The 92,669-nt window shown below is 72.1% G+C and carries 89 protein-coding genes and 1 tRNA gene; 43 read left to right on the top strand and 47 right to left on the bottom strand.

All coding sequences use genetic code 11. The features are described 5' to 3' along the window. Positions 1-569: 569 nt before the first annotated feature. Complete coding sequence (dtd, locus tag OO63_RS22975) at positions 570-995, bottom strand: D-aminoacyl-tRNA deacylase (RefSeq protein WP_030362222.1); 426 nt, start codon at positions 993-995, stop codon at positions 570-572. 362 nt (positions 996-1,357) lie between these two features. Between dtd and OO63_RS22970 the strand changes: the two genes are divergently transcribed. Both OO63_RS22970 and OO63_RS22965 read left to right on the top strand, forming a co-directional pair. Then, positions 1,358-1,990: an RsiG family protein gene (locus OO63_RS22970; protein ID WP_051811101.1), complete on the top strand. Its 633-nt coding sequence runs from the start codon at positions 1,358-1,360 to the stop codon at positions 1,988-1,990. Positions 1,991-2,190: 200 nt separating this feature from the next. Continuing rightward, positions 2,191-3,174: an asparaginase gene (locus OO63_RS22965; RefSeq protein ID WP_030362220.1), complete on the top strand. Its 984-nt coding sequence runs from the start codon at positions 2,191-2,193 to the stop codon at positions 3,172-3,174. 183 nt (positions 3,175-3,357) lie between these two features. Here the strand turns inward: OO63_RS22965 and OO63_RS22960 are convergent, their stop codons facing one another. Next, a complete protein-coding gene (locus tag OO63_RS22960) occupies positions 3,358-3,543 on the bottom strand; it encodes a hypothetical protein (RefSeq protein WP_030362219.1) in 186 nt (61 codons plus the stop codon). A gap of 274 nt (positions 3,544-3,817) precedes the next feature. Between OO63_RS22960 and OO63_RS22955 the strand changes: the two genes are divergently transcribed. After that, positions 3,818-4,681 (top strand): winged helix-turn-helix domain-containing protein, encoded by an 864-nt coding sequence (locus OO63_RS22955; protein WP_380890463.1) that lies wholly within the window; start codon positions 3,818-3,820, stop codon positions 4,679-4,681. Positions 4,682-4,765: 84 nt separating this feature from the next. Here OO63_RS22955 and OO63_RS22950 read toward each other — a convergent pair whose 3' ends face one another. After that, the gene (locus tag OO63_RS22950) at positions 4,766-4,954 is read right to left on the bottom strand and encodes a hypothetical protein (protein ID WP_030362217.1); all 189 of its coding nucleotides are present in this window, start codon (positions 4,952-4,954) and stop codon (positions 4,766-4,768) included. 124 nt (positions 4,955-5,078) lie between these two features. Here OO63_RS22950 and OO63_RS22945 point away from each other — a divergent pair, with 124 nt between their 5' ends. The 4 genes from OO63_RS22945 to OO63_RS22930 all read left to right on the top strand — a co-directional run bounded on the left by OO63_RS22945 (position 5,079) and on the right by OO63_RS22930 (position 9,005). Continuing rightward, positions 5,079-5,990 (top strand): winged helix-turn-helix domain-containing protein, encoded by a 912-nt coding sequence (locus tag OO63_RS22945; protein ID WP_030362216.1) that lies wholly within the window; start codon positions 5,079-5,081, stop codon positions 5,988-5,990. Positions 5,991-6,035: 45 nt separating this feature from the next. Next, positions 6,036-6,743, top strand: coding sequence for an HAD family hydrolase (locus OO63_RS22940; RefSeq protein ID WP_234311380.1), 708 nt, complete (start codon positions 6,036-6,038; stop codon positions 6,741-6,743). Positions 6,744-7,026: 283 nt separating this feature from the next. Further along, positions 7,027-8,058, top strand: coding sequence for an aminoglycoside phosphotransferase family protein (locus OO63_RS22935; protein ID WP_030362214.1), 1,032 nt, complete (start codon positions 7,027-7,029; stop codon positions 8,056-8,058). 89 nt (positions 8,059-8,147) lie between these two features. Continuing rightward, on the top strand, positions 8,148-9,005 hold the full coding sequence (locus tag OO63_RS22930; protein ID WP_063750443.1) for a hypothetical protein: 858 nt from the start codon (positions 8,148-8,150) through the stop codon (positions 9,003-9,005). On the opposite strand, the gene OO63_RS22925 is transcribed toward OO63_RS22930, so the two are convergent. Both OO63_RS22925 and OO63_RS22920 read right to left on the bottom strand, forming a co-directional pair. Further along, the gene (locus tag OO63_RS22925; RefSeq protein ID WP_051811103.1) at positions 8,986-9,717 is read right to left on the bottom strand and encodes an ABC transporter permease; all 732 of its coding nucleotides are present in this window, start codon (positions 9,715-9,717) and stop codon (positions 8,986-8,988) included. The genes OO63_RS22930 and OO63_RS22925 overlap by 20 nt on opposite strands. A 76-nt stretch (positions 9,718-9,793) precedes the next feature. Beyond that, positions 9,794-10,837 carry an ATP-binding cassette domain-containing protein gene (locus tag OO63_RS22920; RefSeq protein WP_078619302.1) on the bottom strand — a complete coding sequence of 348 codons (1,044 nt, stop codon included), beginning with the start codon at positions 10,835-10,837 and terminating at the stop codon, positions 9,794-9,796. Positions 10,838-10,968: 131 nt separating this feature from the next. On the opposite strand from OO63_RS22920, the gene OO63_RS22915 reads away from it, so the two are divergent. Beyond that, complete coding sequence (locus OO63_RS22915) at positions 10,969-11,784, top strand: TetR/AcrR family transcriptional regulator (RefSeq protein WP_078619301.1); 816 nt, start codon at positions 10,969-10,971, stop codon at positions 11,782-11,784. Here OO63_RS22915 and OO63_RS22910 read toward each other — a convergent pair. Beyond that, positions 11,768-12,418, bottom strand: coding sequence for a TetR/AcrR family transcriptional regulator (locus tag OO63_RS22910; RefSeq protein ID WP_030362209.1), 651 nt, complete (start codon positions 12,416-12,418; stop codon positions 11,768-11,770). The genes OO63_RS22915 and OO63_RS22910 overlap by 17 nt on opposite strands. A 74-nt stretch (positions 12,419-12,492) precedes the next feature. Between OO63_RS22910 and OO63_RS22905 the strand changes: the two genes are divergently transcribed. After that, the gene (locus OO63_RS22905) at positions 12,493-14,595 is read left to right on the top strand and encodes a HelD family protein (RefSeq protein ID WP_030362208.1); all 2,103 of its coding nucleotides are present in this window, start codon (positions 12,493-12,495) and stop codon (positions 14,593-14,595) included. 128 nt (positions 14,596-14,723) lie between these two features. Beyond that, positions 14,724-15,587 carry an SRPBCC family protein gene (locus tag OO63_RS22900; RefSeq protein ID WP_030362207.1) on the top strand — a complete coding sequence of 288 codons (864 nt, stop codon included), beginning with the start codon at positions 14,724-14,726 and terminating at the stop codon, positions 15,585-15,587. Between the two features lie 19 nt (positions 15,588-15,606). On the opposite strand, the gene OO63_RS22895 is transcribed toward OO63_RS22900, so the two are convergent. Further along, entirely contained in the window at positions 15,607-16,743 is a 1,137-nt protein-coding gene (locus OO63_RS22895; RefSeq protein WP_051811098.1) for a pyridoxal-phosphate dependent enzyme, read from the bottom strand. Positions 16,744-16,874: 131 nt separating this feature from the next. On the opposite strand from OO63_RS22895, the gene OO63_RS22890 reads away from it, so the two are divergent. The 4 genes from OO63_RS22890 to OO63_RS22875 all read left to right on the top strand — a co-directional run bounded on the left by OO63_RS22890 (position 16,875) and on the right by OO63_RS22875 (position 20,892). Continuing rightward, positions 16,875-17,786 (top strand): LysR substrate-binding domain-containing protein, encoded by a 912-nt coding sequence (locus OO63_RS22890; RefSeq protein ID WP_030362205.1) that lies wholly within the window; start codon positions 16,875-16,877, stop codon positions 17,784-17,786. 513 nt (positions 17,787-18,299) lie between these two features. Then, entirely contained in the window at positions 18,300-19,136 is an 837-nt protein-coding gene (locus tag OO63_RS22885) for a DUF4097 family beta strand repeat-containing protein (protein ID WP_030362204.1), read from the top strand. Between the two features lie 80 nt (positions 19,137-19,216). Further along, positions 19,217-20,164, top strand: a complete 948-nt coding sequence (locus tag OO63_RS22880; RefSeq protein WP_033264359.1) for a daunorubicin resistance protein DrrA family ABC transporter ATP-binding protein — start codon at positions 19,217-19,219, stop codon at positions 20,162-20,164. Between the two features lie 131 nt (positions 20,165-20,295). Next, positions 20,296-20,892 carry a hypothetical protein gene (locus tag OO63_RS22875; protein ID WP_030362202.1) on the top strand — a complete coding sequence of 199 codons (597 nt, stop codon included), beginning with the start codon at positions 20,296-20,298 and terminating at the stop codon, positions 20,890-20,892. A 45-nt stretch (positions 20,893-20,937) separates the two neighbouring features. Here the strand turns inward: OO63_RS22875 and OO63_RS22870 are convergent, their stop codons facing one another. Continuing rightward, the gene (locus OO63_RS22870) at positions 20,938-21,417 is read right to left on the bottom strand and encodes a nuclear transport factor 2 family protein (protein ID WP_051811097.1); all 480 of its coding nucleotides are present in this window, start codon (positions 21,415-21,417) and stop codon (positions 20,938-20,940) included. 72 nt (positions 21,418-21,489) lie between these two features. Next, positions 21,490-22,158 carry a haloacid dehalogenase type II gene (locus OO63_RS22865; protein ID WP_030362200.1) on the bottom strand — a complete coding sequence of 223 codons (669 nt, stop codon included), beginning with the start codon at positions 22,156-22,158 and terminating at the stop codon, positions 21,490-21,492. Between the two features lie 205 nt (positions 22,159-22,363). On the opposite strand from OO63_RS22865, the gene OO63_RS22860 reads away from it, so the two are divergent. After that, on the top strand, positions 22,364-22,825 hold the full coding sequence (locus OO63_RS22860) for a pyridoxamine 5'-phosphate oxidase family protein (protein ID WP_030362199.1): 462 nt from the start codon (positions 22,364-22,366) through the stop codon (positions 22,823-22,825). A 108-nt stretch (positions 22,826-22,933) separates the two neighbouring features. Here the strand turns inward: OO63_RS22860 and OO63_RS22855 are convergent, their stop codons facing one another. The 3 genes from OO63_RS22855 to OO63_RS22845 all read right to left on the bottom strand — a co-directional run bounded on the left by OO63_RS22855 (position 22,934) and on the right by OO63_RS22845 (position 25,512). Beyond that, on the bottom strand, positions 22,934-23,482 hold the full coding sequence (locus OO63_RS22855; protein WP_030362198.1) for a DUF1062 domain-containing protein: 549 nt from the start codon (positions 23,480-23,482) through the stop codon (positions 22,934-22,936). A 341-nt stretch (positions 23,483-23,823) separates the two neighbouring features. Then, positions 23,824-24,831 carry a hypothetical protein gene (locus OO63_RS22850; RefSeq protein ID WP_248782214.1) on the bottom strand — a complete coding sequence of 336 codons (1,008 nt, stop codon included), beginning with the start codon at positions 24,829-24,831 and terminating at the stop codon, positions 23,824-23,826. Positions 24,832-25,002: 171 nt separating this feature from the next. Next, entirely contained in the window at positions 25,003-25,512 is a 510-nt protein-coding gene (locus tag OO63_RS22845; protein ID WP_030362196.1) for an NUDIX hydrolase, read from the bottom strand. A 220-nt stretch (positions 25,513-25,732) separates the two neighbouring features. Here OO63_RS22845 and OO63_RS22840 point away from each other — a divergent pair, with 220 nt between their 5' ends. The 3 genes from OO63_RS22840 (at position 25,733) to OO63_RS22830 (ending at position 27,376) form a co-directional block, all read left to right on the top strand. Next, positions 25,733-26,215 carry a helix-turn-helix domain-containing protein gene (locus OO63_RS22840; RefSeq protein ID WP_030362195.1) on the top strand — a complete coding sequence of 161 codons (483 nt, stop codon included), beginning with the start codon at positions 25,733-25,735 and terminating at the stop codon, positions 26,213-26,215. Between the two features lie 46 nt (positions 26,216-26,261). Further along, a complete protein-coding gene (locus OO63_RS22835; RefSeq protein WP_030362194.1) occupies positions 26,262-26,894 on the top strand; it encodes a hypothetical protein in 633 nt (210 codons plus the stop codon). Positions 26,895-27,043: 149 nt separating this feature from the next. Continuing rightward, positions 27,044-27,376 (top strand): DUF2516 family protein, encoded by a 333-nt coding sequence (locus OO63_RS22830; protein ID WP_030362193.1) that lies wholly within the window; start codon positions 27,044-27,046, stop codon positions 27,374-27,376. 148 nt (positions 27,377-27,524) lie between these two features. Here the strand turns inward: OO63_RS22830 and OO63_RS22825 are convergent, their stop codons facing one another. The 3 genes from OO63_RS22825 to OO63_RS22815 form a co-directional block, all read right to left on the bottom strand. Continuing rightward, entirely contained in the window at positions 27,525-28,886 is a 1,362-nt protein-coding gene (locus tag OO63_RS22825; protein WP_397622165.1) for a PP2C family protein-serine/threonine phosphatase, read from the bottom strand. Between the two features lie 516 nt (positions 28,887-29,402). Beyond that, on the bottom strand, positions 29,403-30,467 hold the full coding sequence (locus OO63_RS22820; protein WP_030362191.1) for a C40 family peptidase: 1,065 nt from the start codon (positions 30,465-30,467) through the stop codon (positions 29,403-29,405). Positions 30,468-30,739: 272 nt separating this feature from the next. Beyond that, positions 30,740-31,546 (bottom strand): class I SAM-dependent methyltransferase, encoded by an 807-nt coding sequence (locus tag OO63_RS22815; protein ID WP_078619299.1) that lies wholly within the window; start codon positions 31,544-31,546, stop codon positions 30,740-30,742. 175 nt (positions 31,547-31,721) lie between these two features. Between OO63_RS22815 and mshA the strand changes: the two genes are divergently transcribed. The 3 genes from mshA (at position 31,722) to OO63_RS22800 (ending at position 35,424) form a co-directional block, all read left to right on the top strand. Next, a complete protein-coding gene (mshA, locus tag OO63_RS22810; protein ID WP_030362189.1) occupies positions 31,722-33,068 on the top strand; it encodes a D-inositol-3-phosphate glycosyltransferase in 1,347 nt (448 codons plus the stop codon). Continuing rightward, positions 33,061-33,561 carry a type III secretion system chaperone family protein gene (locus OO63_RS22805; protein WP_030362188.1) on the top strand — a complete coding sequence of 167 codons (501 nt, stop codon included), beginning with the start codon at positions 33,061-33,063 and terminating at the stop codon, positions 33,559-33,561. The genes mshA and OO63_RS22805 overlap by 8 nt, the downstream gene beginning before the upstream one ends. Positions 33,562-33,690: 129 nt before the next feature. Further along, complete coding sequence (locus OO63_RS22800) at positions 33,691-35,424, top strand: glycosyl hydrolase family 28-related protein (RefSeq protein ID WP_051811095.1); 1,734 nt, start codon at positions 33,691-33,693, stop codon at positions 35,422-35,424. Here the strand turns inward: OO63_RS22800 and OO63_RS22795 are convergent. The 3 genes from OO63_RS22795 to OO63_RS22785 form a co-directional block, all read right to left on the bottom strand. Further along, positions 35,367-35,567: a hypothetical protein gene (locus tag OO63_RS22795; RefSeq protein WP_051811102.1), complete on the bottom strand. Its 201-nt coding sequence runs from the start codon at positions 35,565-35,567 to the stop codon at positions 35,367-35,369. The two genes, OO63_RS22800 and OO63_RS22795, sit on opposite strands and share 58 nt — an antisense overlap. A gap of 65 nt (positions 35,568-35,632) precedes the next feature. Beyond that, on the bottom strand, positions 35,633-35,881 hold the full coding sequence (locus OO63_RS22790; RefSeq protein ID WP_030362185.1) for a hypothetical protein: 249 nt from the start codon (positions 35,879-35,881) through the stop codon (positions 35,633-35,635). A gap of 87 nt (positions 35,882-35,968) precedes the next feature. Beyond that, entirely contained in the window at positions 35,969-37,267 is a 1,299-nt protein-coding gene (locus tag OO63_RS22785; RefSeq protein WP_030362184.1) for an MDR family MFS transporter, read from the bottom strand. Positions 37,268-37,420: 153 nt separating this feature from the next. On the opposite strand from OO63_RS22785, the gene OO63_RS22780 reads away from it, so the two are divergent. Further along, positions 37,421-38,182 (top strand): phosphoglyceromutase, encoded by a 762-nt coding sequence (locus tag OO63_RS22780; protein WP_030362183.1) that lies wholly within the window; start codon positions 37,421-37,423, stop codon positions 38,180-38,182. Between the two features lie 84 nt (positions 38,183-38,266). Here the strand turns inward: OO63_RS22780 and OO63_RS22775 are convergent, their stop codons facing one another. From OO63_RS22775 to OO63_RS22750, 7 genes are all read right to left on the bottom strand, one after another. Further along, positions 38,267-39,496 carry a tyrosine-type recombinase/integrase gene (locus OO63_RS22775; RefSeq protein ID WP_030362182.1) on the bottom strand — a complete coding sequence of 410 codons (1,230 nt, stop codon included), beginning with the start codon at positions 39,494-39,496 and terminating at the stop codon, positions 38,267-38,269. A 507-nt stretch (positions 39,497-40,003) separates the two neighbouring features. Beyond that, on the bottom strand, positions 40,004-40,258 hold the full coding sequence (locus OO63_RS22770) for a helix-turn-helix domain-containing protein (protein WP_030362181.1): 255 nt from the start codon (positions 40,256-40,258) through the stop codon (positions 40,004-40,006). Further along, entirely contained in the window at positions 40,255-40,425 is a 171-nt protein-coding gene (locus tag OO63_RS45520) for a hypothetical protein (protein WP_157854034.1), read from the bottom strand. The genes OO63_RS22770 and OO63_RS45520 overlap by 4 nt, the downstream gene beginning before the upstream one ends. Next, positions 40,422-41,042 carry an HNH endonuclease gene (locus OO63_RS42930; protein WP_030362180.1) on the bottom strand — a complete coding sequence of 207 codons (621 nt, stop codon included), beginning with the start codon at positions 41,040-41,042 and terminating at the stop codon, positions 40,422-40,424. The genes OO63_RS45520 and OO63_RS42930 overlap by 4 nt, the downstream gene beginning before the upstream one ends. Next, positions 41,039-41,455: a helix-turn-helix domain-containing protein gene (locus tag OO63_RS22760; RefSeq protein ID WP_030362179.1), complete on the bottom strand. Its 417-nt coding sequence runs from the start codon at positions 41,453-41,455 to the stop codon at positions 41,039-41,041. The genes OO63_RS42930 and OO63_RS22760 overlap by 4 nt, the downstream gene beginning before the upstream one ends. Positions 41,456-41,457: 2 nt before the next feature. After that, positions 41,458-42,243, bottom strand: a complete 786-nt coding sequence (locus tag OO63_RS22755; protein ID WP_234311379.1) for a hypothetical protein — start codon at positions 42,241-42,243, stop codon at positions 41,458-41,460. Further along, positions 42,240-42,644: a hypothetical protein gene (locus OO63_RS22750; RefSeq protein WP_030362177.1), complete on the bottom strand. Its 405-nt coding sequence runs from the start codon at positions 42,642-42,644 to the stop codon at positions 42,240-42,242. Before OO63_RS22750 ends, OO63_RS22755 begins: the two co-directional genes overlap by 4 nt. A gap of 221 nt (positions 42,645-42,865) precedes the next feature. On the opposite strand from OO63_RS22750, the gene OO63_RS22745 reads away from it, so the two are divergent. From OO63_RS22745 to OO63_RS22735, 3 genes are all read left to right on the top strand, one after another. Next, the gene (locus OO63_RS22745) at positions 42,866-43,201 is read left to right on the top strand and encodes a winged helix-turn-helix domain-containing protein (RefSeq protein WP_234311378.1); all 336 of its coding nucleotides are present in this window, start codon (positions 42,866-42,868) and stop codon (positions 43,199-43,201) included. A 160-nt stretch (positions 43,202-43,361) separates the two neighbouring features. After that, positions 43,362-44,609 carry an NsdA family TPR-like regulatory protein gene (locus tag OO63_RS22740; RefSeq protein WP_030362175.1) on the top strand — a complete coding sequence of 416 codons (1,248 nt, stop codon included), beginning with the start codon at positions 43,362-43,364 and terminating at the stop codon, positions 44,607-44,609. Positions 44,610-45,826: 1,217 nt separating this feature from the next. Continuing rightward, positions 45,827-46,951 (top strand): PLL family lectin, encoded by a 1,125-nt coding sequence (locus tag OO63_RS22735; protein WP_030362174.1) that lies wholly within the window; start codon positions 45,827-45,829, stop codon positions 46,949-46,951. A 398-nt stretch (positions 46,952-47,349) separates the two neighbouring features. On the opposite strand, the gene phoU is transcribed toward OO63_RS22735, so the two are convergent. After that, positions 47,350-48,030, bottom strand: a complete 681-nt coding sequence (gene phoU, locus OO63_RS22730; protein WP_030362173.1) for a phosphate signaling complex protein PhoU — start codon at positions 48,028-48,030, stop codon at positions 47,350-47,352. A gap of 349 nt (positions 48,031-48,379) precedes the next feature. On the opposite strand from phoU, the gene phoR reads away from it, so the two are divergent. Both phoR and phoP read left to right on the top strand, forming a co-directional pair. Continuing rightward, positions 48,380-49,690: a two-component system sensor histidine kinase PhoR gene (phoR, locus tag OO63_RS22725; RefSeq protein WP_030362172.1), complete on the top strand. Its 1,311-nt coding sequence runs from the start codon at positions 48,380-48,382 to the stop codon at positions 49,688-49,690. Then, positions 49,687-50,367 (top strand): two-component system response regulator PhoP, encoded by a 681-nt coding sequence (gene phoP / locus OO63_RS22720; protein WP_030362171.1) that lies wholly within the window; start codon positions 49,687-49,689, stop codon positions 50,365-50,367. Before phoR ends, phoP begins: the two co-directional genes overlap by 4 nt. Positions 50,368-50,453: 86 nt before the next feature. Here phoP and OO63_RS22715 read toward each other — a convergent pair whose 3' ends face one another. Continuing rightward, on the bottom strand, positions 50,454-51,191 hold the full coding sequence (locus OO63_RS22715) for a copper chaperone PCu(A)C domain-containing protein (RefSeq protein ID WP_030362170.1): 738 nt from the start codon (positions 51,189-51,191) through the stop codon (positions 50,454-50,456). A gap of 776 nt (positions 51,192-51,967) precedes the next feature. Between OO63_RS22715 and OO63_RS22710 the strand changes: the two genes are divergently transcribed. The 7 genes from OO63_RS22710 (at position 51,968) to OO63_RS22680 (ending at position 59,169) form a co-directional block, all read left to right on the top strand. Then, a complete protein-coding gene (locus OO63_RS22710; protein WP_003953493.1) occupies positions 51,968-52,450 on the top strand; it encodes a CarD family transcriptional regulator in 483 nt (160 codons plus the stop codon). A gap of 408 nt (positions 52,451-52,858) precedes the next feature. Further along, the gene (gene ispD, locus OO63_RS22705) at positions 52,859-53,659 is read left to right on the top strand and encodes a 2-C-methyl-D-erythritol 4-phosphate cytidylyltransferase (RefSeq protein WP_030362169.1); all 801 of its coding nucleotides are present in this window, start codon (positions 52,859-52,861) and stop codon (positions 53,657-53,659) included. Continuing rightward, the gene (ispF, locus tag OO63_RS22700; protein ID WP_234311377.1) at positions 53,649-54,242 is read left to right on the top strand and encodes a 2-C-methyl-D-erythritol 2,4-cyclodiphosphate synthase; all 594 of its coding nucleotides are present in this window, start codon (positions 53,649-53,651) and stop codon (positions 54,240-54,242) included. Before ispD ends, ispF begins: the two co-directional genes overlap by 11 nt. A 94-nt stretch (positions 54,243-54,336) precedes the next feature. Then, positions 54,337-54,741 carry a PPOX class F420-dependent oxidoreductase gene (locus OO63_RS22695; RefSeq protein ID WP_030362167.1) on the top strand — a complete coding sequence of 135 codons (405 nt, stop codon included), beginning with the start codon at positions 54,337-54,339 and terminating at the stop codon, positions 54,739-54,741. 89 nt (positions 54,742-54,830) lie between these two features. Continuing rightward, positions 54,831-56,234: a cysteine--tRNA ligase gene (cysS, locus tag OO63_RS22690; RefSeq protein WP_030362166.1), complete on the top strand. Its 1,404-nt coding sequence runs from the start codon at positions 54,831-54,833 to the stop codon at positions 56,232-56,234. Between the two features lie 125 nt (positions 56,235-56,359). Next, on the top strand, positions 56,360-57,301 hold the full coding sequence (gene rlmB / locus OO63_RS22685; RefSeq protein WP_030362165.1) for a 23S rRNA (guanosine(2251)-2'-O)-methyltransferase RlmB: 942 nt from the start codon (positions 56,360-56,362) through the stop codon (positions 57,299-57,301). Between the two features lie 128 nt (positions 57,302-57,429). Beyond that, complete coding sequence (locus tag OO63_RS22680) at positions 57,430-59,169, top strand: DoxX family protein (RefSeq protein ID WP_234311376.1); 1,740 nt, start codon at positions 57,430-57,432, stop codon at positions 59,167-59,169. 125 nt (positions 59,170-59,294) lie between these two features. On the opposite strand, the gene OO63_RS22675 is transcribed toward OO63_RS22680, so the two are convergent. The 3 genes from OO63_RS22675 to OO63_RS22665 form a co-directional block, all read right to left on the bottom strand. Further along, the gene (locus tag OO63_RS22675; RefSeq protein ID WP_030362163.1) at positions 59,295-60,029 is read right to left on the bottom strand and encodes a nucleotidyltransferase family protein; all 735 of its coding nucleotides are present in this window, start codon (positions 60,027-60,029) and stop codon (positions 59,295-59,297) included. Between the two features lie 125 nt (positions 60,030-60,154). Then, a complete protein-coding gene (locus OO63_RS22670; RefSeq protein WP_030362162.1) occupies positions 60,155-60,613 on the bottom strand; it encodes a hypothetical protein in 459 nt (152 codons plus the stop codon). 267 nt (positions 60,614-60,880) lie between these two features. Beyond that, positions 60,881-62,017, bottom strand: coding sequence for an ABC transporter ATP-binding protein (locus OO63_RS22665; protein ID WP_030362161.1), 1,137 nt, complete (start codon positions 62,015-62,017; stop codon positions 60,881-60,883). Positions 62,018-62,225: 208 nt separating this feature from the next. Here OO63_RS22665 and OO63_RS22660 point away from each other — a divergent pair. Then, positions 62,226-62,299, top strand: a tRNA-Thr gene (locus OO63_RS22660). A 63-nt stretch (positions 62,300-62,362) separates the two neighbouring features. On the opposite strand, the gene OO63_RS22655 is transcribed toward OO63_RS22660, so the two are convergent. Together OO63_RS22655 and OO63_RS22650 are read right to left on the bottom strand one after the other, a co-directional pair. Next, a complete protein-coding gene (locus OO63_RS22655) occupies positions 62,363-65,617 on the bottom strand; it encodes a hypothetical protein (RefSeq protein ID WP_030362160.1) in 3,255 nt (1,084 codons plus the stop codon). 116 nt (positions 65,618-65,733) lie between these two features. Then, the gene (locus OO63_RS22650) at positions 65,734-67,134 is read right to left on the bottom strand and encodes an NAD(P)/FAD-dependent oxidoreductase (RefSeq protein WP_030362159.1); all 1,401 of its coding nucleotides are present in this window, start codon (positions 67,132-67,134) and stop codon (positions 65,734-65,736) included. Positions 67,135-67,225: 91 nt separating this feature from the next. Here OO63_RS22650 and OO63_RS22645 point away from each other — a divergent pair, with 91 nt between their 5' ends. After that, complete coding sequence (locus tag OO63_RS22645; protein WP_030362158.1) at positions 67,226-68,104, top strand: DsbA family protein; 879 nt, start codon at positions 67,226-67,228, stop codon at positions 68,102-68,104. A 124-nt stretch (positions 68,105-68,228) separates the two neighbouring features. After that, complete coding sequence (locus tag OO63_RS22640) at positions 68,229-69,131, top strand: aminoglycoside phosphotransferase family protein (RefSeq protein ID WP_030362157.1); 903 nt, start codon at positions 68,229-68,231, stop codon at positions 69,129-69,131. 74 nt (positions 69,132-69,205) lie between these two features. Here the strand turns inward: OO63_RS22640 and OO63_RS22635 are convergent, their stop codons facing one another. Continuing rightward, on the bottom strand, positions 69,206-70,186 hold the full coding sequence (locus OO63_RS22635; RefSeq protein ID WP_030362156.1) for an endo alpha-1,4 polygalactosaminidase: 981 nt from the start codon (positions 70,184-70,186) through the stop codon (positions 69,206-69,208). On the opposite strand from OO63_RS22635, the gene OO63_RS22630 reads away from it, so the two are divergent. Further along, positions 70,185-70,661 carry a GNAT family N-acetyltransferase gene (locus OO63_RS22630; RefSeq protein ID WP_030362155.1) on the top strand — a complete coding sequence of 159 codons (477 nt, stop codon included), beginning with the start codon at positions 70,185-70,187 and terminating at the stop codon, positions 70,659-70,661. The two genes, OO63_RS22635 and OO63_RS22630, sit on opposite strands and share 2 nt — an antisense overlap. Here OO63_RS22630 and OO63_RS41525 read toward each other — a convergent pair. The 6 genes from OO63_RS41525 to OO63_RS22595 all read right to left on the bottom strand — a co-directional run bounded on the left by OO63_RS41525 (position 70,658) and on the right by OO63_RS22595 (position 78,080). Continuing rightward, complete coding sequence (locus OO63_RS41525; RefSeq protein ID WP_078619297.1) at positions 70,658-72,151, bottom strand: GNAT family N-acetyltransferase; 1,494 nt, start codon at positions 72,149-72,151, stop codon at positions 70,658-70,660. The genes OO63_RS22630 and OO63_RS41525 overlap by 4 nt on opposite strands. Before the next feature lie 231 nt (positions 72,152-72,382). Next, complete coding sequence (locus OO63_RS22615) at positions 72,383-73,384, bottom strand: zinc-binding dehydrogenase (RefSeq protein WP_030363510.1); 1,002 nt, start codon at positions 73,382-73,384, stop codon at positions 72,383-72,385. 259 nt (positions 73,385-73,643) lie between these two features. Further along, a complete protein-coding gene (locus tag OO63_RS22610) occupies positions 73,644-74,897 on the bottom strand; it encodes an NAD(P)-binding protein (RefSeq protein WP_051811094.1) in 1,254 nt (417 codons plus the stop codon). A 145-nt stretch (positions 74,898-75,042) separates the two neighbouring features. Next, positions 75,043-75,543, bottom strand: coding sequence for a hypothetical protein (locus OO63_RS22605; protein WP_030363508.1), 501 nt, complete (start codon positions 75,541-75,543; stop codon positions 75,043-75,045). A gap of 214 nt (positions 75,544-75,757) precedes the next feature. After that, entirely contained in the window at positions 75,758-76,510 is a 753-nt protein-coding gene (locus tag OO63_RS22600; RefSeq protein WP_030363507.1) for a response regulator, read from the bottom strand. Further along, positions 76,500-78,080, bottom strand: a complete 1,581-nt coding sequence (locus tag OO63_RS22595) for a sensor histidine kinase (RefSeq protein ID WP_106983549.1) — start codon at positions 78,078-78,080, stop codon at positions 76,500-76,502. The genes OO63_RS22600 and OO63_RS22595 overlap by 11 nt, the downstream gene beginning before the upstream one ends. A gap of 577 nt (positions 78,081-78,657) precedes the next feature. Between OO63_RS22595 and OO63_RS22590 the strand changes: the two genes are divergently transcribed. Together OO63_RS22590 and OO63_RS22585 are read left to right on the top strand one after the other, a co-directional pair. After that, positions 78,658-79,215, top strand: coding sequence for a GlcG/HbpS family heme-binding protein (locus OO63_RS22590; RefSeq protein WP_030363505.1), 558 nt, complete (start codon positions 78,658-78,660; stop codon positions 79,213-79,215). 78 nt (positions 79,216-79,293) lie between these two features. Next, entirely contained in the window at positions 79,294-80,757 is a 1,464-nt protein-coding gene (locus OO63_RS22585) for a M1 family metallopeptidase (RefSeq protein WP_078619296.1), read from the top strand. Positions 80,758-80,889: 132 nt separating this feature from the next. Here the strand turns inward: OO63_RS22585 and OO63_RS22580 are convergent, their stop codons facing one another. The 4 genes from OO63_RS22580 to OO63_RS22565 form a co-directional block, all read right to left on the bottom strand. After that, a complete protein-coding gene (locus OO63_RS22580) occupies positions 80,890-81,414 on the bottom strand; it encodes a GNAT family N-acetyltransferase (protein WP_030363503.1) in 525 nt (174 codons plus the stop codon). A gap of 143 nt (positions 81,415-81,557) precedes the next feature. After that, entirely contained in the window at positions 81,558-82,646 is a 1,089-nt protein-coding gene (locus OO63_RS22575) for a hypothetical protein (RefSeq protein ID WP_030363502.1), read from the bottom strand. After that, on the bottom strand, positions 82,643-83,242 hold the full coding sequence (locus tag OO63_RS46885) for a PadR family transcriptional regulator (RefSeq protein WP_234311471.1): 600 nt from the start codon (positions 83,240-83,242) through the stop codon (positions 82,643-82,645). Before OO63_RS46885 ends, OO63_RS22575 begins: the two co-directional genes overlap by 4 nt. A 152-nt stretch (positions 83,243-83,394) precedes the next feature. Further along, positions 83,395-83,970, bottom strand: coding sequence for a TerD family protein (locus OO63_RS22565; protein WP_030363500.1), 576 nt, complete (start codon positions 83,968-83,970; stop codon positions 83,395-83,397). Between the two features lie 277 nt (positions 83,971-84,247). Here OO63_RS22565 and arfB point away from each other — a divergent pair, with 277 nt between their 5' ends. Beyond that, a complete protein-coding gene (gene arfB / locus OO63_RS22560) occupies positions 84,248-84,691 on the top strand; it encodes an alternative ribosome rescue aminoacyl-tRNA hydrolase ArfB (RefSeq protein ID WP_030363499.1) in 444 nt (147 codons plus the stop codon). Positions 84,692-84,803: 112 nt separating this feature from the next. On the opposite strand, the gene OO63_RS22555 is transcribed toward arfB, so the two are convergent. Next, on the bottom strand, positions 84,804-85,322 hold the full coding sequence (locus OO63_RS22555) for a flavin reductase family protein (protein WP_030363498.1): 519 nt from the start codon (positions 85,320-85,322) through the stop codon (positions 84,804-84,806). Between the two features lie 622 nt (positions 85,323-85,944). Between OO63_RS22555 and cdgB the strand changes: the two genes are divergently transcribed. Together cdgB and OO63_RS22545 are read left to right on the top strand one after the other, a co-directional pair. Further along, positions 85,945-87,621 carry a diguanylate cyclase CdgB gene (gene cdgB / locus OO63_RS22550; RefSeq protein WP_030363497.1) on the top strand — a complete coding sequence of 559 codons (1,677 nt, stop codon included), beginning with the start codon at positions 85,945-85,947 and terminating at the stop codon, positions 87,619-87,621. Between the two features lie 251 nt (positions 87,622-87,872). Further along, positions 87,873-88,919 (top strand): carbohydrate-binding protein, encoded by a 1,047-nt coding sequence (locus OO63_RS22545; protein ID WP_030363496.1) that lies wholly within the window; start codon positions 87,873-87,875, stop codon positions 88,917-88,919. A gap of 46 nt (positions 88,920-88,965) precedes the next feature. On the opposite strand, the gene OO63_RS22540 is transcribed toward OO63_RS22545, so the two are convergent. The 3 genes from OO63_RS22540 to OO63_RS22530 all read right to left on the bottom strand — a co-directional run bounded on the left by OO63_RS22540 (position 88,966) and on the right by OO63_RS22530 (position 92,278). Continuing rightward, a complete protein-coding gene (locus tag OO63_RS22540; RefSeq protein ID WP_030363495.1) occupies positions 88,966-89,901 on the bottom strand; it encodes a 1-phosphofructokinase family hexose kinase in 936 nt (311 codons plus the stop codon). Between the two features lie 198 nt (positions 89,902-90,099). Then, on the bottom strand, positions 90,100-91,266 hold the full coding sequence (nagA, locus tag OO63_RS22535; RefSeq protein ID WP_030363494.1) for an N-acetylglucosamine-6-phosphate deacetylase: 1,167 nt from the start codon (positions 91,264-91,266) through the stop codon (positions 90,100-90,102). A gap of 7 nt (positions 91,267-91,273) precedes the next feature. Further along, a complete protein-coding gene (locus OO63_RS22530; protein WP_030363493.1) occupies positions 91,274-92,278 on the bottom strand; it encodes an ROK family protein in 1,005 nt (334 codons plus the stop codon). Between the last annotated feature and the right edge of the window lie 391 nt (positions 92,279-92,669).

The raw sequence follows: 92,669 nt of genomic DNA, 5'->3' as shown, positions 1-92,669 counted from the left end.
ACCTGAGCGACGGCCCGGCACCCTCTGCCTTGCCGGGCGGGCTCTGTCCCACCCACCCGCCCAGACTTGGACCACCTGAGCGACGGCCCGGCACCCTCTGCCTTGCCGGGCGGGTTCTCTGCCACTCGCCCGCCCAGACTTGGACCACCTGAGCGACGGCCCGGCACCCTCTGCCTTGCCGGGCGGGCTCCTGTCCCACCCACCCGCCTGGGCTCGCACCACCTGAGCGGCAGCCTGGCGGCCTCTGCCTTGCCGGGCGGGCTCTGTCCCACCCACCCGCCTGGGCTCGCACCACCTGAGCGGCAGCCTGGCGGCCTCTGCCTTGCCGGGCGGGCTCTGTCCCACCCGCCCGCCCAGACTTGGACCACCTGAGCGACAGCCCGGCACCCCCTGCCCCGCCCGACGGGCTGGCTTCCCCGCCGACCCCCTCTCGCCCCCCGGGCGGGCTGGAGGTGCCGGGCTGTTGGTCAGGTGGGGGCAAGGTTGGGCGGGTGGGTGGGAGGGAGCCTGTCCGGTGATTGAGGACGAGGCGCGGAGCGCCGCATCGGGGGTGGGCCCGGGCCCGTGGGTCAGATGTCCAGGAGGACGGTGAACGGGCCGTCGTTGGTCAGGCCCACGCGCATCTGGGCGCCGAAGCGGCCGGTGGAGACCGTGGCGCCGAGGGCGCGGAGCCGGGACACCACCTCGTCGACGAGGGGCTCGGCCACGTCCCCGGGGGCGGCGGCGTTCCAGGTGGGGCGGCGGCCCTTGCGGGCGTCGCCGTACAGGGTGAACTGGCTGATCACGAGGAGCGGCGCGCCGACGTCCGAGCAGGACTTCTCGTCGGCGAGGATCCGCAGGGACCACAGCTTGCGGGCGAGCTGTCCCGCCTTCTCCTTGGTGTCGGCGTGCGTGACGCCGACCAGCACGCACAAGCCTTCGCCGACGATCTCCCCGACCGTCTCCCCGTCCACGACGACGCTCGCGCCGTCCACCCTCTGCACCACCGCACGCATGCCGCCCATCATGCCCTGCGCGCACGCGCCGTCCGCGCGCCGGTCCAGAACCCCCCATCCGGGGCCGATTGGGGGCACTCACGCACAGAGCGACCACTCGGGGTGGCACGATGCTCACACGCGGTGTACCGCGCCGGCTGAGGGGACGGTAGAGCCACATGAGCACACCCAGTACGCCCAGTACGCCCAGCACGCCATGGTCGCCCGGGGCGTCATGGCCGTCGGGGGCGAGACACCCGGGCGGGACGGCAGGGAGGGGCGGGACCGCGAGCATGGGCGGGCCGGCGAGGGCAGTAGGGACGGCGGGGACAGTGGGGCCAGCGGGGGCGGCAGGAGCAGCGGGGGCAGCGGGGGCCGTGGGCATGGCGGGGGCCGCCGAGGCGGGTGGAGCGGCCGGTGCGGCGGGCATCGGCGGCACCCACGTCCCGCGCCCCCCGGTCCAGCGCACCGACAGCCCCGTCCTGCCCGACGTACCGGCCCACGACCTGACCGCCCTGCGCCTGCCGGAGCTGCGCGAACTGCGCCGCTCCACGCAGCAGGACGAGGCGGACCTGAGCTACGTACGACGGCTGCTGCAGGGCCGTATCGACATCCTGCGGGCGGAGACCGCGCGCCGCAGGGTCCCGCGCGCGGCAGGCCGGGGCCCGGAGGCCACCGCCGGGGAGGAGTCGCCGCTGGTCGTGGACCGGCTCTCGGAGATCCTCACGGACGGCCCGGCCCGGCACCGCTCGTCGGCCCGCCATGTGACGCTCGGCACCCCGCACAGCGAGGAGTACCGACGCCTGGCCGCCGAGATGCTCGCCGACGTGGAGCTGTCCGACCTGGCCGCCCGCACGGACGAGGAGCTGCACGCGGCGATGGGCCGGCTCGTCCGCTATGAACAGCAGGTTTCCCGGCGGCGTCAGGAGATGCAGCGGACGACGGACGATTGCAGTGCGGAGATCGCCCGCAGGTACCGTGAAGGAGAAGCACAAGTAGACGACCTGCTCGCGTGACCTGCCGGCCCCGACGGCCACCGCCGCCCCACAGGGCCCGACGGCCGCCGTCGGCCGTGACCTCGGTGGACGTCCGCGTGCGGCGCCCGCCGAGATCCCGTGATCCCGGTGGACGCCGTGTCCGGCACGGCCGCCGCGATCCCCCGGACCGGCGTTCCCGCGGGCGGTCCGTCGCACCGCCCGCACCCGGAAGGCCGAAGATGCCGAAGACGACGCCGCCGTCCGCCGCCACCAGTTCCCCCGTCATACACCCGGTCCTCGCCGAGGTCGTCCGGTCGGGCTTCGTCGAGGGCCACCACCGCGGCAGCCTGGTGCTGCTCGGGGCCGACGGCGACGTGCAGCTCGCGCTCGGCGACGTGAGCAGCCCGGTCTTCCCGCGCTCCACGAACAAGCCGATGCAGGCGGCGGCGGTGCTGCGGGCCGGCCTCGACCTGTCCGGCGAGCGCCTCGCCCTGGCCGCCGCCAGCCACTCCGGCGAAACGTTCCACCGGGACCTCGTACTGAAGATGCTGGCCGAGCACGGTCTCAGCCCCGCCGAGCTGCAGTGCCCCGCCGACCTGCCGCTTGACCCCGAGGAGGCCGAGACCTACCTCGCCTCGGGCGCCGTCCGCGACCGGGTCACGATGAACTGCTCCGGCAAGCACGCCGCGATGCTCGCCGTCTGCGCCCTGAACGGCTGGCCCAAGGAGACCTACCTCGACCCCGGGCACCCCCTTCAGCGCCTCATCCACGACGGCATCGAGGCCGCCGCGGGCGAGCCCGTCGCCGCCGTCGGCACGGACGGCTGCGGCGCGCCCCTGATGGCCATCTCCCTGACCGGCCTCGCCCGCGCCTACCGGCACTTCGTCCTCGCCCCCGAGGGCAGCCCCGAGCGCCGGGTCGCCGACGCCATGCGGGCCCACCCCGAGTACGTCGCCGGGACCCGGCGCCCCGACACCTGGCTGATGCGGGCGGTGCCCGGCGCGCTGTCGAAGATGGGCGCCGAGGCCGTCCAGGCGGTCGCGCTGCCCGACGGCCGCGCCCTCGCCTTCAAGATCGACGACGGCTCGACGCGGGTGCTCGGCCCGGTCCTGGCCCGCGCGCTGCGCCTGCTCGGCACGGACGCCCCGATCCTGGACCGGATCGGCAGGGCGCCGCTGCTCGGGGCGGGGCGTGAGGTGGGGGAGATCCGCGCGGTGATCTGAGGTCACCTGGACGTTCCGACGGGGTGGCCCACGGGCGTGGGCCACCCCGTCGCTTCTTCGGGGCCCGGGCCTGGCGTTGGCGGGGCCTTGGGTGGGCCCGTGCCCCGGGTCTGACGGCTGACCGAACTCCCGGCTCCCCTCCGGATGAGAGCTCGGTCAGCCCGCCTGGTGAGCCGGGCCGCCTCAGCCCGACTGGGCGAGCAGCAGCACGAGGATCAGCGCCCCGATGCCGCCCGCGGTGGTGTTCTTGGCCTTGATGCCGACGGTGAGCAGGACGAAGGCGATGATGCCCATCGGCCCGTACTTCCACTGGATGGCCTGCTCGAATCCAATGACGAGGGCGGCGATGACGACGGCGATGAACGGCATGACGGTCCCCCTTCCGGTTCGGGGGCGGCGGGCCCCCTGGTCGGCCGCCAACGGGTCGCCCCGAACGCCGGGTTCGGCCCGGCGGCCTGGGCTGGCCAACCCCCGAAGGGTCTGACCATGTCGCCCAAGTTGGCTACCAACTCCAACTGACTTATCTCCGCGATGGTGCGTCTCATAACCACCTTCTCGGCAACTCCCCAAAGATGGCGAGAAGTTGTACTGTTTGGTTGTGAGCCCGGACCAGGCCGCCGTCAACGAGCGGAAGAGGCCGACCATGACTCCGCACCGCTCGCACCACGAGGTGGCGGACGAGCTGCGCGACCGGATCAGATCCGGGCGACTGCGGCCGGGACAGCGCATGCCCACGCAGGCCGAGCTGGCGGTGGAGTTCGGCGTGGAGCGCGGCGCCGTACGCCAGGCGCTGCGCATCCTGCAGAGCGAGCAGCTCCTGGCCAACGTTTCCAAGGGCAGCCCCGCCACGGTCGCGGCCCCGTCCGGGCCGAGCCCCGACACGGTCCGGCCCGAGCCCACGATGGTCGGGCTCGCCCCGCGCATCGCCGCGGCCTTCCAGGCGCCGCACGTGGAGATCGACGCGCTGTGCCTCACCTCCATCTCGCTGACGATGGCGATCGGTGAACCGCTGCGGCAGATCCACGCCGGACAGCTGAAACCGGCCAAGGTCGACGTCCGGGTGCTGCTGCCGAGCCGCGACATCGACCTCGCCTTCCCCGCTCCGGTGGAGGGCGAGGACGAGGGCGGCCATGTGCACCGCCGCTGGCTCGACCAGCGCAACGCGCAGGGCCAGGTCCTGCGCCACAACCTGCAGACGCTGCGGACGACGCACGGGATCGACGTACGGGTGGAGTTTCGCGCCCTGCCCTTCACCCCGCCGGTCAAGCTCTATCTGCTCAACGGCTCCGAGGCGCTGTTCGCGTACTACACGCTCACCCAGCGCCGGGAGGAGATCGGCCAGGAGTCCCTGGAGATGTGGGACGCGCAGGGAACGCAGTCGATGCTGTTTCCGTTCCACTCGGGGGACGGGCTGCGGGACACGACGTTCGTGGAGCAGTCCCACCTGTGGTTCAACGCGCTCTGGGAGACGATCAGCCAGGACCTGAAGCTGAACCCCGGTCCGTAGGCGGACGGGCGGACGGCGGGCGCCGTGCGTGGCGCCTGGCGCGCCCGCGCGGGCTCGGACCGGTGGTTCAGCGCTTGGTCCTGGTCACAGTGCGGGTCCCGTCACCATCAGGGCGAGCACGACCGCCCCGATGGAACTGCAGGTGGGGTTCTTCGCCTTGACGCCCACGGTCAGCAGCAGCAGACCGATGAGGCCGAGGGTTCCGTACTTCCACTGCACGACCTGCTCGATGGTGACGGCGAACACGGCTGCGAGGAGGACTACGGCGGGCATGATGGTTCCTCCTTCTGCCATCTCGGGCGAGTTGGCAACCAACTCACTAGAGTTGTCCCCACTTGGTAACCCTTCATAAACAACTTTCCGTCAACTCCCCTGAGATGGCGTCCAGTTGTATCGTCTGGTCGTGACCAAGGAGAACGGTGCAGTGAACGGCAGGAGAAAGACCTCACCCCAGGACATCGCCGACGCCCTGCGCGACCGCATCCGCACCGGCACCCTCAAAGCGGGCGACCGCCTCCCCACCCAGGCCCAGATCGCCCAGGAGTTCGGCGTGGAACGCGGCACGGTGCGCCAGGCGCTGCTCTCGCTGCAGCGGGACGGGTTGCTGAACCACATCAGCAGGGGGAGTCCGCCCCGAGTGGCGGGGGAGGGGGGCGCGGCCGCGGTGCCGGGGGTGCAGCCGGAGCCGCAGCCGTCGATGGTGGCGCTGCAGCCGCGCCTCGTGGAGGCGTTCCGGCAGCCCCATGTGCGGATCGACGCGGTCTCGTACACGGCGGAGACCCTGATGAACGCCGTCACGGAGCCGATCCGCCAGATCCACCAGGGCCAGCTGTGCCCGGAGTCCATCGACGTCCGCATCCTGCTGCCCAGCAGCGCCATCGCCCTGGCCTTCCCGGTGCCGGTCGAGGCCGCGGACGAGCGGGACCGGGTCCGGCTGCAACAGCGCTGGCTGGCGCAGCGCAACGCGCAGGGTCAGGTCCTGCGGCACAACCTCACCTCGCTGCGGCAGTCCCACGACATCGATGTCCGCGTCACCTTCCGCGCCTTGCCGCTCACGACGCCCGTGAAGCTGTATCTGCTCAACAAGTCCGAGGCGCTGCTCGCGTACTACACGCTGGAGTCCATGGAGGTCCCGCTGGACGTGGAGGCCGGCGAGAGCGTGCGCGCGTACGACGCCGGCGGACTGACCACGACCCTCTTCCCCTTCATCCACGGGGACAGCTCGCGCGACTCGGGCTTCGTGCAGGAGTCTCAGAAGTGGTTCGACGCCCTCTGGGAAACGATCACCACGGACCTGACACTCTCTTAGGTGACTCCTGATTCCACGCGACCCGAGGCGAGAGCGACCGAGCCAGTGACAGGTGCGACCGACGATCTGCGAGAACTCATCGACATCGCCCATTGTGTGCTCTTCGACTTCGACGGCCCCGTCTGCCGTCTCTTCGCCGGGCGTTCCGCCGAGAAGGTCGCGGAGGAACAGGTGCGCTGGCTCGAGGAGCAAGGGCTGCACGGGCTGCTCGCCGCGGGGATGCGCGACGAGCCCGATCCGTACGTCGTGCTGCGTGCCGTCGACCGGCGCCACCCCAGGAGCGATCTGGTGGCCGAGCTGGAGGCGCGGCTCACGTACGAGGAGCAGAAGGCGGTGATCTCCGCCTGGCCCACCCCCTACGCCGATGCGCTGATCCGCACCTGGAGGGCCACCGGCGCCCGGCTGGCCGTCGCCACGAACAACGCGCCGGGCCCGGTGGCCACTTACCTGACCGGTCGGGGGCTCATCGACTGCTTCGCGCCGCACATATACGGCCGTACGCAGAATCTGCGTCTGCTCAAGCCGGACCCGTACTGCGTCAAGCGTGCCCTCGCCGCGATGGGCGCCGACCCGTCCCGCACCCTGATGATCGGCGACGCCGCGTCCGACTATCTCGCCGCGCGCGACGCGGGCGTGCACTTCGTCGGCTACGCCCGCAACGACCGCAAGATGCGGGTGCTCCGGGAAATCGGTGCCGAGCTGATAGTGCCGTCGCTGAAGCCGCTGCTCGACACGCTCAAGGGTGAGACGTGACACGTGCCGCCAGGGCGCGGACTTCGTGGTGAATTCGTCCCCGACATATTCACCAGCGAGGAAAACAGGCAGTAATGGCACAGGCGCGCAAGGTAAGTAAGTGCGAGCGTCCGCATACTGGTCAAGTGGTCAGGCGGTCGCCTTCGGGGCGATACTCTCTGCGCTCATGTCACAACCTCTGCCCGGCAGAGCCGATTTGGCCCCACCGGCCGCACTCGGCTGGCACGACCGGCTGATCCACCGATGGGCCACCGCGCACCGTGAACGTCCTGATGGCGAGGTTGTGACCGGTTATCACAACAGTAACTACATCGTGCCGCTCGGCTGGCGCCTCGCGCTGTTGCTGCGGACGATGCCGTATCGCGCCCGGGTGAAATGCCGCACGCCGCTGCAGGCCGCCGAGGTGGCGCCGCGCATCTGGCCGAGCGAGAGCGAACTGCTCGAAGTGGTCACCCGGCACCTGCCCGAAGTCCCGCGCTGTCTGCGGGACTTCGGCGACTGGTCGATGCACGCCTATCGCGCCGGGCGGCCGCTGACGGAGGTCGACGAGAGCGAACTCCACACGGACGAACTGATGGCCAGGCTCGCCGAGTTCTTCGCGAGAACCGCGGCCGTACCGGAGTCCGAGCTTCCGTCGCGGCCCGACGGCTGGCCGAAGGACGGGGATTCCGACGGATTTCTCGCCTGGCTGATCGATTTCACCGAGGAGCGTGTGCACCGCGCCAACCGGCGGCGATTCGACGCGTTATTCGAGGACATCGGGATTCGGCGACACGCGATGACCGAGTTCAAGAAGCGGGCCCCGCGCCTGCACGAGCGCCCCTTCTGTCTTCTGCACACGGATGTCCACCGCGCCAATATCGTGATCGATCGTAAGGAAATAGCCGTAATCGACTGGGAGTTGGCGCTGTACGGCGACCCGTTGCACGACCTCGCCACGCACCTCGTGCGGATGGACTACGACAAGGAACAGCACATTCGGATGCGGCAGTCCTGGACGGAGGCGATGACGGCGGCGGGCAAGGCCGAGCTGACCGCCGACCTCGACGTGGATCTGCCCGTCTATCTGGATTTCGAGTACGCCCAGTCCGTCTTCCCGGATGTCATGCGGGCCGCGCTCGCCCTGCCCGCGGTGGCCCCGTCCGACGCCGAGTTCGAGCAGGCCGCGGCCCACGTCTGCCGGGCGCTGCGGCGGGCGGCCGACCCGCTGCGCCTGGAGGAGGTGCCGGACCAGGCCCGCGCCGTCGAGGCCCTGCGGGCCTGGCACGCCGAGGTGCACGGGCGGGAGGCGGCGCCGGCGGACCCGGTGGCGTGACGCTCTCCCGGTCTTCCTGACCGGCCCGCCCGCAGGCACCATGAACCCTTGCGTGCTCGTGTCAACTACGGGGTGGGCAGGGGGACTTGATGAGTGGTCGCGTGGCATGGGGGGCCGACTCCGAGGGCTGGGCGAAGCGGGCGGAGTCCGCCGTCACCAAGGCACTGTTCCTCGCCGTGTTCGTCCTCGGCCTCCTCGCCCAGTTCGTCACCCCCCTCGGCGACGCCCTCGAAGGCAAGGCCTATCTCGGCGGTGCCATCCTCAGTCTCGTCGGGTATGTGCTCTACAGCGAGGTGCGCGGGCTCAACGACGCGCTGCGGCCGGCTGCTCGGCAGGAGGTCGCGGCGAGTGAGCTGCGGGGGTTCTTCGGGGCGGCGCTCGGGCGGGCGGAGCCTCGGATCGATGCCATCGGGTTCACGGGGGAGACCGTCGTCAACGAGTTGGCGCGGTCGCTCGACGGGCTGCACGGCGCGGTCCGGCCGGAGGTGGCCGTGCGGATCCTGGTGCCGGACTTCACGCGGGAGATGGCGATACCGGGCATGCTCGACGGGGACGGCAAGGCGGCCGACGACCCGGACTTCCGGGCGGAGCTGCTGCGGCAGGTGCAGGGGTACGAGCGGGGCATGGAGGTCCTGGCCAGGCGGCTGCGGCACGACCGCAGGGGCGGGCTCGCGGTGGAGTTCCGGGTGCTGCACATCTCCCCGTTCGTGAAGTTCTGCCTCGTCGACAGCGAGCACCTCTTCGACGGCATCTACGACGCCGTCAAGGAGGAGCCGTCCCGGGACCATCCCGGGCGGCATGTGCTCGACCTCATGGGGTACGACTCGCTGCTCACCCACTGGCACATCGACGCGGGCGCGGCGGCTCGCGAGAAGATCGTGCGCAGGCAGGAGCTGTTCGAGACCCTGTGGCGCGTCGCCCGCCCCCTCACCCCACCCGCCTCCTGAACAGCGCCGCCGCCAACCCCACCGACCCCGCGAGGATCCCCGCGCACCACGCGAGGGCCAGCCAGGGCGTGGTGCCGGCGGGCTGGTCGAGGAGGAGGGCGCGGAGGGAGTCGATGACCGTGGTGACCGGCTGGTGGTCGGAGAAGGCGGCGAGCCAGGACGGCATCGAGTCGGTGGGGACGAAGGCGCTGCTGGGGTAGGGGAGGAAGCTCACGAAGAAGGTGTAGCCGTTCGCGGCCTCCGGGGACTTGGCGAGGAGGCCCACCGCCGCGGACAGCCAGGACAGGGCCAGGACGAAGGCCAGGAGGAGGCCGGTCGCGGCCAGCCATCCGGCGGGGGTCGCCGTCGGGCGGAAGCCGATCGCGAAGGCGAGGGCCAGGACCAGCGCGGTCGCCAGGACGTTGCGGGCCACCGAGGCCACGACGTGGCCCGCAAGGATCGCCGTGCCGCCGACGTCCAGGGAGCGGAAGCGGTCGATGATGCCGCCCTTGAGGTCCTCCGTCACGGCCACCGCCGTGCCGGCCGAGCCGAATCCGGCGCACAGGAGCAGGACTCCGGGGACCACGTACGTGACGTAGCGGGTGTCGGTGCCGGTGTTGATCGCCCCGCCGAAGAAGTACACGAAGATCAGGAGGAGGAGTACGGGGAGCGCCAGGGCTGTGATGAGCGCGTCCACGGTGCGGCGGCTCAGGCGCAGGGAACGGCCGGTCATGGTGAGGGAGTTCGACGGCAGGCGGGTCAGGAGGGAGTTCGACGGCAGGCGGGTCAGTGGGCCCGTCGGCAGGGCCTCAGGCATGGGTGGGCTCCTTCGGGTGCGTCGTGGTGGGTGCCGTCAGCGTCAGGAACACCTCGTCCAGGCTCGCCGTCCGCAGCGCGAAGTGCGCCACGTCCGTGCCCGTCGGGTCGAGTTCGTCGAGGAGCGCCCGTACGTGGGGTGCGGTGCCGTCGGTCGGCAGGGTCAGGGTGCGGGTGCGCGGGTCGTGGTGGGTGGCGTGCGGGGTCTGCGCGCGGACGCGGAGGTAGGCGTCGGACGTGGCCAGGGTGAGGTCCAGGTGGTGGCCCGCCACCCGGGACTTGAGCTCCGCCGGGGTGCCCTCCGCCACGATCACCCCGCCGTGCAGGACGGCGACGCGGTCGGCCAGCTGGTCGGCCTCCTCCAGGTACTGCGTGGTCAGGAAGACCGTGGTGCCGCGCGCGGCCAGGTCCCCCACGACGTCCCACAACTCGCGGCGGCTGCGCGGGTCCAGGCCCGTCGTCGGCTCGTCCAGGAAGATCACCTCGGGTTCGCCGACAAGACCGGCGGCGAGGTCCACGCGCCGCCGCATGCCGCCCGAGTACGTCCTGACCAGGCGGTCGGCCGCGTCCGACAGGCCGAAGCGGGCGAGGAGTCCGTCCGCCCTGGCCCGGGCGGCGGCCCGGCGAAGGCCCACGAGGCGCGCCATCATCCGCAGGTTCTCCGCCCCTGTCTGCGCCTCGTCGACCGCCGCGAACTGGCCGGTCAGGCTGATCGCGCGGCGCACCTCGCGGCGCCGCGTCCGGATGTCGTACCCGGCGACCCGCGCCGTGCCCGCGTCCGGCTCCGTGAGCGTGGCGAGGATCCGGACGGCGGTCGTCTTGCCCGCGCCGTTCGGGCCGAGGAGCGCGAAGACGGTGCCGGTCGGGACGCGCAGGTCGATGCCTCGGAGGACGGGGACGGGGGTGTCGGTGCCGGTTCCGCCGTAGGACTTCGTGAGGCCGGTGGCCTCGATCGCGGCGGGGGCGGCCAGGTCTGTGGTGGTGGTCGTGGCGTTCGTGGTGCCGGTGTCGCCGGTGGCTTCGGATGCTGCTGGCATCGCCCCTCCCAAGGGTGCGGACAGGTACTGCGTAAGGCATACGCATTACTGTGTAAGGGTTACGCAGAACTACGATGGTCGTCAAGCCAAGGCGCGGAGCGGGTGAGGTGGCAGGGGAAATGGCAGGGGAGATGGCAGGGGGGATGGCGTCGGACGGCGGCGGTGGCGCGGGTCGGACCGACGGGGAGACCGGCCTTCCCGCGAGTCTCGAAACCGCCTGGGGCCTGCGCGCACGCCCCTCCAAGGGCCCCCGCCCCGGCCTCAGCCTCGACCGCATCGTCCGCGTCGGCATCGGCGTCGCGGCCGCCGAGGGCGTCGGCGCCGTCTCCATGGGGCGCGTGGCCAAGGAGCTGGGCGTCTCGACGATGTCCCTGTACCGGTACGTCTCCGCCAAGGACGAGCTGTACGTCCTGATGGAGGACGCCGCCGTGGGCCCGCCGCCCCCGATGCCCGCCGACGTCGACGGCTGGCGCGCCGGCCTGGAGTGGTGGGCGCGCGCCCAGCGTGAGGTGTTCCACCGGAACCTGTGGCTCCTGCGGATCCCGATCTCCTCGCCGCCCGCGTCGCCGCACTCGCTCCAGTGGATGGAGCGCGGGCTCGCCGCCCTGGCGGACACCGGTCTGGACGAGGGCCGGAAGATCTCCGTGATCATGCTGATCGGCGGCTACGTACGCAACGAGGCCACCCTGATGGCCGACCTGCACGCCGCCATGACCGCCCGCGGCCTCGCCCCCGACGAGGTCATGCGCCGCTACGAGCGCACCGTCGACGCCCTCACCGCCCCCGACCCCGGCCGCTATCCCGCCCTGCGGCACCTCCTCGCCTCCGGCGCCCTCGGCGCGCCCGACGAGTCGCCGGACACGGAGTTCGAGTTCGGCCTCGGGTGCCTGCTCGACGGGGTGGAGGTCCTCGTGGGGTCGGGCGGCGGGGCTACGCGTACTGCGTGAGCCCCGAACTCAGCTGGTCGAAGGCCTGGTTCGCCGCGCGCACGGCGTCCGCGCGCACGTCCGTCACCGGCTCGCCCGCAGCCACGCGGCGCCAGTTCTCCAGGGCGAGGACGCGCTGCGCCGCCAGGATCTGGGCGGCGGCCAGGCGTGCGGGCAAGGGGGCGACGGGGGCGTCCGTCGGTCCGCCCAGCGCCTCCGCCAGCGCCCGCTCGGCCCGCTCCTGGTAGCCGTACAGCCGTGCCACCAGGGACGGCGTACCGTACAGGAGCCGGTGGAAGGCCAGGACCTCGGGCGCGTCGTTGAGGCCGGTCACCGGGTCGTGCCGGGTCAGGCCCGCCAGGAAGTGGGCGCGCAGCGCGGCCAGCGGGGAGTGGTCCCGCGGGCGCCCGGTGACGACCCGCGCCGCCTCGTCCTCGTGGTCGGCGAACCGGTGCAGGACCAGGTCCTCCTTGGCGGGGAAGTACCGGAACAGCGTCGGCTTGGAGATCTCCGCCGCCGCGGCCACCTCCGCGACCGACACCTTCTCGAAGCCCCGCTCCAGGAACAGCGCGATGGCCGCGTCGGAGACGGCCTCGTACGTCCGCCGCTTCTTGAGCTGGCGCAGGCCCGTCGGCTTCGTCTCGTGGTCCGTCATGCGCGACAGCCTACCGGAGGGTGAGTCTGGGTAATAAATGTTACCCGGTAACATTTTCTTGTACGCTCGACGGCATGACGGCACCCGGCACCTCCCTCGACACCCCCGCCCTCGACGCCGCCCTCGCCCGGGAGCGGCAGTACCACGACCTCTGCCGCGCAGCCCTCGCCGCGATGGTCGACGGCGCCCAGGAGCACGTCGTCACCGGTGAGCACGTCGCCGCGTCCGGCGCCGACGCCGAAGTGCTCGGCTACCAGCTGCGCAGCCGCGCCAAGGAGATGCGCGAACTCCCCGACGCCCCGCTGTTCTTCGGCGCCCTCGACTTCGACGCCGATGCGGCCGACGCGGGCGACCACCGCGGCCAGCGCTACCACGTCGGCCGTCTGCGCATCACCGAGGACCCCGCGGCCCCGCCCCTGGTCGTCGACTGGCGCGCCCCCGTCTCGCGCGCCTTCTACCAGGCGGGCGTCCGTGACCCGCAGGGCGTCGCCGTACGCCGCCGGTTCGGCTGGGCGCCGGGCAGCGCGGGCGACTCGGCCGACCTGACGGGCCTGGAGGACGAGCACCTGACGGCGGGCGAGGAAGCCCCGGACGGCCGCGGCGCCGACCCCGCCGCCCCCGGCCCCCGCAGCCGCATCCTCACCGGCGAGATCGAGCGCCCCCGCGTCGGCCCCATGCGCGACATCGCCGCCACCATCCAGCCCGAGCAGGACGACCTGGTCCGGGCGGGGCTCGGCGACTCCGTCTGCGTCCAGGGCGCCCCGGGCACCGGCAAGACGGCCGTCGGCCTGCACCGCGCCGCGTACCTCCTGTACACCCACCCGCAGCGGATCCGCCGCTCCGGCCTCCTCGTCCTCGGCCCCAACCGCACCTTCCTGCGCTACATCGCGGAGGTCCTGCCCGCCCTCGGCGAGACCGGGGTGCGCCAGGCCACCGTCCGGGACGAGATCGCCCGGCAGCCGGTGCGGGGCGCGGACGGGCCCGACGCGGCCCTCGTCAAGCACGACGCCCGGATGGCCGAGGTGCTGCGGCGCGCGCTGTATGCGAGGGTGCGGCCCGGCGGCGCCGAACCGCTCGCGGTGCCCGACGGCTCGTACCGCTGGCGCGTCCCCGCCGGTGACCTGGACCGGATCGTCGCGGACGTCCGCGCGGAGGAACCCCCGTACGAGACCGGCCGTGAGCGCGTCCGCACCCGCGTCGTGCGCCACATCCAGGAGCAGGCCGAGCGGCGCGCGGGCCCCGTCGGCAACGCCTGGCTGCAGAAGATCTCCCGCGCCAGGGCCGTCTCCGCGTTCGTCGACGCGGTGTGGCCGAAGGCGCGGCCGGAGCAGGTGCTCGCCGAACTCCTCGCGGACTCGGGCGCGTTGGCGTCCGCCGCGGACGGGGTACTCGGCGCCGCGGAGCAGCGGGCGATCCTCTGGGAGCGGGCCCCGCGCTCGTACCGGTCCGCGAAGTGGTCGGACGCCGACCTCGTGCTGCTCGACGAACTCGCGGGCCTCGTCGAGCGGCCCGCGGGGTACGGCCACATCGTCGTCGACGAGGCGCAGGACCTCTCGCCCATGGAGTGCCGCGCCATCGCGCGCCGCGCCGGCTTCGGCTCGCTCACCGTGCTCGGCGACCTCGCCCAGGGCACCACGCCGTGGGCGGCCCGCGACTGGCCCGCCCAGCTCGCCCACCTGGGCAGGCCGGACACCCCCGTGACCCCGCTGACCACAGGTTTCCGCGTCCCGCAGGCCATCGTCACGCTCGCCAACCGGCTGCTCGACGGCCTCGGCGTGGACGTGCCGCCCGCCCGGTCCCTGCGCGCGGACGGCGAACTCGCCGTGCATCGCGTACGGGACGTGGCCGCCGCCACCGTCGACGCGGTGCGCGGCGCGCTCGCGCACGAGGGCTCGGTCGGCGTCATCGCCGCGGACACCGCGGTGGCGGGGGTGCGGGCCGCGCTGGCGGCGGCGGGCGTCGAGGCGGCCGACCCCGACGAGCTGGGCGCCCGCGTCACGGTCGTGCCCGCCTCCGTCGCCAAGGGCCTGGAGTACGACCATGTGGTCGCCGTCGAACCCGCGGACATCGTGGCGGCTGAGGAGCGCGGGGCGCACCGGCTGTACGTGGTGCTGACCAGAGCGGTCTCGCGCCTCGACGTGGTGTGCGGGCGGGGGGTGCCCTGGGAGGCGGCCTGACCGCGTCCGGTGGTCGGGGCTGTGCGGTCGGGTCTGGACCTGGCCGGTGGGCGGCCCCGCCCGGCCGCGTTCCGCCCTGCGTCCCTGGGGTCCGCCGGTTATGTTGGCGCGATGGAGGACCACCCCTCATGAGCCCCCGCAACCCCCACTCCGACACCCTCACCGCGGCCGACGGCGACGGGCGGTACGCCCTGCGGATGGAGCGGCGCCTGACCCGTCCGCCCACGGAGGTCTGGGCGGCGCTCACCCGGCCCGAGCGCCTTGCGCACTGGTTTCCGTCGGAGGTGCGGGTGGAGTTGGTGCCCGGGGGCGCGATGGAGTTCGTGTTCCCCGGGGAAGCCGAGCCCGGTACGACCGGTGAGGTGACCGACGTCGACGAGCCCCGGCTCTTCGCCTTCACCTGGGGCGAGGACCACCTGCGCTGGGAGGTCGCCCCGGACCCGGAGACCGGCGGCTCGCTGCTCACCCTCGTCCACACCTTCGACGACCGGTTCGGCGCGCCGAGCTTCGGCGCGGGCTGGCACCTGTGCGTCACGGCGCTCGGCGCCCACCTGGACGGGGAGCCGCCGGGACCCGCCTTGGACACGGTGGACAAGGGGGAGTTGCACGAGGCCTATCTGGAGCAGTTCGACCTGGGCGGCGGGGAGATCACCGGTGCCGGAGTCGTGCGTTTCGAGCGGCAGCTGGTACGGGGCGCGGAGGCCGTGTGGGCCGAACTCGCCCAGGGCGCGGGCGTGGTGGCGGGCGAGCTCGTGCCCGCCGGGTTCGCCGCCGAGGGGGTGCCCGCGGGCCCGGTCACCCAGGTGCGGGTGCCTGAGCTGTGCGCGTACGCGTGCCCGGCGGGCGGTGTGGTCAGGTGGGAGCTCGGGGCGGGTACGGGGTACGGGGCGCGGCTCGTCCTCACGCACACGGGGGCCGCGGACGCGGGGGCGGCGTCGGTGGCTTGGCATGCGCGGGTGGAGCTGTTGGCCGGGCGGCTGTTGGAGGGGTAGGGCTTCGGGGACGGGCCGTTCACTCCGCCCCGTGCGGATTCGCCTCCCTCCCCTCCGTGCTCAGGAGCACCACCGTCGCCCCGGCCCCCAGACCCAGCTCCGCCCGGCGTCCCCCCGCCCTCGCCCCCGTCAGCGCCGCCCGTGCCCCCGCGAGCGCGGCCGCCCCGCACGGCCCCGACGACACTCCGAGCGCCGCCAGGTCCCGTACCGCCGCGAGTGCTTCGGCGTCCGGCACCGTCACCGCCGCGTCCAGGCCGTCCCGCAGCACCGGCCAGGCCAGGCCGGACAGCGTGCCGCAGTTCAGGCCGGCCATCACCGTCTCCCCGGCCGCCACGGTCACCGACTCGCCCCGCGCCAGGCTGGCGAGCCCGGGCGCGGCCTCGGTCGGTTCCACGGCGAGCAGCGCCGGGCCGTGCGCACCCCGGCTCCGGTAGTGCGTGACGGCCGCCTGCGCCAGCGAACCCACTCCCACCGGCACGGCCACCAGGTCCGGCGCGCCCGCGCCCGCGTCGGCCAACTGCCCGTCCACCTCGGCGAACAGCGTGGAGTACCCCTCCACGATCCGCGCGGGCACCTCCTCGTACCCCTCCCACGCCGTGTCCTGCACCAGCACCGAACCCTCCGCCCGCGCCGCCGCCGCGGCCTCCCGCACCGCCCGGTCGTAGTCCCCGGCGACCCGCGTCACCCGCGCCCCCTCGCCCTCGATCGCGGCCGCCGCCCCGGGGTGCACGCCCTGCGACACGAACACATGGGCGCGCAGGCCCAGTCGGCGCGCGATCCGGGCCACCGCGCGCCCGTGGTTGCCGTCGGTCGCCGTGACCAGCTCCACGGGCGTGTCCGACGCCCGCTCCGCGAGGACGCGGTGCACCGCCCAGGACGCGCCGAGCGCCTTGAACGCGGGCAGGCCGAGCCGCGCCGACTCGTCCTTGACGAAAACCCGGCCCACGCCCAACTCAGCGGCCAGCAAAGGGAGTTCGGTGAGGGGAGTGGGGGTGTACTCGGGGAGTGTGACGTGGAAGGCGCGGACCTCGGCGGGTGCGGGGGCGCAGGTCCACTCGCGGGCGGCGGGGCGGGCGTACCAGGCGGGCGGGGTGCCGGGGGCGGTGGTGTCGGAGGGCGTGGCGCGGGAGTCGGTGGCGGGGCCGGTGTCAGTCATGGGGCAAGCCTCCGGCCCGCCGCACCCTTCGGTCCAGCTCATCTTTCCGACGTATATTCATCGGCAGGACCGAAGGGTCAGAGGCGGTCGTGACGGAGCCCCCGGGCCCCGGTGAAAGGGGCGCCGACGCCATGTACGACCTCCATCGCCTGCGCCTCCTGCGCGAGCTGAAGCACCGCGGCACCCTCGCGGCCGTCGCCGCCGCCCTCTCGTACAGCCCGTCGACCGTCTCCCAGCAGCTCTCGCAGCTGGAGGCCGAGGCGGGCGTGCCGCTGCTCGAACCGGTCGGGCGGCGGGTGCGGCTCACCGCGCAGGCCGAGATCCTCGTCGCCCACACCGAGGCCGTCCTCGAACGCCTCGAACGGGCCGAGGCCGACATCGCCGCCTCCCTGCCCGGTCTCACCGGGACGGTGCGCGTCGCCGCCTTCCAGACCGCCGCCCTCGCACTGGTCCCGGACGCGCTGAGCAGGCTGCGCGCCGCCCACCCCGGACTGCGCCCGCACGTCACGCAGTTGGAGCCGGAGGCCGCCCTGCCCGCGCTGCTCGCCCGGGACTTCGACCTGGTCGTCGCGGAGGAGTACCCGGGCGGGGCCGGGCCCAGGGACGCGGCGCTGGAGCGGGCCGACCTGTGCGCGGACCCGATGCGGCTCGCCCTGCCCCGGCCGGTCCCCGAGGGCGCTGGCGCCGACGACCCGGGCGCGGCCCTGCGGGCGCTCGCCGACCTGCCCTGGGTGCTTGAGCCGGAGGGCAGCGCGGCCCGGCGCTGGGCGACGACGGTGTGCCGCGCCGCCGGGTTCGAGCCCGACGTGCGGTTCGAGTCGCCCGACCTGCTGCTGCACGTGCGGCTCGTGGAGCGGGGGCACGCGGTGGCGCTGCTCCCGGACCTGGTGTGGGGCGGCGCCGCGCCGACGGTGGCGCTGCGGGGGCTGCCGCGGGGGCAGCGGGTGCGCACGCTCTTCACGGTCGTACGGCGTGGGCGTGGGCGGCACCCGGCGGTGGCCGCGGTCCGGGGTGCCCTGCGGGACGCGGCGCGGTCCGCGTAGCCCGCCGGGAACCCGGTCTCCCCGTCGGCCGGGCCGCCCGGGAGCCCGCCGCGGCTCCCCGTGCGCCAGGCCGGACACGGGCCGCCCGACCTGCCCACCTCCTTGCCCGTCCCGTCCCTTCCCGCGCCCCTGGCGCCCCACCCGGCACCGCCGTGGCACCGCTGCGGTGCCACCCCCTCCCTGTGTCCCCTTCCGCTCCCCGCCCGTTCGCCACGTCTTGACGCCCTTCCGGGGTGCCGAAGGCCACGTTCCATAAACCGGCGCCCGTGGGAAAACACCAGCTCGCAGGGGGTGGGCCCGTGCGCTTCGCGCCCCGTGAGGCGCACCTCACCCCCTGTGGCACCACCCGGGTGCCAAGTGGGGTTGTGTTGGCGCCATCGATGATGCCATCATGGCATCATGGATGGCGCTGCTCCAGCGGCTGAGAACGCCGGACCGCCGGAGTGACGCAGGACGACTCATCCGCCCGCTGCGACCAGCGGGTCCGCACACCTCAGCTCAGACGGGACGGCCATGCCAGCTTTCGACACCCCCGAGCCCCTCTCCGCCCTCATCGAGTTCGAGATCGGCACCGCCCGCATCTCCGCCGGCAAGCGCCTCGACACCGTCGTCTCGGTGCTCCCGAGCGACGAGCGCGAGGACGTCGACGTGAAGGCCGCGGAGCAGGTCCAGGTCACGTGCGACAACGGCCGCCTGGTCGTCAGGGGCCCCAGGAAGCGCTCGCTGTTCGGCACGGGCGGCTCGATCGAGGTCAGCGTCGAGCTGCCGGCCGGGTCGGACGTCCAGGGCCTCTCGTCCGCCGGTTCGTTCTGCACCGAGGGCCGCCTCGGCGACTGCCGTCTCGAGTCCGCCGCCGGTGACATCCACGTCGCGGAGGTCGGCGCCGCCTTCCTCCGGTCCGACCACGGCGACGTCCGCGTGGACCGCGCCACCGGCGACGTGGAGATCGACGCCGCGGGCCGCATCGACCTCGGCAACATCGCGGGTGCCGCCGACATCCGCAACCGCAAGGGCGACACCACGCTCGGCGAGGTCACGGGCGAGCTGCGCGTCAACTCTGCCGACGGCCGCATCGCCGTCGGCGTCGCCCACGCCGGTGTCGACGCCAAGTCGGGCAACGGCACCATCAAGCTCGGCGAGGTGGCCCGCGGCCAGATAACCCTCCAGACCGCCGACGGCGACCTCGAGGTCGGCATCCGCGAGTCCAGCGTCGCCTGGCTGGAGGTGAGCTCCCGGGCGGGCACGGTCCACAACCCGATCGGTTCGACCGATGGCCCAGGCCCGGACGCGGAGACCGTCCAGGTGCGCGCCAGCACCGGCCTCGGCGACATCGTGATCCGCCGTGCCTGACCGCACCCGCAGGCGCAGGGACGCGTGACACGCAGGGACCGGCCCCGCATCAGCCACGGAAAGAAGAAGGAGGCGACACGATGACTGCCACCACCGGTTCGACCGCCCCGCCCAAGGGGATCACCGCCCAGGGGCTGCGCAAGTCGTACGGCGAGAAGGTCGTACTCGACGGGATCGACCTGCGGGTCTCCGAGGGCACGACCTTCGCCCTGCTGGGCCCGAACGGCGCGGGCAAGACCACCACCGTCCAGATCCTCTCCACCCTCATCTCTGCCGACGGTGGGGACGCCCGGGTGGCGGGGCACGACCTGGCACAGGAGCCGGACGCCGTCCGCGGCTCCATCGGCGTCACGGGGCAGTTCGCCGCCGTCGACGGCCTGCTCACCGCCGAGGAGAACCTCTTCCTCATGGCGGACCTGCTGCACCTCGACCGGGCCGAGGGCCGACGGCGCGCCGCCGAGCTCCTGGCCCGCTTCGACCTCACCGAGGCCGCCAAGAAGCCCGCGTCCGCCTTCTCCGGCGGTATGCGCCGCAAGCTCGACCTGGCGATGACCTTGGTCGGCAGGCCCAGCGTCATCTTCCTGGACGAGCCGACGACGGGTCTGGACCCGCGCAGCCGCCGCACGATGTGGGAGTTGATCCGGGACCTGGTCGCGGGCGGCACCACGATCTTCCTCACCACCCAGTACCTGGAAGAGGCCGACCAGTTGGCCGATCGCATCGCGGTCCTGGACGGCGGCAAGATCGTGGCCGAGGGCACCGCGGACGAGCTCAAGCGCCGCGTCCCCGGTGGCCACGTCACGCTCCGGTTCAACGACGTGCGGCACATGGACGCGGCCGCGCACCGCCTCGCGCTCTCCACCGTCATCCGCGACGACGAGGCGCTGAGCCTGCAGATCCCCAGCGACGGCAGCATCCCCGCCCTGCGCGCGGTGCTCGACGTCCTCGAAGGCGCCGGCGTCCACGCCGAGGCGCTGACGGTGCACACCCCGGACCTGGATGACGTGTTCCTGGCTCTGACGCGGTAGAGCCGTAAGTCCACTTCTGACGTGAACAGCCCGACCGCTGTGAAGGAGGCTCAGCGTCGAGCGCCAACGCGTATGCCGTGCCCGCGCACACGCGTGCGACCAAGCCCGCCACCGCTCCGTATCATCTGCGCATGTCTCAGTCGGAGTACCAGCGGAAGCTGCGGGCGCGCTACCTCGACGCGCCCGTCGTGCCCGCCCCCGAGCCCTGGCAGCTCGTGCCGGGCGGCATGATCGCCGTCGGCGGGCTGCTCGGCATCGGCTTCGCCGTGTGCCCCGGCAGCGGGCGGGACCTGGTGATGGTGGTGTCGGGCGACGGACACGGCCTGTTCGACGCCGTCACCGGCGAGAAGATCGCGCGGGACCGTGACCCCGACCCCGAGACCAGCACGCCGGACGACTCCCCGGACCTCACCTGCCCCGGCCTCGGCCCGGTCGCGGGCACCCCCGTCCACATCGCGGGACTCTTCGGCGGCGGCCTGCACAGCACGTCGTCCGACGGCTGGACCGTGTCCGTCGTCAGCCCCGACTGGCCCTGCCACCGCGTGGTCCTCGCTGCGGGGGACAGCCTCCACCGCGGCTCGGCCGGTGAGACGTGGTGGCACGTCCTGCACGCCCGGTACTCGGAGTTCCGCGCCGCCGGGTTCTCCCCCTCCGGCCGCACGCTGGCCGTCGCCACGAGCAGCGACCTGACGCTGTGGACCCGCCGCCGGGAGCCCGCCGACCGCTGACCGGTCGCGAGGGCGACGAGTTCGCGTACCGCCTGCAGGTGAAGGTCAGTCCTGCGGCACCGCGCAGGCCTCGGCGACGGCGGCCGTGTCCCAGTAGAAGGGGTCGACCTCGGTGATCCGGCCGTGCGCGACCTTGATCGTCTGGAGGATGGGGAAGTCGAGTTCGCGTTCGGTGGTACGGGCGACGGCGTGCACCCGGGTGCGTACGACGGCGGTCGCGCCCGTGGCGAGGAACTCCTGCTCCACCATGTCGAACACCGCCCACACCCGGCTCATCGCGAGGAAGAACCGCTCCATCCCGGCGTGCCCGCGCCAGACGCCGCCGTAGGGCAGCGGGGCGGCCTGGCGCAGGACGACGTCCGTCGAGAAGTAGGGCGCGAGCAGGTCGAAGGAGGCCTCGCCGGGGCCGCCCGCGGCCAGGTACTTCGCCTCGGCGGCGTACATGCCGGTGAGGACGGCCGTCGTGTCCGGGGTGCCGGCCGTGTCCGGGGTGCCCGCCGGTTCTGTCGTGCGTGAGTTCGCCATGCGCGCAGCCTGCTCGGTGGGGCGGGCGCGCGCTGGCGGACATCGGACGTCGAGGTGCGCCGGGCGCGGGCCTCAGACGCCGAGCAGCTCGGCCACTCCGGCCAGGGACGTGACCTCGTGGGAGTGGTAGAAGGGCGCCGACGGCTCGGTGCCACGGTTCACGTGGACGCGGTTCCGCACGCCGAGGTCCGTCGCCGACTGGAGGTCGTAGCGGGGGCTTGAGGACACGTGCAGGGTGTCCTCCGGGCGGCAGCCCAGCTGCTCGTACATGAACTCGAACGCGCGGAGCCGCGGCTTGTAGGCGCGCGCCATCTCCGCCGTGTACACGGCGTGGAAGGGCGCGCCGAGCTTCGCGGCGTTCCGGTCGGCGTGGCTGTCCGCGGCGTTGGAGAGGATGACGAGCGGGAAGCGCGCGGCGAGCCTCGCGAGGGGCTCCGGGACGTCGGGGTGGGGTCCCCACTCCGGGATCGCCGCGAAGATCCTCGCGGGGTCCTCCGGCCGGTACGCGACGCCGGTGCTCGCGCAGGCCCGCTCGAAGGCGCGCGCCACCACCTCGTCGTACGGCCGCCAGTCGCCCATCACCTCGTCGAGCTGGTAGCAGCCGAACCGGTGCAGGAACGCGTCCAGGACCTCGGGCGGTGCGATGTCCTGGACGGCCTCCCGGGCGGCGGCACCGATGGCGAAGTCCGTCAGCGTCCCGTACATGTCGAAGGTGATGAAGGCGGGCTCAAGGCGGCTCAACTGGCTCTCCTCTGACTCTCCTTGTGAAGGGCGGGCCTTTCGGGAACCGAGGGGGCGGACGGGTTTGTTCCGCGGTGCCGTCTCGTTCCGCGGTGCCGCCGGCCGGGGCGGGGGCCGAGTGTGCAGGCCGAGGGGGACGTCGGTCGCTGGGCGTAGGCCCCGCGCCCCATGCGCGCGGTGGAACCCCTGGTTAGGGTCGGCTTCCATGCAGACCACGGGAAACGCCCGGCGCGGGGCGGCGGAGCGCAGGCGGGACACACTGGAGCGGCTCGCCGCCGAGCGGGACGTATGGGTGTCGACCGCGCACCCCGAGCGCGGCCCGCACCAGGTGCCGTTGTGGTTCCTGTGGGACGGGCGGGCCCTGTGGATGTGCACCGGCGCCACGTCCGTGACGGCCCGGAACGTCCGCGACGAGCCGCGCGTGCGCCTGGCGCTTCCGGACACCTCCGACGTCGTGCTCATCCAGGGGGAGGCGGAGTGCTTCCCGGACGACGAGGTCCCCGGGGCGGCGGCGGAGGCGTTCACCGCCAAGTTCGGCTGGGACCCGCGCGCGGAGGACGCGGCGTATCTGTACGTCCGTGTGGTGCCGAGGACGGTGCGGGCCTGGCGGGGGGAGCCGGAGCTGCGGGGGCGGGTCGTCATGCGGGACGGGGAGTGGCAGGAGTAGGGGGATCTGGGGCTGGTGAGGACCGGGGCTGGTGAGGACCTGGGGCTGGTGAGGACCTGGGGCCTGTCCGGCGGGTCGCGCCGGACAGGCCCCGGCACTCAGGACGGCTCAGCGCTTGAGCGTGAACGTGAAGCCGTCGGAGACCTTGCCGCCGAGACGGACGGCCGACACGACCTTCCCGTCCTCGGCCAGCCTCTCGACCTCGGCCCGCGAAAGACCGCACCCGTCGGCGATCAGCCGCACCGGCCTGACGGGTATCCGCGCCGCGAACCGCACCGCGACGTCGACGACCTCGCGGTCCAGGTGATCCGACCCACCGGTGTCGAGGCGCCAGGCCCCGCTCCAGTCGAGGGCGACGTGGTTGCGGCGCAGCAGCACCGGGTCCTGGAGCAGGTCGGCCGCGAGGCCGGGGTCGTTGGCGTGCATCCGGTCGAGCAGCTCGGGCCGTACGGAGCGCACCCGCACCCGCTCCATGACTGTGAGCTTCGCGGTCGCCCCGCAGCCGGCGCAGAGCACGAGGAGCCAGGCGTCGAGGAGCTTGTGGTGCGCGTTGACACGGAACTTGCCGTCGGCCCGGAAGCGCCCGGACGCGCACGCGTGACAACGGCGGAGGACGGATGGCAGGCAGGTGGGCATGACCACCCAGCGATTGAGCACAGAAGTCACCGATCTCAGTGAGAAATCCGCAGCAAAAAGGAGCGCGGCGCAGCGGCGCGACGCGCGACAGATCAGCTCTCGGGAGGTCTCACACGGTGTACAACGGCACGTCCTCACTCAGACGACTCGGTCGGGCAGCACGCTAGACGCGCGTGGCCGCGCTTCTCCAGCGGTTTTCCGGTGGCCCGGCCGCAGTGACTGTGACTGAGCGTTTCGTTTGGCGAGTTGAGCGGAACCGAGCCGAGGTCGGACAGACCTGCGGCAGGTCAGTCGACGGTGTCGATGCTCACGACGCCGGCCTGGTCGGCGAGGCCGGCGAGGCCGCACAGGGCATTCCGACTTCAGGCCTGCTGATGCTCCGGCAGCTCGATGATCGCGAGGCCGCCATCCTGCGCGACGGCGAGCCGGGTGGCGTCGGGGCTGACGGCGGCAACCGGCGTCGGAAGGTGCTCGATGCCGTAGCAGAAGGCCTTCTCGGGGACCGCCACATCGGGCCAAGCCGCGATCACCCGGCCCGTCGCGGCGTCCAGCAGGCGGGGGTGTCCGTTCAACGAGACCACCTGGGAGCTGCCGCGGGCCAGCAGCGTCCCGGTACGGTGGTCGAGCGGGCTGCGGTGCAGCCAGCGGCGCTGCCCGAGGGACCAGACGCCGAGCCGCATCGTGCCGAGCGCCGGCTCCCCCTCCCGCCCCATCGACTCGTCGGTGGTGGACACCGCCAGCCGGTCCTCGTCCAGCCAGCAGGCCGCGCCCACCTCGGCATCGACGCCGGCGTGCGGCTCGAACAAGGTGTCCTCGTCCAGCGTGGCCGGATCGGCGAACGCCGCCGCCAGATCGTGCACGTGCGCCACTCCGATCGGAGCCCACACCCAGCCGGCCGTCAGCAGGTGCCGACCGTCGGGGCTCACCGCGAGCCGCGAGTGGAAGACGTCGAGTGAGCCGCGCGCGCCCTCGGTCAGCCGCTCGCCGGTCCACAGGTCATCGACCTGCAACCGGTTGTAGCCTTCGGGACAGTGCGCCAGGATCTCCCGTCCGTCCGGCAGCCGACCGATCGCCACCGGGTAGTCGTAGTCCTCCGCGTGGTCGTGGCTGCGGTTGATCTCCCGAAGGACCTTCAGCCCTTCGATGTCCACCACAGCACCCTTGGTCCCCCGTTCCTCGTACAGCACGGCGAACTGGCCCGATGGCGACACCACCATCTGGTCGAACGGATACGCCCACCGCAGCGAGCTCTCCCGCACCTTCCCGTCCGGCCCCCACCGCCGCCCGCCCCCGACGAGGTCGACGAGCTCCTCTCCGTCCCACCACAGCGACGCAACCCGCCCCGTCACCGCCAGTACCTGAACTGTCATCACACTCTCCCCCACCTTGGTCATCAGAAGCAGAACGGATACACCGAGGCCTGCGTGCCCGCAGCAGGGCGAAGCGCACCACGACACCTCCGGCACCGGGCACATCCCACGCTTTCCGTCTCGCAAGGTGCGTTGGCCGCAAGCAGGCGTCCCAGTCTGAGAGGAGAGAGATCAGGGTTGCACGCCCCGGAACGCGAGATACCGGCTGAAGGCTTCGTGGCTGTCGGGGGTGAAGCGCCACTCCAGGAGAGCCGAGCCAAGCTCCGGCTCGGTCAGCCAGCCGTGCCAGGCCACCTCGTCGGGATCGGGGACCACGGCGTCCGGCACCACGGCTTCGTGCACGCCGAGCCAGTGAGGGCTCAAGCCGCTGCGGTTGATGAACGTGAACAGCAGTCGCGGCAGCGCACGAATGCCCAGCTCTTCGGCCAGCTCCCGCGCGGCGGCCTGTTCGTAGGACTCGCCGGCATTCACGGCGCCACCGACCTCGACCTCATAGAGCCCGGGGAAGCGCGACACCTGCTCCGACCGCCGGTGGACGAGGATCCGGCCACGATCATCACGACACACCGTCACGGCGACCCGATGCAGCCAGCCCTCCCGGACGGCCTCCCGACGGCCGACCACCCCCAGCACGCGGTCTTGACCGTCGACACGCTCCACCCATTCATCCACGACGCACACCCTGGCAGAGCCCACCGACAACGCCGCTTCCCGGCGACTCGTAGAGGCCGCCCCAAGAGGATCTGCGCCGGGAGGCCGGACGCGGATGACGGCGGATGACGACAGTTGTCGTGGGAGCACGACACCTGTCGTGCTCAGGCTCACCCGGCCGCAGTGACATGGCGCACTATTGCAAGCGTGTTGCTTGCAATAGTTAGCGCCAGGGGTGCAGTATCGGAGCATGGCATCGCTCAACGTCGGCAGTCTCGGGGAGTACCTGCGCGAACAGCGGCGCACCGCGCAGCTGTCGCTCAGGCAGCTCGCCGATGCCGCCGGGGTGTCGAATCCGTATCTGAGCCAGATCGAGCGCGGGCTGCGCAAGCCGAGCGCCGAGGTTCTGCAGCAGGTCGCGAAGGCGCTCAGGATCTCCGCCGAGACGTTGTACGTCCGGGCCGGGATCCTCGACGAGAAGGAGCGGGACGAGCTGGAGACGCGCGCCGTCATCCTCGCCGACCCGTCCATCAACGAGCGGCAGAAGCAGGTGCTGCTGCAGATCTACGAGTCGTTCCGCAAGGAGAACGGCTTCGCGACCTCGGCGGACGCGGACGGCACCGACCAGGACGCGTCGGGGGGCGCGGGCGTCCGGGCCGACGGCAGTGACGACGGCGCGCCACCCACACGCAAGCAATCCGCGGGCGAGCCGTTCCAGGGCGAGCAGTCCTAGGACGGGCGGCCCGCAAGCCGAAGCGAATCCGGGAGGACCATTCGCCATGCCCATCACCGACGACGTGCGCAAGACCATCACCGACCCCAAGCCCCTCTACTTCGTCGCCGGCAGCGCCGAACTGGCCTATCAGCAGGCCAAGAAGGTGCCCGGCATCATCGAGCAGCTCGCCGCCGAGGCCCCGGCGCGGATCGACGCCGTCCGCAGGACCGACCCCAAGGACGTCCAGGACAAGGCCGCCGCCCGCGCCAAGGAGGCGCGTGACGTCATCCAGTCCCGGGTCGGCGGGCTCTTCAGCAACCTCGACACCGACCTGAAGAAGATCGGCGAGGGCGCCCAGGACCTGGCGCTGCGCGGCGTCGGCGTCGCCTTCGAGTACGTCGTCCAGGCGCGCGAGAAGTACGACCAGGTCGCCGAGCACGGCGAGCAGACCGTGCGCGCCTGGCGCGGCGAGGCCGCGGACGAGCTGGTGGAGCTGGCCGACACCGTCGAGCCCGACCCCGAGCAGTCGGCGCAGGCCGAGCAGGCCGAGCAGGCTGAGCAGTCCGAGGGCGAGAGCGGAGCCCCGGGCTCCGCCCGCAAGACCACCGCGGCCAAGAAGCCCGCCGCCGACAAGCCCGCCGACAAGCCCGCCGCCAAGAAGACGACGGCGAAGAAGACCACGCCGCCCGCCAAGTAGGGCGTCCGTCGACTGACGGGGCGTCGGATCATCGGCGCCGCACCGGGCCGGGCACTCTCGGAGTGCTCGGCCCGTTGTTCGGGTAGCGGGTACGGTGACTGCGTACGTCGCGTAGGGACTCGCCGAGACTGGTGGTGGACGTTGTGCTGATGCAGGGGTTCTCGAACCTCATGTGGCTGCTGTCGCTTGCCCTGATCGCGTTCAGCGGCTTCGCGCTGCTCGACGCGGCGATCCGACGCGAGGACGCCTATCGCGCGGCGGACAAGAAGACCAAGCCGTTCTGGCTGATCATCCTCGGGATCGCCTTCGTGGTGAACCTGCTCTTCCCGATCCTGTCGTTCCTGCCCATCATCGGCCTCATCGCGACCATCGTGTACATGGTCGACGTGCGGCCCGCGCTGCGGCAGATCACCGGCGGGGGCGGCGGCCGCCGCGGCTCCAGCAGCGACGGTCCGTACGGGCCGTACAACGGCGGTAGGTGAGCCGTTCCGGGCGGCTGCGGTTCGGGGTGGCGCGCCCTGAAGGGGCGCGGGGAACTGCGCGACCAGCCCCCACCGCCCGCAGGACTGGCACTGCCCATCCAGCGACGCGCTCCGTCCGCAGGACTGGCACCGCCCATCCAGCGACGCGCTAGCGCGCCCGGTCCAGGAGCAGTACGGCCACGTCGTCCGTCAGGTCGCCACCATTGAGGTCCCTGACCTCGTTCACGGCGGCCTCCAGAAGCGCGTCGCCACGCAGGCCCGCGGCCATCTGGCGGCGCACCATCTCCACCATGCCGTCCTGCCCGAGCCGCTGGTTGCCCTCGCCGATCCGGCCCTCGATCAGGCCGTCCGTGTACAGCATCAGGCTCCAGCTGCCGCCGAGCTCCACCTGGCGGCGCGGCCAGCGGGCGCGCGGCAGCAGGCCGAGCGCGGGGCCACCGTTGTCGTACGGAAGCAGCTCGGCGGGGCGGCCCGGGCGCGCTATCAGCGGTGACGGGTGCCCGGCCAGGCACAGGCCGGCCCGGCGGCCGTCCGGCGCGATGTCCACCGTGCACAGCGTCGCGAAGATCTCCTCGTCGGCCCGCTCGTGCTCCAGGACCCGCTGGAGGGTGGAGAGCAACTCGTCGCCGCACAGGCCCGCGAACGTCAGCGCCCGCCAGGCTATGCGCAGCTCCACGCCGAGCGCCGCCTCGTCGGGGCCGTGCCCGCAGACGTCGCCGATCATCACGTGCACCGAGCCGTCGGGCATGCGCACCGTGTCGTAGAAGTCGCCGCCGAGCAGCGCGCGGGAGCGGCCGGGGCGGTAGTGGGCGGCGAAGCGCAGCGGGGAGCCCTCCAGGAGCGGCGTCGGCAGCAGGCCGCGCTCCAGGCGGGCGTTCTCCTGCGCGCGCAGCCGGGACTCGGTGAGCTGGCGCTGGGCGGCGTCGGCGCGCTTGCGCTCCACCGCGTACCGGATGGCGCGGCTGAGCAGGCGGCCGTCCAGCTCCTCGCGCAGCAGATAGTCCTGCGCGCCGACGCCCACGGCCTGCGCGCCGATCTCGGCGTCCCCGGACGCGGTGAGCGCGAGGACGGCGTGGCGCGGGGCGAGGCGCAGGACGTGCTTGAGGACGGCCAGCTCGTCGGGGGCGGCGTCGGTGTCGGGGGCGGTGTCGCGGTCCTTGCCGTGCGGGGACTCGGGGGCGGGGGTGCTGCCGCCGTGGTTGCCGGGGGCGCCGGGGCTGTTGAGGCTGCTCGGGCTACTGGGGCCGCCGGGACCACCGGGGCCACCGGGGCCATTGGTACCGCCGAAGCCGCCCGCCGGGGCGCGGCCGGGCAGGGCCAGGTCAAGGAGGATGCAGTGCACGTCGTCCGTGAGCAGCCGCTCGGCCTCGGTGAGGTTGCGGGCGGTGCGGATGCGGATGGGTTTACCCGCGGCGTCCAGGAGCTCGGGCACGCTCAGGGAGCCTGCCGGGTCGTCCTCGATCACCAGCAGGGTGAGCCCGGTGCCGTTGCCCACGGGGCTGCTGACCATGGGGTCGCTCCCTATGGGGTCGTCGTCCGCGAGGCCGTCGCGTACGGATGTGTCGCGTACGGGTGCGTCGCGAACCGGGTCGGTGCCCGTGGGGTGGTGGGCGGTGGGGGCGGTGCCTTCGGTTGTCGGCGCCGCGTGAGCCTGACCGCCTTCCGCGGCCGGGATCGCTCTCTGCCGCGGTATGGGTACGGGCATCGTGTGAATCCTTCCCTCCCCCCGAGGGCATGGCGGGGCGACGGTCGCACGCCCCACCAGACGGGGACCATAGCGTCACCCGGGGCGTGTGTGGAATGCCGTGCGGCACGCGGCCGACGGCATATGCCGCATCCTGGACCGCATTTGGGCACGAACCTGGTCCGCCTGGGATGACGAACGTCACGCCGTGAGGGTTGAGCGGGGCGCGGGGCCGTGCGCTGGGTCACAGTGCGGGCCCGGCCGGAGGACCTGACCCACCCGGGGGGCCCGCCCGGGGACCCACCCGGGCCCGCCCGACCCGCACCACTTGTCCCGGATTTCCTACTTGTCCGGCCGCACGACCCCGAGTATCTCCATCGAGCCCGCCCCCGCGAGCGTCACGCTGCGCCCGGGGCGGGGCGCGTGCACGATCGCTCCGTCGCCCACGTACAGACCGACATGGCTCGCGTCCTTGTGGTAGATGATCAGGTCGCCGGGGCGCATGTTCGTCACGTCCACGCGGGGAAGCCGCTTCCACTGCTCCTGCGAGGTGCGCGGGATGCCCTTGCCCGCGGCCGCCCAGGCCTGGGACGTGAGCCCCGAGCAGTCGTACGACTTCGGGCCCTCCGCGCCCCATACATAGGGCTTGCCGATCTGCGCCGTGGCGAACGCGATCGCCTTCTTGCCGGGGGAGGTCGCCTCACCCTTCGCGTCCTTGAGTATCCCCGTGTCCACCCAGGCCGACTGCTGCCTCAGCGCGGCCTCCTCCTCCAGCTTCCGCAGCCGCTCGCGCTCCTTCTTCTCCAGGCGCGACTCCAGCTTCTCGGCGGCGGCGATCTTCTTCTTGACCTTCTTCTTCGCCTCCGCCTTGGCCTTGCGGTTGGACTCCAGCTTCCGCCACTGCGCGGAGGCGTCCTTGGCGTACGTCTTCAAGTCCGCCTGGGTGCGGCTCATTTCCGTGAGCATGGCCTTCGTCGCGTGCTGGCCCTGGCGCAGCCGTCCGGCGCCGTCGAGGAAACGGCTCGGGTTGTCGCTGAGCAGCAGCCTGGCCTCGTCCGGGACACCGCCGCCGCGGTACTGCGCGCGGGCTGCGGCGCCCGCGCGGGCCTTGAGTCTGTCCAGCTTCGTCTGGCCCTTGTCGATGGATCTGGCCAGGCGGACGATCTCCTGCGACTGCTTCTCGGCCTTCTCCTCCGCGGCGTTGTACGCGTCCGTGGCCGTGCCCGCCTCGCGGTAGAGCCGCTCGATCTCCTTGCGGACCTTCTCCAGGGAGCCGTTCGACGGGGGAGTGGGCTCGGCCGGGCTGGCGAACGCCGTGCCCGGCGCGGCGAGCACCGCGGCCGCGCACGCGCAGACCAGTGCCACGGCTGTCGTCGTCGAGTGCCTCTTGCCGGTCACGCCCGCCACCCCCAAAGTTGATTTACCGTCAGTAACTTCTCGGTGTTCCCGGGATGGTGCCATGCCGGTGCCGAATGCGACAGGGTCGCGCGACAACTCCGAACTCCCACCCGTCACATGTGACGAACCGCACGCGAAGATCGTTCCCCGCAGGTCAGGGGGTATGCGCGGCACAATTCCGGCACGTGGGCCGGGCGCTGGGCCCGCGCCGGACCCGCCGCCGCCCACCGGCCGCCGCCCACCGGCCGCCGCCGCGCCGGATCCGCCCCCCGCCGCCGCGTTCAGCCCCGCCCAGGCGCCAACGCCCCCCACGCCACCGTCACTTCCCCCTGCCGCCACCGCGAGCTCCGGTCCACCACCGGCCAGTCCGCCGTCATGTCCCGCACCGCCCGCAGCCACCGCTGCCGCGCCCCGTACGCCGCGTACGGCGCGGCCGCGGCCCACGCCCGGTCGAAGTCGCGCAGGAACGCGTGCACCGGCTCGCCCGGCACATTGCGGTGGATCAGCGCCTTCGGCAGCCGCTCGGCGAGGTCGGACGGGCGGTCCAGGGAGGCGAGGCGGGCCGCGAAGGTGACCGTGCGCGGGCCCTCGGGGCCGAGCGCGACCCACACGTGCCGCCGCCCGATCTCGTCGCACGTGCCCTCGACGAGGAGCCCGTCCGGGGCGAGTCGCGCGCACAGCCGCTCCCACACGGCGGCGACCGCGTCCTCGTCGTACTGGCGCAGCACATTGGCCGCGCGGATCAGCAGCGGCCGTGCGGGCAGCGGCACCTCGAAGCCGCCGTGCCGGAAGGTGAGGCCCTCGCGCGCGTAGGGCCGGGCCGCCGCCACCCGCTCCGGGTCGATCTCGATGCCGACCACGCGCGCGCGGGGGGCGACGGTGCGCAGCCGCAGGAGCAGCTCGACGGCGGTCCAGGGCGCGGCGCCGTAGCCGAGGTCGACCGCGACCGGCTCGTCCGCGCGGCGCAGGGCGGCGCCGTGGGTGGCGGCGATCCAGCGGTCCATGCGGCGCAGGCGGTTGGGGTTGGTGGTCCCGCGCGTCACGGTTCCCACAGGTCGCGAGGGGGGACGGGGGGCGCGCGGGGTCATGAGGGCAAGCGTAAGCAAGGGGCGCGGCCACGAGGGCCAAGGTAATGCTTTGGCAAAGAGGAAATGGAGGTGAAGCTTCCGGTGTTGCTCCTCCAGGAGGCCCGCACCCGGTCTCCGCCTCGTCGTGCCCGCCGTCAAGGCACAGCTCGCCGTCAAGGCCAAGGAGGACCGCCACGTGAGCCACTACGTGACCAGGCTCGGCCGTCTCTCCCCATCCTCGTCCGCGAGGATCCGGCTGCCGGGCTCCATCCGCAGGCCCCGCAGGGTCGCCATGCTGAGCGTGCACACCTCACCGCTGCACCAGCCGGGCACCGGCGACGCGGGCGGCATGAACGTCTACATCGTGGAGCTGGCCAAGCGCCTGGCCGCGATCAACATCGAGGTCGAGATCTTCACCCGCGCCACCACCGGCGCCCTGCCGCCCACCGTCGAACTGGCGCCCGGCGTGCTCGTGCGCCACGTCGACGCGGGCCCCTACGAAGGCCTCGCCAAGGAGGAGCTGCCCGCGCAGCTGTGCGCCTTCACGCACGGCGTGATGCAGGCCTGGGCGGGCCACCGGCCCGGCTACTACGACCTGGTCCACTCCCACTACTGGCTCAGCGGCCACGTCGGCTGGCTGGCCGCCGAGCGCTGGGGCACCCCCCTGGTGCACGCCATGCACACCATGGCCAAGGTCAAGAACGCCGCGCTCGCCGCGGGCGACACCCCGGAGCCCACCGCCCGCGTCATCGGCGAGACCCAGATCGTGCGCGCCGCCGACCGGCTCATCGCCAACACCTCCGAAGAGGCCGACGAACTCGTACGCCACTACGAAGCCGACGCCGGCAAGGTCGCCGTCGTCCACCCCGGCGTGAACCTGGACCGCTTCCGCCCCGCCGACGGGCGCGCCGCCGCCCGCCACCGCCTCGGCCTCCCGCAGGACGCCCTGATCCCCCTCTTCGCGGGCCGCATCCAGCCCCTGAAGGCCCCCGACGTGCTGCTGCGCGCCGTCGGCGTGCTCCTGGAGGAGCGGCCAGAGCTGCGCTCGCGGATCGTCGTGCCCGTCGTCGGCGGGCCCAGCGGCAGCGGTCTCGCCAAGCCGGAGGGCCTGCAGAAGCTGGCCGCGCGGCTCGGGATCGCGGATGTCGTACGGTTCCAGCCGCCCGTCGGCCAGGAGCAGCTCGCGGACTGGTTCCGGGCCGCCTCCGTGCTCGTGATGCCGTCCTACAGCGAGTCCTTCGGGCTCGTGGCCATCGAGGCGCAGGCCGCGGGGACGCCGGTGCTCGCCGCCGCGGTGGGCGGGCTGCCCGTCGCCGTGCGCGAGGGCGTCACCGGGTTCCTCGTGAACGGCCACGAACCCGCCCACTACGCGCGCGTGCTGCGCGACTTCGCCGACTCTCCACAGCTTGTGGACCGCATGGGCGCGGCGGCCGCGCGGCACGCGGAGTCCTTCGGGTGGGGGACGGCCGCGTCCGCCACCGCCGACGTCTACACCGCCGCCGTGCACGATCACCGCCGTCACGTACGCTCGCACCATGGCTGACGTTGCTGGCGGGGCGCCCGGTGCGGTGATCGAGAGGGCGCTGGACGAGGCCGAGCTCGACTGGGAATCCCCCGAGCCCGGCTCGTACGTGGTGAAGCTGCCCGGCACGCGCAAGCTCTCCACCACCCTCTCGCTCCGTGTGGGCAAGCACTCTCTGTCCCTCAACGCCTTCGTGATCCGTCGCCCCGACGAGAACCACGAAGGCGTCCACCGGTGGCTCCTGGAGCGCAACCTCCGCCTGTACGGCGTGGGTTACGCCATCGACTCCCTGGGCGACGTCTACGTAGCCGGCAAACTGCCGCTCGCCGCCGTCACCCCTGACGAACTCGACCGCCTCCTCGGCTCCGTCCTCGAAGCGGCCGACGGCTCCTTCAACACTCTCCTGGAACTCGGCTTCGCGTCCGCGATCCGCAAGGAGTACGAGTGGCGCGTCGCGCGCGGCGAGTCCACCCGCAACCTGGACGCGTTCACCCATCTGACCCGGCCGAGGTAGCCGACACGGTCGGCGGCGCCCGTAACACCAGCGGTTCGCGGTCTTCCCTGGCGGCCAGCAGCGTGACATGCTCCCGCCCAACGCAGACGTGAACTCCGTTCACGTACATACACGGGAGGTGGGCCGGACATGGGAGACCTCAGCAGACGCGGCATCCTCGGTGGAGCCATCGCCGTCGCGGCGACCGCCGTCGCAGGACCGGTCGCGACGGCGGCACCCCGACCCGGCGGTGCGGCCCAACCCGCCACCCTCTGGCGAGAGTTCACCCGCGCCCCGTACACCCACCCCCAAATCCCCTACGTGGGACGAGCCGGAGCCCGCCGCGGCGCTCGGCACCTCCAACTGCCTGAGCGCGTCTTCCACGCCCACCGATACGGCGCACGGCCCGACGCCCAGTCGGACGCCGCGCCCGCCATCAACCGTGCCCTCGCCGCCGCCGGAAGGGCCGGCGGGGGCACGGTCCAGCTCGCCCCGGGGACGTACCGGATCGACGACATCATCCGCATCGGGGACGACGACGTCGTCCTGCGGGGCGCGGGCAGCGGCCGTACGAAGCTGCTCGCCACCAGGAACCTGACCCAGCTCGTCGGGCCGTACGGCAGCCGCTACGGCGGCGACAAGTCCAGCTGGTCCTGGGCCGGAGGCCTGATCTGGCTGTGTCCGCGCGAACGCCTGGAGGGCCTCACGGCCGCCATCAGGGCCAAGGACTGGCCGTTCGAGGGCTGGACCGGCAACAAGCGCGACGAGTGGCGCACCCTCACCACGGTCGCCCCCGCCACCCGCGGCTCCTGGTCCGTACGCGTCGCCGACACCTCCCGGCTGCGCCGCGGCAGCCTCGTCCTGCTGCGCCTCGCCGACGACGCGGACCACACGCTCCTGGAGCACATGGCGGGCGCAGGGCCGGGGGCGCGGGCGTACACCTGGGACGACAAGACGAAGCTGACGTCGTATGTCCCCTACGAGTGGCCCGTACGGATCGCCCAGGTCAAGGGGCACACCGTCACCTTCGAGCGCCCCCTGCCGCTTGACGTCCGCCCCGAGTGGGACCCCCGGCTGACCACGCACGTCCCCGCGCTCACCGGCTCCGGAGTCGAGGGGCTCACCCTGGAGGCGGTGCAGACCCCGCAATCCCCGCACCTGCTCGACAAGGGCCACAACGGCGTCACCTTCCAGTGCGCGTACGACTGTTGGGCCGACGACGTCCACGTGCGCCACGTGGACAACGGGTTCGGCCTCGTCGCCGCCTCCGCGTGCACGCTGCGCCGCACCTCCGTGGGCGGCCGCGGCTCCCACCACCCGTACTTCTGCCGCGAGGGCTCGCACGACAACCTGATCGAGGAGTTCCGCGTCGAGCGGCGCACGGTGCCCACGCCCGCGGGGACCCAGCTGCACGGCATCAACGTGGAGGGCCTGTCGTCGTACAACGTGTGGTCCCGTGGCGTCATGGAGATGGGGACGTTCGACACGCACCGGGGGATGCCGTTCGCCAACGTACGGACCGAGATCACCGTCGAGAACGACGGGCGGCACGGCGGCGACGCCAGCGCGGGGCCCCTCTACGGAGCGCGGTTCGCCCACTGGAACGTCACGGTCACCAACCAGCGCGCCGGACTGGTCAAAATTGACGGCATCGCTCCGTACAGTGCCACGGTCGGCATCTCCCTGGTCCGCGAGTTCGACCAGATCGACGTACCGGACTTCTCCGGAGAGCTCAATTCCCGTATCGAGGCGTACGGTTCACCGGGTTCCGTACGGCCCCGGAACCTGTACGAGGCCCAGCGCGCCCTCGCGGGCCGAGGGCGGGCTCAGCCGAAGGGGACCAGGCGGACCACCGTCACGGTGAGGACCGAACCCGACACGTAGTAGAGGACGATCGCGCCGCCGACCGTCGCCTCGCGGCGGTCGCGCTCGGCGGCGTCCGTGGAGACGGCCGTCGAGCCGTGCCCGTAGGGGTCGCGGCCGAGCGTGCGCTCCATCGCCGTCCGGAAGGCGTCCGCGTCGGTCATCTTGGCGAGGGTGTCGTCGGCGGGCGGCGCGTAGGTGATGCGGTACCTGCGGCTCCGGTGACGGCTCACGCGATGCTCCGCCTCTCGGCCTCGTCGGCGGCGAGCCGGTCGAGCAGGGCCTCGGCCTCGGGGTCGGGCACGGCCTGAAGCATCCAGTGCCGCATCACGGAGTGGATCTCGTCGACCCCGGCCGCGTTGATGGCCCGGTCGAACTCCGCGCGCCGGTCCTCGGGCAGGGCGGCGCGGATGTCCGGGATGGTGTTGGGGACGTCGACCTCCTCGCCGCCGACGAAGGTCTTCAGTGGTTCGGCCATGGTCGGGTCACTCTCCCTGGGGTCCCTGGGTGGGCCCTGCGCTGATCTCACGTTAGCGGCGGTCGGCACAACCTTCCGGCGCCGGGATCAGGGTGCCGCGGCCTCCGGCTCCGCACTCGCCGCACCCTGCGCGGCCGTGGGCGCGGGCGCCGGGACGTCGGACCCCGCCACGCCGTCCTCCCCGCCCGCCGGAAGCCCCCGCATCAGACCCCAATACCCGAGCGCGGCCACCGTACCCACGAGCGCGCAGCCGCCCCACAGCCACTCCGCCCCCAGGCGGTCGATGAGGAAGCCGGACATCAGCGGCGCCACGAGCCCCGCCACGGCCCACGACATCGTGTACATGCCCTGGTAGCGGCCGCGCCCGTGCGTCGGCGAGAGCTGCACGACCAGGCCCGTCTGGGTGGGCGCGTTGATGATCTCGGCGAGCGTCCACACCATCACCGTCAGCGCGAACACCCCGACCGAACCGGCGAACGCGGTGAGCCCGAAGCCGTACCCCGCCACGAGCGAGGACAGCACGAGGAGGCGCTGCGGGTCGCGGTGCTCGATGAACCGCGTCACCGGGATCTGCAGCACGACGATCATGACGCCGTTGACGGCTATCGCCAGGCCGTAGTCGCTCGGCGAGAAGCCCGCCTCGCCCATCGCCACCGGCAGGCCCAGCGCCCCCTGCTGGAAGACCAGCGCGACCAGGAAGGACAGGCCGACCACGCCCATGAAGCGGCTGTCCCGCAGCACCGTGCCGAGCCCGACCTGCTCCTCGGCCGCCGTGGCCGCCGCGCTGCGCGTCGGCCGGGACTCCGGCAGCTTCACGAACACCAGGACCGCGCACACCAGCGTCATCGCGCCCTCGACCAGGAAGCCCGCGCGGTAGCTGTACGAGGCGATGAAGCCCGCGCCCGCCGTGGAGATCGCGAACCCCAGGTTGATGGCCCAGTAGTTGAGCGAGAAGGCCCGCACCCGGTCCTCGGGCCGCACGATGTCCGCCAGCATCGCCTGCACGGCCGGACGCGAGGCGTTGCTCGCCATGCCGACCAGGAAGGCGACGCCCGCGATCGCCACCGGGTGCGTCATGAACCCGAGCAGCGCCACCGACGCAGCCGTCGACACCTGCGCGATCAGCAGCGTGGGCCGCCGCCCGAGCCGGTCGGTCATGACGCCCGCGCCGAGCGAGGAGATGACACCGCCGAGCCCGTGCAGGGCCGCGACGAGGCCCGCGTACGTGGCCGAATACCCCTGCTCCACGGTCAGATAGAGCGCCATGAAGGTGGCGACGAAGCCGCCCAGGCGGTTCACCAGGGTGCTGGTCCACAGCCACCAGAAGGCGGGTGGAAGCCCGGAGACGGACTCCTTGACGGCACGTCTCATGGCGACGAATGGCATGGATCCCCCGGGGTGGCACAGATGCTGCGTGTAAGTGGCGAAAACCGCAGGCACAACTTACGACCCACCGGAACTCCCCCGCCACCCGATTGACGGTTGTCGTCAATCGCTCCCGGGAGCGACCCCTCCGGCGGTTCGATTACGCTCAGAGGCATGGCCGACGCACCGTACAAGCTGATCCTCCTCCGCCATGGCGAGAGCGAATGGAACGCGAAGAACCTGTTCACCGGCTGGGTGGACGTCAACCTGAACGAGAAGGGCGAGAAGGAGGCGGTCCGCGGCGGTGAGCTGCTGAAGGACGCCGGCCTGCTCCCCGACGTGGTCCACACGTCCCTCCAGAAGCGCGCGATCCGCACCGCGCAGCTCTCCCTGGAGGCCGCCGACCGCCACTGGATCCCCGTCCACCGCAGCTGGCGCCTGAACGAGCGCCACTACGGCGCCCTGCAGGGCAAGGACAAGGCGCAGACCCTCGCCGAGTTCGGCGAGGAGCAGTTCATGCTGTGGCGCCGCTCCTACGACACCCCGCCGCCCGCCCTCGAGGACGGCACGGAGTTCTCCCAGTCCGCGGACCCGCGCTACTCCTCCATCCCCCCGGAGCTGCGCCCCCGCACGGAGTGCCTGAAGGACGTCGTCGTCCGCATGCTCCCCTACTGGTACGACGGCATCGTCCCCGACCTCCTCGCCGGCCGCACGGTCCTCGTCGCCGCCCACGGCAACAGCCTGCGCGCCCTCGTCAAGCACCTCGACGGCATCTCCGACGCCGACATCGCGGGCCTGAACATCCCCACCGGCATCCCGCTCTCCTACGAACTGGACGCCGACTTCAAGCCCCTGAACCCGGGCGGCACCTACCTCGACCCGGACGCGGCGAAGGCGGCGATCGAGGCGGTCAAGAACCAGGGCAAGAAGAAGTAGAGATTGTGATCATGCCTCCCACCTGCGTATACGGCGCGGGTGGGAGGCATTTTCGTGCTCTGGAACCTCCCTGGAACCTCAGCCCTAGGGATCTTGGGGTCGGAGCGCCTTGCCGAGAGCCTTCCGGGCCCGGTCCCGGCTGCTCGGCATGAGGTGCGCGTACACCTTCAGCGTCAGGCCCGGGTCGGAGTGCCCGAGGTACTCCGCGAGGGCCTTGATGCTCTCTCCGGCGTCCAGGAGCACGGACGCGTAGAAGTGCCTCAGCGCGTGCATGCCGTGCTCGCGGGCGGCGGCGTGCTCGCGGCTCTTGGCCACGGGGATGACCCCGGCTTTGGCGAGAGCGGGCTTCCAGTGGTCTTCGTTGAGCGACGTGCGCCAGACGTGCCCGCCATTCGGCCCACTGAAGATGAGCTGCCGCGTCGCGGGCTGGCCGTTCGCACGCATCCACGGAAGCTCGATCTCCACCGGCGGGAACCGCTTCATGTGCTCCTTGAGAGCGTCGGCCACGGGATCGGGCAGCGGTACGTCACGGAGCTTGCCGCCCTTCGGCGGGGCGAACACGGCCTTGCTCAAGCTCAGCTTGAGTTGCTGCACCACGTGCAGGGTGCCGTTCTCGAAGTCCAGGTCTTCGACGGCCAGCCCGAGAATCTCGCCCTGCCGCAGACCGCACCCCGCGCCCACGTCCACCATGGGCCGGAAGCGCTCGACCATGGCGGCCCGTACGTCGAAGACGCGCTCAGGCTCCCAGGGAACGACGCGGCGCGAGCCCATGGCCGGCGGGGTCACCGTGCGCGAGTTACAGGGGTTCCGGCGTAGGCATCCGTCCTCCACAGCGGCCGAGAGCACGGCGCGGACGTTGGAGAAGATGACGCGAGCGTACGAGCCGGACATGCCCGTCTCTTCGAGCTGCGTCACGAACTCCCGGACGTGGCTCGGCTGGAACGACCCGAGCTGACGCGACCCGATGCGAGGGAAAGCGTGCAGCTTGAGCTGAGACTCCATCGACGCCCGGGTGTTGGGGTCGCCGCTCTGGCTCGCGAGCCACTTCTCCGCGAACTCTTGGAACGTCGTACGGGACGCGCTCGGGTCGATGAAGTCGCCACGGGCGACGTCGGCCTTGATGGCGCTCAGCCACTGCTCGGCGAGCCGCTTCTGTCCGTCAGGGAAGGACTTGTTCTTGCGCTTGCCGTCGGGGCCGACGTAGCGGGCCTGGTAGCGCAGGCCCATGCCGTAGCGGTCGGTCTTCTCGCGAACGGCTTTGCCGTTGGCGTCGGTTGTGGTCTTGAACCAGCGGTCGAAGATGTGGCCAGCCATGAGGGCTGTCTCCTTCAGGTGGTAGCAGGGGGCGGGAGGGCCAAGGGGCGGCTCTCCGGCCGGTTTTGGGGTGTGCTGAGGGAGGCCCGCTACTCGCTACGGGCCAGATCACTGGGGATTTGGGGTGCTAGCGGGGTTGCTACCGGTAGCGGGGGAGGCCGCTACCGGTAGCAGCGGTTCGGCGGAACTGCCGGGGCCCGGTGGGTTCCTCCGACGCGGGGGCCTAGCAACCGTCAGCGGGGGTGTCCGGTGCCGCTCTCAGCGGGTTTTCGGGGTTTCGGCCGGTCAAGGTGCTAGACGCTAGATCCCTGATCAGGGGGTGGATTGGGTGCTAGCGACGTTGCTAGGTCTAGCGAGGGCGGTTGCTAGGCCTAGCACCGTGTCGCGGGGGCATCTGGCCGTCTGGCCCGCCGGGCCGCTAGGCGCTAGGTGCCTGTTCAGGTGCGGGTTGTGCCGCTAGTGCTGCCGCTAGACCTAGCGGGGCCAGCCGATAGGTCTAGCGGCGCGTCAGGCGGCGTCGTCGGCTTCGAGGGCGGCCTGAGCGTCGACCCAGGCACGGACGGCGGTGGGGTCGAAGCGGAGGTGTTTGCCGACGCGGAAGCCGGGCGGGCCGATGCGCTTGCGGCGCCAGGCGTAGACCGTCTCCACGCTCGGCAGGCTGAACATGACCACGAGGTCTTCCGGGGTCAGGTAGCGGTCGGGGAGATCGCCGCGCAGAGAGGCGCGGGGGTCGGCACTCGGTGCGGCGCTCGCGGTGCTCATGACGCCTTGCCTCCAGAGGGGTGGGGTTGGGCGGGAGCGGCGGTGGCGTTCACGGCACCGGGGCCGATGTTCACCAGGGCCGCGGAGGTGTTCACGGCGGTGTCGGTCACGGCCGACTCGTGCACGCGGAGGACCGACTCGTACGCGCGGCTGTTCACGGCGTTCATGCGGGCGCTGCCTCTGCACTCAGCAGCGTGCACAGCCGAGCGGGTCGGGGCGCGCTCAGGCAGTCGCCCCGCCCGATCGTGAGCCGCACGAGCGGAGCGCGACGGCGATCGTGAAGCGGGTTGTCACGCAGGTCAGACATCGATCGAGGATCGATGGAGTCGGCCGACTCTGTGCTTGCCCACGTTGACGTGAAGACAGCGTGGTGGGCGTGCGCGAGCCGGGCCAACATGCGCCAGTCGAGCGCGTACGAGTCGGCCGACTGGCTCCCGATCCGGGCGCCCGACCGCTGGTCGTGAACGCTGCCGTGAACGTGTTCACCGGCGGGGGCGGGAACGCCCGCGGTCGGCTGCTGTCCGATGTAGGTGAACACCAAGAGCAGGGCGAGCAAGAGCGGGAGCCGGTCGGCCTTGGCGTGGTTGCAGTCGGCGCACGCGGCGACCAGATGGGCGGCCGACCACGTCCGCCACAGCGAGACGGGCACCACGTGATCGAGGGTGACCTCATCCAGGGCGCCGAACGGGCGACGGCAGTACGCGCACCGCCATCCACTGCGGCGGGCCACCTGCTCCTTGCGGACCCGCCGCGTGGCGGAGTTGAGCTGTCGCGTGCCGCTCATGCCGCACCCCCGAGCCCGGTCTCGTGCAGACCGGTCAGGCCGCGCAGACAGGCAGTCAACTCGCCGACCATCAAGGCTAGTTCGACGGGCTGAGCGGCGGACAGGTTGAGGTGTTCGGCACGCTCCAGGGCGCGGCGGGCCATATCGACCAGCGGGGCGGCCGACGCGTCGGCGTCGGGCAGCGCGGGGCGCAGAGCGGGCCACAGGTCCCACACGTCGCAGCCGAGGGTCTGGGCGACGGCGTGCGCGTGGCGGGCGTAGGGGCGCCGTCCGGGCTCGTTCACCCACCGCTCCACGGTCTTGGGGGCGATGTGCAGCCGGTCGGCGAGTTCGTCGTAGGTGAGTCCGGCCTCGATGAGCGCGGCCCGCAGGTAGGGGTTGCCGATCCGGTCGGGGTTCGTCTTCACGCTCATGGTCACCACTCCGCGATCACGGGGTTGAGCCAGCGTCCGTCCGGGCCCGGCGGCGGGGTCAGGCCGATGGTGTAGCCGCCGGAGTTGGGGCGCACGATCAGCGGGATCGGGGTGCGCCGGTCGAACTGCACCTGGTGGTAGGCGAAGCGGCGGCGGTGGTAGTCCGGGAGCGCCTGCCGGTACAGCCACTCCCGCTCGTGGACGTGCAGGGTGTCGCCGAACTCGCGGTCCATGGCGGCCCCGAGCCGGATCAGGGTTTCCAGAGGCACCGCGTGCAGGCCCTCGTACAGGGCCCGCGCGAGCAGCATCCTGTGCTTGGGCAGGGCCCAGAAGTCGGCTTGTTTGTAGCGGTTCAGGCCGGAGAAGTACACGGCCACAGCCGCTTCTCCGCAGGTCATCGACCGCGAGCGGGCACCCTCGTACCAGAAGGAGAGGGCGAGCCGGTAGCCGAAGCGGCGGCAGCGCCCCACCTCCGGAAACTCGCGGTTGTCCAGCTCTGCGAAGTCGCCCACGAGATTCGCGATTTCGGCCGGACCGAGCTTGGACACGGCGGCCTTCAGCGCGGCGTACAGGGCGTCGGTGTTGGGGGCCCGCTCTTCGAGCAGGTCGGCTTCCACCTCGAAGAGGGCGGCGGCGGCTTCCTCGGCGGTCAGCTCGATGCCGCCCGCGGGGATGGTCGGCAGATCGTCGCCCTCGGCGCGGCGGTCGTGCTCCGTCAGGGAGAAGAGCACCGGCGCGGTGGGCGCGGCCGTGGCGAGCAGGGCCTGTACCTGAGCGGTGGGAGTCACGCGGCACCGCCCAGCTCCGGCGCGAGGCCGAACACACGGGTGATGGTGCGACCGAGCGCGGTCATGAACTCCCGGTCGCAGCCGGTCAGTTCGGTCCGGCCGTACCACGCGTCGGCGGCCCGCTCGCTCGCCTCCTCGAACGGGATGCCCAGCGGGGTCAGGGCGAGCGCGCCGTTCAGCGCCTCCATGACGTACGCGTCGTCGTCAAGGTCGACCACGTCCTCGACGAACGCCACGTCCGGGTTGCCGAGCAGGGCGAGCAGGTCGAAGAACGACAGGTGGAAGGTGGGCCGCACGGTCACCCGCTGCGGCTGACGGGGGTCCCGCTCGCCGAACATGCAGGCCCCGGTCACGAGCCGTTCGGCGGTAGCGGTGGCGTACGAGGTGAGCGTTCCAGGCATGATGGACCTACCCCTCAGTGGGTCGGGGAGCGGTTGACTTCTTGGCGGATGGCGACCGCTCCCTGTTCGTGAGCCCTGGATTTGACCAGGGCTTTCTCGCGGGAATCTCGCCCGTTCCCGGGCCCGCTTGCTAACTAGCTTGCACTAGTCTGCTGTGGTTCACAAGCCTTGTGCTGTGATGCGAACTAGTTCGCTGTGGTGATCCTCGGTACCCTCAGTGCATGACCGTCACGAGAGGGCCCAAGCCGAAGGCCGTGGAAGTTGCGGACGTGCTCCGCGACGACATCAAGCGGATGAAGCCAGGCGACAAGCTTCCGTCGCAGCGTGAGCTTATGGACCGCTTCGGGTACGCGAGCCAGACCATCCAGAACGGGCTGGCCGCGCTCCGGGCCGAAGGGCTGATCGTGTCAGCCGGGAACCTCGGCAACTTCGTCAGCGACGGGTCTGCCCCCAACAACGACGTGCGCGACGACATCAAGGAAATCCGCTCCCAGATTCAGGCGTTGGCTGAACGGCTCGAAGCGCTCGAACAGCGCTCCGTGCCTGGCGGTGCGTGATCTGCAACCAGCATGCGGAGCGCGGGCCCTGTGACGTAAGTGACGGGGTGGGGGCAGCGAAACGGGGCGGGGACATGTCCGGTGTCACCTTGTTGTCCCCTTCCCTGTCCCCGGGGGCCGCGCGCGAGACTCGGCACGTCAGCACTCGGAGGAGGGCGCTATGACCGACGACAGGCCCGCATGGGCGCGGCGCATCGCGGCAGAACGCGTGGCTCGCGACTGGTCACAGCGGGATGCGGTGAAGGCTCTCCGCGCGCACGCCACGGATGAGCTTCCCGCCGACGACAGCATGATCCGGCAGTGGAAGCGCTGGGAAGCCGGGCAGATGCCGAACGACTTCTACCGCCCTTTCATCGCGGCCGTCTTCGGCACCGTGACGAACGCGCTCTTCCCGGCGCCCGTCCGGCGCGACGGGAACACGGAAGTTCTCGCGGCCAGCGGCATGGAGACATTCGAGATCGTGAGCCGCCTCAGCCGCTCCGACGTCGACTCCGCGACGCTCGATGCCCTTCGGATCACCACGGATCGGCTCTGCTCCGAGTACCCGTACATGCCGAGTGAACAGCTCCTCATCGAGGGGCGGCAGTGGTTGCGGCGGGTGGTGGAGCTCCACTCAAAGAGCCTGACGCTCTCGCAGCACCGCGAGGTGCTGGCCCTCTCCGGCTGGCTCGCGCTCCTGGTGGGCTGTGTCGAGTACGACACTGGGAACCGCCATGCGGCAGAGGGGACCCGTCAGGCCGCACTGTCGCTCGCCACTGAAGCGGAGAACGGCGAGATTGCCGGGTGGGCCCATGAGATGCGGGCTTGGTTCGCCCTCACGACGGGCGACTATCGCGGCGTCATCTCTGCCTCTCAAGCGGGGGCGGAAGTGGCCGCCGGCCACAGCGTCGCCGTGCAGCTCGCAGGGCAAGAGGCCAAGGCATGGGCGCGGCTTGGGGACCGTCGGCAGGTCGAGGTGGCCCTCGACAAGGGACGTCGGCTGATGGAGGGGATGCCCCACCCCGAGAACCTTGACAACCACTTCGTGGTGGACCCCGCGAAGTTCGACTTCTACTCCATGGACTGTTACCGGCTCGTGGGTGAGGACAAGCTCGCCCGCACGCTCGCTGAGGAGGTGCTCCGTGCGGGTACGGACTTCGACGGCACGGAGCGCTCGCCCATGCGCAACTCGGAAGCGCGCGTCACGCTCGGCGTCACGGCGGCTCGTGAGGGCGACCTCGAACAAGCCCTCATCATGGGGGAGCGGGCCCTCCAGGGCGATCGTCAGTCTGTGCCGTCGCTCATCATGACGAGCCGCGAACTGGCCGCAGAGATGCGGCGCCGCTACGCCGACGAGCCCTCCGCTCAGGACTACCTCGCGCACCTTCGTGACCTCGGCAACACGAAGCCTGGCTTCCTGCCCCAGTAACATTCTGTAGCCGCAGTGCGGAGGTTGCTAGCGGGTGGAGGGGCCCCTGAAATCCCGGATTCGGCCCGAATCCGGGATTTCTGCATGTCAGGTGCTAGCCGCTAGCGGGCTGATCAGGTGGCCTGTGGGGCGCTAGCAGGGGCGCTAACGCTAGCGGGGCGCGCTGCTAGCGTTAGCGGCTGCTGCGACCGCCGCGCTTCATCACAGAGAGTCGCTCGGAACAAGTGCCGTCTCTCGCTGGGACGGCGCTTGCCTGGTCTGTGTCTGTCCGAGGTTCGGATTTCTGCGTCATTGCGTCATCAGCGTCATTCAGGCTTCTGACCTGCTGCTTTGCGTGACGCAGTGAGGTGGGGGTGCGTCATGGGCTGCGTCATCGCATGACGCACTGATGACGCAGATGACGCAGGATGACGCAGAGCTGTTCGTCTGCGTCATGCTTGTTGCCGCTGGTCAGGGGCTGTTTTTCGGCGCCCGTGACGCAGATGACGCAGCGTCTTCCCTCTTAGGAAAAAAGAGGGGGCGTCTGTTGTAGTGCGGAGCCTCTCAGGACGACAAGAAGGAGCCGCTTCGCGGCGCGACCATCGGCGGCGCCGCCGCCGAACGGCAAGAAGAGCACCTGTCGCCCCGGGTGCTCTTCTTGCTCGTGTGCGCGAGCTCCGCTCGCTGCCGAAGGTCGTGCGGCCGTAGGCCGCCCCTTCTCGCCCTTCCCGGTAGCTGAGCCGCTAGCGTGGGCTTCGGCCCTGCGGACGGCCGCGTACGGAGCTCCGAGCAGGGCCCCACGGGAACCCCTGTGGAACCTCCGAGGTCACCCGCCAACGGCCGACAACGACCATCAACGAAGCTTGACCGCAGGTCAGTTGAGGTCTGCACCCCGCTGATCAGCCCCGAAAGACGGGCGGTCGAAACCCAGGGCAAGAAGAAGTAGCCCTCCCGATCATGCCCCTGGGCTGCGCACACGGCGCGGCTCGGGGGCATTTTCATGGTCTGGGCCCTGCTTGTCCGGATCGGCCCCACGGAGCATCGCCTTCCGTGTCGCGGTGGTGACAGGCGGTGGGTCGCACTGCCAGAGTCTTGGCGCGCAGCACCTTTGCGGGATTCCGGCCGGACCCGTCCCTGTTGTTCCCCGGTGCCTGCCTTCCGCGGTGCCGGGCTCCCGGAGCACGACTCAGCATGCCCCGTCGGCGTGGTGCCGGGACCGGGGCAGGGAGGGAAGCTCGATGGGTTCATGGCAGTGGAACGACCAGCAGAGGCCCACCAGCACGGTCGGTGTCAGGGCCACCATGGGCGCGGTCACCATGAAGGACGACCCGCAGGCCGTGCAGCGGCCGTACGTCTTCGTGCGCGGTCTGGACTCCAAGCTCCATGTGAACTGGTGGGACGGCAAGGCATGGCACTGGAGCGACCAGGGCACACCCGGCGGGCGCCGCGTCATCGAGAAGGTCGGCGCCGTCACGGTTCAGGACAATCCGACCGCGGCACAACGGCCGTACGCGTTCGTCATCACCGACGACTCGAAGCTGTACGTGAACTGGTGGGACGGCTCCAAGTGGCAGTGGAGCGAGCAGGGCGCACCCGACAACCGCCTGATCCGCGAAGGCGTCGGAGTCGTCAGCGTCCAGAACGACGCGAACGCGGCACAGCGCCCGTACGCCTTCGTGATCACCGATGACTTCCGGCTGTGGGTCAACTGGTGGGACGGGTCGAAGTGGCACTGGAGCGACCAGGGGACCCCGCCGAGCCGCATCGTCTCGCGCCCCCTCGGGGTCACCACCATGCGGGACAACCCGAACGCCTTCACCCGCCCGTACGCCTTCGTCATCACCGACGACTCCCGGGTCTGGGTCAACTGGTGGGACGGCTCCAAGTGGCACTGGAGCGACCAGGGGGCCCCGTCGGGACAGCCGGTGAAGAAGGGGGCCGGCGTCGTCAGCGTCCAGAACGACCCGAACGCGGCGGAGCGGCCGTACGCCTTCGTCCAGGGGTACGACTCGAAGCTGTACGTGAACTGGTGGGACGGCTCCAAGTGGAACTGGGCGGCCCAGGGCGCGCCCAGCGGACGGCTCGTCCTCGACTCCGTCGGCGCCGTCACCATGAAGGACACCCCCGGTGCCTTCACCCGCCCCTACGTCTTCGTCATCGGCGACGACTCGAAGCTGTACGTGAACTGGTGGGACGGCACCAAGTGGAACTGGGCGGCCCAGGGCACCCCCGCCGGCCGCGTCGTCGAACGCCCCGGTGAAGCCCTCACCGTCCAGGACAACCCCAACGCGACGCAGCGCCCCTACGCGTTCGTCATCACCGACGACTCCGACCTCGGCGTCAATTGGTGGTCGCTGCCGTAAGGCACGGCCCTCAGGCGGGCTCTGGACGGACGCGGGGCCCGCCACCCGGCGTGCGACCCGGGGGCGCGTGGCAGGGGGCGGACGGCGGGCGGCAGCGTGAGGTGAACAGCCGCGCGCGCGTGCGCCGTTGACGCGCCCCGCCGCCCCGGGCGTGCAATGGAGGGGCAGGCAGTACGTCTTCGCAGTACGCCTTCGAGGTTCGAGGAGGAGACACATGGCCGAGTCCCCCAAGACCGACACCTGTGCCGACGGTTGTCAGTGCGGTCCTGGCTGTAGCTGTGGCTGCCAGTCCGGCGGCCCGTGCCAGTGCGGCGGCGGTTGCGGCTGACGCAGCGCGACAACGCTAGAAGGGGTGGGCGCGCACGTCCGGCGCCCACCCCGGTGCCCGCGGGCAGGAGCTACGCGCCCTCGACCGGCGTCGAGCCCGGCTGGATCTCGTCCGCGTGCTCACCCGTCACCAGGTACACGACGCGCTTGGCGACGGACACCGCGTGGTCCGCGAAGCGCTCGTAGTACCGGCCGAGGAGCGTCACGTCGACGGCGGTCTCGATGCCGTGCTTCCAGCGGTCGTCCATCAGGTGCTGGAACAGCGTGCGGTGCAGCAGGTCCATCTCGTCGTCGTCCTGCTCCAGCTGCAGCGCCAGATCGACGTCCTTGGTGATGATGACCTCCGCCGCCTTCGCCATCAGGCGCTGCGCGAGCTGGCCCATCTCCAGGATCGTCGCGTGCAGGTCGCGCGGCACCGCCGACTCCGGGTAGCGCAGCCGGGCCAGCTTGGCCACGTGCTGGGCCAGGTCGCCGGAGCGCTCCAGGTCGGCGCTCATCCGCAGCGAGGTGACGACGATCCGCAGGTCCGTGGCGACCGGCTGCTGCCGGGCCAGCAGGGCTATCGCGCGGGCCTCCAGCTCGTGCTGCAGGTCGTCGACCTTCTGATCGGCGGCGATCACGCTCTCGGCCAGCTTCAGATCGGCGTCGAGCATGGCCGTGGTGGCGCGCCCGATCGCCGACCCGACAAGGCGGGCCATTTCGACCAGGCCCTCGCCGATCGAGTCAAGTTCCTCGTGGTACGCGTCACGCATGTGGCTGTCCCTCTCTCGTACGTCACAGGGGCTCACCCCCACGCTCCCACGGTGGCGGGCCGACGCGTCCGTTTAAGTCATCTCAAATGAATCACCCCTGTCGCCAAGGTGAACTATGGGCGACGGAGTCCCGGCGCCCGCCCGATGCGCCACACTGCACCAGGGACCCCGCGAGGCGACCCGCGCTCCACGCCCGGATCGCGTGCCGCACACCGGAACCGGCCGGTCCGACGGGTCGTCCCGCCGAAATGAACCACTGCCGTCCCCACAGTGAACTCTGAGCGACGAGTGTTCGAGTGGCCACCCGGATGGCTGTGGCCGGTACTCCGACCGCGCATAACCTGGAGGCATGGACGTGAACGCGGCGGTCGCCGCAGCGGCAGCGATCGCCGGGGTGTGCACCGGCGTCATCGCCATGCTGGCGTTTCGCTGGAGCGAACGCGACCAGAAGAGGCCCACTCGGACATCCCTGCACACGGACGCGGTCCTGCCCCCCGGCGTCGACACGGTCCTCTCCGTGCTGCGCTCCTCCGCGGTCGTCCTGGACGAGGCGGACAGCGTCGTCAAGGCGAGCTCCGCGGCGTACGCCCTCGGACTGGTGCGCGGCGGGAAGCTCGCCGTCGAGCCGATGCTGCAGATGGCCAGGGACACCCGGCGCGACGGCGAGATACGACAGGTCGAGCTGGACCTGCCGCGCCGGGGCACGGGCCGGGGGGACGCGCTCGCGGTCTCCGCGCGGGTGGCGCCCCTGGGCTCCCGCCTGGTCCTGCTGCTCGTCGAGGACCTCACGGAGGCCCGCCGCATCGAGGCGGTCCGCCGCGACTTCGTGGCGAACGTCAGCCACGAGCTCAAGACGCCGGTGGGGGCGCTCTCGCTGCTCTCCGAGGCCGTCATGGACGCCGCCGACGACCCCGAGGCCGTCGAGCGCTTCGCGGGCCGGATGCAGAACGAGGCGACCCGCCTGACCAACCTCGTGCAGGAGCTCATCGACCTCTCCCGGGTGCAGAACGACGACCCCCTCGAGGACGCCGAGCCGGTGCGCGTCGACGAGCTGGTGGCCGAGGCCATCGACCGCTGCCGGCACCAGGCGGGCACCAAGCAGATCACCATGGCCGCGACCGTCGGGAGCGCCGCGGCGCCCACCGCCGAGACCGGCACCGGCCGGACGGCGGTCTCCGACCTGCACGTCTGGGGCAACCGCGGCCAGCTCGCCGCGGCTCTCGGCAACCTCGTCGAGAACGCCGTGAACTACTCCCCGGCCCGCACCCGGGTCGGCATAGCGGCGCGGCGGGTCACCGCGCCGGGCGGCGACCACATCGAGGTCGCGGTCACCGACCAGGGCATCGGGATCTCCGACAAGGACAAGGAGCGCATCTTCGAGCGCTTCTACCGCGTCGACCCGGCCCGCTCCCGCGCCACCGGCGGCACCGGCCTCGGTCTCGCCATCGTCAAGCACGTGGCCGCCTCGCACGGCGGGGAGGTCACCGTGTGGAGCTCGGAGGGACAGGGCTCCACCTTCACCCTGCGCCTGCCCGAGGCGGGCGCGACGCGCGACCGCGGCACCGGCCACGGCCTGCCGAACGGCGCGCACCAGGGCGCCAGGCCCGACGACACAACCGCATACGAACCCATTCCTGCCGCCCCGGAGGTCCTTCCGTGACCCGAGTGCTCGTCGTCGAGGACGAGGAATCCTTCAGCGACGCCCTGTCGTACATGCTCCGCAAGGAGGGCTTCGAGGTCGCGATCGCGGCCACCGGACCCGACGGACTCGACGAATTCGAGCGCAACGGCGCCGACCTCGTCCTGCTCGACCTGATGCTGCCGGGCCTGCCCGGCACCGAGGTCTGCCGTCAGCTGCGCAGCCGCTCGAACGTGCCGGTGATCATGGTCACCGCCAAGGACAGCGAGATCGACAAGGTCGTCGGCCTGGAAATAGGAGCCGACGACTATGTGACCAAGCCCTTCTCGTCGCGGGAGCTCGTCGCCCGCATCCGCGCGGTGCTGCGCCGCCGCGGCGAGCCCGAGGAGGTCGCCCCGCAGGCCCTGGAGGCGGGCCCGGTCCGCATGGACGTCGACCGCCACGTGGTCACCGTCTCCGGCTCCAAGGTCGACCTGCCCCTGAAGGAGTTCGACCTCCTGGAGATGCTGCTGCGCAACGCGGGCCGCGTACTGACCCGCATGCAGCTCATCGACCGGGTCTGGGGCGCCGACTACGTGGGCGACACCAAGACCCTCGACGTGCACGTCAAGCGCCTGCGCGCCAAGATCGAGCCGGACCCGGGCGCGCCGCGCTACCTGGTGACGGTGCGTGGCCTGGGCTACAAGTTCGAGCCGTAGACAGCACCCACGGACGTACGGACGCACGGACGTACGCGGAAGGGCCGGAACCCCTGGGGGGTCCGGCCCTTTGGCGTACGTCCTCGTCAGTGCTGCGCGGTGCCCTCGTCGTGCCCGGCCTCGCCGGACGGCGTGGTGCCCGCGCCCTGAGCGCCCTCGGAGCCCTCAGCGCCGTTCTCGGCGTCCCCGGACGGCGTGCCCGACGGGTTGCCCGACGGCGTCCCCGAGGGCTTGCCCGACGGCTTCCCGGACGGCTTGCCGGAGGCGTCGCCCGAGGGCTTGGCGTCCGGGGCCTTCGGGAGCTCGGTCGGGCCCCACTTCTTGAAGTAGCTCTCGGCGGGCACGACGAACGTCTTCAGCTTGACGTCGCCGGTCTTGCTGAAGGCGAAGGTGACCGGCTGCGCGTTGCCGTCCTCGACGGACTCGCGGCTGCTGGGCAGGACCGCGGCGGCGTTGTCCTTGCCGCCGATGGTGATCGAGCCGCCGGCCGGGACGGTCAGGCCCTTGCCCTTCTTCTCGCCCTTGGCGGGGCTCAGCTCGGCCGTCTTGCCGGTGCCGTCGACCTTCACCGATTCGAGGGTCTGGGCGGTACGGCCGTTGTTGAAGATCGTCGCGGCGATCACGGCGGGGCCCGTCGACTCGCGGTCGGGCTGCGTGATGATCATGGCGTTCTGGATCTTGATGTCGCCGACGGCGGTCGCCGCGTTGTCCGGCTTGATCTCGATCGTCTGGGCGTTGTTTCCTGCACCGCAGGCGGTGAGCGTGGCGAGCGAGAACGCGAGGGCGGTGGCGGCGATGGCGCCGCGTCGAAGGCTGCGGCTCACGGCGGCGGCAACTCCTAAACGTGGGCGGTACGGAGGGGGCGGGCGGCCTTGACGCCGTCCTGGCGGGCGACCGTAAAGCCGCCCTAAGGGTGTGTCAGCGGGCTTAGGTTACCGAGCCGTTCCCGTGCCGCCGCACCCGACCCGCCCCTCAGAGCCGCGAGCCTCCCGGCGTCCCCGTCCGCCACTCTCGCCGCGCCCCTCCCCAGCGGCACATCGGGGCCTCCCGCGACCTCCTGTGCCCCACCCGTTCCATGGCCCGTTCCGTATTCGTAAATCCATGGCCGGGGGCGTTCCGGCGATTTTCCGATAAGGAAATGCGGAGGGGGCCGGGAAATTGATCAGTGGATGGCGCACGGGACGTGCCGCCGGGTGGATCGGAGCGCGGTTCGGGCGCACCGGCGCTCGCGCTTCTTGATCAATTCCGGATTCACGCCGGACCTGTCTCCGGGGTCGTCGCGAAGTGATCCGAACGCGTCGGCCGCATCGTCTCGGACATGTCACCGCGTGCCGAACGGAGTAGCGGAAGTTCACCTACGGGAACCGCGCAAACCGGGACGTTCGTCCCCTTGCGGCACTCTCCAGGGGCGCGTAACGGGGGCGTTTCACCGTCCCCGGACAGCCGCTCCCACCTGCGAATACCCCCTTCCGCAGCCCCCGCGCAGCACGTTCCTGTTGCTGTTGTCAAGCCCCGAGATATGCCCTGACCTGCGAAAACGCCATTCAGAAGACGCCGTATCCGTGTTACCCTGGATAGCCACGGAAGGGGTACCTGTCACATGACGTTCAAGGTTGGCGACACCGTGGTCTATCCCCATCACGGGGCCGCGCTGATCGAGGCCATCGAAACTCGCCAGATCAAAGGCGTGGACAAGACCTACTTGGTGCTGAAGGTCGCCCAGGGCGACTTGACGGTACGTGTGCCAGCGGACAATGCGGAGTTCGTCGGTGTGCGTGATGTGGTCGGCCAGGACGGCCTCGACCGGGTCTTCGAAGTACTGCGCGCGCCGTACGCAGAAGAGCCCACGAACTGGTCGCGTCGTTACAAGGCAAATCTCGAGAAGCTTGCCTCCGGCGATGTCATCAAGGTCGCGGAAGTCGTCCGTGACCTGTGGCGTCGGGAGCGCGAGCGCGGACTGTCCGCCGGTGAGAAGCGCATGCTCGCCAAGGCCCGCCAGATCCTGGTGAGCGAGCTGGCCCTCGCGGAGAACACGAACGAGGACAAGGCCGAGGCCCTCCTCGACGAGGTCCTCGCGTCCTGAGGTCCTGACCGGCGCAGCGCAGCGCCACACCACCTGGCGTGCGTCCCAGGGCAAACACACAGCGCACATATTGCCGCGGTGCCCGCCGACTCCTGAAAGGTGTTGCCGGGCACTGCGGCATGTCCGTACTCCGCGGCACGTTCATACCCCACAGGGCATGCTCGTACCCGAAAGCGGGCAGCATCCGGCCCCGGGAGCGCGTGCGCGTACCCCGGTCTTCACCGCCGGTTCGCGTGTACGGAAAGATCCCCCGGTACTTTGGCGTGCCGGGCTCGGGCAGCTGGCTCGACCAGATGTCACGGAAGGGTCCGGTCAAGGCGTCGCGCCCGGCACTCCCCCCAACCTACGGTCGGGGGTACCCCCAGGCCATACCCATGTCGGCCGAGCACACAAACCTGAACGGAACCGATGTCTGACGCATCTTCTGCGGCGGGCCTGCCCGGCCCCGCCGAGACCGCCCAGTCCGAGTCCGCCCCGACCCCCCGCCCCCGCACCGCCGCCGTCATCCCCGCGGCGGGCCGCGGCGTCCGGCTCGGCCCCGGCGCCCCCAAGGCCCTGCGCGCCCTGAACGGCACGCCCATGCTCATCCACGCCGTGCGTGCGATGGCCGCCTCCCGCGCCGTCTCGCTCGTCGTGGTCGTGGCCCCGCCGGACGGCGCCCCCGAGGTCAAGACCCTCCTTGCCGACCACGCCCTGCCCGAGCGGACCGACTTCCTCGTCGTGCCCGGCGGCGCCACCCGCCAGGAGTCCGTGAAGCTCGGCCTCGACGCCCTGCCGCCCGGCATCGACATCGTCCTCGTGCACGACGCGGCCCGCCCCTTGGTCCCCGTCGACACCGTCGACGGCGTCATCGAGGCCGTCCGCGACGGGGCGCCCGCCGTCGTCCCCGCTCTGCCGGTCGCCGACACCGTGAAGGAGGTCGAGCCGGGACCGCCCGGCGCGTCCGAGCCGGTCCTCGCCACCCCCGAGCGCGCCCGCCTCAGGGCCGTGCAGACGCCGCAGGGTTTCGACCGCGCCACGCTCGTGCGCGCCCACGAGGCCGTCGTCGTCGGCGAGGGCGCCACGGACTGCGCGGGGCTCGTGGAGCGGCTCGGCGAGCCGGTCGTGCTCGTGGCAGGCCACGAGGAGGCGTTCAAGGTGACCCGGCCCCTCGACCTCGTCCTCGCCGAGGCCGTACTCGCCCGCAGGAGGGCCAACGATGGTTTCTGAGCAGCCGCAGCCGGGGGCGCAGGCCAAGCCCGGGACACCGCCGCAGCCGGGGGCGCAGCCCGAGCTCGGGACACCGCCGCAGCCGGGGGCGCCCACCTCCCCGTACCCCCTGCCCCAGGTAGGCATCGGCACCGACATTCACGCCTTCGAAGAAGGCCGCGAGCTGTGGTGCGCCGGGCTGAAGTGGGAGGGGGAGGGCCCCGGGCTCGCCGGGCACTCCGACGCGGACGTCGTCGCGCACGCCGCGTGCAACGCGCTGTTCTCCGCCGCGGGCCTCGGTGACCTCGGCGCCCACTTCGGCACCGGGCGGCCCGAGTGGGCCGGGGCGTCGGGGCTCACCCTCCTCACGGAGGCCGCGCGGATCGTCCGGGAGGCCGGTTTCACCGTCGGCAACGTCGCCGTGCAGGTGATCGGCCCCCGCCCGAAGATCGGCAAGCGGCGCGAGGAGGCCCAGAAGGTGCTCTCGGACGCGGTCGGGGCCCCGGTCTCCGTCTCCGGCGCCACCACGGACGGCCTCGGCTTCCCCGGCCGCGACGAGGGCCTCATGGGCATCGCGACGGCACTGGTCGTCCGTACGGGCTGAGCGGGGCCGAAACCCGCCCCGCCCCGTGGTGCGGCGACCCGCGATCGGGTAGGGCTACGACTCGTCAAGCGATCAACCGCCGAGGAGCGAAGCCATGTCCGAACAGCTTTCCGACGACCTCAAGTCCCAGCTCGACCTCCCGGTCTTCATCACCGTCGCCACCATCCAGCCCGACGGCAGCCCTCAGCTCTCACCGGTCTGGGTGAAGCGCGACGGCGACGACGTCATCTTCTCCACGACCGTCGGGCGGCAGAAGGAGAAGAACCTGCGCCGCGACCCGCGCGTGACGGTGCTGCTCCAGCCCTTCGACGCCCCGTACACCTACGCGGAGATCCGGGGCACCGCGGAGATGACCACCGAGGGCGGCCAGGAGCTGATCGACGAGCTGTCGCTGAAGTACACGGGCCTGAAGTACGCCGAGTTCAACCCGAAGGCCGGCCAGGACGCGCAGCGCGTGGTCGTCCGCGTCACGGCGCGCAAGGTCGTCGGCCGGATCTGAGCGGCCGCGGGACAGCCGTTCATCACAGTTGTGTGCCCTGTCGCCCCTAGGGGCGCGGGGCACTGCCCGACGGCCACTACCCTGGTGTGGTGACGATTCGCCTGTACGACACCAGCGCCCGGCAGATCCGTGACTTCCAGCCCCTGACCCCGGGCTGTGTCTCGATCTACCTGTGTGGCGCCACGGTGCAGGCCGCCCCGCACATCGGACACATCCGGTCGGGTCTCAACTTCGACATCATGCGCCGCTGGTTCGCGTACCGCGGCTACGACGTGACGTTCATCCGCAACGTCACGGACATCGACGACAAGATCATCAAGAAGTCGGCCGAGCAGGGCCGCCCCTGGTGGTCCATCGGCTACGAGAACGAGCGCGCCTTCAACAGCGGCTACGACGCCCTCGGCTGCCTGCCGCCCACGTACGAGCCGCGCGCCACCGGCCACATCACCGAGATGATCGAGATGATGCGCGGCCTGATCGAGCGCGGGCACGCCTACGAGGCCGACGGGAACGTCTACTTCGACGTGCGGTCGCACGAGGGCTATCTGGAGCTGTCCAACCAGGAACTGGACAACCTCCTGCAGCCCGAGGGCGAAGGCGAGACCGGGAAGCGCGACCCGCGCGACTTCGCCATGTGGAAGTCCGCCAAGCCGGGGGAGCCCAGCTGGGAGACCCCCTGGGGCCGCGGCCGTCCCGGCTGGCACCTGGAGTGCTCGGCCATGGCCCACAAGTACCTGGGCACCGAGTTCGACATCCACGGCGGCGGCATCGACCTGATCTTCCCGCACCACGAGAACGAGATCGCCCAGGCCAAGGCCTTCGGCGACGCCTTCGCGCGGTACTGGGTGCACAACGGCTGGGTCACCATGAGCGGCGAGAAGATGTCGAAGTCCCTCGGGAACTCGGTGCTCGTCTCCGAGATGGTGAAGAACTGGCGCCCCATCGTCCTGCGCTACTACCTGGGCACCCCGCACTACCGCTCGATGATCGAGTACAGCGAGGAGGCCCTGCGCGAGGCCGAGTCCGCGTTCGCGCGCGTCGAGGGCTTCGTGCAGCGCGTGGTGGAGAAGGCCGGGGGCGTCGTCGAGCCCGCCGCCGAGGTGCCGCCCGCGTTCGCCGAGGCGATGGACGACGACCTGGGCGTCCCGCAGGCCCTGGCGATCATCCACACCACGGTCCGCCAGGGCAACTCCGCGCTCGCCGCCGACGACAAGGAAGCCGCGATCGCCCGCCTCGCCGAGGTGCGCGCCATGCTCGGCGTCCTCGGCCTCGACCCGCTCGACCCGCACTGGGCGGGCGGCGACGGCGACAGCGGCGAGGACCTCCACGGCGTGGTCGACAGCCTCGTACGCCTCGTACTGGAACAGCGCGAGGCCGCCCGCGGCCGCAAGGACTGGGCCACCGCCGACGCCATCCGCGACCAGCTCGGCCAGTCGGGCCTCGTCATCGAGGACAGCCCGTCAGGACCCCGCTGGACGCTCGGTCCGCGCTAGCGCGGACCACACGCTGATGTGCCGCCCGGAGGCTCGGGCGGCACACTGCATATACGACGACTTCAGATGCGTCCGCGCGCAAGCAGCGCGGATACGCAGCCACGCTCCACACAGACAGGTAGGTCATGGCCGCTAACAACCGCCGCATGTCCGGCAAGAAGGGCGCGCAGATCGGCAGCGGCGGAAAGCGACGCCGTGCCCTGGAGGGCAAGGGCCCCACGCCGCCCGCCGAGATGCGTAAGGGGCACGTCAAGCAGCGCGCCGCCAACGCCAAGGCCCGCCGCGCCACCGGCAAGCAGGCGCCGCGCGGCCGGGGCGGCAAGTCGGCGTCCGAGCTGGTCGTCGGCCGCAACCCCGTCTACGAGGCGCTGCGCGAGGGCGTGCCCGCCACCACGCTGTACGTCCAGCAGTTCATCGACAACGACGAGCGCGTCCGCGAGGCGCTCCAGCTCGCCGGTGAGCGCGGCGACATCCACCTGATGGAGGCCCCGCGCCCCGAGCTGGACCGGATGACCAACGGCCTCAACCACCAGGGCCTCGTGCTCCAGGTCCCGCCGTACGAGTACGCGCACCCCGAGGACCTGGTCGCGGCCGCCCACGACGACGGCGAGGACCCGCTGATCGTCGCCCTGGACGGCGTCACCGACCCGCGCAACCTCGGCGCGGTCGTCCGCTCCGTCTCCGCCTTCGGCGGGCACGGCGTCGTGGTGCCCGAGCGCCGGGCCGCCGGGATGACGGCCGGCGCCTGGAAGACGTCGGCGGGCACCGCCGCGCGCACGCCGGTCGCGCGCGCCACCAACCTCACGCGCGCCCTGGAGGCGTACAAGAAGGCGGGCATCGCCGTGGTCGGCCTCGCCGCCGACGGCGAGCACGAGATCGGCGACCTGCAGGCCCTGGAGGGCCCGGTCGTCATCGTCGTGGGCAGCGAGGGCAAGGGCCTGTCCCGGCTCGTCGGCGAGACCTGCGACTTCCGGGTGCGGATCCCGATGCCCGGCGGCGCGGAGTCGCTGAACGCCGGTGTGGCCGCGGGCGTCGTGCTGTACGAGGCGTCGCGCCGACGCGGCTGAGGGCGGGCGGGGCGGGCCCCGCCGACCCCGTCGAGCCGTCCGTGCCCCGCCGGGTCACGGCTGCTTGACGGGGTCCGGACATTTGCCGTGGGTCAAGGCAGTGTCCAAACCACACATCACTCGGTTAGATGAGTGTGGACACCAGAACACCCCGCACACCCACGGGGGGACGCTCGTCAGGGTTCGACGACACTCCCGCGCTGAGCATGGTGAAGGTGCCCTGCGACCCGGCGCAGGTCATCGTCAATCACGCGAGCTTCCGCGTGCAGCTCCGGACCTCCGGGCGGACCCAATCGCCGCGTATCGCACGCGACTTGAACACCACGGACGACACCGTGCGGATCCCCGCCGCCGGGGCCGCGCCGGCCCGCAGGCGCGCCCCCGTCGTGTGGAGCGGCAAGTCCGCGCCGGGCGACCTCGACGCGAGCGGACTGCTTCAGGCCGTACGCGCGAGCGGTGTGCGCCGTTCGGCCGAAGGGGGCGGCCGCGACACCTTCGACGACGGCGGCTCCACCCAGGTCATCCCGCGCGTCGACCTCGACGATCCGTACGCCGACCCGGCCGAGACCGCGGCCTTCACCCCGCCCCGCGACCCGGCCGAGACCGCCGCCTTCACGCCGCCCCGCGACCCCCGCGACGGCACCCGGCTGCTCCCGCAGATGCGGCTGCCCGGCAGCGCCGACGACGAGCACCACGAGGCCGAGGCCGCGCGGTACGCCGACGACGGCTATGACGGGGACGGCGGGGACGACCGTGACCAGGCCACCGGACGCCGGGGCGGCGCGGGCACGGCGGGCGCGCAGCGGCACGCCTACTTCCCCGGCCGCCGCCTGAACCTGGGCGTCGTGCTGCTCCCGCTGCGCGTCTTCCTCGGCTTCATCTCGATCTACGCCGGCATGGGCAAGCTCTGCGACCCCGTCTACTTCGACGGCGGCGAGCGCGGCTCCATGGTCAAGTGGCTGAACTCGCTGCACCCGTGGGCGCTCGCCGAGCCGCTGCGGGACTGGGCGCTCCAGCACCCCGTGGGCGCCGGTCTCGTCATCGCCTTCCTTCAGGTCATCGTCGGCGTGCTGACCGTGCTCGGCCTCTGGCAGCGGCTCGCCGCCTCCATCGGGGTGCTGCTCTCCGCGGCGCTCCTGGTGACGGTGAGCTGGAAGACCGTCCCGGCGTACGACGCGCCCGACATCATCTATCTGGCCGCCTGGTCGCCGCTGATCATCGCGGGCGCGCCCGTCTACTCCGTCGACGGCCGCCTGGCCAACGAGGCCTGGCGCACGCTCGGGCCACGCGCGGAGCTGTGGGAGCTGCGGCGCCGGGTGCTGCGGCGTGGGGCGCTCATCGGGACCGTCGTCGTGGGCCTCACGCTGCTCGTCGGCTCGCTGCTCGGCGGCGCGGTGCGGGACGCGGACCGCGTCACCGTGCCCGGCCCCGGCGAGGCCCCGCGCAACGAACTGCCCGGCACCCCGCTGCCGGGCGAATCCGACGGCGAACGCCAGCTGCGCCGCGACAAGCAGAGCCCGTCGGCGACCGCCGACGGCGCGCCCACGCAGGGCAGTTCGGCCAGCCCCACGCGGGGCGCCGACGGCACCCCGGGCGCGGCCCCCGAGACCGGCGGCGCGAGCCAGGGCCGGCCGACCGCCACGCAGGGCACCGGCGGCCAGGCGCCGTCGTCACAGCAGCAGGCGCCCACCGAGGAGCAGCCGCCCGCGGCGAGCAGCGGCCCGGCCGCCACCAGCGGCGGCACCACGGGCGGCGCCGACACCGGCTCCGGCGGCACCACGGGCGGCGGCTCCGGCGGCTCCACCGGCGGTGGCGGCACCACGGGCGGCGGCGCGAAGCCGGGCCTGCTCGGCGGTGTCCTCGGCTGAGGCGCCCGGCGCGCCCCCGGCCGGGGGCGCTCGCCTCCGGTACGTCCCCGGTACGTCGATGGGGCCCCGCACACAGCACGTGTGCGGGGCCCCATCGGCGTTCGCCCGGGCGACTCGGGGCGCGGTCAGCCCCTCTGGGCCGCCAGCTCCTTGGCCGCCTCGGTGAGGTCCTTGGCGGTGTCGATGGCGCGCCAGTACGCGCCCTGCGGCAGCGGGAAACCGGCCAGGCGCTTCTCCCGGGCCAGGCGCGGGAACGTGGTCCGCTCGTGGTCGCCGCGGTCGGGCAGCAGGCCGGTGAAGGCCGCCGAGAAGACGTACACGCCCGCGTTGATGAGGTACGGCGACGGCGGGGCCTCGATGAAGTCCGTGATGTGGCCGAAGGCGTCCGTCTCCACGGCGCCCCACGGGATGCGGGGGCGGGCCAGGGCGAGGGTGGCGGTGGCGTCGCGCTCGGCGTGGAAGGCGGCCATGTCGCGCAGCGAGAAGCGGGTCCAGATGTCGCCGTTGGTCGCGTACCAGGGCCGGTCGGTGTGCGGCAGGTGCGCGGCGGCGTACTTGAGGCCGCCGCCGCGGCCGAGCGGCTCCTTCTCGACGACCGTGGTGACCTTCAGCGGCAGGTCCGCGGACTCCAGCCACTCCTGGAGCACCTCGGCGAGGTGGCCGCAGGAGACGACCGCGTCCGTGACGCCCTCGGCGGCGAGCCAGGCCAGCTGGTGGCCGATGATCGGGGTCCCCGTGCCGGGGATCTCGACCATGGGCTTGGGCCGGTCGTCGGTGTACGGGCGAAGGCGTGAGCCCTGGCCGCCGGCCAGGACGACGGCCTGCGTGGGCCGTGCGGGGTGGTGGGCACCGGTGGTCATGACGGAACCCTACGCGGCGTACCGCGCAGGGTTCGGTGCCGCCTCGGCCCCTGAGAGGCCCCTACCGGCCCTTAACGGGGCCGTGTGGGGCCGCGTGAGGCCGCGTGAGGCCGCCGGGGTGGCGCTCAGCCGTTCTGGTGCGCGGCGACGCCCGTGGCGAAGGACGTGTCGCAGACCGGGCGTGCGTAGGACTGGGCGCGGGTCGGGCCGTACGCGCGGACGGCGGCGCGGCCGAGTGCGCGGGCGATGGACACGCAGTGCTTGGCGAGCGAGGGGTGCCGGTCGACCTCCTGCTGCAGCTGCGTGAGGGCGACGCCGGGGTTCTTCTCCTGGAGTTCGAGGAGGAGCCGGTGGCGCAGGACGTCCTGCGGGGCACGGGACTTGGCCGGTACGGACAGGTCGCCCGCCGACGCGGTGAGGACCGAGTCCGAGGAACTGCCGGACCAGTTGACCCGGGTGACCGCGAGCGTGCCGGACAGCACCAGGACGACGGGCAGGACGAGGGCGAGCGTGCGCCCGATGCGGCGGCCGGGGCCGCGGTGGCCCCGGCGCGACTTCTGGGTGTGGTTGGCGGAGTGCGTCACGCGAGTGAGAGTAGCGGTAGGTGATGATTTGGCGACATTTAGTCACCCGGTCGAGCTACGGGGCTCGGTGTCTTTCTGCTTGCGTGTTGACGCACAAGGATCGAAATGACCGATGTGCCGGGGTATTTGTCGACAACCTCTGACGGGGGTGGGGGCGGAGGGTGTGCGGCGGACGGCGGCCGGGTACGGCGAGGGGCCGGCGCGCGGACCGGCTACGGCGAAGGGCCCCGCACCGGAGTGCGGGGCCCTTCGCCGAGTGGATGGCGGTCAGTCGCTGAGCCGCTCGCCCGTCGACGTCGAGAAGACGTGGGTCTCGCCCGGCCGGGGCACGACGTGCAACTGGGCGCCCTTGTCCGGCACCTGGCGGCCGTTCACGCGGACCACGAGGTCCTTCTGCTCGCCGCCGACCTCGGCGGTGCCGTAGACGTACCCGTCGGCGCCGAGCTCCTCGACGACGTTCACGGACACGGCGAGGCCGGCCGGGGCGTCCGCGGTCTCCTTGGAGAGGGTCTTCGCGGCGCCGCCGTTCTGCTCGACGATGTCGAAGTGCTCCGGGCGGACGCCGACGGTGACCGTGCGGTCGCCCTTGTCGGCGGCGGCGGACAGCGCCTCGCGGTTCACCGGGACCACGGAGTTGCCGAACTTCACGCCGCCGTCGGTGATCGGGACCTCGACGAGGTTCATCGCAGGGGAGCCGATGAAGCCCGCGACGAAGAGGTTCGCCGGGCGGTCGTACATGTTGCGCGGCGAGTCCACCTGCTGGAGGAGCCCGTCCTTGAGCACCGCCACGCGGTCGCCCATCGTCATGGCCTCGACCTGGTCGTGCGTGACGTACACCGTGGTGATGCCGAGGCGGCGCTGGAGCGAGGCGATCTGCGTACGCGTCGACACACGCAGCTTGGCGTCGAGGTTGGACAGCGGCTCGTCCATGAGGAAGACCTGCGGCTCACGGACGATGGCGCGGCCCATCGCGACGCGCTGGCGCTGACCGCCGGAGAGGGCCTTGGGCTTGCGGTCCAGGTACTCCGTGAGGTCGAGGATCTTCGCGGCCTCCTCGACCTTCTGCCGGATGGTGGCCTTGTCGACGCCCGCGATCTTCAGGGCGAAGCCCATGTTCGCGGCGACCGACATGTGCGGGTACAGCGCGTAGTTCTGGAACACCATGGCGATGTCCCGGTCCTTCGGCGGCAGGTGCGTGACGTCGCGCTCACCGATGCGGATGGCGCCGGCGTTCACGTCCTCCAGGCCCGCGAGCATGCGCAGGGACGTGGACTTGCCGCAGCCGGACGGGCCGACCAGGACGAGGAACTCGCCGTCCTCGATCTCGATCTCGAGAGAGTCGACGGCGGGCTTGGTGGAACCCGGGTAGATCCGGGTCGCCTTGTCGAACGAAACAGTGGCCATGGTGAGGGCCCCCTTCACCGGCAGGAACGTGCCGGACGATCCGAGTAAAGGATGGGTCTAGTCCACGTGGGTGAACTGTCCGTGACGCTACCCCGCAGGTCGTTGGTCTGTCAGTAGCCGGAAGGTCACGACCTTCGCGGAAATTTTCGAGACGGCCCCCGGACGTGTCGGACCCGTTGGTTACACTGCACGGGCACGTCTGTGCACTGCCTCCTTAGCTCAGCTGGTCAGAGCGCCGCTCTTGTAAAGCGAAGGTCGTCGGTTCGAATCCGACAGGGGGCTCCGAGAACGGCGAAGGCCCCGGCACCGATGAGGTGCCGGGGCCTTCGTGTGCCTCTCCCGCGGCTAGCGGGCGACCGCCTTCGTCGCCTTGCTCGTCGCCGTTCCTTCGCGGTGGCCGGTGCGGTGCGCCGTCACCTTGACCGTGATCTTCTTGCCGCGCTGGGCGGACTTCAGGGTCAGCGAGGACTTGGTCGCGCCGCTGATCGCCGTTCCGTTCGCGTACCACCGGTAGGAGTACGAGCCCGGGGCGGGCGACCAGGTGCCCTTCGCGGCCTTGAGGACCTTGCCGACGCGGGCGGTGCCGGTGATCGCCGGGGCCTTCGTGGCCTTGGGTGCGGTGCCCTTGGCGACCTTGACCGGCGCGGAGGTCGCGGCGGCGCCCGGGAAGCCGGGCTTTCGCGCGGTGACGGTGACGGTGAGCTTCTTGCCCAGGTGCGCGGCCGGGATCTTGTACGTCGACGCCGTGGCGCCCGCGATCGCCGTGCCGTTCGCCTGCCACTGGTAGCCGTACGAGGAGGGCGCGCCCGTCCAGGTCCCGGTGGTCGCGGTGACCTTGGAGCCGACGGCGGCCGTGCCCGTCAGCTTGGGGGCGGTGGTGTTGCGCGGCTCCGGTTCGGTGACGGTGAAGGTGCCGCGGGAGAACTCCGTGCCGCCGGTGTGGACGCTCATGCTCCAGGTCCCCGCGGGGACGTCCGTCAGGTCGAGCGTCGCCTTCAGGGTGCGGTGGTCGGCCGACACCGAGGTCGTCTTCGCGGTGAGCTTCCTGCCCGGCTGGGAGAGGCGGACCGTGAAGTCGGGGTGGAGGGCGGTGCCCGTCACCGTGAGGGTGTGCTCGGTGCCGCTCGCGGCGGTCATGGGGGTCACGTCGGTGACGGTGACCTTCTCGCCGCCGCAGGGGCCGCGCGTGCACTTCATCGTGGCGCGGTACGAGGTGCTCGACGCCTTCTCCGGGAGGCCGAGGAGGAGGACGGAGGGCTTGCGCGGCGTCGAGGAGGATGAGGGGGATTCCGTCACGCCGCAGTCGTAGCCCTCGCCGTCGTCGCTCGAGAACCAGCTGCAGCCGTTCTTCCACTCGCTGTTGTAGAGCGCGGGGACGGCCGTGTGCGTGGCTCCGGAGGTGTCGGTGATCTCGGACTCGAAGTGGTCGCCGCCGACGGTGGGCAGGACCGCGCACACCGCCGTACGGGACTCGTCGAGCCTGCCGGTGACCGGGCCGTACCCGTAGGCGACGGACGGGACCTTGGCGCACTCGGGCGCGGGGCCCCCGGCCGTCGCGACGCGCAGGGCGTCGAGGCGGTACTCGGGCGCCGCCTTGCGGTTCGACGGTACTTGGACGAGCACCTGATGGGTGGTGCTGCCGGTGACGGCGCAGGCGCTGTTGCGGTTGGAACACTTCGACTCGTCGCCGCCGAGGACGGTGACGTTGGCGGTGCCCAGGGCGTCCCGCACGTCGACGTGCAGGACGTCCGTGGCCTCCGGGGTGGTGACCTGGTGGCAGCGCAGGGTGCCGGGGGCGCCGTACGTGCCCTTCACGGAGGGGCCGCCGACCTTGGCGGCCGAGGTCTTCGCGCAGCCCGCGGCCGAGGCTGTCGACGTCACGTCGCGTCGCGTCAGGGTGTAGTCGGCGGCCTGGTCGCGGCCGGTGACCAGGACGGTGTGCGCCTTGCCGGGCGTCAGCGCACAGAGCGTCCAGCCGTGGGTGGTGGCGTAGCGGTCGCAGACGGGCTTGCCCGAGGAGTCGAGCACCGAGAACTTGGCGGGCACGTCGCCGGAGGTGTTGACGAGCTGCAGCACCTCGGCTGACGTGTGGTCGTCCGCCGGGATCGTCAGGCAGCGCGAGAACGTGCCGTCACCCGTGGCGAACGTGGCCTTGGCGCCGTCGGCCGCGAAGCTGCCCGCGGGCAGGACGGGACAGTCGCCCGCCGCGTCCGTGCGGTGCAGGGCGACCGCGTACGGGCCGGTGCGGGGGCTGCCGTCGGCGTGTACGAGCGCGCGGTAGGGCGCGTCACCGGTGAGCGCGCAGGTGCCCGCGGCGAGCTTCTCCGCGTCGCACTGCTCTGCTCCGGTGCTGTCGACGACCTCCACGTCGGCGTCGACCCCGGAGCCGCCGAGCGGGGTGAGGGCCGCGACCGTCGCACCCTTGGGCGCGGTGAGCCGCAGGCAGTCGTACTGTCCGGGCGTGCTGAACCTGCCCCGGTGGAGGCCGGGTTCGGCCTGCACGCAGCCGCTGTCGGAGGCCCGGTCGAGGACGACCAGGTCGCTCGGGGAGTGGAAGGGGTACTCGTCGCCGAGGACGGCCGTGTAGGTGCCCGCGGAGGGCAGTCGGCAGGGCTCCGTGGTGGTGCGGCAGACGGTCTTGCCGGAGCGGTCGTGCACGCGGACGGGCGTGCGGTCGCCGCCTTCGTCCTTGGCGACGGGGTCGACCAGATACCGGCCCGCCCTGTCCGTGGTGACCGTGAAGCAGGGCGTCGTGGTGAAGTCCTGCGCGGTCAGCGGGCCGTACGGCCGGACCGGCGTGGACGGGCACCCCTGGGGGTCGTTGAGCCGCCGGACGTCGACCGCGTACTGGGCGGGGAAACCGCGCCCCGCCTCGGTGACGTGGGACAGGACGCGGTAGGGGCCCGTGCCGGGCAGGACGCAGCTGTCCTCGCCGTCCTCGGGGGCGCGCGGGCAGATCCGGGCGCCGGTGGCGTCGGTGATCCAGGCGAGGGTGTCGCCGTAGACCTTGGTGCCGTGGGTGAGCCGTATGCGGTCACCGGGTTCGGCGTCGAAGGGCTGGCAGTCGACCTGCACACGGCCGGAGGACTGCCGGGAGACGGTCGGCTGGTCCCAGCCGGTGCCGGTGGACGCGGCACAGCCTCGGGTACCGCCGAGGGGCACGACGGTGAGGGCCGTCCTCGCGTCCTCGAAGCCGTTGTTGACGACCTTCACGGTGTAGGTGCCCGCCGCGGGCAGGTCGCAGACGCGGCCGGCGCAGTCGATCCGGGTGCCGCCGTCGTACAGCTGCGTGTACGCCTCGTTGCTGCTGTCGTCGAGCGTTATCTGGTGCAGACCGGCCTCGGTCGCGGAGAAGGTGAAGCAGGTGGTCGCGTCGGGCGCGACCACTGCTCTGCCGACCGCGTCGCCCGGGTCGCCGAACGGGGCGAGGGCCAGCGGCGCGCACTCCGGCGCGGGTTCGGCGGCCCGCGCGGTCGCCGTCGGCAGCACCGCCGGGACGCACAGGGACAGCAGCGCGGTCAGGGCGAGGAGCAGGGCGAAGGGCGCCCTGGGTCTCGCCGCGCCGGCAACGGGTCTCGCAGAGGTGTGTGGTTGTGGCATGAAGCCCCCCCGGGCCGAACGAATAAGAACGAGTGATCGTGACACATGGGTGTGACGGTCACTCCGGGGGACTGTCGATCTCAGTGGCTGATCTCAGTGGCGGTCAGGCCACCCGCTCAGTGCCGCCCGGCCACCCGCTCCGCCAGCCGTGCGAGACGGGACGACGACGCGCTGTGGGAGCTGTCCTCACGGCGGTCCGCCGCCCGGAACGTGGCGTACATGCCGTGCACGCCCAGCCACCGCAGCGGCTCCGGTTCCCACTTGCGCACGCGGTGGTTCACCCAGGGCAGGGCGGTCAGGTCGGTCGCGCCCGCCTGGCCCGAGTCGCGCTGGACGAGGTCGCGCAGGGTGCGCGCGGCGAGGTTGGCGGTGGCGACGCCGGAGCCGACGTAGCCGCCCGCCCAGCCGAGGCCGGTGGCGCGGTCCAGGGTGACCGTGGCGCACCAGTCGCGGGGCACGCCGAGGACGCCCGACCAGGCGTGGTCGATCCGGACGCCGGTGAGCTGCGGGAAGAAGCGGACCAGGATCTCGCGCAGGGCGTCGACGGTGGCCGGCTGCGTACGGCCGTCGTTGTCCGTCCTGGAGCCGAAGTGGTACGGCACGCCCCGGCCGCCGAGGGCGATGCGGTCGTCGGCGGTCCGCTGCGCGTACATGTACGCGTGCGCCATGTCGCCGAGCGTCTCGCGGCCCGCCCAGCCGATGGTCTCCCAGACGTCGGCGGGCAGCGGGGCGGTGGCGATCATCGAGGAGTTCATCGGCAGCCAGGTGCGGCGCTGGCCCTTGAGGGAGGCCGTGAAGCCCTCCGTGCAGCGCAGGACGTAGGGCGCGCGGACCGTGCCGTACGGGGTGACCGCGTGCTTCGGCTTGATCTCCGTGACCGGCGTCGACTCGTGGATGGTGACGCCGAGCGCCTCGACGGCCGCCGCGAGGCCCTTCACCAGCTTCACCGGGTGCAGCCGGGCGCCGTGCGGAGTCCAGGACGAGCCGACGGCCCCGGCCACCCGGATCCGCTCGGCGGTCTCGCGGGCGCCGTGCAGCGTCCGGTCGTTCTCCCCGTACGCGAGTTCCGCCTCGTGGAAGGCGCGCAGGCGGGCCAGTTGGGCGGGCGTGTAGGCGACTTCGAGGACGCCGCCGTGGTGGACGTCGGCGTCGATCTTCTCCTCGGCGGCGACGCGGATCACCTCGTCGACGGTGGCGTTCATGGCCTGCTGGAGGCGGACGGCGGCGTCGTGGCCGTGCAGGCGGGCGTAGCGGTCGCGGCCCGCGATGCCGTTGTAGAGCCAGCCGCCGTTGCGGCCCGACGCCCCGTAGCCGCAGAACCGCTGCTCCAGGACCGTGACGCGCAGGAAGGGCGCGGCCTTCTTCAGGTAGTACGCCGTCCACAGGCCCGTGTAGCCGCCGCCGACCACGCACACGTCGGCCGTCGTGTCACCGGTGAGGGGTTCGCGGGCCGTGGGCAGGCCGTCGTCCGCGTACCAGAAGGAGATGCCGCCGTTCACGGTGTTCGTGCTGCTCATGGGGCGGGACGTTACTGGTCGCGTGAGCCGCTGGGCAGGGGTCGGATAGATTTTCGGGACACTCGTACCGACGTTTTCTGGAGGGCTGTTCATGGCCGTACGGGCCGTACGCAAGGCTGGGCGCGTGGCCGCCTCGGTGACCGCCGTCGCGCTGCTCGGTGCCGCCGTCACCGCGTGCGACTCCGACGACGGCGGGGACGACTGGATGGGGGCGGGCAAGAAGTCGCCGTCCGCGTCGGCCTCTTCGTCGGACTCGGCCTCGGGCGGTGAGTCATCGGGCGGTCCTTCCGACGGGCCGTCCTCCTCGTCGTCGCAGGACTCCCAGGACTCCCAGGACTCGCAGGACTCGCAGGACTCCCAGGAGACCGTCCCGGAGGCCAAGGTTCCGCCCGTCTCCGTCGAGCGGCTCGCCAAGGTGCCCACGGCCGTGAAGGGCGGCGTGATCACCGTCGGCAAGCCCGGTGCCGAGCACACCGTGAAGGTGTACGAGGACCCGCGCTGCCCGTTCTGCAAGAAGTTCGAGGAGGGCGGCGCGCAGGCCCTCGTGGGGCCGCTGGTCGACGGTGACGTGAAGGTCGAGTACACGATCGCCTCCTTCCTGGACCGGAACCTCGGCGGCAGCGGCTCGGTGAACGCCGCGAACGCCCTGCGGGCCGCCGTGGAGGCGGGCAAGTTCCCGCAGTTCCACTCCGCCGTCTTCGTCAACCAGCCCGAGGAGAGCGAGGACGCGTTCACGCCCGCCTTCCTCCTGAAGATCGCCGACAAGGTGGGTCTGCGCGACGCGGCCTTCCAGAAGGCGGTCACCAACGGCACGTACAAGAGCTGGGTCGCCACCGCGATGGACGCCTTCACGGACGACGGGGTCACGGGGACGCCGACGGTCGTCGTGGACGGCGAGAAGGCGGCGAGCGACGCGCTGTACACGGAGGCGGGATTCCGGAAGGTGCTGAAGGACGCGGGGATCTCCTGAGGCGGCCGGGGCCGGAATGCGGTGTGGCTCCGTGACCTGAGGTGGCCGGGCCGGATTGCGGTGTGGCTCCGTGTCCGGAATAAATCGCATGTGGTGATTCCGGCGCGTCGGTAGTGTCGCCCGTGTGATCGACATCAAGGTCCCTGACGAACTGATCGAGTCCCAGTACGAGTACGCGGGCGAGGCGGGCCGTGCCTTCATCGCCGCCCTGCCCGCACGGGTCGCGGAGTTCGTCGACCGCTGGGAGCTGAAGGTCGTCGGCGAGTCCATGTACGGCATGGCGGCGCTCGTGCTGCCCGTGCGCCGGGCCGACGGCAGCGACGCCGTGGTGAAGTTCCAGGTCCTCGACGAGGAGACGGAGGGCGAGCCGGTCGCGCTCCGCGTCTGGAACGGCGACGGCGCCGTGCGGCTGCTCGACCACGACGACGCCACCGGCACCATGCTGCTCGAACGCGCCCGCGACGGCCAGGAGCTGTCCGAGTACGCCGAGAAGGGCCCCGCCGAGACCCGCAAGGCCGTCGTCGTCCTCGCCGAACTCCTCGCCCACCTCACCTCCGTGCCCGCCCCGCCCGGCATGCGCACCCTCGGCGACATCGCGGGCCAGATGCTGGCGGACACCCCGGCCGCGCTCAAGGCCCTCCGCGACCCGGGCGAGCGCGCCCTGATCGCGCGCTGCGCGGACGCCGTGCGCGAGGTCGTGGGCGAGCCCGGCGACCGGATGCTGCACTGGGACCTGCACTTCGACAACGTCCTCGCCTCCGACCGCGAGCCGTGGCTCGCCATCGACCCCAAGCCCCTCGCCGGCGACCCCGGGTTCGACCTGTGGCCCGCCCTCGACAACCTCTTCGAGGCGGACGAGGTGTGCTGGCGGTTCGACGCCATGACGGAGATCCTCGGCCTGGACCGGGAGCGGGCCAGGGCGTGGACGATGGGGCGCGTGCTGCAGAACGCCCTCTGGGACATCGAGGACGGGCGTCCGCTGGCGGCGGATCATCTGGAGGTGGCGCGGCGGCTGTTGGGGCGCTGACGCACGGCTGTGGGGGGCGCTGAGGTCGGCGTGCGGCGCGCCGTCGTCCGGCGCGCGCCGTCGTCCGGCTGGGCTCAGCGGCACGCCTTCCGGTACGCCCCCGTCGGCGGCTCGTCCTTGATCAGGCCGTCCAGGCCGTGCCGCCGGTGCGTACGGCAGGCCTTCGCCGGGTCGGCCACCGACGTCCTGTAGTCGACGGCGAACACCGCCTTGCCCGCCGCCACGAACGCCTTCAACTCCCCGCACTCCGCGAACTCCACGCACTCCTCGGGCAGCGCCCAGTCGAAGGAGTCCACGAGCCGCGCCGCCGTCCCCGGCTCGTTGTGGCCGTTCTTCATCCCGACGGACAGCCCGCGCGCGTGCGCCTGCCGCGCGACCTCCCGGTACCAGGAGAGCTGGTCCGCGAGCGGGATCCGGAAGCCCGGGTCGTTGCCGCGCGGATTGTTCTGGTCGGGCTCGACCCCGTCGCAGCCCATGCGTTCCGCCAGGTCGAACCGCGCCCAGACCGCCTCCGCGAACGCGTCCCGCGAGTCCTCGCGGATGTCCAGCCAGCGCTCGCCCGCCCAGCCGGTGTCCCACCCGATCACCGAGCCCTCCGCGGGAGCGTGCGGCCGGTTCGGGATGGCGTCCTTGCGCTTCTCGTGGCCGGGGAAGCGGGACGCGTCGGGGCGGTAGTGCTCGTACGCCCCCGTGTCGACGTAACAGATCACGACGGGGCGCGGGCGGCGCGCGTGCAGCTCGTCGATCTTCCCGGCGAGCGGGCCCGCGGGTACGTCGATGACGTCGCCGTCGGCGTACTTGAGCTGTGCGCCCTCGGGGGCCAGGTCGAAGAGGTCGATGTCGTACATCTGGCGGGGCGCGGAGAGGTCGTAGGGCTCGGTGATCTGCCAGTCCCAGTCGGTGATCTCTCCTGGCGCGGGGGCCCACCAGGCGGGGTCGGCCGGGGGCCCCTGGCCGGGCTCCTCCGCGCAGCCGGTCAGGGCGGCCGCGAGGAGCAGCAGGACGGCGGAAACGCGGTTGACCCGGCGGCGCGGCCTGTGGCTTGCTGCGCGCATGATCCGTACCGCCACACCCGATGACATCCCGCTCATCCACACCCTCGTCCGTGAGCTCGCCGAGTACGAGAAGGAGCCGCACGAGGCCCGCGCCACCGAGGAACAGCTGCGCGAGGCGCTGTTCGGCGAGCGGCCCGCCGCGTACGCCCACATCGCTGTGGACGACGCGACGGGGCTGCCCGTCGGTTTCTCCCTGTGGTTCCTGAACTTCTCCACGTGGCGCGGGGTGCACGGCATCTACCTGGAGGACCTGTACGTACGCCCCGAGGCGCGCGGCGGCGGCCACGGGAAGGCGCTGCTGCGGGAGTTGGCCCGCATCTGCGTCGAGCGCGGGTACGAGCGTCTTGAGTGGTCCGTCCTGAACTGGAACGCGCCGTCGATCGCTTTCTACGAGGCGATGGGGGCGCGGCCGCAGGACGAGTGGACGGTGTACCGGCTGACCGACGGCGCGTTGGCCGACCTTGGCTCCTCCTAGAACTCGTCTGCGGTGTGCGGCAGGTGGGCCGTGCGCAGGGCCGCGTCCAGGGCGGCCGCCGAGCCTGGGGTGTGCTCCGTGGCCAGGCCCGCGCGGACGGCCGCCGTGATCCGGGTGCCGCCGAGGTAGGCGGCGCCCAGGTCGCGGACCTCGATGCTGAGGTCGGCGGGGGCGGACGTGGGTTCGTACGTGGCCTTGTACGTCGCCGTGCCCGTGCCTTCGTACGGGGTGTCCGTGCCCTCGGCCGTGGCGTCCCCCGGTGCCACCGTCAGGCGGAAGCGGCCGTCGTTCGCCGGGACCTGGGTGTCGGTGACCTCCAGGACGAGGGCGGCGGGGGCGGCCCAGTCGCGGGCTTCGAGCGCGGCGCGCACGTCCACGAGGCGCAGCCACAGCGCCGGGAAGTGACCCGTCACGCGGACCTGGTCGCGGTCCGCGGCGAACAGGAGCAGGGAGTCGTCCACGGGGCGGCCCCAGGCGCGGACCACGCCCGTGAGGTCGATGTTCGCGAGGTAGCGCCAGAGGGCGGCGGCGGCCTGCGGGGTGTCGGCCTCCAGCTCGTCGAGGCGGACCAGGCCGGGGGCGTCGTCGCGGGTCTTGGTGCGGTAGACGGCGTAGCCCTTGAGGGGGGCGGGGGTGTCGGGGCTGCCGAGGCTTTCGGGGCTGGTGTGGCTTTCGGGGCTGGTGTGGGCGCCGTCGGCCTGCGTGCCGTCGGTCTGCGCGGCGGCTCGGGTGGCGTCGGCCCGCGTGCCGTCGGGCCCGGCGCCGAGCACGACCACCCGGGGCGGCGACAGCTCGTCGTCCTCCTCGTCCTCCGTGACCAGCCACTCCTCGCTCCACCACGCCTCACTGCGGGCGATGCGGCCGGCGCGGTCGGCCCGGGTGCGGTCGTAGTACGCGCCGAGCAGGGCCGGGGCGTCCGCCGGGTCGACGAGGCGCAGGGGGCCGTCGTCCGGGGTGACGCGCAGGGCCAGCGGGCGCTCGGAGTTGATCTCGACGGTGTTGCCGTGGGTGGCCGGGCCGAAGCCGAAGCGGCCGTAGATCGCGTCCTCGGAGGCCCAGAGCGCGGCCACCGGACGGCCCTCCTCCCGGCACATCTCGTACAGCTTCGCGATCATCCCGGAGAGCACGCCGCGACGGCGGTGCGTCGGCGCCACGGAGACGAACGTCAGGCCGGGGCAGGGGAGTTCGCCGCCCGGCACGGACACCGTGAACCGGAACGCCGCGATCAGCCCGACCAGGGCGTCCCCGTCGTACGCGCCGATGCGGTCGCAGCCGAGCAGCAGGTCGTGGTGGTGTTTGCGCTTCTCCTCCTCGGGCGTGTCGTGGAACACGAGGTACGCCAGGTCGAGGGCGCGGTCGATGTCTGTTTCGGGGAGGGGGCGGATGGTGAGGGGGGTGGGGGTGTGGGGTGCGGAGGTGTGGGGCGCTGTGGTGTGGGGTGCGGAGGTGTGGGGCGCCGTGGCATGGGTGGCGGGGCGTGCGGAGTCCATATAACGGACGGTAGTTCCCGTTTGTCGTACGAGCACCTTGTTTTCGCCAGGGGTGGGGTGGGGGTGGGGCCCGCAGGTCGGGAGCCCGGGAGGGGCGGGGCCGGAGCCCAAGGTCGGTGGCCGGGGCCGGGGCTGGGGCTGGGGCTGGGGCTGAGGCCGATCCCCGACCGCCGGAGGCCGGGCCCGGGTGGGGCTCGGCGTGGCTCCGCGCCGAGCCACCGCTCCGCCCGGCTACGGGATCAGCACCACCTTGCCGGACGTCCCCCGGGACTCCAGCGCCCGATGCGCCGCAGCCGCCTCCCGCAACGGGAACCGCTGCACCGCAGGCGTGAAGTACCCCCCGGCGTACGCCTCCAGCGCCGCCAGCTCAAGCACCCGCACCGGATTCTCCCCGCCCGCCCTCTGCATCATCGCCGGCCCCAACGGGTTGACCTGCGTGATCCCCCGCTCCGCGAGTTCGTCGTCCCCGAGCGTCACCGGCCCCTCCTTCCCCGACCACCCGAACGTCACATGCGTCCCGCCCGCCCCCAGCATCTCCACGACCTCTCGTCCGACGGCCCCACCGACCCCGTCGAACACCACGGTCGCCCCGCCCCCGCCGAGCCCCTTGAGGTAACCCCGCACCTCGTCCTGCCACCCCGCGGCGGTGTAGTCCACCGCCAGATCCGCCCCGTTGTCCCGCACCCGCGCCACCTTCGCGGGCCCGCCCGCGAGGCCCACCACCGTCGCCCCGGCATGCTTCGCGTACTGCACAAGAAGCGTCCCGATCCCGCCCGCCGCCGCCGGAATCACCACCACCGACTCCTCGTCCAACTCCACGAACTGCAGGACCCCCATCGTCGTCCGCCCCGTCCCGATCAACCCCACCGCCTCCGCGAAGTCCAGGCCCTCGGGGAGCTCGTGCAGGCGGGCCGCGTCCGTCACGGTCAGCTCGGCGTACCCGCCGGGCGCGAAGCCGATGTGTGCGACCACGCGCTTGCCGAGCCACTTCGAGGGCACGCCCTCCCCGACGGACTCGACGGTTCCGGCGACCTCGCGGCCCGGCACCGTGGGCAGCGCGGGCAACTCCGGCAGCGGCCCCTTGTCGCCCTCGCGGATCGCCGTGTCGATGAGGTGGACTCCCGCCGCGGCGACGGCGATACGCACCTGGCCCGCCGCCGGCCGGGGGTCCTCGACCTTCTCGTACGTGAGGTTCTCGGCGGGGCCGAAGGCGTGGAGGCGGACGGCGTGCATGAGGTCTCCCTGGGGGTGACGTCGGGGTCCGTCCGGACCGCTGAGGGCCGCCCGGACTGCTGACCCTCGCCACTCTTCAACCTCATGCGGACTTGAGGTCAAGCCGCTCGAACGGACTTGAGGTCGACCCGCTGGGGCGGACGTGAGGTCGACCTGCGCGGGCGACCTGGTCGGGTGGACTTGGGGGCGACCTGCTGAGGCGGACTCGGGGGGCGACCCGCTGGGGCTGACTTGAGGTCGACCTGCGCGGGCGGCCCGCTCAGGCTGACTTGAGGTCGACCCAGGGGGTGTCGTCGCCCGGACGCCCCCCACCGGCCATCCCCCTCCGCCTGGTCAGCGCCAGCGTCACCGACTCGATCGCGCTGTTGAACGACACCTCCGACAGGAGTCCGGGCGCCGCCACCTGATCCCCCGCGAGATACACCTCCCCGCCCCGGTCCACCGCCGGCCGGTCGCGCCAGGTCGTCCCCGGCCGGTCGACTGCCCCGGTGCGGCCGTTCGCCACGCCCGCCCGCCGCCAGGTCACGCGCTCCCGCCAGTCCCGGAAACCGAGGTCAAGCAGTTCCTCGGCCCGAGCGACACCGTCCGCCTTGGACTCCTTGGGGCCGATCGGGATCTGGGCCTGGACGAGCTGCTCACCGGCGGGCGCGAGCGTGCGGTCCTGCGTGGTGAACCGCTCCACCCACCCCGTCTCATCCAGATCGGACACCGCGAACAGGTCCCCGCGGCGGCTCCGGACCGCCACATCCACCAGCGCCGTGCGCCCGCTCTCCCAACGCAGCGTGTCGTCCTTCAGGAGCCGTCGCGCCGCGTCCAGCGACGTCGCCACGACGACCGGGCCCCGATCCGCCAACTCTCCCACGTCGTCCACCCGCGCCAGCGTCTCCACCCGCACCCCGAGGTTCCACGCCAGGCCCGCCATCCGGTCGATGACCGCCCCCCAGCCACCCACCGGATAGTGCGCCTCCGGCGGGAACTTCGCGGCCCGCCGCAACCTCGTGTGCACGAACCGCGCCGACAGCGAACCAGGGTCGTGGTGGAACAACGCCACCGCCGAGTAGTGCGCCGCCGCCCGCGCGCCCTCCTCACCCACCTGCGCGCCCGCCCACGTCGCGAAGTCCACATCCACCGGCGCCTGTTCCGGCGACCGACGCAACAACTTCAGCATCGCGAACGGCGGCGTACGACGCAGCGCCCCATGGTGGCGAAGCCGCAGCCGCGTCCCCTCGATCGGCGGGATCGGCGCGAGGTCCCCGATCAGCCCCCGCTGCTTCAACCACGTCCAGTGCGGCCCGCCGTTGTACAGCGCATGCGGCCCTTCATTCGTCTTGTACGCCCCCTCCGCCGTCCGGGCCCTGCCCCCCAGCGTGTGGTGCGCCTCGTGCAACGTGACTCGCGCACCGGCCTCCGCGGCCGTGATCGCGGCGGTGAGCCCGGCGAACCCACCACCGACCACGCTGATGTGGGTCTGGGAACGGCCTGGGGAGTGGGGAGCACGGGTGGCGCGGGCCATGGGCGGCCTCCGTTTCAGTCAACCCTCACGGGCACGAGAACGCGTTCACCCTTACGACGCACACCCCCACCCCGAATGTGACATCCCCCCACCGGCCCGCACGTCAGCCCACTGCCGACAGACGTCAGCCCATCGGCGACGGACGTCAGCCCACCCGCGGAAACTGTGCCTGCAACGTCCAGATCACCGGATTCGCCCCCAGCTCCTCATGCATGTCGATGAGGTCGGCCAACAGGTCGTGCAGGAAATCCCGCGCCTCCTTCCGCAGCTCCCCGTGCGAGAACGTGAGCGGTTCCTCCTCCGCCCTCATCCAGTCCGCCTCGATGTTCACCCACCCGAACCTCCGCTCGAACAGCATCCGGTCCGTCGACTCCGTGAAGTCCAGCTCCGCGAACTGCGACCGCGATGCCCGGCTCCCCAGCGGATCCCGGTCCAACTGCTCCACGATGTCGCACAGCGCCCAAGCGAAGTCGAGCACCGGCACCCACCCCCACGCCGTCCCCACTTCCCGGTCCGCCTTGGTGTCCGCCAAATACACATCCCCGCAGAACAGGTCGTGCCGCAGCGCATGAACATCCGCCACGCGGTAGTCCATCTGCGGCGGGTCCGGAAAACGGCGAGAAAGGGCGTAACCAATATCGAGCACCCGCCCGATGGTGCCACGCTCCCCGCCCCCACCACGCCCTCGCACCACCTCGGGGTGGCCTCGGACCCGCCCTGCACGCTCTCTCCCACCTCGGAACGCCCCCCAGGGAAACAACCACCGCCCCCAGCGAAATCAACTGCCGTTCCCCAGGGGAGATAGTTGCCGCTCCCTAAGGCCGCAACCGCCGCTCCGCAGGGGAGAAAGTTGCCGCTCCCTAGGGCAGCAACCGCCGCTCCTTGGCCACCGCCACCGCCCCTGCCCGCGTATCCACCCCCAACTTGTCGTAGATCCGCCCCAGGTGCGTCTTCACCGTCGCCTCACTGATGAACAGCGTCCTCGCGATCTCCCGATTCCCCTTCCCCTGCGCGAGCTGCTTGAGAATGTCCAGCTCCCGGGCCGTGAGCGTGGGCCGCGGCTCCCGCATCTGCGCCATCACCCGGGACGCGACGGGCGGCGACAGCGCCGTACGCCCCTGCGCCGCCGCATGAATCGCCGCGAACAACTCCTCGGGCCGCTCGGCCTTCAGCAGATACCCCGTCGCCCCCGCCTCAATGGCCCGCGTGATGTCAGCATCGGTGTCATACGTGGTCAGAACCAGCACCCGCGGCGCCCCACCACCCCCCTCACCACTGCCGCCCTTGCCGTCGCCACCGCCACCGCCACCGCCACCGTCGCCACCACCGTCTGTGCCGCTGTCGCCGCCACCCTCGCCCCCGCGCTCCCCGGCCGCGATACGCCGTGTCGCCTCCACGCCGTCGATCCCCGGGCCCAGCTGCAGGTCCATCAACACCACGTCCGGCGCCAACTTGGCCGCCAGCGCCACCGCCTCCTCACCTGTCCCGGCCTCACCGATCACCTCGATCCCCGGCGCACTGGCCAACAGCGCCAGCAACCCGGCCCGCACCACCACATGGTCGTCACACACCAACAGCCGAACCGGCTCACTCGTGGGCGTACTACTGCTCATGGGCACTCCCGGATGACGACGGATCGGAGGGCGGCGGCCACGCGGGCGGCGGGCCTGTGGACGGGGATGGTGGTGCGGACGGCTCCGATGGCGTGGCCGAGGGCGACGGCGTGGACGGGGCTGAACGCGACGCCCCCGGCGTGGGCGAAGGGGGCGCCGCAGGCGTGCCTGCGGCCGTACCTGCGCCGGTGCCCGTGCCTGCGCCCGCACCGGTGCTGATGCCCGTGCCTGTGCCTGCGCTCGGTCGAGTGCCCGAGGCCGAGGGCGCGGTCAAGGCGATCGACACCGACAGAACTGTCCCCTCGCCCGGCGCCGACTCGACCGTCAGTGTCCCGCCGAGCTGCCGAGCCCGTGCCCGTATCGCAGGCAGTCCGTGTCCCCGCCCGGCCCGGGCACCCGGCCCACGCGGACCGGGCCCCCGCTGATCGCCGGTGGCCGCGCCTTCTCGTGCGGTGTCCCCAACCTCGGACGCCCGCTCGTCCTGCCCGTCGGCGAACCCCGTGTCGTCCCCCGCGACCACGAACCCTTTCCCGTTGTCCGCGATGTCGAGAACCACCTGGTCGTCCAGGTAGGTCAGCGTCAGCGCCGCCGCGCTTGCGTCCGCGTGCTCGCGTACGTTCGCCAACGCGCCCTGCGCGATCCGGAGCAGCGCCGACTGGGCTCTGCCGGGCAGGGGGACGGGCTTGCCCTCGGCGTGGAACTGAATGGCCAGCTCCCCTTCCGATTCTCGTGCGGCGAGGGTGCTCAGGGCCGACGGCAGGGCTTCGCCGTCGTCGGTACCGGCGTCCGCGAGGTCTGCGGGCGCTAGGTCGTGGACGAATCTGCGGGCTTCTGCCAGCCCGCGCTCGGTGATGGCCGCCGCTGTCCGGACGTGGGTGCGGGCTGTCGCCGGGTCGGCGTCCCATACCCGCTCGGCGGCCTGCAGCAGCATCTGCTGGCTGGACATGCCCTGGGCCAGGGTGTCGTGGATCTCCATAGAGAGGCGTTGGCGCTCGGCGAGGGTGCCTTCGCGTCTTTCGGTGGCGGCAAGCTCCCGTCGGGTGCGGATCAGGTCGTCGATCAAGGCGCGCTGCTGCGCTGTCTGGCGCTGCATGTGGATGAACATGGCGGTGGCCACGGCTGCGACGGCGGGTGGTGCGAAGGCCAGGTTCGGGTCGAAGCTGCCGGCGAGTCTGAGCTGAGCGGCGACCACGAGGGCGGTGAGGGCTGTGACCAGGACGAGTGCTGCTCGCGTCGGGAGCGTGCGTAGTCCCGTATAGAACAGGGGCACCGCGCACCACGCGAAGCTCGGTGCGAGGACGACCAGGACCACCCATGCTCCGACCACTGAGCCCAGCCAGAACGGGCGGCGGGTGCTGGGCGCGGCGCCGGGGGCGGGGCCGAGGAGGTAGAGGACGGCGAGGGCGATGGACAGGGCGACGACGCCCGGGGTGCGGGGCTCGCCCGGGTGGCGGAGGAGGAAGCGGGTGAGGGAGGCGGCGAGGAGAAGGAAGAACGCCGTGTGCATGACGGGGGCGAGCCAGCGCGACTCAGGGGCCGCCGGGTGGAGGCCGGCCGTCTGCTGACCCATGGCGTGGGTCTCGCCTTCGCCCTGCCTCGCTCCGCGCAGGCCGTTCTTGCCTTGATCCGGGGCGCTGAGGCCCTCCGGGTGCTGTTCGGCGGCGCCGAGGCCGTCTGTGTGCCGTTCCACGCTGGCCTCCTTCTCGGCCGCTGCTCGCCCTTGATCGCACGGGCCTGATCCCGCGCGCCCGATCCCGTGTACCTGGTCCCGTGCGCTCGACCCTGCGCACCGGATCTTGTCCACCGGATCTTGTCCACCTGATCCTGCGCGCCTGGTCCCGTGCGCCGGATCCGACGCGCCTGACTCGCTCGCGCGGCGGGACCTCACACGATGACGCGCATGACCGCACACGCTTGATCGCACACGCCTGAACTGGGAAGACATCCCCATTCTGGCTGGTGGTGCCGAGCGCCCGGATCAACCGATCGGTTGACATGGCCGTCAGCCGATTCGTGCGCGGCAGGCAGCCGTAGGGCCGACGAGGAGCGGCGGTCAGCGGCCGGACGATGGATTGCGAGGCGGGGATCGATTCGCCGCCCACTCTCAACAGCCCGCATCCGCACAGGAGTCAACGGACATGAAGTCGCTGAAGCAGCTCTCCCCGCGCACCCGCATCCTCACCACCGCCGCGGCCCTCGCCACGGTCGGCGCCGCGACGTTCGGCACGGTCTCGGCCACGGCCGGGACGCCGGACGCTGCAGCCAAGGCCGCCGTGACAGCCGACGCCGGCAACCGCCACCTGACCAGCTCCACGCACCTCAACGTGGCCGCCGCGACCAAGGCCGCGGAGGCCGCCCTGGACGCCGCGAAGAAGGAGAACCAGCGTGTGACGGTCGCCGTGGTCGACCGCAACGGCAACACCATCGTCACGCTCCGCGGCGACGGCGCCGGCCCGCAGTCCTACGAGTCCGCCGAGCGCAAGGCCTACACGGCCGTGTCGTGGAACGCCCCCACCTCCGAGCTGGCCAAGCGCCTCACCCAGACGCCGAACCTGAAGGACATCCCCGGCACGCTCTTCCTCGCGGGCGGCGCCCCTGTCACCGCCAAGGGTGCCCCGGTCGCGGGCATAGGCGTGGCGGGCGCGCCCAGCGGCGACCTGGACGAGAAGTTCGCGAAGGCAGGAGTGGCGGCGCTCAACCGCTGACCGAAGCCCGAGCGGACGCCGCTCAGCTGACGCCCCTGGCATGACGTCTGGCGGGGCGGTGGCCATAGGATCACCGAGGTGAACTACCGAGCCACCGCCCCTCTGACCAAGGGGCCCCGCGCCCGCCGTATCGCCCCCGCAGCCCTGGCCGCCCTGACGCTGACCGCCCTCACCGCCTGCACCGGCGGCGGGGTCGACGGAACGCCCGGCGCCGCAGGTGTGCGCGACCCGTTCTTCCCGAAGCTCGGCAACGGGGGATACGACGTGACGCACTACGGCCTGACCCTCGGCTACGACCCGGAGAACCGCCATCTCACCGGCACGGCGGACATCACAGCCCGTGCGACCAAGAAGCTCAGCGCCTTCAACCTCGACCTCAAGGGCCTGGAGGTCAAAGAGGTCACCGTCGAAGGCAAGGAAGCCCGCTTCAACCGCGCCGGTGACGAGCTGACCGTGCGGCCGCGTGACGACCTTGACCGAGGTGAGACGTTCCGCGCGACCGTCCGCTACTCCGGGACGCCGCAGACGGTCACCGATGCGGACGGAGCGAAGGAGGGTTGGCTGAAGGGGGAGGAGGGTGCGCTCGCGGTCGGCGAGCCCGCCGGTTCGATGGCGTGGTTCCCGAGCAACAACCACCCGAGCGACAAGGCCGCATACGACATAAAGATCACCGTGCCCAAGGGGCTGAAGGCGATCTCCAACGGCGAGCTGACGCACGAGACCACGACGAACGGCCGCACCACGTTCGCCTGGCACAACGCCGAGCCCATGGCGACCTACCTGGCGACTGTGGCGATCGGCAAGTACGACACCAAGAAGTCGATGACGGCCAAGTCGGACTCCGGCATCCCGGTGTTCACGGCGATCGACCGGACACTGCCGGACGGCAAGTACAAGAAGACCGAGAAGGTCCTCTCGAAGATCCCCGAGATCATGGACTGGGCGGAGCTGAACTTCGGCACCTACCCCTTCTCCTCGACCGGAGCGATCGTCGACGACCGGGTGAACCTGGGCTACGCCCTGGAGACCCAGACCAAGCCGGTGTTTCCCTCCAGCGAGGTCAACACATCGACGCTTGTCCACGAGCTGGCCCACCAGTGGTTCGGCAACTCGGTCACGCCGAAGACATGGCAGGACATGTGGCTGAACGAAGGCCTTGCCAGCTACGCGGAGTGGTTGTGGGAGGAGGACAACGGAGAGGACAGCGCGCAGGACATCTTTGACGCGCTGTATGAGCAAGGGGACGACGAAGACCTCTGGGCCTTCCCGCCGGCGAGTCAGCCGGACGCCGCGAGCATCTCGGATGATCCGGTGTACGACCGGGGAGCGATGGTGATCCACAAGATCCGGGAGACGGTCGGCGACGACACCTTCTACGACATCATCCAGGGCTGGACGAAGACCTACCGCCATGCGAACGCGAACACCAAGGACTTCACGACATACGTCGAGAAGCACGCGGGGGACGATGAAGCGCGCGAGGAACTGAAGAAGGTGTGGGCGGACTGGCTCTACGGGGACGGGAAGCCGGACAACCCGTAGGCCCAGGGGGCGTCGGCCCGCGCCGGACAGCAGGGCGCCGGACAGCAGGGCGCCGGTCAGCAGGCGGCACCGGCTCAGAGGACAGAGGTCCAGAGAGCCCGACCACCACCCGAGCCGCCCCGCGCCACGCGCTCACAGAGGCTTGCGCAATACGGCGCAGGGGCGGCCGAGTTGGGTGTCCTCGCGATGGTCGAGGAGCTCGTAGCCGAGGGTGGTCCAGAAGGCGAGGGCCTTCGGGTTGTTGTCGAGGACGGCGAGGCGCACGGCGCTGCGACCCGCTGTGCGGAAGCGGTCCTCGGTGGCGGTGGCCAACCGGCGGCCGAGGCCAGTGCGTTGGACTCGGGCGTCCACCAGGAGGAGGCCGATCCAGGGGTCGGGGTCGGCCGGGTCGGGATGGTGGGTGAGGGTGACGACGACGCCGATGAGCCGGCCCTCGGAGCGGCCGAGGAGGACTTCGGCGCCGGGTTGGGAGAGTTCGTCGGCGAGGGCGGTGGCGACCTGTTCGGTGCTGATGTGATGTGCGTCCGGGAAGTCTCCGCTGAGAGCGAAGAACTCGTGGTTGGAGGCGTAGAGGGCGGTGAGTTCCGTGAGGAGAGGGCCGGGCAGGTCGCCGGGGGAGGTGCCGTCGGTGGCGGAGGCGAGCGGTTCGAGGAGCATGCGGCGCAGGCTAACCGGCCGGGAGGAGAACGGGGTGGGCGTCCAGGAGGGGCTTGGGCCGGCTGTGTGAGATGGCGGGGCCAGCGGCTGCGGCTAGGACGGCGGGCCGGGGCTGCGGCTAGGACGGGGACCCGGGGCTGTGGCTAGGACGGGGAGCCGGGGGGCGGGGAGTTGCCGGGGTCCGCGGTGGTGGGGGTGGGGCGCTTGGTGGAGCGGCGCCATTCGCCGACGAGGGACCAGAGGGTCGCGCCGAGGGCACCCGTGTTGGCGGCGAGCCAGAAGGGGGAGGTGTCGGAGTCGGTCAGGTTGTCGATGAGCAGGATGGTGAGGCAGACGGCGAGGAAGCAGGAGCCGTAGAACTGGCGGCGGGCGAGGCGCTGGCCGCGGCGAGGGCCTTCGGAGAGGCGGAGGGCGTAGACCTCGACGTCGCCGAAGACGTCGGCGGCGGGTTCGGTGCCGGGAGTGGAGGCGAGGTGGTGGCGGGCCTCGCGTATGTGGTCGCGGGCCTCGGCGGACGGCATGGCGTGGCGGCCGCGCAGGAGGCCGTCGAGGTGGGCGAACCAGGCCTCGTCGTCGCCACTGCGAGGGGCGGCGGTGAACCAGCGGTCGATGGTGGTGTCGGGGAACTTCACGGCGGCGGCGGTGACGGCGAGGCAGACGAGCATCAGGACGGGGACGGGGAGGGCGAAGAGCTCGCCCGTGGGGACGAAGGGGGTGACGCCGACTCCCGTGCAGACGGCTCCGGCTGCGGCGGCTGCGAAGTACCAGGCGCCGCGGACCCGGCCGGCGACGCGGGTGGCGAGGGCAGCGGCGGCCAGCGAGGCGCCGAGGACGACGGCCGCGGTGATGGTGAAGGAGGGCCAGCCGATGCCGACCCAGAGGCCGTCGCGGAGCCACTCGAAGCCACAGAAGAGGAGTCCGCCGATGCCGAGGGTGACGAAGGAGCCGGAGACGCGTTCGCCGGGGGTGAGGCCGTGGGCGTCGCTGCGGGCGCGGTGTTCCTCGGGGATGCGTTCGTCGGCGACGGACTGGGCGTAGGCGTCGGGGTCGCCGAGGAGGTCGAGGGCGGGGCGGTCCTCCTCGTGGACGAGTTGGTGCGCCTCGGCGAGGACGTCGGCGGCGAGGCCGGCGGGGGCGTCGTGGTCGAGGACGAGGCGTACCTCGACGGAGGCGGCCCAGGCCTCGTCCTCCTTGCGCTCCCAAGTGAGCTTCGGGTGGCGGTCCTTGGTCATGTCGGTTCCCCCGGTTCCGCTGCGTGAGGTGTGGGCCGTGCCGTGCCGGGGTCGTTGGGTGCGTCGGTTCCGGTGAGGGCGGCGACGGAGTGGGTGAAGGCGGCCCAGGCGGTGCGGTCGTGGTGCAGGCGGGCTCGGCCCGCGTCGGTGATGCGGTAGTACTTCCGGCCGGGGCCGCCCTCCCCGGCGCCCCACTCGATCTCGACGGAGCCGTCCTCTTCGAGGCGGGTGAGGGCCGGGTAGAGGGTGGCGGCCTTGACGCCGTCCAGGCCGGCGGTGGTGAGGCGGTTGAGGAGGGCGTAGCCGTAGCTCTGCTTCTCGGTGTCGAGGATGGCCAGGAGGCAGAGGGGCAGGGCGGCTCGGGTCCAGGCGGTGTGGACGGTGCCGGGTGCGGTGCTGGTCCCTGCAGTGCCGGTTCCCGTGGTGCTGGTCCCTGCGGTGCCGGTTCCCGTGGCGTCGGACCCTGCGGTGCTGGTGCCGGTGCTGGTGCCGCCGGTGCTCGGGCCCGTGGTGGTGCTGGTGCCCGGGGTGGCGGTTGCCTTCGGTGGTTTCGGGATTTCGGGTCCCCCTTCCTCTCCGGCTTCCTCTCCGGCCACGTTTTCTCGACTAGTTGTGAATTTAGAATAGTCGGGGAGAGGGGCTAGTGCCAGTGGGGTGGGGGGCGGAAGGGGGTGGGGGCATGGCGAAGGGCCCCGACCTGGTGGGGTCGGGGCCCTTGCGTGGTGCTGGTCCGCTACGCGGTGGAACCTCAGACGTTGACGCCGAAGTCCTGCGCGATGCCGACGAGGCCGGAGGCGTAGCCCTGGCCGACGGCGCGGAACTTCCACTCGGCGCCGCTGCGGTACAGCTCGCCGAAGACCATGGCGGTCTCGGTGGCGGCGTCCTCGGAGAGGTCGTAGCGGGCGATCTCGGTGCCGCCGGCCTGGTTCACGATGCGGATGAACGCGTTGCGGACCTGGCCGAAGTTCTGCGAGCGGTTCTCGGCGTCGTAGATCGAGACCGGGAAGACGATCTTCTCGACGTCGGCGGGGAGGCCCGCGAGGTTGACGTTGATCTGCTCGTCGTCGCCTTCGCCCTGGCCGGTGACGTTGTCGCCGGTGTGGACGATGGTCTGGTCCGGCGTCGCCTTGTTGTTGAAGAAGACGAAGTGGGCGTCGGAGTAGACCTTGCCCTGGGGGTTCACCGCGATGGCGGAGGCGTCCAGGTCGAAGTCGGTGCCCGTGGTGGTGCGGACGTCCCAGCCGAGGCCGACCGTGACGGCGGTCAGGCCAGGTGCCTCCTTGGTGAGCGAGACGTTGCCGCCCTTGGACAGGCTTACAGCCATTGTTGGGAGTCCCTTCCTAGCGTGAGTACAACCGTGTAGTACGTGCGTACTTTGCGGGCTTCGTGCTGGGACGAAGCTACCGACACCCCTATGAACGCCGAGGGGGGTATCGAAGGTTCCATATGCCGAGGACTGTCTTTACTTTCTTTACTCGTTCGATGCGGACCGGAGTTGTCCTGGATGTGGGCCGTCGACGGGGGCCGTCGGCGCGGTCTTCGGGGGTGGGTGGGATGCGGGCGGGAAAAGCGGGTGACGTGGGGTGTTCGTACGCGGGACCATGGAGCACATGTCCGGTCACCGCGCTTACGTCATCCGTGGCTCCGTCTCGCTGCCCGAGGCCGAGCTGATGTGGCGTTTCTCGCGGTCCTCGGGGCCCGGCGGGCAGCACGTCAACACCAGTGACTCGCAGGTCGAGCTGCGCTTCGACCTCGCGCGCACGGAGGCGCTGCCCGAGGTGTGGAAGCAGCGGGCGCTGGAGCGGCTCGAGTCGCGGCTCGTGGGCGGCGTCATCAGCGTACGGGCGAGTGAGCACAGGTCGCAGTGGCGGAACAGGGAGATGGCGGCCACGCGCCTCGCCTCCCTGCTCGCGGAGGCCACCGCTCCGCCGCCCAAGCCGCGCCGCGCCACCCGCATCCCGCGCGGGATCAACGAGCGGCGGCTGCGGGAGAAGAAGCGGCGCGGGGAGACCAAGCAGGGGCGGTCGGGGAAAGACTGGGGATAGGCCCAGGTCCAGATCCGGGGCGCCTGAATCCGGTTCGCCTGGATCCGGGCTGCCTGGATCCGGTTCGTTCACGTCCGGTTCGCCCGCGCTCAGGCCGGGGCCGTGTGGGCGGCTAGCCCAGTTGCCGGTAGCGGCCCTTGAAGTACAGGAGTGGGCCCCCGTCCGCGCTCGGCAGTTCCGCCGTGAGTACGCGGCCGATGACCAGGGTGTGATCTCCCGCCGTCACGGTCTGTTCCGTGCGGCACTCAAGGGTGGCGAGGGCGCCGCCGACGAGGGGGGCGCCGGTGATGTCGCCGCGTACATAGGGGATGTCCTCGAAGAGGAGCCGGTCGCTGATGCGGCCCTTCATGGCGAAGCGGCCCGCGATGTGCCGCTGACTCTCGGTCAGGACCGACACCGCCCACAGCGGCTGCTCCGCGAGCAGGTCGTCCATGCGGGAGCCCTCGCGCAGGCTGACCATGACCAGGGGCGGGTCCAGGGACACGGAGAGGAAGGCCGTCGCCGTCATGCCGACGTCCTCGCCGCCCGGGGCCGTCGGGTCGTCCGGGTCCAGCGGGGGCTCTTGGGCCGTCACCAGGACCACGCCCGCGGCCAGGCGGGACATGGCGGCGCGGAACTCGTCGTTGCTCACCCCCACAGGATGAGGGGTGGACGAGGCCCGAGGCGGAGTCTGGGTCCGAGGCGGAGTCTGGGTCCGGGGCGGAGTCTGGGTCGGGGTCTGGGTCTGGGTCTTGATGGTCAGGTCGGCAGCCACGTCGTTGACGCTAGTCGCGCATTCGGGCGCTCCGCATCGGACCCCGGGCCGAGGGAGGACCTAGGGCGAGACCTAGGACTTCCCGGGACGGGAGGCTCCGCGGAGGCGTATGGTGCGCGGGACTCCGGGGCGGGACCCGGGGCGGACTCCGGCGGGCCCGGCGGCCATGGTGCAGTCCCGTGGCCCCTTGGCCAAGGCTTGTGCATCACCCTCCGCATAGCTCAAATTTGGCTCAACTCCAGGGCTCAAATCGGACCTCTCACCTGTGACTTGAGTCACAGGGCCCATATTTTGTTGACCCTGTGTACCGGGTGGGCAGCTCGCTGTGATTCAGTGACGGTGGCAATCGGACAGGCACGGAACAGGCACGTACAGGCACAGACGCCGGGCGCCACAGCGCGACGGGGCGCGAAGGAACGCACGGCGGAGAGTCAGAGTTACGGACACTGAGGAAGCTGCGGATCCTGGAGTTGCTGTCGAGGTCTCGGGGAGAGCGAGCATGGAGACCGAGTCGGAGCCGTACGTCCGTCTTGCGACCCTGCGGCAGCTGCATCAGGTGGTTGCGGACCTCAACACGGCCCGCAGCCTCGCGGACACGCTGCAGACCGTCGCCGACGGCGTGGTCAACGGCCTTGGCTATGAACTGGCGTGCGTCAACCTCGTACGCCCGGACGGCGACCTCGTCGTCGCCGCGTTCGCGGGCAACCCGGCGGCCGAGGCCCTGATCACCGGCCGGGTCGGCTCCCGGGAGTCCTGGGAGCGCCGCCTGGCCATGGGAGAGGCCTGGGGGGCGCTGCGCTTCATCCCGTACACGGAGGGCTGGGTCCTCGACGAGGACGACGTGCCGCAGTGGTACACCGAAGGCCCCGAGCCCCGCTTCGAGGACGAGTGGCACCCCTCCGACCGGCTCTTCGCGCCCATGTACGCGACCGGGTCGTCCGGCGGCGAGCTGATCGGCGTGATCTCCGTGGACCGGCCGCGCAACGGGCGGCGCCCGGGCGCATGGGGGCGTGAGGCGCTCCAGATGTACGCCTTCCAGGCCGCCATCGCCATCAGCAACGCCCGGCTGCGCGCCAACATGCAGCGCGCCCTGGTCCGTCTTGAGCGCGAGCAGCAGGCGCTGCGCGCCAGCGAGGAGAGCTTCCGGCAGGCCTTCGAGTACGCGCCGAGCGGCATGGCGATCGCCGAGATGGGCGGCGACCAGCACGGGCGGATCCTGCGGACGAACGACGCGCTGTGCCGGCTGCTCGGCCGCCCCGCGTCCGCGATGCGGCGTTACTCCTTCTCCGACCTGGTGCACCCCGAGGACATCGGGACGCTCCTTCGCACGTCGGCCGAGGGCGGGCGGGCCGAGCTGCGGTTCGCGCGGCGCGACGGGACGTACGTGTGGGTGTCGCTGCGGAACTCGGTGGTCGCGGACGCCGCGGACGGGCCCCGGTTCCTGCTCACGCACGTCGAGGACATCGAGGAGCGCAAGCGCCGTGAGCTGCAGCTCGCGCACCGCGCCTCGCACGACTCCCTGACCGGCCTGCCGAACTCCGCGGAGCTGCGCGCCCGCCTCAGCTCCCGGCTCTGTCGCAGGCCGCACGCGGGCCAGCCGTCCACGGTGGACTCGCTGGACGCGGCGTACGACAACAGCGGGCTCTACGCGTCGGGGCATGCCATCGGGCACGGGCACGGGCCCTCCGGGGGCGCGCACGCGGGGGCGCACGGCGACGGCTATGACCACCACGTCCATACCGTTGCCCCGCCCGAGGAGACAGTCCCCGACGACGGCACCAAGGGCCTCGCCGTCCTCTTCTGCGACCTCGACGGCTTCAAGTCGATCAACGACCGCTTCGGGCACCACACCGGCGACGCCGTCCTCATCGAGGTCGCCCGCCGTCTGACCAGCGGAGTCAGGGACGGGGACACGGTGGCGCGGCTCGGCGGCGACGAGTTCGTGGTGCTCGCCGACGGGCTCGGCCGGGCCGACGCGCAGGACCTCGCGGTGCGGCTGCGGAACGCGATCATCCCGCCGATCAGGGTGGACGGGCGGGCGGTGCGCGTCGGCGCCAGCTTCGGCATCGGATGGGCACATTGCGGGATGTCGGCGGACGAAGTGCTGCACTCCGCCGACCAGCGGATGTATGTGGAGAAAAGGTCGCGGGCCAAGCAGCACCGGCGGGCCGGGTGAGGGTGCGCACACCACAGCGTGCTGCCTGTGCGCCGTGCGCGCGGTAGGCGTGTGAACTCCCGTACGCGAGCGTGAACTCCCGTGCGCGGCAAGGGGTGCGGTGCTCCGGCGCGGCCGCCCCGGCGGGTGCGACCGCTGGTGTTCCGGCCGATGTCCCCGCCCATGTCCTGGAAGAAGTCAACGTCAACTCGGGCGGTCACCCGGAGCGGGTAGGCTCGCCCGCATCCGCGATGCGAGGGAGTGACCTGCGAATGACGCCCGGCAATAACGGCGAGCACACGCCGCGCGCGCCAGAGGGCGATGACGACCCGTTCGGCTACCTGTACGCAGACGGCCAGGCGGCCGGTGCGACACCGCCCTCGGGCGGCGGGTACGGCTACCCGGGGCCGCGGTCCTCGTACAACCACGTCCGCGCGGTCGGAGAGCGCCAGTACGGGCAGCAGGCCCAGGGCCAGCCTCCCGCCTACGGCCAGGCCCCGGCGTACGGTCAGCAGCCCGCGTACGGCCAGCAGCCCGGGCAGCCCCCGCAGCAGGCCTACGGACAGCCCAACGCCCACTACGCGGCGCCCGAGGCGCAGCCCGGCGTCACCGCGTCCATGCGGCAGGCCGGCGGGCCCGGAGCGCCCGGCCCGCACGTCCCCGCCGGTGGCGGTGGCCGTGGCCGCGGGCCCAACACCAAGGGGCTGCTGATCGGCGCTGTCGCCGTCGTCGCCGTCGTGGCTGTCGGGATCGGTGCCGCGATGGTCTTCGGCGGGGGTGACGACGGCGGCGAGGACGACGCGAAGAAGCCGGGGTCGAAGGTCAGCCAGTCCGAGACCGACGCGCCGAGCCCCTCCGCGTCGAAGGACGACGACAAGGACGACGTCGAGCTGCCCAAGTCCGACGCCAAGGCCCTCAAGCTGGAGGGCGGCACCACCACCGCGTCCGACATCGAGGGCGCGCAGTCCGCGGGCGGCGTGTACGTGGCGGGGCTCGACAAGCCCGGCGCGCAGGTCACCTGGACCGTCGACGGGATTCCCAAGAGCGGGCCCTACACCGTCTTCGTGGGGTACTCCGTGCCCGGCAAGGCCGCCGAGACCACGCTGGGGATCAACGGTACGGCGTCCGGGCGGAAGCTCAACATGGACAACTTCACCGGGGCCAAGGAAGGCGCCTGGGACAAGGGGTGGACGAAGACGTTCGCCTTCGTCCAGCTCAACAAGGGCACCAACACGGTGTCCGTGTCCTGCCAGGCGGGGGACAAGTGTGACGCCGTCCTGGACCGGGTGTGGCTGAAGGCGGGGCACGTCAAGGAGTAGGCGGTGGGGGCGGGCCCCGCGGGGCTCCGCCCCCGGACCCCGCTCCTCAGCCGCCGGAGGGGCTGGTACTCACCGCGACCTTCGGCAGCACGTCCTCGTACACCGCCGCGTCGAACTCGCCCGCCACGGGTGCCGCGACCGTGGCCGCCGACAGGGCCACCGCGCGGGAGAGCCGGTCCGGCCAGGGGAGGCGGCGGACGAGGCCGGAGAGGAGGCCTGCGACGGCCGAGTCGCCCGCGCCGGTGGGGTTGCCGCGGACCTGGCCCGGAGGTGTGGCGCGCCAGGTGCCCTCGGGGGTGAGGGCGAGCAGGCCGTCGGGGCCGAGGGAGGCGACGACGGCGTGGGCGCCGCGGCGGCGGGCGTCGCGGGTGGCCTGGGCGGGCTCGTGGGCGCCGGTGAGTTCGGCGAGTTCGTCGGCGTTGGGCTTGACGATGTCGGGGCGGGCGGCGACGCCGCGGCGCAGGGGCTCGCCGCTGGTGTCGAGGAGCACGGGTACGGCGGCGGCGCGCGCGGCGCGTATCAGGAGGGCGTACGCGCCCACCGGCACGCCGGGCGGGAGGCTGCCGCACAGGGCCACGGCGCTCACGTCGTCGCCGGCCAGCAACTCCTCGTAGGAGGAGAGGAATCCGGCCCACTCGGTGGGCGAGACCGTCGGTCCTGGCTCGTTGAGCTGGGTGGTGTCGCCGGTGCGGGCGTCCACGACGGCGAGGGTGCGGCGGGTGGCGCCCGCGACGGTGCGCAGGCCGTCCCGGACGCCGGGCACGCGGGCGAGGTGGTCGCGCAGGGTGCGGCCGGTGTCGCCGCCCGCGAAGCCGGTCACCGTCACGTCGTGGCCGAGGGCGGCGAGCACGCGGGCGACGTTCAGGCCCTTGCCGCCCGCGCGTTCGGTCACTTCGGTGACGCGGTGCGAGGTGTGCGGGGTGAGGGAGGGAACGTGGTACGTGATGTCCAGGGCGGCGTTCAGCGTGACCGTGACGATCACTGCTTTCACCCCCGGGCCCACGGTTCCGCGTGCTTGCGCATGCTTGCGCGTGTGCGGCTTTCGGGTCCTGATCATGCCAAAAAGAAGGCGGTTGGCCCAGACCTCGGACCAACCGCCTCGGATATCGGTCACCGACCCCTGTGCGCTGTCGGTGCCGGTGAATCCGGCCGACCTGCTCTTCGGCTGGGGGTCCGGGGGTCATCCCCCGGGAGAACGCAGCGGCTCGATGACCCAATCGCCCTTGCGCATCACGCCCTTGAGCGTGAACTCGGCGTCCAGGACCACGATGTCGGCGTCCTTGCCGGGCTCCAGGGAGCCGACCCGGTCGTACATGCCGAGGAGCCTCGCCGGGTTCGCGGAGATCGCGGCGACGGCGTCCTCGACGGGCAGCCCGTCGACGGTCACCGACCGCTTGAACGCGCGGTCCATGGTCAGCGTCGAGCCGGCGATCGAGCCGCCCTCGGTGAGCCGCGCGACGCCCTCCTTCACCTCGACCTCCAGCGGGCCGAGCAGATAGGTGCCGTCGCCGAAGCCCGCCGCGTCCATGGCGTCCGTGATGAGGGCGACGCGGTCGGCGCCCGCGTGGTGGAAGGCGAGACCGAAGGCGGCCGGGTGCAGATGCGTGCCGTCGTTGATCAGCTCGACGGTGATCCGCTCGTCCTCCAGGAGGGCGGCGATGGGGCCCGGGGCGCGGTGGCCGAGGGCGGGCATGGCGTTGTAGAGGTGGGTGGCGACGGTGGCGCCCGCGTCGATGGCGGCCTTCGTCTGCTCGTACGTGGCGTCGGTGTGGCCGATCGCCGCGATCACGCCGTGCTCGGCGAGCAGGCGTACGGAGTCGATGCCGCCCGGCAGCTCGGTGGCGAGGGTGACCATGCGGGCCTGGCCGCGGGCCGCGTCGATGAGCTTGCGGACCTCCGCCGGGTCCGGGTGGCGCAGCAGGGCCTCGCTGTGGGCGCCCTTGCGGCACGGCGAGATGAACGGGCCCTCGAAGTGGACGCCCGCGATGTCGCCCTGCTCGGCCAGCTCGGAGAGCAGGCCCGCGCGCTGCGCGAGGGCGTCCATCTCGCCGGTGACCGTCGAGGCCACGACGGTGGTGGTGCCGTGCAGGCGGTGCGTCCGTACGCCGTGCAGGATGTCCTCGGCCGTGCCGCTGGTGAAGGACGCGCCGCCGCCGCCGTGGTTGTGGATGTCGACGAAGCCGGGGACCAGCCAGTGGCCGGTCAGGTCGACCGTCTCGACTGCTTCGGGGTCCGCGGGCATGCTCCCGGCGACGCGGCCGTCCTCGGTGACGATCACGCGGCCGCCCGGGACGGTCCCGGTGGGCAGTACCACTTGGGCACCGGCGAGAACCTTGCTAGTGGCCATCGGGTGGTTACCTCCGGGGAGTCGGGGTCGCGGGGTTGGTGGTGGTGGCGTCGGCCGTGGCTCGTGCGGTGGGGGCGGCGGCCTGCCCGGTGGCGTCGAGCAGGTCCCAGGCGAGGAGCCCCGCGCCCAGGCAGCCCGCCGCGTCGCCGAGTGCCGCCGGGACGATCTCCGGCAGTGTCTGGAACTCGACCACGCGGGCGGCGACCGCCGCGCGCAGCGGTGTGAACAAGGTTTCCCCGGCCTCCGCGAGGCCGCCACCGATGATCAGCGTGTGCGGGTCCAGGAGGGTGAGGGCCGTGAGCAGGCCGTCGGCGAGGGCGTCGACCGCGTTCTGCCAGACGGCGAGGGCCTGGGGGTCGCCGGAGCGGACCGCCTTCGCGCAGTCCGCCGCGTCCGCGGCCGGGTCGCCGCTGGCCTCGGCCCACGCCTTGCTGACCGCGGACGCCGACGCCAGGCGCTCCAGGCAGCCGCGCTGGCCGCAGCCGCACGGGGGGCCGCCGGGGCGTACGACGATGTGGCCGATCTCGCCCGCGGAGCCGTGGGCGCCGGGCTCGATGGTGCCGCCGATGCCGATCGCGCCCGCGATGCCGGTGCCGAGGGGGACGAAGAGGAAGCGGTCGGCGCCCTTGCCCGCGCCCAGGCGGCCCTCTGCGAGGCCGCCCGTGCGGACGTCGTGGCCGAGCGCCACGGGGATGCCTTCCAGGCGGGTGCTCAGGAGGTCGCGCAGGGGTACGTCGGACCAGCCCAGGTTGGCCGCGTACACGGCGATGCCGTTCTCCGCGTCCACGATGCCCGGTACGGCCACGCCGGCCGCTGCCGCCGGTTCGCCCAGGTGCGCCACTCCGTGGGCCCTCAGGTCGGCCGCGAACTCGGCTATCGACTCGACCACGGCGTCCGGGCCGCGGTCGCGGCCGGTCGGGCGGCGGGCCTCGTGCAGCAGCGTGCCGTCCGCCCCTACCAGGGCGGCCTTCATTCCTGTGCCGCCCACGTCCAGGGCGATGACATGTCTCACGGGGACAGTGTCGCGTGTGACCCCGCGAGAGGTCTAGTCCACCTGCGTGCGGGTCGTCCTTCGCGGGGCGCCCCAGTCCCGCCCCTTTCCCGAAACCGGGGCTCCGCCCCTGGACCCCGGGGGTGGGTGTCCCGGTGCCGTGGGACGGGGGCGCCCTCGATCGGCGCTCCGCGCCTCGTCCTCAAACGCCGGACGGGCTGAAATCGACTTCGCCGAGGTGGGCTGAAAGGCGCCGGGCAGGCAGTGCGTCCCACCCTGCCGAAGCAATAGCAGGGGCGGGCGGGTGGGAAAGAGCCCGTCCGGCGTTTGAGGACGAGGCGCGGAGCGCCGATACGGGGGTGAGCCTTGCGGGGCTGGGGGTGCCGGGCTGTTGCTCGGCTTGGTGCGAGTT

Source organism: Streptomyces alboflavus, from assembly GCF_000716675.1.
GTDB lineage: Bacteria > Actinomycetota > Actinomycetes > Streptomycetales > Streptomycetaceae > Streptomyces > Streptomyces alboflavus.
The sequence above is the reverse complement of the archived record's forward strand: the minus strand, read 5'-3'. Positions and strand labels throughout refer to the sequence as shown.

Excerpts from the sequence above, each read along its gene's own strand:
- OO63_RS22950 (WP_030362217.1), bottom strand. The coding sequence starts at position 4,954 with ATGCCCGCCGTAGTCCTCCTCGCAGCCGTGTTCGCCGTCACCATCGAG.
- OO63_RS22840 (WP_030362195.1), top strand. The coding sequence starts at position 25,733 with ATGGCATCGCTCAACGTCGGCAGTCTCGGGGAGTACCTGCGCGAACAG.
- OO63_RS22800 (WP_051811095.1), top strand. The coding sequence starts at position 33,691 with ATGGGAGACCTCAGCAGACGCGGCATCCTCGGTGGAGCCATCGCCGTC.
- OO63_RS22610 (WP_051811094.1), bottom strand. The coding sequence starts at position 74,897 with ATGGCCCGCGCCACCCGTGCTCCCCACTCCCCAGGCCGTTCCCAGACC.
- OO63_RS22600 (WP_030363507.1), bottom strand. The coding sequence starts at position 76,510 with ATGAGCAGTAGTACGCCCACGAGTGAGCCGGTTCGGCTGTTGGTGTGT.
- OO63_RS22650 (WP_030362159.1), bottom strand. The coding sequence starts at position 67,134 with ATGAGCAGCACGAACACCGTGAACGGCGGCATCTCCTTCTGGTACGCG.
- OO63_RS22930 (WP_063750443.1), top strand. The coding sequence starts at position 8,148 with ATGAGTGGTCGCGTGGCATGGGGGGCCGACTCCGAGGGCTGGGCGAAG.
- OO63_RS22615 (WP_030363510.1), bottom strand. The coding sequence starts at position 73,384 with ATGCACGCCGTCCGCCTCCACGCCTTCGGCCCCGCCGAGAACCTCACG.
- OO63_RS22575 (WP_030363502.1), bottom strand. The coding sequence starts at position 82,646 with ATGACCAAGGACCGCCACCCGAAGCTCACTTGGGAGCGCAAGGAGGAC.
- OO63_RS22850 (WP_248782214.1), bottom strand. The coding sequence starts at position 24,831 with ATGACAGTTCAGGTACTGGCGGTGACGGGGCGGGTTGCGTCGCTGTGG.
- OO63_RS22745 (WP_234311378.1), top strand. The coding sequence starts at position 42,866 with ATGACCGTCACGAGAGGGCCCAAGCCGAAGGCCGTGGAAGTTGCGGAC.
- OO63_RS22875 (WP_030362202.1), top strand. The coding sequence starts at position 20,296 with ATGTCTCAGTCGGAGTACCAGCGGAAGCTGCGGGCGCGCTACCTCGAC.
- phoU (WP_030362173.1), bottom strand. The coding sequence starts at position 48,030 with ATGCGTGACGCGTACCACGAGGAACTTGACTCGATCGGCGAGGGCCTG.
- OO63_RS22890 (WP_030362205.1), top strand. The coding sequence starts at position 16,875 with ATGTACGACCTCCATCGCCTGCGCCTCCTGCGCGAGCTGAAGCACCGC.
- OO63_RS22655 (WP_030362160.1), bottom strand. The coding sequence starts at position 65,617 with ATGCCACAACCACACACCTCTGCGAGACCCGTTGCCGGCGCGGCGAGA.
- OO63_RS22805 (WP_030362188.1), top strand. The coding sequence starts at position 33,061 with ATGGCTGACGTTGCTGGCGGGGCGCCCGGTGCGGTGATCGAGAGGGCG.
- OO63_RS22955 (WP_380890463.1), top strand. The coding sequence starts at position 3,818 with ATGACTCCGCACCGCTCGCACCACGAGGTGGCGGACGAGCTGCGCGAC.
- OO63_RS22645 (WP_030362158.1), top strand. The coding sequence starts at position 67,226 with ATGGCCGTACGGGCCGTACGCAAGGCTGGGCGCGTGGCCGCCTCGGTG.
- OO63_RS22910 (WP_030362209.1), bottom strand. The coding sequence starts at position 12,418 with ATGACGGACCACGAGACGAAGCCGACGGGCCTGCGCCAGCTCAAGAAG.
- arfB (WP_030363499.1), top strand. The coding sequence starts at position 84,248 with ATGGAGCACATGTCCGGTCACCGCGCTTACGTCATCCGTGGCTCCGTC.
- nagA (WP_030363494.1), bottom strand. The coding sequence starts at position 91,266 with ATGGCCACTAGCAAGGTTCTCGCCGGTGCCCAAGTGGTACTGCCCACC.
- OO63_RS22815 (WP_078619299.1), bottom strand. The coding sequence starts at position 31,546 with ATGACCCCGCGCGCCCCCCGTCCCCCCTCGCGACCTGTGGGAACCGTG.
- OO63_RS22920 (WP_078619302.1), bottom strand. The coding sequence starts at position 10,837 with ATGCCAGCAGCATCCGAAGCCACCGGCGACACCGGCACCACGAACGCC.
- OO63_RS22970 (WP_051811101.1), top strand. The coding sequence starts at position 1,358 with ATGGCGGGGGCCGCCGAGGCGGGTGGAGCGGCCGGTGCGGCGGGCATC.
- OO63_RS22580 (WP_030363503.1), bottom strand. The coding sequence starts at position 81,414 with ATGCTCCTCGAACCGCTCGCCTCCGCCACCGACGGCACCTCCCCCGGC.
- OO63_RS22895 (WP_051811098.1), bottom strand. The coding sequence starts at position 16,743 with ATGACTGACACCGGCCCCGCCACCGACTCCCGCGCCACGCCCTCCGAC.
- OO63_RS22760 (WP_030362179.1), bottom strand. The coding sequence starts at position 41,455 with ATGAGCGTGAAGACGAACCCCGACCGGATCGGCAACCCCTACCTGCGG.
- OO63_RS22710 (WP_003953493.1), top strand. The coding sequence starts at position 51,968 with ATGACGTTCAAGGTTGGCGACACCGTGGTCTATCCCCATCACGGGGCC.
- OO63_RS41525 (WP_078619297.1), bottom strand. The coding sequence starts at position 72,151 with ATGGACTCCGCACGCCCCGCCACCCATGCCACGGCGCCCCACACCTCC.
- dtd (WP_030362222.1), bottom strand. The coding sequence starts at position 995 with ATGCGTGCGGTGGTGCAGAGGGTGGACGGCGCGAGCGTCGTCGTGGAC.
- OO63_RS22860 (WP_030362199.1), top strand. The coding sequence starts at position 22,364 with ATGCAGACCACGGGAAACGCCCGGCGCGGGGCGGCGGAGCGCAGGCGG.
- OO63_RS22960 (WP_030362219.1), bottom strand. The coding sequence starts at position 3,543 with ATGCCGTTCATCGCCGTCGTCATCGCCGCCCTCGTCATTGGATTCGAG.
- phoR (WP_030362172.1), top strand. The coding sequence starts at position 48,380 with ATGGACGTGAACGCGGCGGTCGCCGCAGCGGCAGCGATCGCCGGGGTG.
- OO63_RS22870 (WP_051811097.1), bottom strand. The coding sequence starts at position 21,417 with ATGGCGAACTCACGCACGACAGAACCGGCGGGCACCCCGGACACGGCC.
- OO63_RS22965 (WP_030362220.1), top strand. The coding sequence starts at position 2,191 with ATGCCGAAGACGACGCCGCCGTCCGCCGCCACCAGTTCCCCCGTCATA.
- OO63_RS22790 (WP_030362185.1), bottom strand. The coding sequence starts at position 35,881 with ATGGCCGAACCACTGAAGACCTTCGTCGGCGGCGAGGAGGTCGACGTC.
- OO63_RS22595 (WP_106983549.1), bottom strand. The coding sequence starts at position 78,080 with ATGGGTCAGCAGACGGCCGGCCTCCACCCGGCGGCCCCTGAGTCGCGC.
- OO63_RS22770 (WP_030362181.1), bottom strand. The coding sequence starts at position 40,258 with ATGAGCACCGCGAGCGCCGCACCGAGTGCCGACCCCCGCGCCTCTCTG.
- rlmB (WP_030362165.1), top strand. The coding sequence starts at position 56,360 with ATGGCCGCTAACAACCGCCGCATGTCCGGCAAGAAGGGCGCGCAGATC.
- OO63_RS22630 (WP_030362155.1), top strand. The coding sequence starts at position 70,185 with ATGATCCGTACCGCCACACCCGATGACATCCCGCTCATCCACACCCTC.
- OO63_RS45520 (WP_157854034.1), bottom strand. The coding sequence starts at position 40,425 with ATGAACGCCGTGAACAGCCGCGCGTACGAGTCGGTCCTCCGCGTGCAC.
- OO63_RS22785 (WP_030362184.1), bottom strand. The coding sequence starts at position 37,267 with ATGCCATTCGTCGCCATGAGACGTGCCGTCAAGGAGTCCGTCTCCGGG.
- OO63_RS22900 (WP_030362207.1), top strand. The coding sequence starts at position 14,724 with ATGAGCCCCCGCAACCCCCACTCCGACACCCTCACCGCGGCCGACGGC.
- OO63_RS22780 (WP_030362183.1), top strand. The coding sequence starts at position 37,421 with ATGGCCGACGCACCGTACAAGCTGATCCTCCTCCGCCATGGCGAGAGC.
- OO63_RS22775 (WP_030362182.1), bottom strand. The coding sequence starts at position 39,496 with ATGGCTGGCCACATCTTCGACCGCTGGTTCAAGACCACAACCGACGCC.
- OO63_RS22675 (WP_030362163.1), bottom strand. The coding sequence starts at position 60,029 with ATGACCACCGGTGCCCACCACCCCGCACGGCCCACGCAGGCCGTCGTC.
- OO63_RS22635 (WP_030362156.1), bottom strand. The coding sequence starts at position 70,186 with ATGCGCGCAGCAAGCCACAGGCCGCGCCGCCGGGTCAACCGCGTTTCC.
- cdgB (WP_030363497.1), top strand. The coding sequence starts at position 85,945 with ATGGAGACCGAGTCGGAGCCGTACGTCCGTCTTGCGACCCTGCGGCAG.
- OO63_RS22695 (WP_030362167.1), top strand. The coding sequence starts at position 54,337 with ATGTCCGAACAGCTTTCCGACGACCTCAAGTCCCAGCTCGACCTCCCG.
- ispD (WP_030362169.1), top strand. The coding sequence starts at position 52,859 with ATGTCTGACGCATCTTCTGCGGCGGGCCTGCCCGGCCCCGCCGAGACC.
- OO63_RS22735 (WP_030362174.1), top strand. The coding sequence starts at position 45,827 with ATGGGTTCATGGCAGTGGAACGACCAGCAGAGGCCCACCAGCACGGTC.
- OO63_RS22880 (WP_033264359.1), top strand. The coding sequence starts at position 19,217 with ATGACTGCCACCACCGGTTCGACCGCCCCGCCCAAGGGGATCACCGCC.
- OO63_RS22825 (WP_397622165.1), bottom strand. The coding sequence starts at position 28,886 with ATGGTCAGCAGCCCCGTGGGCAACGGCACCGGGCTCACCCTGCTGGTG.
- OO63_RS22750 (WP_030362177.1), bottom strand. The coding sequence starts at position 42,644 with ATGCCTGGAACGCTCACCTCGTACGCCACCGCTACCGCCGAACGGCTC.
- OO63_RS22915 (WP_078619301.1), top strand. The coding sequence starts at position 10,969 with ATGGCAGGGGGGATGGCGTCGGACGGCGGCGGTGGCGCGGGTCGGACC.
- OO63_RS22835 (WP_030362194.1), top strand. The coding sequence starts at position 26,262 with ATGCCCATCACCGACGACGTGCGCAAGACCATCACCGACCCCAAGCCC.
- OO63_RS22925 (WP_051811103.1), bottom strand. The coding sequence starts at position 9,717 with ATGACCGGCCGTTCCCTGCGCCTGAGCCGCCGCACCGTGGACGCGCTC.
- OO63_RS42930 (WP_030362180.1), bottom strand. The coding sequence starts at position 41,042 with ATGAGCGGCACGCGACAGCTCAACTCCGCCACGCGGCGGGTCCGCAAG.
- OO63_RS22545 (WP_030363496.1), top strand. The coding sequence starts at position 87,873 with ATGACGCCCGGCAATAACGGCGAGCACACGCCGCGCGCGCCAGAGGGC.
- OO63_RS22665 (WP_030362161.1), bottom strand. The coding sequence starts at position 62,017 with ATGGCCACTGTTTCGTTCGACAAGGCGACCCGGATCTACCCGGGTTCC.
- OO63_RS22830 (WP_030362193.1), top strand. The coding sequence starts at position 27,044 with ATGCAGGGGTTCTCGAACCTCATGTGGCTGCTGTCGCTTGCCCTGATC.
- OO63_RS22680 (WP_234311376.1), top strand. The coding sequence starts at position 57,430 with ATGAGTGTGGACACCAGAACACCCCGCACACCCACGGGGGGACGCTCG.
- OO63_RS22795 (WP_051811102.1), bottom strand. The coding sequence starts at position 35,567 with ATGACCGACGCGGACGCCTTCCGGACGGCGATGGAGCGCACGCTCGGC.
- OO63_RS22905 (WP_030362208.1), top strand. The coding sequence starts at position 12,493 with ATGACGGCACCCGGCACCTCCCTCGACACCCCCGCCCTCGACGCCGCC.
- OO63_RS22565 (WP_030363500.1), bottom strand. The coding sequence starts at position 83,970 with ATGGCTGTAAGCCTGTCCAAGGGCGGCAACGTCTCGCTCACCAAGGAG.
- ispF (WP_234311377.1), top strand. The coding sequence starts at position 53,649 with ATGGTTTCTGAGCAGCCGCAGCCGGGGGCGCAGGCCAAGCCCGGGACA.
- OO63_RS22885 (WP_030362204.1), top strand. The coding sequence starts at position 18,300 with ATGCCAGCTTTCGACACCCCCGAGCCCCTCTCCGCCCTCATCGAGTTC.
- OO63_RS22740 (WP_030362175.1), top strand. The coding sequence starts at position 43,362 with ATGACCGACGACAGGCCCGCATGGGCGCGGCGCATCGCGGCAGAACGC.